The 98,198-nt window shown below is 61.9% G+C and carries 74 protein-coding genes and 3 tRNA genes (1 of these 77 running past the window's edge); 47 read left to right on the top strand and 30 right to left on the bottom strand.

Annotated features, from left to right (window positions below; all coding sequences use genetic code 11):
* Positions 1 to 78 precede the first annotated feature (78 nt).
* Together HBN54_RS14700 and HBN54_RS14695 are read right to left on the bottom strand one after the other, a co-directional pair.
* Positions 79 to 1,599 (bottom strand): C25 family cysteine peptidase, encoded by a 1,521-nt coding sequence (locus tag HBN54_RS14700; protein ID WP_168673969.1) that lies wholly within the window; start codon positions 1,597 to 1,599, stop codon positions 79 to 81.
* A gap of 73 nt (positions 1,600 to 1,672) precedes the next feature.
* Positions 1,673 to 2,788 (bottom strand): putative type IX sorting system protein PorV2, encoded by a 1,116-nt coding sequence (locus HBN54_RS14695; protein WP_168673968.1) that lies wholly within the window; start codon positions 2,786 to 2,788, stop codon positions 1,673 to 1,675.
* A gap of 377 nt (positions 2,789 to 3,165) precedes the next feature.
* Here HBN54_RS14695 and HBN54_RS14690 point away from each other — a divergent pair, with 377 nt between their 5' ends.
* Positions 3,166 to 3,513 (top strand): PadR family transcriptional regulator, encoded by a 348-nt coding sequence (locus tag HBN54_RS14690; RefSeq protein WP_168673967.1) that lies wholly within the window; start codon positions 3,166 to 3,168, stop codon positions 3,511 to 3,513.
* Positions 3,514 to 3,574: 61 nt separating this feature from the next.
* On the top strand, positions 3,575 to 6,277 hold the full coding sequence (locus HBN54_RS14685) for a PspC domain-containing protein (protein WP_168673966.1): 2,703 nt from the start codon (positions 3,575 to 3,577) through the stop codon (positions 6,275 to 6,277).
* A gap of 98 nt (positions 6,278 to 6,375) precedes the next feature.
* Here HBN54_RS14685 and HBN54_RS14680 read toward each other — a convergent pair whose 3' ends face one another.
* The 3 genes from HBN54_RS14680 to mce all read right to left on the bottom strand — a co-directional run bounded on the left by HBN54_RS14680 (position 6,376) and on the right by mce (position 9,052).
* On the bottom strand, positions 6,376 to 7,815 hold the full coding sequence (locus HBN54_RS14680; RefSeq protein WP_168673965.1) for a CCA tRNA nucleotidyltransferase: 1,440 nt from the start codon (positions 7,813 to 7,815) through the stop codon (positions 6,376 to 6,378).
* A gap of 100 nt (positions 7,816 to 7,915) precedes the next feature.
* Entirely contained in the window at positions 7,916 to 8,488 is a 573-nt protein-coding gene (locus HBN54_RS14675; RefSeq protein ID WP_168673964.1) for an L-threonylcarbamoyladenylate synthase, read from the bottom strand.
* A 150-nt stretch (positions 8,489 to 8,638) separates the two neighbouring features.
* The gene (gene mce, locus HBN54_RS14670) at positions 8,639 to 9,052 is read right to left on the bottom strand and encodes a methylmalonyl-CoA epimerase (RefSeq protein WP_168673963.1); all 414 of its coding nucleotides are present in this window, start codon (positions 9,050 to 9,052) and stop codon (positions 8,639 to 8,641) included.
* A 209-nt stretch (positions 9,053 to 9,261) separates the two neighbouring features.
* Between mce and HBN54_RS14665 the strand changes: the two genes are divergently transcribed.
* From HBN54_RS14665 to HBN54_RS14650, 4 genes are all read left to right on the top strand, one after another.
* Positions 9,262 to 10,476, top strand: a complete 1,215-nt coding sequence (locus HBN54_RS14665) for an IscS subfamily cysteine desulfurase (protein ID WP_317170227.1) — start codon at positions 9,262 to 9,264, stop codon at positions 10,474 to 10,476.
* Positions 10,477 to 10,598: 122 nt separating this feature from the next.
* Entirely contained in the window at positions 10,599 to 11,009 is a 411-nt protein-coding gene (iscU, locus tag HBN54_RS14660) for a Fe-S cluster assembly scaffold IscU (RefSeq protein WP_168673962.1), read from the top strand.
* A 122-nt stretch (positions 11,010 to 11,131) separates the two neighbouring features.
* Positions 11,132 to 11,524: a hypothetical protein gene (locus HBN54_RS14655; RefSeq protein ID WP_168673961.1), complete on the top strand. Its 393-nt coding sequence runs from the start codon at positions 11,132 to 11,134 to the stop codon at positions 11,522 to 11,524.
* Between the two features lie 123 nt (positions 11,525 to 11,647).
* A complete protein-coding gene (locus HBN54_RS14650; RefSeq protein WP_070728920.1) occupies positions 11,648 to 11,974 on the top strand; it encodes a HesB/IscA family protein in 327 nt (108 codons plus the stop codon).
* Positions 11,975 to 12,127: 153 nt separating this feature from the next.
* Here the strand turns inward: HBN54_RS14650 and HBN54_RS14645 are convergent, their stop codons facing one another.
* The 5 genes from HBN54_RS14645 to HBN54_RS14625 form a co-directional block, all read right to left on the bottom strand.
* Positions 12,128 to 16,297: a choice-of-anchor D domain-containing protein gene (locus tag HBN54_RS14645; protein ID WP_168673960.1), complete on the bottom strand. Its 4,170-nt coding sequence runs from the start codon at positions 16,295 to 16,297 to the stop codon at positions 12,128 to 12,130.
* A gap of 995 nt (positions 16,298 to 17,292) precedes the next feature.
* Positions 17,293 to 17,475 (bottom strand): hypothetical protein, encoded by a 183-nt coding sequence (locus tag HBN54_RS14640; RefSeq protein ID WP_168673959.1) that lies wholly within the window; start codon positions 17,473 to 17,475, stop codon positions 17,293 to 17,295.
* A 131-nt stretch (positions 17,476 to 17,606) separates the two neighbouring features.
* Positions 17,607 to 18,872 (bottom strand): glycosyltransferase family 4 protein, encoded by a 1,266-nt coding sequence (locus HBN54_RS14635; protein WP_168673958.1) that lies wholly within the window; start codon positions 18,870 to 18,872, stop codon positions 17,607 to 17,609.
* A 156-nt stretch (positions 18,873 to 19,028) separates the two neighbouring features.
* The gene (locus tag HBN54_RS14630; protein WP_168673957.1) at positions 19,029 to 19,763 is read right to left on the bottom strand and encodes a LytR/AlgR family response regulator transcription factor; all 735 of its coding nucleotides are present in this window, start codon (positions 19,761 to 19,763) and stop codon (positions 19,029 to 19,031) included.
* 75 nt (positions 19,764 to 19,838) lie between these two features.
* A complete protein-coding gene (locus HBN54_RS14625) occupies positions 19,839 to 20,939 on the bottom strand; it encodes a sensor histidine kinase (RefSeq protein ID WP_168673956.1) in 1,101 nt (366 codons plus the stop codon).
* 364 nt (positions 20,940 to 21,303) lie between these two features.
* Between HBN54_RS14625 and pulA the strand changes: the two genes are divergently transcribed.
* The 5 genes from pulA to HBN54_RS14600 all read left to right on the top strand — a co-directional run bounded on the left by pulA (position 21,304) and on the right by HBN54_RS14600 (position 28,585).
* Positions 21,304 to 23,295 carry a type I pullulanase gene (gene pulA, locus HBN54_RS14620; protein WP_168673955.1) on the top strand — a complete coding sequence of 664 codons (1,992 nt, stop codon included), beginning with the start codon at positions 21,304 to 21,306 and terminating at the stop codon, positions 23,293 to 23,295.
* Positions 23,296 to 23,655: 360 nt separating this feature from the next.
* Positions 23,656 to 24,645, top strand: a complete 990-nt coding sequence (locus tag HBN54_RS14615) for a PspA/IM30 family protein (RefSeq protein WP_168673954.1) — start codon at positions 23,656 to 23,658, stop codon at positions 24,643 to 24,645.
* A 170-nt stretch (positions 24,646 to 24,815) separates the two neighbouring features.
* Positions 24,816 to 26,594 (top strand): OmpA family protein, encoded by a 1,779-nt coding sequence (locus HBN54_RS14610; RefSeq protein WP_168673953.1) that lies wholly within the window; start codon positions 24,816 to 24,818, stop codon positions 26,592 to 26,594.
* A gap of 220 nt (positions 26,595 to 26,814) precedes the next feature.
* The gene (locus HBN54_RS14605; RefSeq protein WP_168673952.1) at positions 26,815 to 27,588 is read left to right on the top strand and encodes an ABC transporter permease; all 774 of its coding nucleotides are present in this window, start codon (positions 26,815 to 26,817) and stop codon (positions 27,586 to 27,588) included.
* A gap of 166 nt (positions 27,589 to 27,754) precedes the next feature.
* Entirely contained in the window at positions 27,755 to 28,585 is an 831-nt protein-coding gene (locus HBN54_RS14600) for an ATP-binding cassette domain-containing protein (protein WP_168673951.1), read from the top strand.
* Here the strand turns inward: HBN54_RS14600 and HBN54_RS14595 are convergent.
* Both HBN54_RS14595 and HBN54_RS14590 read right to left on the bottom strand, forming a co-directional pair.
* Positions 28,582 to 29,160: a hypothetical protein gene (locus tag HBN54_RS14595; protein ID WP_168673950.1), complete on the bottom strand. Its 579-nt coding sequence runs from the start codon at positions 29,158 to 29,160 to the stop codon at positions 28,582 to 28,584. The genes HBN54_RS14600 and HBN54_RS14595 overlap by 4 nt on opposite strands.
* Positions 29,144 to 30,247: an AAA family ATPase gene (locus HBN54_RS14590; RefSeq protein WP_168673949.1), complete on the bottom strand. Its 1,104-nt coding sequence runs from the start codon at positions 30,245 to 30,247 to the stop codon at positions 29,144 to 29,146. The genes HBN54_RS14595 and HBN54_RS14590 overlap by 17 nt, the downstream gene beginning before the upstream one ends.
* Before the next feature lie 47 nt (positions 30,248 to 30,294).
* Between HBN54_RS14590 and HBN54_RS14585 the strand changes: the two genes are divergently transcribed.
* Positions 30,295 to 31,656, top strand: coding sequence for a sigma-54-dependent transcriptional regulator (locus HBN54_RS14585; protein ID WP_168673948.1), 1,362 nt, complete (start codon positions 30,295 to 30,297; stop codon positions 31,654 to 31,656).
* Between the two features lie 280 nt (positions 31,657 to 31,936).
* On the opposite strand, the gene HBN54_RS14580 is transcribed toward HBN54_RS14585, so the two are convergent.
* Positions 31,937 to 35,485 carry a PAS domain S-box protein gene (locus HBN54_RS14580; protein ID WP_168673947.1) on the bottom strand — a complete coding sequence of 1,183 codons (3,549 nt, stop codon included), beginning with the start codon at positions 35,483 to 35,485 and terminating at the stop codon, positions 31,937 to 31,939.
* A 259-nt stretch (positions 35,486 to 35,744) separates the two neighbouring features.
* Here HBN54_RS14580 and HBN54_RS14575 point away from each other — a divergent pair, with 259 nt between their 5' ends.
* The 4 genes from HBN54_RS14575 (at position 35,745) to HBN54_RS14560 (ending at position 43,804) form a co-directional block, all read left to right on the top strand.
* Complete coding sequence (locus HBN54_RS14575) at positions 35,745 to 37,190, top strand: sensor histidine kinase (RefSeq protein ID WP_168673946.1); 1,446 nt, start codon at positions 35,745 to 35,747, stop codon at positions 37,188 to 37,190.
* A gap of 254 nt (positions 37,191 to 37,444) precedes the next feature.
* Positions 37,445 to 38,155: a hypothetical protein gene (locus tag HBN54_RS14570; protein ID WP_168673945.1), complete on the top strand. Its 711-nt coding sequence runs from the start codon at positions 37,445 to 37,447 to the stop codon at positions 38,153 to 38,155.
* 238 nt (positions 38,156 to 38,393) lie between these two features.
* Positions 38,394 to 41,705, top strand: coding sequence for an AsmA-like C-terminal region-containing protein (locus HBN54_RS14565; protein ID WP_168673944.1), 3,312 nt, complete (start codon positions 38,394 to 38,396; stop codon positions 41,703 to 41,705).
* Positions 41,706 to 41,881: 176 nt separating this feature from the next.
* Positions 41,882 to 43,804 (top strand): CocE/NonD family hydrolase, encoded by a 1,923-nt coding sequence (locus HBN54_RS14560; protein ID WP_168673943.1) that lies wholly within the window; start codon positions 41,882 to 41,884, stop codon positions 43,802 to 43,804.
* 219 nt (positions 43,805 to 44,023) lie between these two features.
* Here HBN54_RS14560 and HBN54_RS14555 read toward each other — a convergent pair whose 3' ends face one another.
* Complete coding sequence (locus tag HBN54_RS14555) at positions 44,024 to 44,677, bottom strand: HAD family hydrolase (RefSeq protein ID WP_168673942.1); 654 nt, start codon at positions 44,675 to 44,677, stop codon at positions 44,024 to 44,026.
* Positions 44,678 to 44,765: 88 nt separating this feature from the next.
* Positions 44,766 to 46,982, bottom strand: a complete 2,217-nt coding sequence (locus tag HBN54_RS14550; protein ID WP_168673941.1) for a PAS domain-containing sensor histidine kinase — start codon at positions 46,980 to 46,982, stop codon at positions 44,766 to 44,768.
* A 221-nt stretch (positions 46,983 to 47,203) separates the two neighbouring features.
* On the opposite strand from HBN54_RS14550, the gene HBN54_RS14545 reads away from it, so the two are divergent.
* Positions 47,204 to 48,739, top strand: coding sequence for a hypothetical protein (locus HBN54_RS14545; protein WP_168673940.1), 1,536 nt, complete (start codon positions 47,204 to 47,206; stop codon positions 48,737 to 48,739).
* A gap of 180 nt (positions 48,740 to 48,919) precedes the next feature.
* Positions 48,920 to 49,720: a DUF6252 family protein gene (locus HBN54_RS14540; RefSeq protein WP_168673939.1), complete on the top strand. Its 801-nt coding sequence runs from the start codon at positions 48,920 to 48,922 to the stop codon at positions 49,718 to 49,720.
* A gap of 84 nt (positions 49,721 to 49,804) precedes the next feature.
* Here HBN54_RS14540 and HBN54_RS14535 read toward each other — a convergent pair whose 3' ends face one another.
* Positions 49,805 to 51,937, bottom strand: a complete 2,133-nt coding sequence (locus HBN54_RS14535) for a carboxy terminal-processing peptidase (RefSeq protein WP_168673938.1) — start codon at positions 51,935 to 51,937, stop codon at positions 49,805 to 49,807.
* Positions 51,938 to 52,172: 235 nt separating this feature from the next.
* Positions 52,173 to 53,213 carry a DNA polymerase IV gene (dinB, locus tag HBN54_RS14530; RefSeq protein ID WP_210428066.1) on the bottom strand — a complete coding sequence of 347 codons (1,041 nt, stop codon included), beginning with the start codon at positions 53,211 to 53,213 and terminating at the stop codon, positions 52,173 to 52,175.
* Between the two features lie 246 nt (positions 53,214 to 53,459).
* Here dinB and HBN54_RS14525 point away from each other — a divergent pair.
* From HBN54_RS14525 to HBN54_RS14515, 3 genes are all read left to right on the top strand, one after another.
* Positions 53,460 to 53,535, top strand: a tRNA-Asp gene (locus HBN54_RS14525).
* A 772-nt stretch (positions 53,536 to 54,307) separates the two neighbouring features.
* Positions 54,308 to 55,792, top strand: a complete 1,485-nt coding sequence (locus tag HBN54_RS14520) for a glycoside hydrolase family 30 protein (protein WP_168673936.1) — start codon at positions 54,308 to 54,310, stop codon at positions 55,790 to 55,792.
* Positions 55,793 to 55,931: 139 nt separating this feature from the next.
* Positions 55,932 to 56,723, top strand: coding sequence for a GDSL-type esterase/lipase family protein (locus HBN54_RS14515; protein WP_168673935.1), 792 nt, complete (start codon positions 55,932 to 55,934; stop codon positions 56,721 to 56,723).
* Between the two features lie 47 nt (positions 56,724 to 56,770).
* Here the strand turns inward: HBN54_RS14515 and HBN54_RS14510 are convergent, their stop codons facing one another.
* The gene (locus HBN54_RS14510) at positions 56,771 to 57,415 is read right to left on the bottom strand and encodes a sce7726 family protein (RefSeq protein ID WP_168673934.1); all 645 of its coding nucleotides are present in this window, start codon (positions 57,413 to 57,415) and stop codon (positions 56,771 to 56,773) included.
* Between the two features lie 237 nt (positions 57,416 to 57,652).
* Here HBN54_RS14510 and HBN54_RS14505 point away from each other — a divergent pair, with 237 nt between their 5' ends.
* Complete coding sequence (locus tag HBN54_RS14505; protein WP_168673933.1) at positions 57,653 to 59,143, top strand: OmpA family protein; 1,491 nt, start codon at positions 57,653 to 57,655, stop codon at positions 59,141 to 59,143.
* Between the two features lie 27 nt (positions 59,144 to 59,170).
* Here HBN54_RS14505 and HBN54_RS14500 read toward each other — a convergent pair whose 3' ends face one another.
* Complete coding sequence (locus HBN54_RS14500; RefSeq protein WP_168673932.1) at positions 59,171 to 59,596, bottom strand: hypothetical protein; 426 nt, start codon at positions 59,594 to 59,596, stop codon at positions 59,171 to 59,173.
* Positions 59,597 to 59,999: 403 nt separating this feature from the next.
* On the opposite strand from HBN54_RS14500, the gene HBN54_RS14495 reads away from it, so the two are divergent.
* From HBN54_RS14495 to HBN54_RS14455, 9 genes are all read left to right on the top strand, one after another.
* The gene (locus tag HBN54_RS14495; RefSeq protein WP_168673931.1) at positions 60,000 to 61,076 is read left to right on the top strand and encodes a hypothetical protein; all 1,077 of its coding nucleotides are present in this window, start codon (positions 60,000 to 60,002) and stop codon (positions 61,074 to 61,076) included.
* Positions 61,077 to 61,192: 116 nt separating this feature from the next.
* Positions 61,193 to 61,999, top strand: a complete 807-nt coding sequence (locus HBN54_RS14490) for a cytidylyltransferase domain-containing protein (protein WP_168673930.1) — start codon at positions 61,193 to 61,195, stop codon at positions 61,997 to 61,999.
* Between the two features lie 83 nt (positions 62,000 to 62,082).
* Complete coding sequence (locus HBN54_RS14485; protein ID WP_168673929.1) at positions 62,083 to 62,940, top strand: transketolase; 858 nt, start codon at positions 62,083 to 62,085, stop codon at positions 62,938 to 62,940.
* A 64-nt stretch (positions 62,941 to 63,004) separates the two neighbouring features.
* Complete coding sequence (locus HBN54_RS24020) at positions 63,005 to 63,958, top strand: transketolase family protein (RefSeq protein ID WP_168673928.1); 954 nt, start codon at positions 63,005 to 63,007, stop codon at positions 63,956 to 63,958.
* A 162-nt stretch (positions 63,959 to 64,120) separates the two neighbouring features.
* A complete protein-coding gene (locus HBN54_RS14475) occupies positions 64,121 to 65,455 on the top strand; it encodes an aminotransferase class III-fold pyridoxal phosphate-dependent enzyme (protein ID WP_168673927.1) in 1,335 nt (444 codons plus the stop codon).
* A gap of 174 nt (positions 65,456 to 65,629) precedes the next feature.
* Complete coding sequence (locus tag HBN54_RS14470) at positions 65,630 to 66,436, top strand: SDR family oxidoreductase (protein ID WP_168673926.1); 807 nt, start codon at positions 65,630 to 65,632, stop codon at positions 66,434 to 66,436.
* A gap of 136 nt (positions 66,437 to 66,572) precedes the next feature.
* Entirely contained in the window at positions 66,573 to 67,463 is an 891-nt protein-coding gene (locus tag HBN54_RS14465; protein WP_168673925.1) for an N-acetylneuraminate synthase family protein, read from the top strand.
* 180 nt (positions 67,464 to 67,643) lie between these two features.
* Positions 67,644 to 68,639, top strand: a complete 996-nt coding sequence (locus HBN54_RS14460; protein WP_168673924.1) for a sterol desaturase family protein — start codon at positions 67,644 to 67,646, stop codon at positions 68,637 to 68,639.
* A 35-nt stretch (positions 68,640 to 68,674) separates the two neighbouring features.
* Positions 68,675 to 69,007: a DMT family transporter gene (locus HBN54_RS14455; RefSeq protein WP_168673923.1), complete on the top strand. Its 333-nt coding sequence runs from the start codon at positions 68,675 to 68,677 to the stop codon at positions 69,005 to 69,007.
* 54 nt (positions 69,008 to 69,061) lie between these two features.
* Here the strand turns inward: HBN54_RS14455 and HBN54_RS14450 are convergent, their stop codons facing one another.
* Both HBN54_RS14450 and HBN54_RS14445 read right to left on the bottom strand, forming a co-directional pair.
* Positions 69,062 to 69,829 carry an SDR family oxidoreductase gene (locus HBN54_RS14450; protein WP_168673922.1) on the bottom strand — a complete coding sequence of 256 codons (768 nt, stop codon included), beginning with the start codon at positions 69,827 to 69,829 and terminating at the stop codon, positions 69,062 to 69,064.
* Between the two features lie 224 nt (positions 69,830 to 70,053).
* Entirely contained in the window at positions 70,054 to 70,473 is a 420-nt protein-coding gene (locus tag HBN54_RS14445) for a hypothetical protein (protein ID WP_168673921.1), read from the bottom strand.
* Positions 70,474 to 70,699: 226 nt separating this feature from the next.
* Here HBN54_RS14445 and HBN54_RS14440 point away from each other — a divergent pair, with 226 nt between their 5' ends.
* A complete protein-coding gene (locus HBN54_RS14440) occupies positions 70,700 to 70,966 on the top strand; it encodes a hypothetical protein (RefSeq protein WP_168673920.1) in 267 nt (88 codons plus the stop codon).
* A gap of 128 nt (positions 70,967 to 71,094) precedes the next feature.
* Here the strand turns inward: HBN54_RS14440 and HBN54_RS14435 are convergent.
* Positions 71,095 to 71,168: transfer RNA gene (locus tag HBN54_RS14435), tRNA-Ile, on the bottom strand.
* 98 nt (positions 71,169 to 71,266) lie between these two features.
* Here HBN54_RS14435 and HBN54_RS14430 point away from each other — a divergent pair.
* The 7 genes from HBN54_RS14430 to HBN54_RS14400 all read left to right on the top strand — a co-directional run bounded on the left by HBN54_RS14430 (position 71,267) and on the right by HBN54_RS14400 (position 77,786).
* Entirely contained in the window at positions 71,267 to 71,926 is a 660-nt protein-coding gene (locus HBN54_RS14430) for an HAD family hydrolase (RefSeq protein WP_168673919.1), read from the top strand.
* Positions 71,889 to 73,157 carry a site-2 protease family protein gene (locus HBN54_RS14425; protein ID WP_317170224.1) on the top strand — a complete coding sequence of 423 codons (1,269 nt, stop codon included), beginning with the start codon at positions 71,889 to 71,891 and terminating at the stop codon, positions 73,155 to 73,157. Before HBN54_RS14430 ends, HBN54_RS14425 begins: the two co-directional genes overlap by 38 nt.
* Positions 73,158 to 73,404: 247 nt before the next feature.
* The gene (locus HBN54_RS14420) at positions 73,405 to 74,043 is read left to right on the top strand and encodes a hypothetical protein (protein ID WP_168673918.1); all 639 of its coding nucleotides are present in this window, start codon (positions 73,405 to 73,407) and stop codon (positions 74,041 to 74,043) included.
* 371 nt (positions 74,044 to 74,414) lie between these two features.
* On the top strand, positions 74,415 to 74,792 hold the full coding sequence (locus tag HBN54_RS14415; protein ID WP_168673917.1) for a hypothetical protein: 378 nt from the start codon (positions 74,415 to 74,417) through the stop codon (positions 74,790 to 74,792).
* Positions 74,793 to 74,962: 170 nt separating this feature from the next.
* Complete coding sequence (locus HBN54_RS14410; RefSeq protein ID WP_168673916.1) at positions 74,963 to 75,697, top strand: MbnP family protein; 735 nt, start codon at positions 74,963 to 74,965, stop codon at positions 75,695 to 75,697.
* Positions 75,698 to 75,704: 7 nt separating this feature from the next.
* The gene (locus HBN54_RS14405) at positions 75,705 to 76,760 is read left to right on the top strand and encodes a cytochrome-c peroxidase (RefSeq protein WP_168673915.1); all 1,056 of its coding nucleotides are present in this window, start codon (positions 75,705 to 75,707) and stop codon (positions 76,758 to 76,760) included.
* An 18-nt stretch (positions 76,761 to 76,778) separates the two neighbouring features.
* Positions 76,779 to 77,786 (top strand): transporter, encoded by a 1,008-nt coding sequence (locus HBN54_RS14400; protein WP_168673914.1) that lies wholly within the window; start codon positions 76,779 to 76,781, stop codon positions 77,784 to 77,786.
* Between the two features lie 85 nt (positions 77,787 to 77,871).
* Here HBN54_RS14400 and HBN54_RS14395 read toward each other — a convergent pair whose 3' ends face one another.
* Positions 77,872 to 79,062 (bottom strand): phosphoglycerate kinase, encoded by a 1,191-nt coding sequence (locus tag HBN54_RS14395; RefSeq protein ID WP_168673913.1) that lies wholly within the window; start codon positions 79,060 to 79,062, stop codon positions 77,872 to 77,874.
* 168 nt (positions 79,063 to 79,230) lie between these two features.
* Here HBN54_RS14395 and HBN54_RS14390 point away from each other — a divergent pair, with 168 nt between their 5' ends.
* The 3 genes from HBN54_RS14390 (at position 79,231) to HBN54_RS14380 (ending at position 85,059) form a co-directional block, all read left to right on the top strand.
* On the top strand, positions 79,231 to 82,011 hold the full coding sequence (locus HBN54_RS14390; RefSeq protein WP_168673912.1) for a D-alanine--D-alanine ligase family protein: 2,781 nt from the start codon (positions 79,231 to 79,233) through the stop codon (positions 82,009 to 82,011).
* A gap of 152 nt (positions 82,012 to 82,163) precedes the next feature.
* The gene (locus HBN54_RS14385; RefSeq protein WP_168673911.1) at positions 82,164 to 82,925 is read left to right on the top strand and encodes a PASTA domain-containing protein; all 762 of its coding nucleotides are present in this window, start codon (positions 82,164 to 82,166) and stop codon (positions 82,923 to 82,925) included.
* Positions 82,926 to 83,070: 145 nt separating this feature from the next.
* Complete coding sequence (locus HBN54_RS14380) at positions 83,071 to 85,059, top strand: T9SS type A sorting domain-containing protein (protein WP_168673910.1); 1,989 nt, start codon at positions 83,071 to 83,073, stop codon at positions 85,057 to 85,059.
* A gap of 224 nt (positions 85,060 to 85,283) precedes the next feature.
* On the opposite strand, the gene HBN54_RS14375 is transcribed toward HBN54_RS14380, so the two are convergent.
* From HBN54_RS14375 to HBN54_RS14365, 3 genes are all read right to left on the bottom strand, one after another.
* Positions 85,284 to 85,775 carry a fasciclin domain-containing protein gene (locus tag HBN54_RS14375; RefSeq protein WP_235955542.1) on the bottom strand — a complete coding sequence of 164 codons (492 nt, stop codon included), beginning with the start codon at positions 85,773 to 85,775 and terminating at the stop codon, positions 85,284 to 85,286.
* A 638-nt stretch (positions 85,776 to 86,413) separates the two neighbouring features.
* Positions 86,414 to 88,855 (bottom strand): TonB-dependent receptor, encoded by a 2,442-nt coding sequence (locus HBN54_RS14370; RefSeq protein ID WP_168673909.1) that lies wholly within the window; start codon positions 88,853 to 88,855, stop codon positions 86,414 to 86,416.
* Between the two features lie 329 nt (positions 88,856 to 89,184).
* A tRNA-Arg gene (locus HBN54_RS14365) sits at positions 89,185 to 89,256 on the bottom strand.
* Positions 89,257 to 89,414: 158 nt separating this feature from the next.
* Here HBN54_RS14365 and HBN54_RS14360 point away from each other — a divergent pair.
* Complete coding sequence (locus HBN54_RS14360; protein ID WP_168673908.1) at positions 89,415 to 89,846, top strand: organic hydroperoxide resistance protein; 432 nt, start codon at positions 89,415 to 89,417, stop codon at positions 89,844 to 89,846.
* A 92-nt stretch (positions 89,847 to 89,938) separates the two neighbouring features.
* Here the strand turns inward: HBN54_RS14360 and sucC are convergent, their stop codons facing one another.
* Together sucC and HBN54_RS14350 are read right to left on the bottom strand one after the other, a co-directional pair.
* Positions 89,939 to 91,132: an ADP-forming succinate--CoA ligase subunit beta gene (gene sucC, locus HBN54_RS14355; protein WP_168673907.1), complete on the bottom strand. Its 1,194-nt coding sequence runs from the start codon at positions 91,130 to 91,132 to the stop codon at positions 89,939 to 89,941.
* Between the two features lie 222 nt (positions 91,133 to 91,354).
* The gene (locus HBN54_RS14350; protein ID WP_168673906.1) at positions 91,355 to 92,527 is read right to left on the bottom strand and encodes a glycoside hydrolase family 113; all 1,173 of its coding nucleotides are present in this window, start codon (positions 92,525 to 92,527) and stop codon (positions 91,355 to 91,357) included.
* A gap of 135 nt (positions 92,528 to 92,662) precedes the next feature.
* Here HBN54_RS14350 and HBN54_RS14345 point away from each other — a divergent pair, with 135 nt between their 5' ends.
* Both HBN54_RS14345 and HBN54_RS14340 read left to right on the top strand, forming a co-directional pair.
* A complete protein-coding gene (locus HBN54_RS14345; protein WP_168673905.1) occupies positions 92,663 to 93,322 on the top strand; it encodes an ABC transporter ATP-binding protein in 660 nt (219 codons plus the stop codon).
* Positions 93,323 to 93,668: 346 nt separating this feature from the next.
* Positions 93,669 to 94,457 carry a hypothetical protein gene (locus tag HBN54_RS14340; RefSeq protein WP_168673978.1) on the top strand — a complete coding sequence of 263 codons (789 nt, stop codon included), beginning with the start codon at positions 93,669 to 93,671 and terminating at the stop codon, positions 94,455 to 94,457.
* 116 nt (positions 94,458 to 94,573) lie between these two features.
* On the opposite strand, the gene HBN54_RS14335 is transcribed toward HBN54_RS14340, so the two are convergent.
* Positions 94,574 to 95,128: a hypothetical protein gene (locus tag HBN54_RS14335; RefSeq protein WP_168673904.1), complete on the bottom strand. Its 555-nt coding sequence runs from the start codon at positions 95,126 to 95,128 to the stop codon at positions 94,574 to 94,576.
* Positions 95,129 to 95,405: 277 nt separating this feature from the next.
* On the opposite strand from HBN54_RS14335, the gene HBN54_RS14330 reads away from it, so the two are divergent.
* Complete coding sequence (locus HBN54_RS14330) at positions 95,406 to 97,343, top strand: RecQ family ATP-dependent DNA helicase (RefSeq protein ID WP_168673903.1); 1,938 nt, start codon at positions 95,406 to 95,408, stop codon at positions 97,341 to 97,343.
* Between the two features lie 97 nt (positions 97,344 to 97,440).
* Here HBN54_RS14330 and HBN54_RS14325 read toward each other — a convergent pair whose 3' ends face one another.
* Positions 97,441 to 97,740, bottom strand: coding sequence for a rhodanese-like domain-containing protein (locus HBN54_RS14325; RefSeq protein WP_168673902.1), 300 nt, complete (start codon positions 97,738 to 97,740; stop codon positions 97,441 to 97,443).
* 178 nt (positions 97,741 to 97,918) lie between these two features.
* On the opposite strand from HBN54_RS14325, the gene HBN54_RS14320 reads away from it, so the two are divergent.
* Positions 97,919 to 98,198, top strand: the start of a protein-coding gene (locus HBN54_RS14320; RefSeq protein ID WP_168673901.1) for an endonuclease. 2,063 nt of this gene lie beyond the right edge of the window; the window shows 280 of its 2,343 coding nt (coding positions 1–280); the start codon lies at positions 97,919 to 97,921; its stop codon lies off the right edge, out of view.

Raw genomic sequence — 98,198 nt, 5'->3', positions numbered from 1 at the left:
TGCATAATCTGGAACAGTTTGATACGGCACTGGAGGTATGCGCCGGACTGTGGAACTTCTGCTTAACTCATTGATAATTCAGTACAACAAGTCTAGTAAGTAACGGTTGGTCGCATTGGGCGTAGCCGCCGCCAGCCAGCGCGAAAAATGACGCAATGCCAGCCACGACTTTTCACCGTAGAAAAACTGGTCATACAGTTGCTGCGAGGTTACCATGAGCGTGTCGTAACGGCCGCCAGCCGTCGAAGCGCGGTAGTTGGCGTAGGCGCGGGCCGCGTTGGGTACCGTGCCCACGGCACCCATTAGTTGCGGGTGCGTGATAATGGTGAACGTAGGGACAGCCGGATTGATGGTCCGGAACCGGACCCGGCGAGCCGGCAGGGGCTTTGGCAGCGTGGCTTCATCGGTCAGCATGAGGCGGTGCGTAATAGCGGCTGTGGCCCCCGGAAACACAAAACGCTTCAGCGCTGCGCTGGCCCCTTGCGTGCCCACCACCCGCTGCACGTTGTACAGGTCGTTAATATCGAAGCCCGCCACTGTGGCGGGCACGTTAGCTAGCTCGTATGTGGCGGGACCGGTTAGCAGCGAGTCGTTCTGAAAAAGCAGGCGGTTGCGGCTGGCCAGCCAGGCCGGAGCCTGCGGGACAGTGGTGCGCAGGTAGTGCGACACGAAATAATCGCCGGCCGCGACCGGCGCAACGCTTTTTAGCTTGATGACGACCCGACCGGTACTGCTGACATCGGAGGCCTGCAGCGTGAACGATTGCCGGGCCCGCACCAGCCCCACATAGTTCATCACTCCCAGTACCCGCTCGGCTCCGCTACCCGTGGGCGGCACCACAATCACCTGCGTATGGTGGGGTGTTCCCACGCCGCCGGAGCGCTGCGAAAAGTCCTGTGCCCCAAACAATACCACCTCGACACGAGGCAGCGGCCCGGTGGCAGCCGGGCTTACTGATACAGAGTCGATGGTATACGTCAGCTCATTATTACTGGCATTCATGTAAAAGCCCTCGCCGGCCTGCATCCAAGGCAAGTAAGTACTCAGTTCCGGCGGATAGTCCTGGAAGCCCTCTATGCGCAAGGTCAGCCGTTCGCGCAGATTGTGCGGATGCACGGTGCCACCGGCTGCTACCGGCTCCTGCATGTGGCGACCGGCGGTGCCGGCGCGCCAGGTCAGGAAGTAGCTGGCCGTATCGGTGTATAGGCTAAAATATTGATGCGGCTGGTCAGCGGGGTTTTTATAGAGTTCCACATCGAGCCGACCATCGTTGTGCACGGCGTAGAACTCGATGAACGACGTGGCATCCAGCGTGGTGCGGCTGCCGCCCACGTAAGTCGCAATCTCCCGGCCGCGCCGCCAGATTTGGAGCTCGTTGGGCACTACGCCGGTGATGCCGGCCTGGGTCAGGTACTGATAATCAATTTTATATAATCCATCCCGCACTATTTTCATTTTATAGTACGTCTGGCCGGGCACAATCCATTCGTTGCCTACCGGACCGGACTGGGCCTGGGCGGTAGTACTGCTCAGCCACAATCCCACCCACATCAACAGCACTACCCATCGCCGCGTCGAATACGTGTACTTTTTATTCATTCTATTTTGAAAATTCATCTATTTACAATACTATCTATCAGGCAATTATGCAGCTATTTGCCAACCTGAGCTGCTATTTGAAGCCGTAGCCCAGCGATACAATCAGGGAGTTGGTCTGGGATGCACTGCCCAGTTTCTCCACGGCCAAGCGCGAGAGCGCCAGGTCGATGCGCAGGCCACTCACGGCAACGCCGGCCCCAAGGCTGTACTGGCCCTTCCACTGCAGAGACTGGTCGACCACACTGCTGATTTTCTGAAAGTTGCCGGCTCCGCCGCGCAGGAACACGAGATTCTTGTAACCTACCTCCACGCCCAGGCGCGGGTCCACGCTCACGGTTTTGCTGGAAACCAAGGTGTTGCGCTGGCCATCGGTGGTGGCCTCCAGGTCGACGGCGACGAGGGCGGAGAACTGCTTGGGCAACTCAAAGCGGCGACCCACGCCCAGCACAAAGCGCGGCAGTGTGATTTCGGTGCTGTTTTTCGGAATGGAGTCTGACTTGATGGCCACATTGCTGTTGAGCCCCTTCACGTACTCGGCCGAGTTGATGTTCCAGGAATTGAACGTGGTGGTGATGTCGCGGGCCATCAGGGCCATGTTCCAGCCCTTGTGGTTGTACTGCACCCCGGCATCAATCCCAAAGCCGTAGCCGTGGGCAAACTTGCCGATGTTGCGGTAGATGATTTTGCCGCTGCCGCCCACGCTCAGGCCTTCCACGCCCAGCTTGCGAGCGTAGGAGAGCAACAGTGCGTAATCGGCCACCGAGAAATATTCGATTTTGCTGTAGTCGACGTAGCCGTACTCGTTCACCAGAGCGCGGGTATCGGCGATGTTGTCTACGCCCAGGCGCAACACACTCACGCCCAGCGCGCTCTTATCGTCGATGGGCATGGAGAAGGCGGCGTAGTCGTTTTTCACCACGCCCGAAAACAGCTCGGAGTGCATCAGCACGCCGTCGTACTTGTGGGTTTGGTTGGTGAGGCCGGCGGGGTTCCAGTAGCCGGCGGTGGCGTCGGTAGCCAGGCTCACCTGCACTTTGCCCATGCCTAGGGCCCGGGCCCCCACGCCAATGTTCAGAAATTCGTTGCTGTACTTGGGCGTTTTGGTAGACTGCGCGGCGGCCGGCAGGGCCAGCGCGGCGGTGGCTCCCACGAGGGCCAGCCCGCGGGCAACAGAGGAAAGTTGGGACATAGAAAGGTGACTAGTAATGTTTGCGCGGACGGAACGCAAGTTACTCCATTATAGTGCGTCCGGCCCCGCGAATTTCGGGCCAAACCGCCGGATACGCGCTGTTCGGCCAACGGCAGAAATGGCGTTGCCCGGCTTTTGCCGGCCCGCAGTACCGGGGTTCCGGCCAGGCACGGTCCATTTTACCCCCTCATAGCCAGGCAAAAAGCAGGTATTCTAGTGAGACACCGCCATAATCATCGAAAATTTTATCGCTGATAATCAATACGTAATATCATATTCAATTGGATTTAATGGAATTATTCATCCAGTACCTTGCGTTACAAAGTACCTACCATACATTTGTACTGTTCGTCACCCACTAGTCAACCTACTCGCCCATGAAACTCGAGAACACCCAGGTTCAGATGCGCAAGGGAATCCTTGAGTTCTGCATCCTGGAAATTATCGCCCGCGGCGAAGCCTATGCCTCCGACATGCTGGAGGAGCTGACTTCGGCCCGCATGATAGTGGTGGAGGGCACGCTCTACCCGCTGCTCACTCGCCTCAAAAATGCTGCTCTGCTCGACTACGTGTGGAAGGAGAGCACCAGCGGCCCGCCCCGCAAGTACTACACCCTCACCGAGGAGGGCCGCAAGTTCTTGGCGGAGCTGCGCGACACCTGGGAGGAAATGGCTGCTTCGGTGGGCATCATCCGCCACAGCCGGCCGCCCGGCGACAGCCGCTAACCCTACCTCTTTTTCTGCTTCACTCACCAGCATCCAATTGGCCCGTTCGGCCTTCTTTCACATGAAAAAGAACATCAGTATCAACTTGCAAGGCATCATCTTCCACATCGAGGAAGACGGTTTCGACGTTCTGAGCCGCTATCTGGCCGAGGTGAAAGCTCACTTTGCCAGCTACCGCGGCCACCAGGACATCGTGACCGACATCGAAGGCCGCATCGCGGAGCTTTTCGCCGCCCGCCTCTCGCCCATGCAGCAGGTCATCAGCCTCGATGACGTGAACGCCATGACGGCTAAAATGGGCCGAGTGAGCGACTTCGCTCCCGATGCCGATGAGGACGACGAGGTGGAAGCCACTGCTCCCGCAAGCGATACCTTCGGCCCCGAAGGCGCTTTTGGTCGCAAGGGCCCGTTCGGTCCCGAAGGTGCGTTTGGTCCCGAAGGTGCATTTGCCAACAGCAACGAGCCCACGGCTCCCGGCGAAACCAAGCGCCTGTACCGCGACATGGCCAACCGCAAGGTGGCGGGCGTGGCGGCCGGCATTGCGCAGTACTTCATGGTGAACCCGCTGTGGATTCGGCTGGCGCTGATATTCGGCACCGTGTTTTCGCCCGCTATCAATATCTGGTCGCGCCACAACATGCGCGTCGATTTTGGCGGCTGGCTGGTGGTTGCCTACGTGGTGCTCTGGATTTTGCTACCCAAGCGCTACGATGCCCCCGCCCCTACCGAGGCGCTGCTGAGCACGGGCCCGCTGGCCGGCCGCCGCCTGTTTCGCGACACCGGCACGGGCAAGGTAGCCGGGGTGGCCGCTGGCCTGGCCGCCTACTTCAGCATTGATGTGACGCTGGTGCGCGTGATTTTGCTGGCCGGCCTCTTTGCCGGAGGTTTCACCTTCCTGCTCTACATTATTCTCTGGATAGTATTGCCCGAGGCCAAAACGGTCTCGGACAAGCTGCGGATGCGCGGCGACGCGATGACCCTGGAAAGCTTCGACAGCAGCCTGCGTGACCCGGCTTTTACGGAAGGGGCGGCCACCACTAACCGCCCCGTAGGTGCCTTTGTGGAAGATGCGGCCCGTGGGCTGCGGCCTTTGGTGAACTTCGCGGGCTCGGCCATTCGGGTTTCGGCGGGCGTGTTGCTCAGCATCATAGGATTTGGCCTGCTGCTGGCCGTGGTTGTATGCACCGGGGCGGGCATTGGCCTGCTGCCCGCTTCGCAGAACATTGTGATGGGCGATGCCCCGGCCTACGTCATGCTGCACGGCATTCCCGGCTGGGCGCTGCTGGCAGGCTTTTTAGCCGCAGGCATTCCGGCCCTATGGCTGCTGCTGGGCGGGCTGAACCTGCTGTTCCGCCACACGATTCTGACGCGGACCGTGGGCTTGTCGCTGCTGGGCCTGTGGCTGCTGAGCATTGTGGGCGTGGTAGCCGGCGTGGCCCAGCAGAGCCGCCAGTACCAGTACGATGCCGAGGTAGAGCAGCTGGAGCAGTTTCCCAAGCTCACCTCGCCCGTGCTCATGTTCGACTCGCGCAACATTGACCGCCAGTGGGAGCAGCACGTCGACCTGCGCCTCGCGGCGGCCGACAGCGGCAAAACCGTGGAAGTGCTGCGGACCCTGAGTGCCAAAGGCCCCAGCGAAGACGTGGCCCGCAACACGGCCCTCACCACCATCAACTACACGGTGCGCCCCAGCGGCGACTCCTCGTTGGTATTCGACGACCATTTCTCCTTCCTGCCCGAGGCCGCCTACCGCAAGCAGGAACTCAGCCTGACCCTGCGCCTGCCCCGCGACCGCACGTTCCGCATCAGCCGCAACTTTGCCAATGACCTGCTTGATGAGGATGACTTTGTGGGCAACCGCCGCCCCCGCGACCCCGAGCAGCACCGCTACCGCCTGCGCGGCAACAAGCTGGAGTGCATCGGCTGCACCAACGAGCAGTTGGGCCGCGACGAAAACAACGACGACGACTCGAACGTGAACATCAATATCGATAGCGACGACAGCAACAGCGACAGCGCCGACGACAACAGCGACGATAATAACGACAGCAGCGACGGCAACAGCCGCAGCGGCCTCTCGCTGAACTACGGCGGCGCGCCCAGCTTCAACACCGATTTGAGCAGCTACGGCAGCGGCCGCCGCACCTTCGACGAAACCGGCTTCACGCGCGTTTCGGTGGCCGGGGGCTACCGGGTGGTGGTGCGCCACGGCAACAGCTTCAAGATTGAGGCCGGCGGCGATGACAGCGCCCTCGATAACCTGCGCGTGGAGCGCAACGGCGACGAGCTGGTGGTGAAACCCTCCCGCAGCCGCAAGTTTTTTGGCGATGCCGACCACAAAGTCCTCATTCGCATCGAGATGCCTACCATCGACCATCTTGAGCTGGCCGGCGCGGTGCAGGGCGACCTCGGCGGCTTTGACCGCCAGGAGAACATGCGCATCGAGCAGGCCGGCGCCAGCCACCTGCGCCTGAACGGCAACTACGCCAACCTGAAAATTGACCTCGCCGGGGCCTGCCGCACCACCGCCACCGGCCAGGCCGACAACCTCAACCTCGACGCGGCCGTGGCCTGCGAGCTGGCCGGAGCCAACCTGAAAACGCGCGTTGCCAAAATTTCGCTCGTCGGGGCCTGCAAAGCCCGCCTCAACGTGACGGAAAGCCTGAAGGGCGACGCCGTGGGTGCCAGCGAAATAGCCTACAGCGGCCAGCCCGCAACCGTGAAAGTGGACGCGGTGGGTGCGTCCAGCATCAAACGTTTGTAGCCCACCGAAGATTTAGGCCGGGTTATAGCTACCGAGGCAACTTTACCCGTACTATTAACATCTATTCTCCCGACGAAAAACAGAAAACGAAGTCAGGCTTAGTTTGGTGAGTGAACGAGGCCTCCTTCCGGAGCCAGTCCTTTGGCCGCCCCCTGCTGCAACAGGAAGGTCAGGGCTGGCTCCATTTCGTTTGTGATAATGCCGTCGAGAATGGCTTCCATCACGGCTTCTTTCAGCTCTCCCACGGCCCGCGAAGGTTTCAGCCCGAAGGTTTCCATGATAATTTCGCCGGTGATGACTGGGCGGAAACTGCGCAGATGGTCCTTTTCCTCTACCTCCTTCAGCTTCTCCTCCACCTCCGTGAAGTTGCGCAGGTACCGTTCCTTGCGGGTGTGGTCCTTGCTGGTAATGTCGGCCCGGCACAGCAGCATCAGCCGGTCAATGTCCTCGCCGGCCTCGAAAAGCAGGCGGCGCACGGCCGAGTCGGTCACGGTTTCCTTTACCAGCGCGATGGGACGCAGGTGCAGCTTCACTAGCTTCTGCACCATGCGCATCTCCTCGCCCAGCGGCAGTTTCAGGTCGGTGAAGATGCCCGGCACCCAGCGTGCGCCCTTGTCCTCGTGGCCGTGAAACGTCCAGCCCACTTTGGGGAAGTAGCGCTTGGTGGCCGGCTTGGCGATGTCGTGCAGCACGGCAGCCCAGCGCAACCACAGGTCGCCACCGGCGGCAGCCACGTTGTCCAGCACTTGCAGGGTGTGATAAAAATTGTCCTTGTGGGCGTGGGTACCCACTTTTTCCACGCCGTACAGCAGGGCCATCTTCGGGAAGATGAGCTGCAACAGGCCCGTCTGAAACAGCAGCTTGAACCCGTAGCTCGGCGTGGGCGACTCAATAATCTTATTCAGCTCGGTGGTAATCCGCTCCTGCGACACAATCTTTATCCGCTCCTTGTTCCGAATAATGGCATCGAACGTATCGGGCTCAATATCAAAGTTGAGCTGCGAGGCGAAGCGCACGGCGCGCATCATGCGCAGCGGGTCGTCGGAGAACGTTACGTCCGGCCCCAGCGGCGTGCGGATGGTTTTGCCGACTAGGTCCTTCATGCCGTCGTAGCGGTCCACCAGTTCGCCGAAATTTTCCGGGTTAAGGCTCAGGCCGAGGGCATTGATGGTAAAATCGCGGCGGGCCAGGTCCTCTTCCAAAGTCCCGGCCTGCACTTCCGGCTTGCGGCTTTCGGTGCGGTAGCTCTCCTTGCGGGCCCCCACAAACTCAATGTCGCCGGCCTCTTTGGTGGGCAGCATGGCCGTGCCGAAGTTCTTGAATACCTGCACCCGGCCCTTGCCTTTCAGGCGGTTGCCCACGGCCTGGGCCAGGGCAATGCCGTCGCCCACGGTCACCACGTCGATGTCCTTGCTATCGCGGCCCAGCGCCAAATCGCGCACATAACCGCCGATAACGTAGGCCGGCTGGCCCAGCTCGGCAGCGGCTTCGGCAATGGTGTGGAAAATGGGCAGGTCGGGTAATCGAGGCGTATTCATAGTAGCGCGAACTTTGTGGTTCGCGTCCCCGTGCCGTCTCAACGGTTGCAATCGGCGCGGGGACGCGAACTACAAAGTTCGCGCTACTTTATTTCCCAGCCTACTCGCGCACCACCTCCAGCTTGCCATCCGCCCCCAGCCGCACCAGCCGCGAAGGCGTGGTGCGGCTGGCATCGTCCTGCCGCCAGTTCACTACGTGGTCGGCCCCGCGCACGATGGCGGCATCCACCTCTGTGTACACGGCCGGGGTCGGCTCGCCGGCTTTGTTGGCCGAGGTCGATACCAACCCATGCCCTAGCCGGCGCACCACCTTGAAGCAGAACTCATCCTTCACCACGCGCAGGCCCACGGTGCCATCTGGGGCCACCAGCTCCTTGGCCACAGCCCGGCCAGCAGGCAGGATGTAAGTGGTTGGCCGCGTATCGGCGGCCAGCATGGCTTCCAGCTCTGCCGGCACTTCGGCAGCGTAGCGCTTCAGCATGTCAAAATCGGCCACCAGCACGATGCTGGGCTTGCCGGCCTCGCGGCCCTTCAGCTTATAAAGCTGCTGCACGGCGGGCGGGGCTTCGGCATCGCAGCCCAGGCCCCACACGGTATCGGTGGGATACAGAATAACCTGCTGGAGCAGCAGCGCGTCAACGGCAGCATCAACTTCTTGTTGAAAACGGTTCATATTACTGATTTACAATGATTAACCGTGATTTCACCGAGTTTTTATCGCCCCCGAAATCATGGCTTTTTGTTTTTGTTGATTTCAATCGCCTAATTCAATTAATGACCAAACCGCAAAGATTACCGCCGAAATAAATCAGCGAAATCACGGCTAATCAGCGGCAATCAGTGATTGGCAGAGCTCCACCAACACCCCGGCCGCGCTCTTGGGGTGCACGAAGCACACCAGCTTGTTATCGGCCCCGCGCTTGGGTTCCTCATTTAATAATACGAAGCCCTCCCCTTTCAGCCGCGCCATCTCGGCGCGAATATCATCGACTTCAAAGGCGACGTGGTGAATACCCTCGGGCTTTTTGGCCAGGAATTTCGTGATGGCGCTGTCCGGCGAGGTGCCGGCCAGCAACTCAATCTTTGAGCCGCCGACCTGAAAAAAGACGGTATCGACGGCCTCGCTGGCCACGTGCTCCTTCTTATAGGGGGCCGCGCCGAGCAGTTTGGTATAGAGTTCGGTGGCGGCTTCGAGGTCGTGCACGGCCAGGCCGAGGTGTTCGAGGTTGGTAAGCATGAGTTGAGTGTAGAAGAGATAATGCCGCTTACCGGGCAAAAAAGCGGGTTTTACCGTGCATTTTGCATCGTTGCCGGAAGTCGGCGCATTTCCTTATTTAGATTGTGTCTACTTTTGTGAGACCAAAGAAAACTGATTGCCCCCGAACCGTGTTCTAAGGGCCGACCAGGCTTTCATTGGTTTATCTTTTTGCTATACCGCTGCGCGCAATGCTGAAGCTCCCTATTTACCTCGACAACAACGCCACCACCCCACTCGACCCGCGTGTGCTGGAGGCCATGATGCCCTACCTGACCGATGTATTCGGCAACGCCGCTTCGCGCAACCACCCCTTCGGCTGGGCCGCTGAGGAAGGCGTGGACTACGCCCGCGAGCAGATTTCGAAGCTCATCAACTGCGACTCGAAGGAAATCATCTTCACCTCGGGCGCTACCGAGTCGGACAACCTGGGTATCAAAGGCGTGTTCGAGATGTATAGCCAGAAAGGCAACCACGTCATCACCACCACCACCGAGCACAAAGCAATACTCGATACCTGCAAGCACATCGAGAAGCTGGGTGGCAAGGTAACCTACCTGCCCGTCGATGAGCAGGGCCTCATCAGCCTCACCGACCTTGAAGCTGCCATGACGCCCGAGACCATTCTCGTGACCATCATGTACGGCAACAACGAGACGGGCACCATCAACCCCATCCGTGAAATAGCCAAAATCGCCCACGCCCACGGCGCCTTGTTCATGACGGACGGCACCCAGGCCGTGGGTAAAATCCCGGTTGATGTGATTGCCGACGGCATCGACATCATGGCCTTCACGGCCCACAAAATGTACGGCCCGAAAGGCGTGGGTGCCCTATACGTGCGCCGCAAGAACCCCCGGGTGAAAGTGACCGCCCAGATGGACGGCGGTGGCCATGAGCGCGGCATGCGCTCGGGCACCCTCAACGTGCCCGGTATTGTGGGCCTGGGCAAGGCCTGCGAATTGGCCCGCCTCGAAATGGCCGCCGATGCCGCCCGCTTGAGCGTGATGCGCGACCGCCTCGAAAAAGAATTGATGACGATGGAGGAAACCTACGTGAACGGCTCGGTGGAACACCGCCTGCCCCACGTTACCAACATCAGCTTCAAGTACGTGGAAGGCGAAGGCCTGATGATGGGCGTGAAGGACCTGGCCGTATCGTCCGGTTCAGCCTGTACTTCGGCCTCGCTGGAGCCCAGCTACGTCCTCAAGGCCCTGGGCCTGAGCGACGACCTGGCCCACAGCAGCCTGCGCTTCGGCCTGAGCCGCTTCACCACCGACGAGCAAATCGACTACGCTATCGGCCACGTAAAAGAGGCCGTGACCAAGCTCCGCGAAATGTCGCCCCTGTGGGAGATGTTCCAGGAAGGCATCGACTTGAGCAAAATCGAGTGGGCAGAGCACTAGGCGCGAAGCGCTAATTATGAATTATAAATTTTGAATTATGAATTGCCCCTTTTGGCGCATTCTGCTTCTAATTTTCAATTCATAATTTATAATTTATAATTCATAATTTAAGCAAAGCGAAAATGGCTTACTCCGATAAGGTAATCGACCACTACAGCAACCCCCGCAACGTGGGCACGCTGGACAAAAGCAAGAAGAACGTAGGCACCGGCCTCGTGGGCGCACCTGAGTGCGGCGACGTTATGCGCCTACAAATTGAGGTAGACGAAGCCACCAACACCATCACCGACGCCAAATTCAAGACGTTCGGCTGCGGCTCGGCCATCGCCTCGTCGTCGCTCGCGACGGAGTGGCTGAAGGGCAAATCCATCGACGAGGCCTTGGCCATCGACAACATGGAAATTGTGGAAGAGTTGGCCCTACCACCCGTAAAAATCCACTGCTCGGTACTGGCTGAAGATGCTATTAAATCGGCTATCTCGGACTACCGTGTGAAAAACGGCCTGCCCGCTTTGGAGTTGTCGCACCACTAGTAACTGAGTAATTGAGTAAGGGAGTAATTGGGTGAATATGGGAAGAGCCTTGCTCCTTTTCCACTTTCAGTCAGTTACTCCCTTACTCATTTACGCAATTACCCATTTACTATTTGTCATAGATGGACGAATTTGACATTGCCCGGCTGGAGCGCGAGATTCGGCAGTACCTGGGCCTGGAGCCAGCGCAGCTGCAGTTCGAGTTTCGGGAGTTGGAGGGGCTGACCCGGCTGGATTTGATTACGGTGAACCCACGCCACCAGCAAAGCTTCCTGTTTCGCTACGAAACCGGCCGCGATAAAACGGAGTGTCTGGAAAAGATGCTGGCCTACGTGCGCAGCTACCGCGATACCGAAAGCTCCTACACGCTGCAATGGCGTGCGCGGGGCGACCGGGAGCTGCAAACGTCCTACTTCCGGGCGCACAACGTATATGAGGCGCTGGACAAGCTTTATTTTGACCGCGATTTGAACACGATTACCGTGTTCAGCGTGGTGCTTAATCCAAGCTCTTAAGGGCTTCGATAAATTGTTTGGCGAGCGAGTGAACAAAGAAATTCGGCCGCTTGTTTATAATGTGTCTAAATTGCGGGTCCATTCGGCTTTCCTTTAAGCCTGAACAGCTCCACTCCTACTGCCATGATTACCGTATCCGATAAAGCCAAAGAAAAAGTAGCGCGCCTGATTGAAGACGCGCACCTTGACGACACCTACCGCCTGCGTGCCTCGGTGGCCGGCGGCGGCTGCTCGGGCCTGAGCTATAAGCTGGACTTCGACAACGAAGTGCGGCCCATGGACCAGGAATTCGAGGACAAGGGCGTGCGCGTGGTGGTCGATATGAAAAGCTTCCTCTACCTGGCCGGCACCGAACTCGATTTCTCCGACGGCCTCAATGGCAAGGGCTTTCAATTCAACAACCCCAACGCCTCGCGCGAGTGCGGCTGCGGCGAGAGCTTTTCCGTCTGACCACGGATTAGCGCGGAATTTATGTTGCCGAGGAAATTTCAATTCTCACTCACAGCAAATAAAAAAGGCTTGCCATCTGGCAAGCCTTTTTTATTTGCTTAAAACCGTTTAGCGTACGTTCACGAAATCCGTGAACGTACGCTGAAATCCGTGCTACTCCGTTGTTTTTTCAAATTTCTGCACGGTGCGGCCAGTGGCCGTTTGCAGCTCCAGGAAGTAGAGGCCGGTGGGCAGGGCTTCGAGGCCGATGCTGGCCGTACCGGCTTCGGTGGTGCCGTGCAACAGCGGCTGGCCCAGCTGGTTGAGCACGCGGTAAGGCGTGGCAGCGGCGGCGATGAAGCTGATGCGGCTATGGGCCGGGTTGGGGTACAGCGGCACCTTAGCAGCCTGCTGGCCCGCGCCGAGAACGGTGACCACGGGCGAGAGTGCCGAGGTGCCATCCAGGTCTACCTGCCGCAGGCGGTAGTAGAGCAGGGCGGCCGGAGCCGCTTTGTCGAGGGTGCCGTAGGCGGTGGGCCGGGTGCTGCTGCCCTGGGCCGCTACGGTGTCGATGGTGGCAAACTCGCGGCCATTGAGGCTGCGCTGCACTTCAAAACGGGCGCTGTTTTTCTCGCTGGCCGTGGCCCACTTCACCGCAACCGTTTTATCGGCCTGGCGCTGCGCGCTGAACCTGGTGAGCTCGACGGGCAGCGGATTGGTAGCAGCCAGCACGTTGGTGTTGGACAGGTCGTTCTGGGCCCCGAGCACGAAGTCGGAGAAATCGGAGAACGAAGCGGAAGTGAGCGTACCTGCCACCGAGGGGCCGCCGGCCCCGGAATCGGTACCTGTATTGCCGGAGCGACCCAGGTTGGTCCACTGGTTGGCGAAGGGACCGGTGGCATCGCGCTTGGCAATCACGAAATCGGTGCTGCTGGGCACGTTCACGTAGTCTTCGGCCCCAAAGCTGAGCGTGACAGTGCCAGTGAAGTTACCAGCCGTGGTGTTGGAAGATGTGACGGTATAGAAGCGTTTCGATGATACGCGGGCCAGGGGCGCGGTGCCCAGGCCACTGCCCGATGCCAGGGTGCGGTTGGGGTTGACCTCCGTTTGGGTGGCGGTGTAGACGCTGGGGGCCTTGTGCTCGGTCAGGCTCAGGGTGATGGGGCGGTAGAAATTACCCTTGCCCACGGGGAAGGTGAAGCTAAGCGGAGTAGTTGTGGCGGCGATGATGCCGAGCGGGCGCAGTACGGGGCCGTTTACGTAGCTGGTGCTGCTGCCGCCGCTTACCGTGGCCGTCTGGTACAGGGTGAGGCTGTTGGTAGCAGTGGTGTTGATAAAGCCGTTGGTGAGGGTAAGGGCCGATTCTACGTTGGCATTGCCATTGGGAGTTAGCAGGGCGGCCGCGTCGTTCATGGTTAACGCGTAGTAATTGCCAGCGTTGATAACGGCGGTAGCTGCGGTATAGACCGGGTTGCCTACCGCCGCGCCCCAGCCCGTGGCCACGCGGATGCCGTCGATGTCGATGTAGGGTGATGTAGTGGTTTGGCGAATGGCAATGCCATTGGGTAAGGCAAACGTAGCATTATTGGCCTGCTGCAAGGAGGCAATGGCCGTGGCAGGCTCCGTAACCGGGGCAGCCGTCGCATTATCAAACACAAACAGGGAAACCGCGTCGTTGCCGCCCGGTACAAAAACGTATTTTACAACTACCAGATACGATTGTCCTTCGGCATATTCGGCCGTGCTGTAGCTGGGGGCAGGGGTTTCGTTGGGGTTTGAAGTAATGCTAACGCCGAGGTTGAAGGTATTGGCCGCCGTGCCCGAGCGGGCAAACAGCTTGGCCCGGAAGTTTTTTACGCTGGTGCCGGCTGTGTTGGTACGCTCCAAGAAGTGCAGGAAATAGTCGGTCCGGGTTCCACCCGTCGGGATGTTGAGCAGGACGGAGTAGTACACCGTATTCGAGCCAGTGAGCGCCGTGAAGCCCTTGTTCACATCGGTAGAAGTACCGATAGACGACACATGGTTGGCATTGGATGCTAACGGCCCGGTAGGGTAGCTTATATTGGTCAGGTTGCCGGCTACTGTGGTAGGAGCATCGCCATTCGTACCGGTGATACCGCTGTGAACAGCCCAACCATTCGCGCTCAGCAGGGTACCGCTGGCGTAGTTGAAATTATCTTCGAGCAGCAACAGGCCCGGCGCCGAAGCCAGCGGTATGGCGGTGGTAGTGGTCACGGCCACCGGAGCCGACAAGGAGCCAGTGGTGTTGCTGATGGTGGCCGAGCCGCTGCCCACCGTGGCCGGGGCCGTGAAGCGCACTTGCACCGTCTGGCTCAGCGTGCCGGAAGCGGTGGTAGTGGCAGTGGCGGTGGCGGCAAACGAGATGCCGCCATTGGTAGATACCTGCAAGCTGGCGTTGTTGCTGCTGATGGCAACCGCCGCATTGGCGGCCAGGTTGCTACCCGTCAGCACATAGCTCTGCGTGGCGGCCTGGCCGGCGGTGGTGGTGAACGTGAGCGTATTCTGTGTAGCCGTCAGGGTAGGCGTGACGTTGAGGCCCGTTCCGGTGAGAGCAAACGTGTAAGGGTTTTTGTTGCTGTCGTTGTTGGCAATGCTGATGCCCGCCGTTTTGGCACCGGTAGTAGTGGGCTGAAAGCGTACCACAAACGTGGTGGCGCTGGTGGTCCCGCTGGGCGTGAGCGTAGTGCTGGCCGGCTGCTGCGTAATGCTGAACTGGCTGGCATCGGCTCCGGTCACGGCCACTGCTGGAGTGCCCGAGAGCAGCAGGTCGTCCGTGCCGTTGTTGCTGATGGTGAAGGTGGCATCGGTGGTAGTCCCTACGCCGGTACTGGCAAAGGCATAGCTACCGGTACCGCTGGGAATGGCGGTAGCGCCTTGAGTTACGTCGATTTTGGGGGCGGGAGCAGATGCCGAACAATACACATTCACGTCGTCGAGGCGCCAAGGCGAGGTAGTGCTGCTGGCTTTGCGGAAGCGCACCCACACCTGAGCAGTGGTGGCATAGGCCGACAGGTCGACGTAATACACGTCATAGCTGCCGCTGGGTACATTGCTGTGGTCGTAGGTGGCGACGGGGGTGAAAGTACCGGTCTGCGTAGTAGTCGACACTTCCACAATGAGCGATTTGACCGTAGTATTGGTGCTGCGGCCCAGTGCGAAAGTCAGCAGATTGGGATTTACCAGCGTGGCCGTAGTGAGAGTGCCAGTATTAGAGCCAAAAATGGCCGCTCCGCTACCAGTTTTAATATCACCAGCAGCAGTTGAACGAGTCGCCCCAGAAGTCAGCCAGCCCGTGGGCGGGAAGGTGGCATTTTCGAAATCTTGTGTAAGGCAGGCCGTACCCGTGGGCTGGGGTAGCACGGCAAAGGTAGAAGCGGCTGTAGCGGCCGTGGTACCGCTGGCATTGGTCACAGCCACGTTGTAATTACCTACAGTGGCAACGTCGGCAGCCAGCACAGCTACCGTCAGTTGTGTGGCCGATACATAGGTGGTGACCCGGCTCACTCCGTTGAATGTGGTCGTAGAAGCAGCTACGAAGTTGGTGCCCGTGATAGTGAGCGTAAAGTCGGGGCTGCCCGCCATGGCTTGGCTTGGGGAAATGCCCGTGATGGTAGGCACCGGGTTAGTCACGTCAATTTCTACCTCATTGCTAGTAACAGCAGCACAAGCGGCGAAGGTGCTCAGCACGCGTACGAAATACGTGCCGACTGTAGCGAAGGTGGGCGTATAGGTAACACCAGTTTGAGCAGGGCTGATGTTGCTGAATGTGCCGCCGCTGGTGCTGCTCACTTGCCATACGCGGGTGTTGCCGGCCGCAACAGGGGTTTCGGTGGCCGTAAGCAGGCTGCCGCTGCCGCCGGCCACGAAGGTCTGGGTGGTAGTGGGTGCGATGGCTAACGTGGGGTTGCTCACAATGGTGAGCGCCGCCGAAGCCGGGGAGCTGGTAGTGGCAGGGCCATCGGCTACTACCCGAATGAGGTAGCCGGTGCCGCTGGCCGTGCCGGCCGGAATGGTCGTGGTCACGGTCTGGGCCGTGGTCACCGTGTTTGAAATCGAGCCGATAACAACCGGCATGCTGGGAAATACGCCACTTCCATTCGACAGCTGGATATTGAAGGTATTGCCTGCCGTGAAGGTGCCGGTAGCCATGAAGGTCACATCCAACGAAGCGGCCGTGCTGGCGCAAAGCGCTGTGGTAGCGAAGGTGGGTGTGTTGATGGAGTTGGTGGGGGCAGCGGTGCCTTCTACCAGTATTTCATCTATGCGCGACGTGCCACCATTTGCAAGTGTGCTACCTGTATTTGCGGCATTGTTAGAAGTCATAATCCAACGCAACGAAACTTGCGCTTGGTTAGCGACAGCAGTTGGTAATGCCTGTGCGACAACCGAAGAAGCCCAAGACGTGGTGACAGCATATGTGATGCCGGCATCAGTCCAAGCTCCCGCACCTACTTTATATTGAATCTTAAAGTCTTTAGGACCAGTATTAGAAGAAATATGCTTGGAGCCGACTTTCAGATTTGAAAAACCGGTACTTGCAAAATCTATCTGCCAATACTTAGTTCCACTACCACCAGCCCAGTTATTGGCTGTGGCGGAGTTGTCACCTGTTCCTCCTGGTCCTGGTGCTGTATAGGACGTAATAGTAGAACCAGTTGTTGTAACTGTACTAGCTGAGTTATTAGGAGTAGTGGATGTTATATCTACCGTAGCAGAAGCCCCGTTAAAATTCCAGTAGGCAATCGTGGTCTGCCCCCACCCGAGCAGCGGTAACATTAGCATCATCGCCAGCACGAAGCTGCGGGTGATAATGGCGGAAAAACAGGGTAACGGGTTTCTCATAAAAAACGGGTTATTAGGGGTTTAGGGGTTTTACCAAATTATCATGGGGTGGACACGTTGAGTGTAAAGATATTTGAGTGGACTTGGATTTAGAGCATTATTCCATTATCAAATCTTTATATTCCACACCCAACCTATCCAGCGCTGCGCAATCGGCTTTTTTATTTACCCATTCAATCCTGGAAGCCCCGTTCTTTGGCAGTAAATACTTGACAGCTAATCAGTCCTATCACCAATAAAAGGGGAATAAAACTTACTGCTCCCCCCTGCATTGAACATAAAAAGCCCTTGCGTCCGCAAGGGCTTTTTGTGCATTTGAACCACGGCCGGGGCCGGAGGTTGCGCGCGGCGGCACAACGGCAGGCCGTGGCTGGTAATGGTGCCTGCCATTCCGGGACGGGGGCATTTGCTGGGCGCTGCTGCCGGCGGGAGGTAATCTCGCCGGGTGGGTGGCCACGCGCAGCACGCCGGGCCGCTTAGGAATGACAGGGCTTATGGCATAGCGCGGCCCCGACCGGCGGCGGGGCAGGGTGCGGGGCACGTAGCGCGGGGCGGGGGGCGCTGAACGCCGGGCAGTCGTGCTGGCCCAGCACGGCGGCCGGCACGGCCAGCTTCAGCAGCAGCCCACTCAAAAAACGAAGCTTGACAACGGAGCTCATATCTTAAAAAACTAATCAGGAGGCCCGGGAGGCTGATTAATATCCTGAAACTACGGGCACGGTGCCGGCGGTGGGCACACATATCGGCCAAAACCGGCACTGCATCGACCAAACGGACTTTTTTGGGGCGGCTACTTGGCCACGGCGGGGGCAAAAGCGGCATTCACGGACAATGGCCGCCGCTGGGTGGCCCGGGCCGTAGCCGCCGGCGCAGTTGCCACGGCCCGAATTACGTCTTCGGTGAGGGCGCACTGGCGGTGGTGCGAGTAGTGCCAGCGCGCCAGGCGGGCACGCTCCACCCGCTCGTGGGTGGCGGCCGGCTCGGCAAACGTGCGGCCAATGGCCCGGGCGCAGGCGGCCACGTCGCCGGGCAGGTAGAGCAGGCCGGTCTGGTTGTGCGCCACCAGCTCGGAGGTGCCGCCGGCGGCCGCGCCCACCACGGGCACGCCCGAGGCCAGCGCTTCCAGGGTCACCATGCCGTAGGTTTCATTTTCCGAAGCCATCACAAAGACATCAATGGCATGGTAGAATACCGCTGGATTGGCCTGGAAGCCCCGGAAATGCACCTGGTTTTGCAGGCCCAGCCGAGCCACCTGCCGCTGGATTTGGCGCAGATAGGCATCGCCCTCGTTGCGGGTGGGCTCGCCCATGATGACGAGGTGGGCATCGTAGCCGTACTGCTGGCGCAGGTGGTGCAGCGCATCAATCACGAAATGCTGCCCCTTGCCGGCATCCAGCCGGCCCAAAATGCCCAGCAGGCGCACGTCCTGGGGCAGGCCCAGCTCCTGCCGGGCCGCGAAGGGCGTGTGAGTGGGCGGCGCAAACTGCTCCAGGGGCAGGCCCAGGGGCACGAGGTGCAGCTTAGCCGTGTCGAGGCGGGTGAGATGAGCCACTTCGCGGGCCAGGCCGGGCAGGGGCGTCAGCCAGGCATCGAGCAGGCCGAAGCGCAGCGTGTGCACGGGGCTGCGCTTGGGCCGCCCCAGCTGCATGTGCTGCTGGTAAATGATGCGCAGCCGGCCGCCGAGCAGGGTTTTTACCAGCGTGGCCACGGGCAGGTCTTTGTTCTGGGTAACAACCAGTACGTCGATATTCAGGCGTTCGAGCTGCGCTTTGAGGGCCCAGGCCATGAGGGGCATGGCCAGGCCCCGGCGCACGGCCAGGGTTTCGAGGGGCACAAACCAGTCTTCGGCCCACATGGCCAGCGGCGTGGCAGGCGGCGCGAAAAAGGTGACGCGCCAGCCGCGCTCCTGCATCCAGCCGGCAAATTTAAGGCTGTTCAGCTCCAGCCCGCCCAGGCTGCCGGAAAGGCACAAAACGGCCAGCTGCGGCGGGGCTGCCTCCCACTCATGGGGGGCCGGGCCGGGAGTGGGGCTCCCGGAAAAGGTGAATGGATTCATAGCTCAGAAAGACAGGAAGTGTAGGGGGCATTAGAGTGGTAGAAGGCGGGAAAGTTTAGTGCGGGGGCGGAAGGGATAAACTGAACGTCATGCCGAGCATTCTGCTTGATACGCAGAATGCTCAGCATGGCGTTCGGTTTATCACCATAACACGCCTTAGCTCCAGCGGCTGAGAAACTGCAGGAAGGCTTCTTTGTACTGGTCGCCCACGGGGATGGTGACGGCCCCAATCTGGACGGTGAGGCGGCGCACGGCCTCAATCTTATCGAGCGCCACGATGAACGAGCGGTGGATGCGCATGAAGCGCCGGGCGGGCAGCTTTTCCTCCATTGCCTTGAGGCTCATGAGGGAGAGCAGGGCGCGGGGCGTGCTTTTGAGGTGCACTTTCACGTAGTCCTTCAGGCCTTCGATATAGAGAATGTCGCTGAGGGCTACGCGCACCAGCTGGTACTCGGCTTTCAGGAAGAGGTATTCTTCTTCCTCGGGGCTGGCGGCGGGGGCCGTGGCGTGCTGCGCGGTGAGCTCGGCGTAGGCGCGGGCCTTGCCGGCGGCGCGCAGAAACTCCTCGTAGTTGAAGGGCTTCACCAGGTAGTCGAGGGCATCGACGCGGTAGCCTTCGAGGGCGTACTGGCTAAAGGCGGTGGTGAAGATGACGCGCGGGCCGGTGGGGCCCAGCACGCGGGCCAGCTCCAGGCCGTTGAGCTCCTGCATTTGAATATCGAGGAAGGCCAAATCAACGGTGCCGGGGTGCTCGTGCAGGTACTTGAGGGCCTCCACGGCGCTGCCAAACTTGCCCACCAGCTCCAGAAACGGCGTTTTTTGAACGAAGGACGCGACCAGGCCCAGGGCCAGGGGCTCATCATCGACGGCAATGGTTTTGAGGGGCGTCATGCGTTTAGGGTGTGAGGGTATGGGGGTAGGAGGGTAAGAAGGCGGGGAGGTTTAAGGTGGTGGCGCGACCAACTCCTACCCTACTACCCTCACACCCTCCTGCCCGGTATTAAGCGTCAAATGCACGCGGAATTCGTTGGCGGGCGTGTGGTCGTCTACCAGCAGGCTGAATCGGCCGGGGTACAGGAGGTCGAGGCGGCGGCGGGTATTGGCCAGGCCGATGCCGTTGCTGCCGGCCAGGTCGGTGCTGGGCAGCGCGAGCAGGGTGTTGCGCACTTCCAGCTCCAGCACATCAGGCGAGGGCTGGGTAAGGCCGATGAAGATGCGGCTGCTTTGGGTGGCGGCCACGCCGTGCTTAAAGGCGTTTTCGAGGAAGGGCAGCAGCAGCATGGGGGCCACGGGCACATCGCGCACGGGCTCGGGGCGGTCGAAGGTTACGGTCACGCGCTCATCGAGCCGCAGCTGCATGAGGGTGATGTAGTCCTGCACGAAGGCAATTTCCTGGCTGAGCAGCGTGAGGCCGCCGGCGGTGTCATATAGCACGTAGCGCATCATGCGCGAGAGCCGGTGAATGGCCACGCGGGCCTGCTCGCCGTCGAGCAGCGTGAGGGCGTAGATGTTGTTGAGGGTATTGAAGAAGAAGTGCGGGTTAATCTGGGCCTTGAGCACCGACAGCTCGGAGCTGACGCGCTGCTGCTCCAGGCTCTGCCGAATCTGGGCGTCGTTCTGCCACTTCTGCACCACCGTGATGCTGGTGCTGATGCCCAGCACAAACATGGTGGTGAGCAGGCCCATCGAATCGAAACGCATGCCCCGGGGGGTGAGCCGGGGCCGGCCAGCCGCCGCCATAAAGGCCTTGTCCATGAGCGCGGGCAGGTCCAGCACCGATTCCAGAAACCGGCTGAAGCTGAGCACCACCACCGTGGTCACCATCAGGGCCAGAATAAACCACTCCGTGCGTCCATTCAGCAGCAGGCGCGGCACCGTGACCTTGGATGTGAGGTAGAATGTGGCCACCCAGGCGGCAAACATGAGGCCCTGCTTCAGCCAGAACTGCGGCGGCATGGTGAGCCGCCCGGTGAGCGGCTGAAACAGCAAAAATGTGAGCCCGAACAGCCCCCACACCAGTACATGAATGAGCGGCGTGAGGTAGCGACGGGGCGTGAGAACGGGCATAGACGGGGGCGAAATCGAAACAAACATACCGGTCCCATATTCCAAAGCCGGGCCAAACCGACCGCACCCGCGATTCCATCGACGGCGGGCAGCGTTTTACCGTTGGGCAGGTAGGCGGGGTTTGAAGGACAAGACTCCCCTCCTTACCAAGGAGGGGATGTTTCAGCGAAGCTGAAACGGGGGTGGTTGTGGCGTTGAACGGTCGGGACCAGTTCCGCACCACTCGGGACCAGTTCCGCACCGCTCTGTCACCGTTCAACGCCACAACCACCCCAGCTGACGCTTTGCGTCAGCATCCCCTCCTTGGTAAGGAGGGGAGTTTGGGGGAGTTAGACTTCCGCCCGCAATCCCGACCTTTGCCCCCATGACTCGCCCGCTTCTACTGCTGCTTGTGCTGCTCTCCCCTGCTCCCGCAATATCGGCACCATCTCTTCCCGACTATTCTACTTATCCCACCTACCTTGGCCCCGACCTGGGGCTAACCTGGCGCGGGGGCCAGGCCACGCTGCGCGTGTGGGCCCCCACCGCTTCGGCCCTGCACCTGCGCCTTTATGCTGCCGGCACCGGCGGCCCGGCCAAGGCTGATTTTGTGATGGCCAAAGCCGAAGGCGGCACCTGGACTTACACCCTGCCCGCTGGCACCACCGGCTTTTACACGGTGCAGGCCACCATAGCCGGCAAAACCCTGGCCGAAGTGGCCGACCCCTACGCCCACGCCGTGGGCGTGAACGGCCTGCGCGGGGCCGTGTTCAACCCCATCATCGCCGAGCCGCCGGGCTGGAAAGATGACCTGCGCCCCGCCCTGAAACAGGCCACCGACATTGTAATCGGCGAAGTCCATGTCCGCGACCTCACTATGCACCCGCAGTCGGGCGTGCGGCACAAGGGCAAGTTTCTGGGCGCGGCCCAAACCGGCACGCGCGGCCCCGACGGCGTGAGCACCGGCCTCGACCATTTGGTGGAATTGGGCCTGACCCACGTTCACCTGCTGCCTACCAACGATTTCGCCAGCATCGACGAAACCGCGCCCGCCAGCGCCAACCGCTACAACTGGGGCTACGACCCGCTGAACTACACCGTACCCGAAGGCACCTACTCCACCGACGCCACCAACCCCGCCGCCCGCATCCGCGAGTTCAAGCAGCTGGTGGAAAACCTGCACGGGGCCGGCCTGCGCGTGGTGCTCGATGTGGTGTACAACCACACCGCCGATGCCGGCCGCAGCAATTTTGAGCAGCTGGTGCCCGGCTATTACTATCGCCACAACCCCGACGGCACCCTGAGCAACGCCACTGCCTGCGGCAACGAAGTGGCCTCGGAGCGGACCATGGTGCGCAAGCTCATCGTGGAATCGGTGGCGTACTGGGCGCAGCAGTACCACGCCGACGGCTTCCGTTTCGACCTCATGGGCGTGGTTGATATTGAAACCATGCGCGCCGTGCGCGTGGCGCTGGACCAGCAGGACCACAGTATTTTCATCTACGGCGAGGGCTGGACCGCCGGCGCCTCGCCCCTGCCCGATGCCAAGCGCGCCCTCAAAGGCAACATCATGAAGCTGGACCGTATTGCCGCCTTTGGCGATGAGCTGCGCGACGGTGTGAAGGGCCACTACGCCCACCAGACCGAGCCCGGCTTCGCCAGCGGCCAGCCCGGCCTGGAGGAAAGCGTGAAATTCGGCATTGTGGCCGCCACCCAGCACCCGCAGATTAACTACGCTAAGGTCAACTACTCGAAAGCACCGTGGGCCGGCTCCCCGTCGCAGGCCATCAACTACGTGGCCTGCCACGACGACCGGGTGCTCTGGGACAAACTCAAAGTATCGAACCCCAACACCTCGGAAGATACGCTGATTAAGATGGATTTGCTGAGCAACACCATCGTATTCACCTCGCAGGGTGTGCCGTTTTTGCCGGTCGGCGATGAGTTTCTGCGCACCAAGGGCGGCTCCTCCAACTCCTACAACCAGCCCGACAGCGTGAACCAGATTGACTGGGGCCGCAAGGCCAGGTACGTGGGCGTGTACGAGTTCTACCGCAAGCTGCTGGCCCTGCGCCGCAACCACCCCGCCTTCCGCCTGCCCACCACCGAGCTCATTCAGCAGCACCTCGAATTCCTGCCCAACATGGCCCCCGGCATCATCGCCTACCAGCTAAAAGACCACGCCGGCGGCGATGCCTGGAACACCATCACCGTCATTTTCAACGGCAACCGGGGGGCCTGGAGCGTGCCCTTGCCCCGTGAAACCTATAAAGTAGTGCTGCGCGGCGACCAAATCCAGGAAGAAGGCCTCGACGTGCTGGAGGTGACCAGCGGCGTGCAGGTCCCCGGCAACTCCGCCCTGATTCTGGTGCGCTGAGGAACAGGCAGAAGCTGGGCGTTTCTGCAACGCGCTTGTCATGCTGAACGCAGTGAAGCACCTTATCACGTTCGAACGAAATGTTCAGGCGTGATAAGGTGCTTCACTGCGTTCAGCATGACAGACGCGAAGGGTGCCCCCCGCCTTGCTGATTTGAAAAAATCCGCTTTCCATTTTGGAAAAATTTATCCCCGTCAGGCCTTGTGCCCGGCGGGAATTTTTTTATTATCCTATTGAAAATCAATAATTAAACGAATTTCACGGCAGATATCACCGAAACGGCATTGGTATTGAAATATGGTGGAGGTAACCAACTAAAGGCCGCACCGGCCACCACCTCCACCATCCAATACCACCGCCATGAACGCACTTCCTTCTTTCGATTCCGCCCCCGGCCTCCCCAAGTGGCAGCAGCCGGAAAAAGTAGCCGGCCGCGTGGTCCTCATCGGGCTGGTGGGCACGGCGGTGTATTTCTGGGGCTCGATTTTGCCCTTCCTCGTCGACATGGTGTTCGATACCGTGAAGCTGGGCATCGGGCTGGGCACGCTGTTCGTGCTGTTTCTGCTGGCCACCAACAAGCGGATTCACGCCGGACTGTGGTACGCCGGGCAGCGCGTGCTGCGCTCGATGGCGGGCATCTTCGTCAATACCAACCCCATCGGCATCATGGAAGACTACATCTCCAATACCGAGAAGGAAGCCCGCAAGATGGACGCCGAAGTCACCAACATCGAAGGCGCGCACGAGCTGGTGAAGCGCAAGCTGGCCGCCAACGCCGCCCAGATAAAGGAGTACCTGGCGCTGGCCGACTCGGCCACCCGCCAGGGCGAAAAGGACGCCGCCGAGAGCTACGCCATGCGCGCCGCCCAAGTGCAGGACTACAGCCAGCGCCTGCAACCGATGGCCACCACCACGGCCAACGTGACGGTCGTAATGCGCCAGATTCTGAAAGCCGCCCTGCGCCAGATTGACGGCAGCAAGTTCAAAGTCAACCTGCTCAAGGACGAGTACGCCCTGGTGAAACGCACCAGCTCGGGCATGCGCGCCGCCATGAACATCCTGCGCGGCGACCCCGACAAGAAGTACTTCTTCGACCTGGCCACCGACCGCGTGGCCGAGGACATGGCCCAGCAGTTGGGCCAGATTAAGCAGGCCATGCGCTACTCGCAGGAGTTCGTGAAGGAGATGGACATCCAGAACGGGGTGATGAGCGAGAAGGGCCAGCGCCTGCTCGACCAATACCAGAAAGGCGAATTCAACGCCGTGCTCAACGAAAAGCCGCAAGCGCCCCAGTCCATTCTCGCCACCAAAAAAGCCTCCGATGATGCCTACTCTAGCCTGCTTGATTAGCTTTTTGCTGGCCTGGGCCGTGGTAAGTACCGTGGACGCTGTGAGCCCGCGAATACAACGGTCGGCCGGCACCACGCGGCCCATGAGCCCGCGAAAAGCCACTGCTCAACTCCCTACGAACAAACCCTTTATCCTAATCGCGGACTCACAGAGTCCGCGCTACTACTCCAATGACAACACGCGGTAAATTCATTATTGGCCTCCTTCTTTTTGGCCTCCTGTACTTCGGCATCAACAAGCTGGTAACCAGCGGTGCCGTCTTTAAAAAGGCCGACACGCAGTCGGTGCTTCTGAACACGATTGAGCTGCCCGCGACCACCGGCGGCAACAAAGCCAGCACCGTGGTGCCGCTGGCCACCATGCCCGGCACCGCCCCGGCCGACAAGGGCACGCCCCTCACCTGGGAGGTGATGGCCTGGAACAGCCAGATGGCCGGCATGCTGGCCAACGGCGGCCCGCGCTCCACCATGGGCTCGGCCGCCGCCGCCAACGGGCTCGACATGCAGATTGTGCGTCAGGACGACGTGAGCAAGATGCAGGCCGACCTGGTAAAAAACGCCCTCGACCTGCAAAGCAATCCGGCCACCCCGGGCCTGATTGTGAGCATCATGGGCGACGGCCTGCCGGCTTTCTCGGCCGTGCAGGACGAGCTGAAAAAGACCGGCACGCAGCTGCAAATCATCCCCTACTCGGTGGGTAAATCCTTCGGCGAAGACAAGCTGATGGGCCCCAAAGAGTGGCTCGACAATCCCAAGCTGGCCCTGGGCAAAACCGTGGCCTGCTACCTGCGCGACGGCGACCAGAACATCGCCCTGAAGTGGTGCGCCGACAACGGCCTGAAGGTGAACCCTGACGAAACCACCTACGACCCCGAAGCCGTGAACTTCATGGCCGCCAGCGACTTTCTGGTGGCCGCCGAGAAATACATCCTCGGCAAGCCCGAAGCCCGCACCAAAGTGGTGAACGGCAAGAACACCGGCGTAAGCGTGGACGTGGTAGCCGACGCCGTGGCCACCTGGACGCCCGGCGACGTGAATATCGCCAAACAGCGCGGCGGCCTCGTGAACATCGTGAGCACCAAGGACTATTCGAACCAGATGCCCAACATCATGGTAACCACCAAGCGCTGGTACGACGCCCACCCCAAGGAAGTGCTGGGCCTGATGACGGCCTTCGCCGTGGCCGGCGACCAGGTGAAAAGCCACCCCGAAGCCCTGACCCGCGCCGCCGACATTTCGGCCACCGTGTACGGCGACCAGGACAAGCCCGGCGCCTACTGGCTGAAGTATTACAAGGGCGTGAGCGAGGCCGACCGCAACGGCGAAGTAGTGGAGCTTGGCGGCAGTAAAGCCTTCAATTTCAGCGACAACCTGAGCCTGTTCGGCCTCGATGAAGGCGGCACCAACATCTACGCCTCGGTGTATAAAACCTTCGGCGACGTGCAGAAAAAACTCTACCCCAAGGAGCTGCCTACCTACGTGCCCCTCACCGAAATGCTGGACCTCGCGCCCCTGCAAAAGCTGCAGGCCCAGTACAAAGGCAAAGCCGTGGCTCCCGCCGAAACCACGCAGTTTGCCGCCGGCGATGAAATCCGCCAGAGCGTAAGCAAACGCGCCTGGAACATCGAGTTCAACAGCGGCCAGAGCAGCTTCACCCCCCAGACCACCCGCGAGCTCACCCAGCTTTTCGATGACCTGGTAGTAGCCGGCCGCCTCAAAGTAGCCGTCCACGGCCACACCGACAACGCCGGCGACCCCGGCAAAAACCAGCAGCTCTCCGAAGACCGCGCCATGGCCGTGCAACACTGGCTCGAAACCAAAAGCCACAGCGCCTTCCCCGACGGCCGCATCCAGGTGTACGCCCACGGTGCCACCGAGCCGGTAGCCAGCAACACCACGCCGGATGGCAAGGCCAAAAACCGCCGCGTGGAGGTAGTGCTGGGCAATTAGAACGTCACTCCCCTCCTCAGCTGAGGAGGGGATGTGAGCGCCGAAGAGGCGCGAACGGGGGTGGTTGGCCTCGTTGAACGACACCTGAACGAACTCCTAACGAAACCCGCCGAGCCAGCCCTAACGGCTCATACGCCCACAACCACCCCAGTTGAGCCTGCGGCTCAACGTCCCCTCCTTGGTAAGGAGGGGAGTTTGACCGCCTTTTCCTCTCCCTATTATGAAAACCCTCTTTTCCCCCAACGCCCAGCCGCGCCCGCTCGTCTTCACCTCGATGGTGGTGGCGCAAGTGGCCCTGCTGCTGCTGCTGTGGCTGTTTTATCCCATGCAGCTCTTCCCCAGCCTGGGCGAAGTTGTGCGCTCGCTCGGCGACTTGGTTACCACGCAGGGCCTCATCCCGGAGCTGTGGGCCAGCATGACCACTGCCCTGCAGGCGCTGGCCGTGGCCACGGTGCTGGCGCTGGCCATTTCCTACCTCACGGCGCTGCCCTTCTTCCGGCCCATCGCCTACGCGGCCTCCAAGATGCGCTACCTCACCCTCACCGGCCTCACGTTTTTCATGGCTCTGATGGTCAGCTCCGGCCACCAGGTGAAGCTCTCGGTGCTCATTTTCGGGGCCACCGTGTACCTGGTCACGGGCATGACGAGCGTGATTCTGACCACCACGCAGGAGGAGATGGACCACGTCCGCACCCTGGGCATGGGCGAGTGGCGCAGCTTCTACGAAGTGGTGGTGCTGGGCAAGCTCGATGAGATGCTCGAAGTGGTGCGCCAGAATTTCGCCATTATCTGGACCATGATTACGCTGGTCGAAACGCTCTATCAGTCGGAAGGCGGCATCGGGCTGCTGCTCTATAAGCAGAACCGGTACCTGCACCTCGATGGGGTGCTGGCCATTCAGCTGGTAATTCTGGCGACTGGCGCGGCGCAGGACTATGTGTTTGTGCTGCTGAGAAGGGTGTTTTTCCCTTATTCGCAGTTGGGAGCCGCCTAACGTTCACCCCACCCCCCGGCCCCCTCCCCTCCGGGAGAGGGGGAGCCTAATAATTCTACTCTTTTTGCTTCAAGATTAACAACTATTCAACGAGTCAACCACGCCATCGTGGCTCCCCCTCTCCCGGAGGGGAGGGGGCCGGGGGGTGGGGTACTCCGTCCGCGCCATGACTGCCCACACCCACGCCTACCGCGACCCCATCCTGACGCTCAACAACGTCTCCATCGCCTTCCACAACGAACCCATCCTGCGCGACATCAACGCCCAGGTCCTCGACGTGACCCGCCCCAACATGCGCCAGGGCCAGGTCGTGGGCTTCTACGGCCGCTCGGGCATCGGCAAGTCGGTGCTGTGCCGCATCATGGCGGGCCTCGTGGCGCCCGGCACCGGCACCGTGGAAGTGGGCCTCGCCCAGCAGTCCGTGACGCCCGGCATGGTGGGCTTCGTGCAGCAGCGCTACCCCCTCTTCGAGCACCGCACCCTGCACGACAACCTGCTGGTGGCCGCCCAGCGCAAGCACGCCCCCGCCGCCGCCCGCCAGCACGTCGACGCCTACCTCGAACGCTTCGGCCTGGCCCCGCACCGGCGCAAGTACCCCGCCCTGCTCTCGGGAGGGCAGCGCCAGCGGGCAGCCATCGCCCAGCAGCTGCTATGCTCCGACCACCTCATCCTGCTCGATGAGCCCTTCTCCGGCCTCGACGTGGCCATGATTGACGAAGTGAAGAAAATCATCGTCGAAGTCACCACCATGGACGAGCTGAACACCGTCATCATCGTCTCGCACGACATCGTGACCACCACCGCCCTGGCCGACCGCCTCTGGCTGCTCGGCTACGAGCACGACGCGGCCGGGGCCCTCGTGCCGGGCGCCACCATCAGCCCCCAGCACCAATACAACCTGGCCGAAATGGGCCTCGCCTGGCACGAAAACGTCGAAGCCGAACCCGAATTCGCCCAGTTCGTCGAGCACATCAAGCAGGAGATTCGGGGGAGTTAGGCGAGGTCGCGCACTTGCCAGTCGCGGGGTGGCCGGTTCGATAGATTATAGAGCGCAAACACGATTCCCCATTCATCCAGCTTGGCCGTCAGGCGCTGGTCGAGGGCCGCTACTCTTTCTTTTTTTACCAAGCGGGACAAGCCATTTTCAGCACTCGTAATTGGTGCAAGCGCAGGCTCCACCAAGAACAGTACCACTTCAATGGGCGGGTTTTGACTTAGGCAGGCTTGGGTGTGCAGAGAAGCTTCGCCCAAACGCTCAGCCAACACAAGCCCGGCAAGCGTACCTACAGTCTTTTGCAATACCGAAATGAATAATTCAGCGTGACGGTCGCCTGTTCCTATTGTCCGCTTCCGGTCGTCTTTAACTTCGATGAACTGAAGTTTTGCCGGAACATCAGGCAACCGACACACGATGTCTACCCCGCGTACCTGCTGCACCCCACCGCGCTCAATGATGCGACGATAGAAACTTGCTGCCTCCCCCGTTTTAGGATTTGCTTGCTGGTCGTACTGAATAATCTTCCAGTCCTCTGAAAATTCCAGTTCCAGTTTTCGCTCAGTTACTATCGGCATGGAACTGACGGTCTTCACGGGCGAAAATTTCTTCTAAATCATCAGCTTGCTCTAATTCAACTTCAAGTGCCACCACATCTGGCAAAAACTTGAAATCGTCTCTCGCAACCACCGTAGTAGGCTGACCAGATTCCGCATTCAAACCGAAATAGCGAATCGGTAATGGCTCGTCCGTTTTTTGACGCGAAAGAATATGAAATTCTTTCAATAAACTCATGCTGTGTGTGGCCAGAATAATTTGAAATCCTTGACGCGCTAATCCGGCAAGTATAGCTGCAAGTTTCCGGAGCAACGCAGGATTCAAATTGGCTTCGGGCTCGTCCCAATAAAGCGTGGCGTTTTTAGTAAGACTACCATTAGCCAATAGCTTTTGTAACGTCCCAAATTTGCGTAATCCTTCAGCAACTAAATTTATAGTTACTCTCCTCCCATCAGCGTTAACAAGATAGTATTTACCCTCTTCCTCTTTCACTTCTCCGCCCAATACATCAGTCAATGATTGAATTGCTTGAATGGATTCAGGCTTGCGAAGTGATAGAAGACGAAGTTGACCAAGTAAGTCCAAATAGCTTTTCTCTATTGGGAAAACTAATTGTTCTGACCCGGGCAGCATCCAGCTTAATGAAAGAATTTCTTTAGCTGGTATAAAAACGGGCTTAAATACTTTATCGGTTTTTGTGGATGCATGTGTTGCCCCTACACTAGCTATTTTGCGGTCTATTTCCTTAACTGAGGAGTTTAATTCAAAAATTACCTCATTATCAGTCCCAAAATCAGCTTCAACCTTTGCATCGCCTTCCGAATCCCACCTAATAAGTGGTGCAATTCGAGTAGATAAAAATATATCAGGCAGCAATTTGTGTAGAGTTCCTGTCCACGCAATGGAACTGGTTAAGGGTTCTTGTAAATTGCCAACCGTGAATTGTTTACTAATATCAAATCTGGCTGATTCGACTGCATATCCCAGCTTCAACACATGACTTTTGCCCGTGCCATTGGTACCAACCAACACATTCAGCCCTTGCACAAACTCGAAGTCGGCATCGGCGAAAACGGTGAAATTCTGAAGGTGGAGGCGCTTTAGCATATCCAAAACTACGTAATTGCGGGCCCATCCAGCCAATTCCGCTCTAAATGCCCACCGGTACCCTGCTCATCATCGACGACGAAGCGCGCTTGCGCCAGCTGCTGGCCCAGGTGCTGGAGCTGGAAGGCTACACCGTGCTGCAAGCCCCCGACGCCCACCGCGGCCTAGAGCTGCTCCAACAACACGCCGCCGACATCCTGCTCGTGCTCTCCGACGTGAAGCTGCCCGATGCCAACGGCGTCGACCTGCTGCCCCGCTTCAAAGCCGCCGCCCCCGATGCCGAAGTGGTGCTGCTCACCGCCTTCGGCACCATCCCCGACGGCGTGAAGGCCATGAAGCTCGGCGCGTTCGACTACCTCACCAAGGGCGATTTTGAGCAGCAGCTGGTGGTGGTGGTCGACCGTGCCGCCGAAAAAGCCCGCCTCCGCCAGCGCGTCACCGAGCTGGAGCGCCGCGTGGGCCAGCAGTATCGCTTTGAGTCCATGATTGGCGACTCGCCCGAGCTGCGGCGCGTGCAGCAGCTGGCCCGCCAGGTAGCGCCCACCGACAGCACCGTGCTGCTCGAAGGCCCCACCGGCAGCGGCAAGGAGCTTTTTGCCCAGGCCATCCACCAGGCCAGCGGGCGGCAGGGCAAGGCCTTCGTGGCCGTCAATTGCAGCGCCTTTCCCAAAGATTTGCTCGAATCCGAACTGTTTGGCTACAAAAAAGGCGCCTTCACCGGCGCGCTGGCCGACAAGAAGGGCCTGCTGGAAGAAGCCAACGGCGGCACCCTGTTTCTGGACGAAATCGGCGAGCTGGAGCTCAACGTGCAGGCCAAGTTCCTGCGCGTGCTCGAAAGCCAGACCTTCACCAAGCTCGGCGACACCAAGCCCACCAAGGTGAACGTGCGCCTGGTGGCCGCCACCAACCGCAACCTCAAGCAGGAAGCCGCCGAAGGCCGCTTCCGCCCCGATTTATATTACCGCCTCTCGGTGTTCGTCATCCACGTACCTTCCCTCAAAGAGCGCCCCACCGACGTACCTCCGCTGGCCAACTACTTCCTCCAACACTTCGCCGCCCGCCTCAGCAAGCGCCTGCCCGGCCTCTCGGCCGAGGCGCTCACCTTGCTGCAGCGCTACCCCTGGCCCGGCAATGTGCGCGAGCTGAAAAACGTGCTCGAACGCGCCGCCATCCTCGCCCCCGCCGGGGAAATGTTATCGGCCGATTATCTGCCGGACGAGTTCCACGCCCTGGGCCGCCCCGCCCGGCCCGGTGCCGATGCCGCCGACGACAGCATGCGGGCCGTAGAAGCCCGCCACATCGGCAAGCTGATGGGCGAGCTGGACGGCAACAAGCCCGACGTGGCAAAAAGGCTGGGCATTGGCCTCACTACGCTGTACCGGAAGCTGGAGGAATACGGGCTGGGATAGGTTGCGTTAACTGGCGCGAGTTTAGCGCAGCGTAACTCGTGCCGAAAATGAGCGGGAGGCTGCGCCTCCCCTGCCGCGCCAGCGGCAATGCAGTACCGCGCCTATTGCGTCGTTCTGCTGCGAGGCACAGCCTCGCCCGGATGGCAGGCACGAGTTACGGCTGCGCCTAAACTCGCGCCAGTACTGCCAGTACCGCGCCCACTGCGCCGTTCTATTGCGAGGCACAGCCTCGCCCGGATGGCAGGCACGAGTTACGGCTGCGCCTAAACTCGCGCCAGGGTTACGGTCGCTTTGAGCTGGTCAAATCCAGCAGCAGCTGGCAGAGGGCGGTTTCTTCGTAGGGCTTGGTGAGGCATGCATTCATGCCGGCGGCCAGGTAGGTGGCGCGGTCGGCGGCGAAGGCATTGGCGGTGAGGGCGATGATGGGCAGGGTGGCGCGGGCCGGGTCGGGGTGCCGGCGGATGGCCTGGGTAACCTCCACTCCATTCAGGCCCGGCATGCGGATGTCGAGCAGGGCCACATCGAAGGCGTGCGCCTGCAGCTCGGCCAGGGCATCGAGGCCATTGCCCACGGCCCGCACCTGCACGCCCCAGTATTCGAGCACAACCACGGCAATGCGCTGGTTTACCAGGTTGTCTTCGGCCAGCAGCACGCGCAGGCCGCGCAGGGCTTCGTAAGAATCATCGGGCGGGGCGGGGGCCAGCGGCACGGCCGGCTCCGGGGCGCGGGGCAGCGCCAGCTGAAACGAGAACGTGGTGCCCGCGCCGGGCGCGCTGCACAGGCGCAGGGTGCCGCCCATCTGCTCCACCAGCTGCTGGCTGATGGCCAGGCCCAGGCCCGTGCCGCCGAAGCGCATGCTGGTTTCGGCACTGGCCTGGCTGAAGGCGTCGAAGATGTGGGCCTGTTCTTCGGGAGCGATGCCGATGCCGGTATCTGCCACCCAAAAGCGCAGCGCGAGCTCCTGCGTCGTATCGTGGCGCACTTCGGCCCCCAGCCGAATGTGGCCCTGCTCGGTGAACTTAATGGCGTTTGACAACAGGTTGAGCAGCACCTGGTGCAGGCGGTAGGCATCGCCCACCACCCGGAGCTCGGCCGAATGCGGCGGCTCAACGTGCAGAATCAGCCCTTTTTGGGCGGCCAGGGTGGCCACCATCTGGCCGGCCCCCTGCATGGCCACGGCCACATCAAAAGGCCCGTGGTTGAGCTCCAGGTGGCGGGTGGTGATTTTGGCCATGTCCAGCACGTCGTTCACGAGGGCCAGCAGGTGCTGGCCGGCCTCCTGCATGGTGCCCAGGTAATCGAGCTGCGGCGCGGTGAGAGCCGTTTTACGCAGCAGGGCGGCCATGCCCAGAATACCGTTGAGGGGGGTGCGAATTTCGTGGCTCATGCGGGCCAGAAAGGCTTCCTTGGCGCGGGCATTTTCTTCGGCTTCCTGCTTGGCGTGCTGCAGGGCGCGCTGGGCCAGCACGACGGGCGTCACGTCGTAGCCCGAGGCCACCACGTAGGGCGAATAGCCTTCCTCGGTCACCTTATAAGTGTAGTAGTTGAGGTAGCGCAGCTCGCCGGCCTTGTTGCGGATGCTGACTACGCGGGGCTGCGGCAGGGCCGACTCGTAGCCGTCCAGATAGGCTTGCAGGGTGGCATGGTGTTCCGGGGTCAGGGCTTTGCGCAGGTGAAGGCCCACCAGCTGCACCGCCGGCATGCCCATGAGCCGCTCAATGGCCGGGTTCACGGAAAGGATTATGCCCTGCTGGTCGTGGGTACAAATCAGGGCCTGCGAGTAGTACACCAGGTCGTGGTATTGTTTTTCGCGGCGCTCCAGCTCCTGGCGGGCCCGCTTCATGGCCGTGATGTCGGTGCCGATGGTGAGGATATCGACCTGGCCATCGCCCCGGAACATGGGCCGCTTGTGCATGTGGAAATAGAGTATTTCGCCCGAAAGCTGGGTGAAGGGCAGCTCTGTCGTCAGGGATTGGTGCGTGTTCTGCACCTGCTGGTTCAGGGCGCTTACCAGGTCCCGCTCCTGCTGCACCACAGGATTTGTGACTTCAGAATGCTGATGCTGAGCGCGTTGCACGGCCTCATCATAGGCCTTGTTAAAAAATGATATCCGCCCTTCGGCATTCATCAGATAAATAACGTTGGGCAGGGAGTCCACAATCTGCCGGATAAAGTCCTGCTGCTCCTGCAACATGGTCTGCACCTCGTGCTGCAGCTTTTCGGCCTGGTAGCGGGCCGTGATGTCGATGCCCGAACCCACTACCAGGCGCAGGGCCCCATCGGCCCCAAACACGGGCCGCAGGTTACGCAGTATCAGCTGGGGGCGCTGGTGGCGGCCGGTACGCATTTCCTCCCAGGTCACGTCCTCGCCGGTACGCACGGCCAGGTCGAAGTACTGGTTTCGCTGCTGGTGCAGGCCGGCGGGGTGCTGCTGCTGGCGAAGGGCAAAATACTCGTCGCTGGTGAGGCCGATGATTTGCCGGCGCACCACCGGGTCGGCCACCGACGACGGATTGACGAACAGAAAGCGGTGGTTGGCATCGAACACGGCCACGTCCACGGGCAGCAAGTCCAGGATGGACTCGTAGAACTCCTGCTGCCGGGCTATCTCCTGCTCGGCCTGCTTGCTGGCCGTGATGTCGTTGCCCGAGCCGATGACCAGCGGCTTGCCATCGTGCCCGCGCACGGGCCGGTAGCTCCGCTGCAGATACCGCGGCCCCGGGTAGGTTTCCTCCCAGGTTACCTCGGCCCCGGTGCGCAGGGCTTCGGCAAAGGCAGCCGCTCGCTGCTCGATGATGGCGGCCGGCAGCCCGCGCTGCACATTGGCCACCGTGCTGGTCTGGCCCAGCATCCAGGCGCGAACGGCGGGGTCGGGCTCCACCACCGGGTTGACAAACAGGTAGCGGTGCTGGGCATCGAATACGGCCACGGCCGTGGGTGTCTGCTCCAGAATGCTTTCGTAGAAGGTGCGCTGCTCGGCCAGCTGCTGCTCGGCCAGGTGCCGGGCCGTAATGTCGGTGAGGTAGAGGGTCACCGTTTCCTGGCCCGGCACGGCCACGGCCCGGCACAGGTAGTGCAGCCCCGCCACTTCCAGGGCCTGCTGCTGCTGCGTGGGGGTGCGCAGCGCCGCCTGCACCAGCGCGTGCAGCTGCTGCTGGAAATCGCCCTGCGTGCCAGCCGCCAGGGCTTGCAGCAGCGGCGCGGCCGCCGGATTGGCATAAATCACCTCGCCGGTAGCCGTCAGGCGCAGGGTGGTGTTGGGGTTTTGCTGGGCAATGAAGGAAAGCGTCCGAATCTCGGCATCGCGCTGATGCCGCTTGGTCACGTCGCGGTAGCAAATCAGGCGGCCGGCGCACACGGTATCCAGCACTAGGTAGTCAAGCTCAACTACCCGCCCATCGGCCAGCCGGAACTCCTCCCGCAGCACGCTTTGCCCCGCCGCATGCAGGGCGCGGGCCCGCGCCGCAAAGGCAGTGGGGTCGGCAAACGCATTATCGATGGCAACGGCCTCGTGCGGAATCGGCGGTTTGCCTTCCAGGGGGCCGGCCACCGGCGGCAAGCCAAACATTTCCCAAAATGCCTGATTCACAAACTGAATCTGGCTGGAATGGTCCACCAGCACCAGGGCAGCCGGCAGGTGCTGCACCAGGGCCGTGAGCTGGGTGTGGTAGTGCTGGGCGCTGACGGCCACGGCGGCCAGCTGCCCTTCCAGGGCAGCGGCCTGGGCCTGGGCGGCGGCCAAAGCAGTTTCGGCCTGCTCGCGGCAGGCGCGCTCGGTGGCAACGAGTGCGGCCCAATCGATTTCGGAACGGGGAGCAGCGGGGGACATGGCCAGGGAAAGGGAAAGGTGGCGGAAGGCCAGAGCCGCTAATGGTAGCAGTGGCCCTGGAGGCGGCAGCCCAAGATACGGCCGGGCGGGTGGCAAACAAGGCCCGCCACCCGATTACGGTCCAGCCGGAGCCGCCGTCTGGGGCCGGCGTTATAGCTTTAGCCGATTTACGGGCTCATCCGCCCTTTGTTCTCCATTTATTTGGGTGCCGAAACCGGCCGGCCGCCTGGTCGGGGGCCGGGGCGGCAGTCGTTGCGTCATGTCACTTAAACTGAAAATCCGCCTCAGCGTCTTTCTGCTGCTGCTACTGCTGCTGGGGCTGGGCGGCTACGCCTTCCTCACCATCCGCTTTCTCGAAAACGGCGCGCATGGCATCGAGCAGGCCGATTTCAACACGGCGCGGTTGGCGGTGCTGGCTTTTGTAGGGGCCGGCACGGCGGTGGGCATTACCATGATGGTGCGGCTGCCACGCATTGTGGTGCGCCCCCTGCACCGCCTCACCGCCGACATGGAGCGGGTGGCCGGCCCCGGCCCCGCCACCCGCGTGGCCGTGGGCAAGCGCGACGAGGTGGGCACCGTGGCCGCCGCCGTGAACCTAGTGCTGAGCCAGGCCCAGGACGAGCGCCGCGCCACCCTGGCCGAGCTCTTCACCGAGCGCAACCGCATGGAAAGCCTCGTGCGCAGCCTCGATGAGGGCCTGCTCCTCCTCGATGAGCACGGCACCATTGTGCTGGCCAACCCCGTGGCCTGCGACCTGCTGGGCCTGCCGCAGTCGGAGCTGCTGGGCCTGCCCGCCACCGCCGTGGCCGCCACCAACGAGCTGCTGCGCGACCTGCTGGTGCCCCTGGCCGAAGCCAACATGGCCGGCGATGAGACGCCCGACCCCGTGTTCATGTTTCCGCACAAGGGCGACGCGCCGCACTACCAGCTCAAAATAAGCCCCATTGAAACCGTGGACCAAGCCAGCCGGCGCACCGCCGCCGGCCACATCCTGTGCCTGCGCAACGTGTCCGACTTTAAGAAGCTGGACGAATTGAAATCCACCTTTTTGGCCACGATTTCGCACGAGCTGAAAACGCCGCTGGCCAGCATCAAGCTCAGCCTGATGCTGTTGCAAAACCCGCGCACCACCGATGCCGAGCGCCAGGTGCTGGCCACCGGCATCGGCGAGGAAACCCAGCGCCTGCTGAACATGGTGGGCCAGCTCATCGAAGTATCGCGCCTCGACGCGGGCGCGGGCATCAAGCTCAACGTGCAGCCCATGCACCTAGCCGACGTTATCCGCTACGCCACCCAAACGGTGCACCCGCAGCTGCACGACAAGCAGATTCGGCTCGACCTGCAGCTGCCCGAGGCCCTGCCCGAAGTGCACGGCGACGTGGAAAAAACCACCTGGGTGCTCATCAACCTCCTTTCCAACGCCATCCGCTACTCGCCCACGGCGGCCCCGCTCATCATCCGGGCCATGCAGTGGGGCGAGATGGTGCGCGTGAGCGTGGAGGACCAGGGCCCCGGCATTGCAGCCGAGCACCACAAGCGCATCTTCCAGCGCTTTGCGGGCGTGCCGGGCCAGGGCGGGCACGGCAGCTCGGGGCTGGGCCTCAGCATTTCGCGCGAGTTTATTGGGGCGCAGGGCGGGCAGCTGTGGGTGGAAAGCCAGCCGGCGGCGGGCAGCCGGTTTCTGTTTACGCTGCCGGTGGCGTAACCTCACCCCCGGCCCCTCTCCCGCGGAGAGGGGAGCCACGGCGGCGTGGCTTGGGTATCGTGGCGCGGCCCCGGCACAAGCTAAATCATATGCGACACGGGAACACCTGCGCCGCCGCGGCTCCCCTCTCCGCGGGAGAGGGGCCGGGGGTGAGGTGAGCGGCAGAACGGCACGCCATTTCCGGCCGTTTGCCGCCGCTGTGCGTAAACCCAACCGTACCGGCGGCTCCGCGCCGCCTTTCCCTTTTTTAACATATGCTGACCCCCGCCCCCAAATTCACCGTTGAGCGCCTCACCTTCGCCACCCTCACCGAGCTGCCCAACACCTGGCAAAATTCCGATTACAAAGCCTTGCTGGTGAAGATGAACTACGACAATCCGGACGCCATCAGCGAAGCCGAATTGAAGGAGATGTGCCTCATGTCCTTCACCGATTTGGAGCCCCGCGAGGCGGCCGAAGTGGTGCTGGGCTATTTGTATCCGGAAGAGCTGAATGCCGGCCAGATTGAAAACCTGGGCCACCAGATGCTCACTGAGAAGCTCTGGGAAGAAAACCCCGAATTGCCGCTGCACAAGGGCTTTTACCAGGCCACGCAGCTGCTGCACGATGCCTACAACGGCACCTTCCCGGCCACCAAGGCCGTGGAGTTCCAGGTGAAATGCACCGCCGAAAACCCCGCCGACCTGGCCATATTCGATGATGAGCCGGCTGCGCCGCTGGTGCGCCTGCTCGCGCCCGGCCTGCCAGCCAATGCGCTGATTAACCGCCTGTTCTCGTCGCAGGTGGAAGGCGACAAATTCGAGGAAGCGAAATCGATGCTCTGGCAATTGAGCACGAAGGAAAAAACGGATAACTCCATCACCTTCGAGGTGGTGAGCTCGGCCTACTGGCTGGAAGATTTCAAGTACGCCGACACCTACGAGGCCACCACCCACGCCGACGCCACCGTACCAACCGAAGAATAGCCAGAACCTGCGTAGGCGAACAGCCGCAAAGCGGCGGCATCCTGCTCAGGCAATATGTGCCGCCGCTTTGCGGCTCTGTTCGGTTCCGCAATTCTTTACGACCAACGTGTCGCCGCTTCGCGGCTGGAAAAAAATCGTCAACTGCGTAAGTCCTGACCCGGCAACCAAAAACTTTCGCGTAAGCTGCCTACATTGGCTCCTTTAGCTCGTGGCAGCCCCGCCGCGCACCCGGTATTTTATGAGATTCTTCACCCTGCGACGAGTATTGGCACTGGTGCTGCTGCTGGCCGTGCTGGGTGCGGGACTAGCCGTGTGGCTGCGGGGCAGTGAATATGCCCGCCGCCTAGTGACCAAAAAAGTGCGGCAGGGCCTGACGCAAAACTCGGAGCTGGTGCTGGCTCCGTTTCGGGTTGAAATATCGCCCTGGCGCGATTTTCCGCACCTCACCGCCTCCATCCAGCACCTGGCCCTCACGGATACTTCGTTTCAGAAATCGGTGCCGGTGCTCAGCATCGGGCGCGCCGATTTGCGGGTGGAGCTGCTGAGCCTGCTGCGCGGCCGGGTTGATGTGGCGCGGGTCGAAATCAGCGACATTGATTTTCAGGAGCGGGTCGATTCGCTGGGCCGTGCGTGGGGCCTGCGCGGCAAGCGCCGCAAGGGTACCGGCGCCGCGCCCACCCTCAATCTGAAGCTGGACGAGCTGGTGGTGAACAACTTCCGCTTCAGCTCGCACAACGGGTATTCGCGGGGGGCCTTTGGGGTACAAGTGCGGCAGGCCAAACTAAAGGCGCGGCTGCGCGACGGCGTGCTGCGCGTGGGCGGCACCCTCGATGGCGAGCTGAGCTATCTGCGCACCCGCGCCGGCACCCTGTTTGAGCGCGAGCCCGTGATGGCCTGGGTGAACTACAAGTACACCTTTGCCAACCGCCAGGGCCTCATTTACCGCACCCGCGCCACCCTCAACGGCGACACCATTCGGGTGAGCGGCACCCACACCGTGGCCGCCGACCAGCCCACCGGCACCACGATGGCGCTGCGCTTCGTGGGCAACCAGCCCCTCGTGGACGTGCTGCACGCCGCCCTGCCGCCCCGCCTCGAGCCCTACCTCACCGGTACCACCAGCCCCAGCAAAGCCCACATTCACTACACCATCACGGGCCTGAGCGGGCCGAAGGTGACGCCGCGCAATGTGCTCACCTTCAGCCTGCGCGGGGCCAGTCTGCAATGGCCCGAGCCCGCCCGCCACATCCGCCGCTGGGATTTGATGGGCACGTATGATAATGGGCCGCAGCACAATATCCGCTCCACGGTGCTCACGCTGCGGCGCTGCCGGGTGTATTCGGCCGCCGGCCAGCTCGACGTGGCCCTCACCCTGCGCAACTTCCGCCGCCCCTTCCTGGACGGCCACTTCCGGGGCCGCACCGAGCTCACCGAGCTGGCCGCCCTGCTGGCCTCCGACCGCTGGCAGGCCCGGGGCGGCACCGCCGATGTAGACGTGCGCCTGCGCGGCCTGCTGCCGCCCCGCGCCGACCGCCCCGCCCCTGCTGTGCCGCAGCGGCCGCTGTCGCTGCGCGGCACGGTTGCGCTGCATCAAGCCTCGCTGGTGCTGCCGGCACGCGGGGCCGACATTTCGGGCCTGGATGTGCAGGTGGGCCTGCGCGACAGCCTCTGGCACCTGGCCAATGCCTCCGGCGTACTCAACGACATGCGGTTTCAGGCTTCGGCCACCACGGTCAACCTGCTGGGCTACCTCAATGGCAAGCTGCCCACGGCCAGCATCAGCGGCCGGTTTGCCGTGGATGAGTTGCGGGTGCCCCAGCTGCGGGCCCTCATGCAGCCCGTGCCCCGCGCTGGCGGCGAAGGCTTTGCGCCCACCAGCCTGCCCAAGCCCGGCCGCCCCCCGCGCGACAAGGCGCAGCTGGCCGCCACCCTGGGCAGCGCCCTGATTCCGCCGGGCCTGCTGCTCGATGTGAGCCTGCGCTGCCAGCGCCTGCTGCTGGCCACCGATACCCTGAGCAACCTGGCCGTGACCATCCGGCACGATGGCCAGCGGGTGCAGCTCCAGCACCTGGCCGGCCGCGTGTGGGGCGGCGACGTGCGCGGCGACGTGCAGTGGCCCACCGACCCCGACAACCGTGTGGCCCCCGTGCAGTACCATGTGGGCGTGCACTTCGCGGCCATCAACTACCTGCAGTTTCTCACCCGCCTGAACCGCCCCACGCCCCGCCCCACGCTCCGGCCGGCAACCGGCCGCGCCAGCCGCCGCAAGCCCGGCGGGGCCAGCCCGGCCCTGCGCGACCTGTTGCTATCAGCCAACGGCCAGCTCACGCTCGAAATCGACCGGGTAGACCTGCCCGAGGACGAAAGCATGCGCCAGGTGAGCCTGCAGCTCGAAAAAAGCGGCCCCACGCTGCGCATGCCCTACCTGCGCTTCCTCACGCCTGAGGGCGGCCACGGCGAGGCTTCGGGCACGGCCCAGGTGGAGGGCCTGCACCTCACCGCCGCCGATGCCGACCTGACCCTGCGCTACACCACCCTCGACGTGCAGCGCCTGCTGGGCCTCATTGCCAGCCTCACCGCGCATGCCGATACGGTGCCCACCGCCCGCACCCTGGCCCGCGCCGAGCGCCGCGCCGAGCGCCGGGCCCAGCGGCAGCGCCTGCCCGGCAACCCTTCCCTGTTTTCCAACGGTGTGCTGAGCGCCGTGCTGCGCGTGGAGGCTGATAATGTGCACTATGGCGTGCTGAGCGGCGGCCGGTTCCGGCTGGTATCGCACCTGCTCGATGGCGAGGCCCGGCTCGACAACTGCTCCTTTGATGGCTTGCAGGGCCACCTCAGCCTGAGCGGCTACATGCGCAGCACCGCCAACCGGGCCCACCACCCCACCCAGCTACAAGTGCGCCTGGAAGACATTCAGCTGCCGGCCCTGTTTGCCACCGCCACCAGCATGGGCCTGAGCGTATTGGGCGGCGATAACATTCAGGGCAGCCTGCGGGGCGTGGCCGACATCCGCACCGACTTGGGCCCCACCTTTCTGCCCGCCCTGGCCCAGACCGCCGGCTACCTCAAAACCGACATCCGCGACCTGGAGCTAATCAACGTGGAAGCCCTGATGGAGGCCCTGAAATTCATGAAATCCGAGCGCACCGGCCACTTGTATTTCGAGCCCGTGCGGGCCGAGTTCGTGCTGGCGCAGGGCCAGGTCATCATCCCCGGCCTGCACCTGAACAGCAACCTGAGCAACCTCGAAGTGAGCGGGCACTACGGCCTGGAAGGGGCCACCAGTCTTTTCATCGGCCTCAAGCCCCTGCAAGCCCTGTTCGGCAACAACGGCAAGCGCATTGAGCGCATCCAGAACGGGGCTACGGTAAGCAAATCCACCGGCAAGCTCACCTACGTGAGCCTGCGCCGCACGGCCCCCGGCGAGAAGTACAAGGTGCGCCTGTTTCAGCGCGACGAGCACCGCGACGCCATGACCCGCCTGCAGGAGCAGTACCGCGGCTTCCTGCGCACCCAGCGCCTCGATACCACGGTGCAGATGCTGCGCTGAGGGAGCAGCCCCCGGTCTGACCGCCCTAAGCGGTCTGACCGCTTGTCGTTATTTACCGGAACGAGTTGATTCCAGGTTCCCCATAACGTGCCGACTTCGGCCGGGCAGACCGGTATTCTGCGCTCCGCCGTACCGTTCTTTGTTCCGCGCTCAACTTCTCGCACAGCTCTCCCTTTATGCCTCGCCTGCTTCTCGCCTTTCTGCTGCTGGCCGCCGCTCCTGCCGCCCGGGCCCAAACCGCGCCCCGCGCCCAGGATTCTGCTTTTGTCAGAGCCAATTACACCAAGCTCGACCGCCAGCTTACCATGCGCGACGGCGTGAAGCTCTACACCATCATCTACGTGCCGAAAGATGCTTCCACGGCCACGCCTTACCCGTTTTTGATGACGCGCACGCCTTATTCGGCCGGGCCGTATGGGGAGCAGAAGTACCGCCCGCGCGGCCCCGGCCCCAGCCGGGAGCTGTCGGCCGAGAAGTACATTTTTGTGTATCAGGATGTGCGCGGGCGGTACATGAGCGAGGGCAAGTTTGAGGAAATGACCCCGGCTATACCAGCGGGCACCACTGCGCGCGGCAACACCGTGCGGCACGACGAAAGCACCGATACCTTCGACACCATTGAGTGGCTGCTGAAGAACGTGCCCAACAACAACGGCCGCGTGGGCATGATGGGCATCAGCTACCCCGGTTTCTACGCCTCGGCGGCGCTGCCCAATGCCCACCCGGCCCTGAAAGCCGTGTCGCCCCAGGCCCCGGTCACGGATGAGTTTATCGGCGACGATGCCCGACACAAGGGCGCATTTTTCCTGCTCGACAACTTCGAATTCACCAATTATTTCGATGTGCCGCGCCCCCAGCCGGTAGCAGAATATGAGCCGCTGTTCAAGTTCGAAACCAAGGATGCCTACAAATTCTTCCTCGACCTCGGCCCCATCAAAAACGCCAACGGCCCGAAGTATTTCAACAACCGCGCCCGCATCTGGAACGAGTACCAGCAGCACGAAACCTATGACTCCTACTGGCAAAGCCGCAACATCCGCACTGCCCTCACGGGCGTGAAACCGGCCGTGCTGGTAGTGGGCGGCTGGTTCGACGCCGAGGACCTTTACGGCGCACTGAACACCTACAAAGCCATCGAAAAGCAGAACCCCGGCGCTACCAACCGCCTCGTGATGGGCCCCTGGACCCACGGCGCCTGGGCCCGGCCCGACTGGAGCAAATTCGGCCCCCTCAGCTTCGGCTCCAACACCGCCGGGACATTCCGCGAGACGCTGGAAACACCGTTTTTCAACTTCTACCTGAAAGATAAAGGCACCTTCGACCCAGCCGAAGCCACGGTATTCAACACCGGTACCAATGAGTGGAAAACCTACGCAGCCTGGCCGCCTTCTAACACAGAAACAAGGACAGTTTTCTTCCAAGAAGCAGGGCGCCTTGCCATCGTAGGCCGTGAGATTGAAACTGAAGTATCAAAGGCACTTAAGGAATCATATAACCCACATATTACACGAGTAGGTGCTGATAAAAGCGTCAAGATTCCGTTTCAATACCTCAGCGACCCGGCCAACCCCGTGCCCTACACCGACGGCATCCACGGCGAGCGCAACACCGAGTACATGATTGAGGACCAGCGCTTCGCCGCCAAGCGCCCCGACGTGCTCACCTTCCGCACCGAAACCCTGCCCGCTGCCCTCACCCTGGCCGGCCCCCTCACCGCCGACCTGTGGGTGAGCACCTCCGGCACCGATGCCGACTTCATTGTGAAAGTAATTGACGAGCAGCCCGATGGCACCCAGCGCCTGGTGCGCGCCGAGGTGATGCGCGGCCGCTTCCGCAACAGCTTCTCGAAGCCCGAAGCCTTCAAACCCAACCAGCCCACCAAAGTAAAATACGAGCTGCCCGACGTGCTCCACACCTTCGCCAAAGGCCACCGGCTAATGGTGCAGGTGCAAAGCACCTGGTTCCCGCTCGTCGACCGCAACCCGCAAACCTTCGTGCCCATTGCCACGGCTGAGGCCAAGGACTTTCAGAAAGCCACCATCCGGCTGTACCACGATGCCGGGCACCCCTCAGCGGTGCAGGTTTCGGTGCTGCCGTAGCTGTACCATGGAAGCTGCGCGTCCGCGCCATCACTGGCGCGAGTTTAGCGCAGCGAAACTCGTGCCCGCCATGACGGGGAGGCTGAGCCTCCCCTGCCGCGCCAGCGGCAAGCCGGCCGCCCCGTTCCAACGGACCGTTCTGATGGGAGGCCCAGCCTCCCCCGAATAATAAGTCACGAGTTACGCTGCGCTAAACTCGCGCCAGCAATGTACCAGCCCCTACGCCACCAGCCCGCGCATAAAGGCATCGGTGTAGTCCGGAGCGCAATGCAGCACGTTGGGCAGTTGCGCGAACTCGGCTTCGGCGTGGGTAGTGGTGAGCACCACGGCCTGCATGCCGGCGTTTTGGGCGGCTTCGGCCCCTTTGGGCACGTCTTCAAACACGAGGCAATCGGCGGGCGGCACGCCGAGCAGCTCGGCGCAGCGCAGGAAAACTTCGGGATTGGGCTTGCTCACCGTCACGTCGTCGGCACTCACGATGGCTTGGAAGTAGTGCCGGATATGCAGGTTATCGAGCACAAAATCGATGTTGAACGGGATGGCAGCCGAGCCGATGGCCATGGGAATGCCCTGCTGGTGGGCCCGCTCCAGCAGTTCCATCAGGCCCGGCAGCAGCGCCAGATGCGGCAGAAACTCACGCTGGTAGCGCCGCTCCTTTTCCAGCGAAACGCGGTCCATTTCCTCGCCCGTGAAGCGGTCGGGGCCGAACATGCGCACCAGCACTTCGCGGTTTTTGCCATACATCTGGGGCTTCACCTCGTCCCAGCTGAAATGGCCGCCCAGGTCTTCGTTGAAGAGCTGCTGCCAGGCGCGGGTGTGGTACTCCATATCGTGCACCATGGTGCCGTTGAGGTCGAAGATAAAGGCTTGCATGAGGGATTATAAGGTATTTTGAACATTATAGGGGCTGGGTCGTACCCGGGAGGGCTTGCCCCCGCCCCTACACCAAAACCGCTTCACCCTACAGATACACCCGAAACGAGGTACCCTCGCCCACTTCGCTCTCAACTTCGATGCGCCCGCCGTTGCCCTGCACAATGCGGTTGATGAGGTAGAGGCCCACGCCCGTGCCCTCGGTGTGGGTGTGGAAGCGGCGGAAGAGTTGAAACAGCTCGTCCTGATGCCGGTGCATATTGAAGCCCAGGCCGTTGTCTTCCACCAGCAGCACGGGCTGGCCGGCGTCCTTCCACACCGAGATATGCACCCGGCAGGGCCGGGCAGGGTCGGCGTACTTGAGCGAGTTGCTGAGCAGGTTGAGCAGAATGGTGCGCAGACTGGCCCGCGAATACACCACCATGGGCACCGCCGCGAAGTCGAGGGTGACGCGGGCGCGGGCGGCCTGCACCTGGGGCTGCAGGGTTTGCAGCACTTCCTGGGTCAGGTCGTGCAGGGAAACGGGCTCGGTGGGCAGGCCCGTGTTTTGCCGCGTCTGGCCCACCAGGGCCAGGTCGTCGATGGTGGTGCTGAGCTGGTGCAGAGACTGGTGCAGCATGGGCAGCAACAGCTCCTCCTCGGCCGGGTCGATGAAGGCCACGGCCTGGCGCAGCTCCTCAAACAGGCCCACCAGGTTGTTGATGGGCTGGCGCAGGTCGTGGCTGGCGGCGTACACGAAGTTGTCGAGGTCGGCATTGGTACGGGTGAGCTGCCGGTTGGAGGTATCGAGGGCGGTGTTGGCGGTGGTGAGGTGCTCGTTGGTCTGGGCCACCAGCCGGCGGCTGAGCACCTTGTCGGTGGTGTCGATGACGAAGGCCAGAATGCCGTGGGGCCGGTTGGCCTCGTCAGTGAGGGGCTGGTACACGAAATCGACAAACCGCTGCTCGGGCTGGCCCGTGAGCGGGTCGTACAGCAGGGCCGGCACCTCAACCCCGACATAAGGCGTGCCGGTGGCAAACACCCCATTCAGCAATTCAATAAAGCCCTGTGGCACTACTTCGGGCAGCACTTCGGCCACGGTGAGGCCTAGCCGTGTACGCCCCCCGGCCATTGCCTGGTAGTTGGTATTGAAGAAGGTGAAGCGGTGCTCGGGGCCTTCCAAGGTGGCCACCGAGGCAGGCACCTGGCTCAGCACCTGCATTAGCAGGCGCTGCTGCTGGCGCAGGGATTCGCGCTGCTGCTCGGTTTCGGCCAGGGCCTGGCTCAGGGCGTGGGTGCGGTCGGCTACCCGGCCTTCCAGCTCGTGGTTGAGTTCGCGCAGGGCGTGCTGGGTGCGGTGCAGCTCGTCGTTATTGGCCAGAATCTCAGCATTGGCAGCTTGCAGCTCCTCGTTGAGCCGGTTGGTTTGCTGCTCTTTTTCCTCGATGAGCTGACGGGCCAGCACCTGCTCAGTCACTTCCACGGCCACGTCTACCACGCCGCGCACCGCGCCGTGCGCATCATAAAGGGGCTGATACACGAAGTTGTAGTAGGTGGTGCGCACCTGGCCGTCGCGCCACATGGCGGCCGGCACTTCGGTGCCGCTCACTGGCACCTGGGTCTGGCGCACCTGCATCATCAGCTCATCGAAGCCTTGGCCACGCAGCTCGGGCAGGGCTTCGAGCAGGGGGCGGCCCAGCACCTCGGCCAGGGGGCGACCTAATATGGCGGCCATGCGCTCGTTGGCCACGGTGATGCGCAGCTCCGGGCCTTCGAACAGGCCAATGGCCACGGGGGCTTGCGTGAGCAGCTCCTGCAGGCGGGTGCGCTCCCGCTCGGCCTCGGCCAGGGCAGTTTGCTCGCGGGCCTGGCTTTCGCGCAGGGCCTGCACGGCCAGGGTGTGGGCCGCGCCGGCCGTGTTGCCGATACTCACCAGCAGCCCCGCTCCTACCCGACGCACGGCCAGATGGGAGCTCACATCGCCGCCATCGAGCGGGTAGGTGAAATCGCGCTGGTCAGGCTGGCCCAGCATGAATGCCGCCCGGTAGAAATCCAGAATATTTTCGGTGTCGGGGCCGGACATCAGCCCCCGGTGCGTTACGGTGGGGCGGGCAGGCTGGCGCAGCAGCAACTGGGCGGCCTCGCTCAACAGCTCAACTTTAAAATCGACCACCGCTGTGCCAGCTTCGGCCCAAATGGGACTAAGCAGCATCAGGGCCGTGCCGGAAGTGGCAAATATGCCCGCCAGCAGGTCGGCAGCCCCGAAATCGTCCAGAATATCGGCGGGAAATACCAGCGGCGAAGCAGCAGAGTCAGGTAATGGCACAAGCAAAGCGGACCCTAAACCCAAGCCCACTGCTAACCTACGAAATCAGGGGGAAACGAGCCACCCCTGACCAGCCTTTTCCGGGCCCCAACCGCAGCCGGCCGGGGCTTCTTTGCGCAGCCATGCGCTTACTTTGAGGCCCCATTCACTTCCGCTCACCCACCGTAGCCGTGCGCCGCAACTACCCCGAGAGGCCCGGTTGCGGGGCGGCTTTCTGCCCTATGCCAGTTCCAGTAGCAACCGACACGCCTCTCCCTTTCGGGCATACTACGGCCCGCAGCCAGTGGTGGGCCTGGGCCTCGGCCCTGATTATCGGCCTGGGGCTGCTGCTGCGGGTGGTGGTGTGGTGGCAGCAGCGGTCCATTGCCCTGGACGAGGCCAACCTCATCCGCAACTACGTGGAGCGCAGCTACGGCCAGCTGTTCCAGAACCTGGACTATGCGCAGTACGCGCCGCCGCTGTTTTCGGTGGTGGTGAAGGCCTGCATCGGGTTGTTTGGCAATAATGAGCTGTCGGTGCGGCTGTTCCCGCTGCTGTGCAGCGGGGCCACGCTGGTGCTGTTTAGGCAGCTGGTGCAGCGCTGGCTGCCGCTCCCGTTTGCCGCCCTGGCGCTGGCTTCGGTGGCTTTCGGCGGGCTTTTTATCGACTACGCCACCGAGTGCAAGCAGTATGCCACCGAAGGCTTTGTGGCGCTGGGCCTGCTGGAAGTGGCCCACTGGGCGGGCCGCCGCCCGCTCACCAGCCGCCTGGCGCTGGGCCTGGCGGCGCTGGGCGCGGCCGCCGTATGGCTCTCGATGACGGCCGTGTTCGTGCTGGCCGGCATGGGGCTGTGGTGGCTCACGCGCAGCCTGCTGGCCCGCGACTATCGCACCACGCTACGGCTGGTGCTGATGGGGGCCAGCTGGGGCGGCAGCTTCCTGGTGTACTTTTTCCTGCTGCTGAAGGCCAACGCGGAATCGACCTACCTGCAGCAGTTTCACCGCGAATATTTCCTGGCCTTTCCCCCGCTTTCGCGGGAGGATTTCTCCCTGCTGAGCGGCCAGCTGGCGGGCATCGCTGACCGCGCCATTGGCAAAACCGTACTGGCCATGGCCCTGGCGGCAGTGGGCGCGGCGGTAGGCACCTGGCAGCTGCTGCGGCGGCGCGACGAGCTGTTCTGGCTGGTGCTGGTGCCGGTGCTGGTCTGCCTCACGGCCTCGGCGCTGCATTACTATTCGCTCATTCACCGCCTCACCTTGTTCTTTTTGCCGCTGGTTATCGTGGTGGTGTTTCTGGGGCTGGCCACGCTCGCTACCCGGCGGGTGCCCTTTGTGGTGCTGGTGGCACTTTCGCTGGTGGTGCTGGGCAACCAGCAGCGGTTGCGTCACTTATTCAAGCCCTTCTATGGCGACTATGCCGAAGTACGCACCGGCCTGGAATACATTGCCCGGCACCAGCGCCCCGGCGAAACCGCATTCATGAACTACAACGTTTCGCCGGTGGCCTACTACTATTTGCAGTTGCACACCCCGCCCCTGCACCTGCGTTCCGTGGTGCTGCAACAGCCCCACCCCAGCCCCACCGACCTTTTTGAGGACGCCATTGGGCAGATGCGCCAGCAGGGCCAGGGCCGGGTATGGCTGCTCTACGACCGCGCCGATGAGTCCATCAGCACCCTCGCCGCCGCGCAGGGGCGCATCCTGGAACGCTTCAATTTTGAGCGGGGCTACGTGTTGCTGGTGCAGTTTGCGGGGCCGGACGCGGCTCCGGGCCGGTAGGCACCACCGGGTACGCCCCCACGGGGCGGCCGTTTGGTGCTCCCCAGCGGGGGTTCCGAAGCCCGCGCTGTTTATTGATTGCTGCTACTACGGTTGTGCCGAGCGATTTGCATTGCATACCAATTGGTTAGGAGTTTTCGTTGGTCGTTGCTACATTTAACTTCCGACCCTTTCCACGCCATGAAAAACCGCCTGCATCTCCTCGCCCTGGCCCTCGGGGCCGGTCTGCTGGGCAGCGCCTGCACCAAAAAGCCTCAGGATGCCCCAGCCCCAACTGCTGAAATACCGGTCGGGCCATCCATCACCGGACTTGTGCAGCCGGCCGATGCCGTGCTTGGGGTTTCGTTGGTTGATGACAATACCTACCAGCCCCTTGGCACTGCGGTTCCAGACGGCAAAGGAGCCTACCGTTTCGATTCCGTACCGGCCGGTACCTATAGCTTGTATTTCACCACAAGGCACGGGTATGTGCCGCCCCGGCAGCAGGCGGTGACCGTAGTGGCCGGCAAAACCACGGGGGTGCCCCTGGCCACGGCGGTGCAGTCCACCGCCGCATTTACCGCCGATGGCAGCGTGTACCGTCCCTCGCTCATCGACCTTTCCATTGGTTTTGATGGAAAAACATTGCCCGCACCCAGCTGCTTTTCGGTGCTTCTGAGCGACGACAACTACTACGCCCCAACGCCAGCTGCCCACACCTACCGCCTTTATCTTACCATGCCCTACGCAGTGCAAGTGGGCACATATCCCCTGAATGCCGCATCGACCTACGCTATTTTTGAGGATACCAAGTCCGGGGTTTTCGACTCCCGCCTGAAGCTAGCCGGCTTGCCATCGGGCGGCACGCTCACCATCACGGCAGTGGAAAACACAACGCCTTTTCCGCGCGCTGTTTCCGGCACGTTCAGCTTCACCGGCACTTCGCCTACGCTGGGCACCCAAAAAACATTCAGCGGCACCTTCGCCAACGCGTATTTTTAGCCACTTAAGCGCCGTTGCGCTCCACGAAAAAGCCCCCGCTGTGGAATCGCAACGGGGGCTTTTTCGTGAGATTTACTTTTCAGCCTACTTCAGCTCGTCGCCAATCACGGCCACGGCTTCGGCCAGGGCGGGGTCTTTGCGCAGGGGCTTGAGGAAGCGGGCGAGGCGCTTGGCGGCCGTAGAGTCGGACGCCGGCCGGGCATCGGCCGCGAGGGCCGCCACCTCCAGCATGGTCAGGGCATTCTGGGCGTCCGTTTGCTGCTTGTTGATGGCGCGGGCCTCCACTTGCTGGGTGCGGTAGGTGGCCAGGTTCAGCGACAGCATGGTTTGCTTCTGGCGGGCGGTGGCGCGCTGGGCCGCCTCGGTAATCAACCGGAAGCCAGGGCTGGCGGCCACGCGGGCGGCGCTGTTGGCCTTCAGCGTGGCCAGGGCCGGCAGGGTATTGGTGGGCTTAAACGCTGCGGGCGCAATCTCATCCCAGGGCAGCGGGTATTCCGATTCCTGCTCGCCCTTGGCGAAGGAAGCCAGGGCATCGGGCACCGTAATGTCGGGCGTCACCCCCTTAAACTGGGTCGAGCCGCCATTCACGCGGTAAAATTTCTGGATAGTGAGCTTGAGCGAGCCCAGGGGCTTGAGGCCGCTGGCCTGCGCGTTCACGGCATTGTCCAGGTCAAATACCTGCTGCACCGTGCCTTTGCCATAGGTAGTGCTGCCCAGGATGATGGCGCGTTGGTAGTCCTGCATGGCGGCCGCCAGAATCTCGGAAGCCGAGGCGCTGTACTTGTTCACCAGCACCACCAGCGGGCCGGCGTACTGCACGGCGGGGTCGGTATCGACCACGGGCTGGGCCGGGCCCCGGCTGGTTTTCACCTGCACCATGGGGCCGGTGGGCACAAACAGGCCGCCCATGTCCACGGCGTCGCGCAGCGAGCCGCCGCCGTTGTAGCGCAGGTCGAGCACCACGCCGGCCACGTTTTCCTTGCTGAGCTTGGCCAGCTCAGCCTTCACGTCGGCGGCGCTGCTGCGGCCACCCTTGCCGCTAAAATCGGCGTAGAAACCGGGCAGGTTAAGGTAGCCGTACGTGCGGCCGCCCTGCTTGATGAGGGCCGACTGGGCGTAGGTTTCCTCAATCACCACCACATCCCGGATGATGGGGATGACCTGCGTGGCCCCGTCGGGCTTGCGCACCGTGAGGCGCACCTCCGTGCCCTTCGGCCCGCGAATGAGCTTCACGGCCTTATCGAAGCGCATGCCTTCCACGCTCACGGGCTCGGCGGCCCCCTGCGCCACGCGCAGGATGAGGTCGCCCACTTTCAGCTCGCCCTGCCGCGACGAGGCCGAGCCGGCCACGATGTCGACCACTTTCAGCTTGCCGCCGTCTTCCTGCAGCTGCGCGCCCGTACCCTCCAGGCGGCCGCTCATGGTGATGTCGAAGTTTTCGCGGGCAATGGGCGCGAAATAGTCCGTGTGCGGGTCGTAGCTGTTGGCAATGGCCTCGGCGAAGGCGGCTAGGCGGTCGTTGGCGTCGGTTTGCAGCTGGTCGATAAATACGTCGTCGTAGTATTTCAGCACCCGCTTGCGGGCCTCGGCCTCCATCTCAGCGGGCGTACGGGTTTTTTCGGTGGTGGTGGCCGGCGAGGCCCCCACTTTGGTGGCGGCCAGGGGCTTGTCCTTCTTCTTGGCCTCCTCGTCCATCATTTCCGAGAGGCGGGCCAGGGTCTGGTACTTCAGCATCTTGCGCCACTGCTCGCGCTGCTCGGCGGCATTGGCGGCGTAGGTGGCCTTGGTGGGGTCGGTTTCCCAGCTTTCCTGCACCGAAAAGTCGAAGGGCTGAGCCAGCAGCTGGCGGTAGAGCACCTGAATCTCGGGCATGCGCTTGGCCAGCAGCTGGCTCGTAGCATCCAGAAACTCATGGCTGCCGCCGCGTATCTCATCGTCAATCTTGGTTTTGAACTGGCTGAGCTGGGTCACTTCCGGCACCAGCAGCAGCTGCTTGTTCACATCGATACGCTTGATATACAAGTCGTAAACGCGCTGCGAAAACTGGTCGTCAATTTTCTCGGGCTGGTAATGAAGCTGGTTCAGGCCCTGCATCATCACGCCGAGCACTACCTGGTCGCGCGGCGGCGTGCCCTGGTACACGGAGTAGGAAGCCAGCCCCAGCAGGGCCAGCACGGAGGTGGAATATAATCCCAGTTTGAAGCGGGGGAATTGCATGCGAAAAGGGCTGGTGAAGAAAGGAAAGTGGGTTTGGCCGGGGCCGGTACCTATGCCCTGGCGGGCCAAAGGGTAAAGATGCTGCTTCCTTAACCAGAATCGCACCAGTAATTGCTCCCAAAGTCGAAAAAGAACCGCCAAAGGTTGCGAAATTCGGACGCGGAACGGATTGCTGGACGAATTGCTGGCGCGCGTCTGTGACGCGCGCCAACAGCAGTGCGGAAGGCATCAGACATCAGAAGCTCAGCGTGAGCTGCCGGCCGGCCCCCTCCTGCGCATTGCTCAGGTTGGAAAGCGTGACGCCGAGCAGCCGCACGCCCTTTTCCAGCGGAAACAGCCCTTCCACCAGCTCGCGGCAAATGCGGGCCAGCACTTCCGGCCCTGGCACCAGGCCCACGCCGCTGCGGCTGCGCGTGATTTGCTGGAAGTCGCCGAATTTCACCTTCAGCGTTACCGTGCGTCCCCGGATGCCGCTGCGCTGGCAATACTCCCACACGTCTTCCAGCAGCGGCTGCAGGGCTTCCAGCAGGTCGGCAAACTCGTGCAAATCCTGCCCAAAAGTGGTTTCCGAGCCCATGGACTTGCGCAGGCGGTCGGCCACCACGGGCCGCTCGTCCTCGCCCCGCGCAATGGCGAAGTAGTAGCGCCCCACCTTGCCAAAGTGCTGATGCAGAAAGGCCACTGTCTGCGCCCGCAAGTCGGCTCCGGTGAAGATGCCCAGCTCGTTCATGCGGGCCGCCGTCACGGGGCCCACGCCGTGGAACTGGCCCACCGCCAACCCTTCCACAAAAGCCAGCCCCTGTGCGGGTCGCACCACAAACTGCCCGTTGGGCTTGCGGTAGTCGGAAGCCAGCTTGGCCAGAAACTTATTGTAGGAGATGCCCGCCGAGGCCGTGAGCCCGGTTTCAGCCAGAATCCTGGCCCGGATTTCCCGCGCAATCTGGGTGGCCGAATCCATCTGCTTGAGGTTGAGCGTCACGTCGAGGTAGGCCTCGTCGAGCGACACGGGCTCAATCAGCGGCGTGTACTCGGCGAAGATGGCCCGAATCTGCCGCGACACCTCCTTGTAGGCCGCGAAGCGCGGCGGCACGAACACCAGCTCCGGGCATTTGCGCAGCGCCGTGGCACTAGGCATAGCCGAGCGCACCCCAAACTGCCGGGCCTCGTAGCTGGCCGCCGCTACCACGCCCCGCTCCCGCGCACCGCCCACCGCCACGGGCCGGCCGCGTAGCTCGGGGTGGTCGCGCTGCTCCACCGAAGCATAAAATGCATCCATATCCAAATGGATAATTTTGCGAATAGAGCTGGCAGTCACTATTTTTACTAATTGTTACAACAAAGATAAAAGGGCGGCTGCGGAAGATGGAATCTTTGTTTTCAGCGCGTACGGCGGGTTTAAGATTTCACTGATGTCATTTCCATGGCATGAAATTGTGCCATTACAAAAACTTAACAATAAAATAATCTAAAAATTTATATTTTTATTAATAACTCTTTGGCGTACTTTTGACTTATTAAACCTTGTGGGGTGGCGGAACTGGCAGACGCGCTAGCCTATCTCGCTAGTAAAATTAGAGGTTCGAGTCCTCTCTCTACAGCAACAATCCTGGTCGCAGCAGCGGCCGGGATTTTTTGCGTCTGGGGGTTTTTCTCATCATGCCCAACCGCAGACGTACCCCGCCGTGGCCAGCCAAAAAATGCAGCCCGGCCACAACGCCGCAGCCTGCGCAACCCAACCGTCTGCCGGCCCCGCAACCGTCGGCACTATTGCTTCGTGCGGCTCATCGGCACGCCCGAAAGCACCGTCTTGTACGCCTTGCGCTTACCCAAGCCTGTTTAACAGCTATTGAACAGCGGCGGTCGCACCGGTCAGCCCGCCCCAGGCGGTCTGACCGGTTGAAGTGAGCACGATTCCGCCCGGACGACAACCGGTCAGACCGGCGCAACCGCCCCAGGCGGTCTGACCGGTTGAAGTGAGCACGATTCCGCCCAGACGACAACCGGTCAGACCGCCTGGGGCGGTCAGACCGGCGCAACGACTCCGGATTTGGGGATGGACAAGTTCTGGTAGGCTTGGTCGCTACTTTTTCCGCTTGTTTTTTAAGCGCATGATGGCCGGGCCGATTAGCGACCAGCGCGGCACCTGCCAGCCCAGCCCTCGGGTCTCGACGTGTGCTGTAGGTGTATCAGCAATTACTGAAAATGCTTTACAAGCCAGCCAGTCACTTTTTTTACCCCAACAGCTTCGGCACGGGCGGCTACATTTGCCTGGACGGCCGGGCGGCCAGGCAATACAAAAGCCCTTGAGCTGTCGCTTACGCACACAGCTGCATTCCCGGCCCTGCCACCCTCACCCTTAGCCCTTCCACCATGCTTGCTAAACTCCCGCCCCTGCTACTGCTTTCCGTGCTTGGCCTCGATGCCAACGCTCAGCATATCAAGACGAAACCAATCGCTACCCGGCCCGCACCAGTCACCTACTCGGCGGCTGGCAAAACGGCCCACGTATTTGCTACCGTGCAGGGCACCAGCCAGCGCCTGGCGGCCGGCGGCGACCTCAGCTTTGCGCCCGCCGCCCAGCCCGTGGAAACCCAGGTCTGCGTGTTTGTCGACCCCAGCCACTCGTTTCAGACCATGCTCGGCATCGGCGGGGCGCTCACCGATGCTTCGGCCGAGACGTTCGCCAAGCTGCCCAAACCCCAGCAGCAGGAGTTTCTCAAAGCCTATTACAGCCCCACCAGTGGCATCGGCTACACGCTGGGCCGCACCAGCATCCACAGCTCCGACTTTTCGAGCGGCAGCTACACCTACGTGGCCGACAAGGACGAGGCGCTGAAAACCTTTAGCGTGCAGCATGATGAGCAGTTCCGCATCCCCTTTATCAAGCAGGTGATGGCGGCGGCCGGCGGCAAACTGACCTTATTTGTGAGCCCCTGGAGCCCACCCGGCTGGATGAAAACCAACGGCGAAATGCTGCACGGCGGCAAGCTGCTGCCCCAATACCGCCAGGCCTGGGCCGATTACTACGTGAAGTTCATCAAGACCTACGAGCAACTGGGCATCCCCATCTGGGGCCTCACGGTACAGAACGAGCCCATGGCCACCCAGAAGTGGGAGTCGTGCATTTTTACCGGCGAGGACGAGCGGGATTTCATCAAAGGCTACCTCGGCCCCACGCTGGCCAAAGGCGGACTAGGCGGCAAGAAACTCATTGCCTGGGACCACAACCGCGACCTGTTGTTTCAGCGGGCCAGCACCGTGCTCAACGACCCCGAAGCCGCCAAATACGTGTGGGGCATCGGCTACCACTGGTACGAAACCTGGACGGGCAGCAGCATGCTCTTTGAGAACGAGCGGCGCGTGAAGGAGGCATTCCCCAACACCAACCTGATTTTCACCGAGGGCTGCAAGGAGAAATTCGACCTGGCCAAAGTCGACGACTGGGCGCTGGGCGAGAAGTATGGCCACTCGCTGATTGGCGACTTCAACGCCGGCACCGTGGGCTGGACCGACTGGAACGTGCTGCTGGACGAAACCGGCGGGCCCAACCACGTCGGCAACTTTTGCTTCGCCCCCGTCATCGCCGATACCCGCACCGGTAAGCTGATTTATACCAACGCCTACTACTACATCGGGCACTTCTCGAAATTCATCCGCCCCGGCGCGAAGCGCATCAGCGCCTCGGCTAACCGCGATGCCCTGCAAACCACCGCTTACCGCAACCCCGACGGCAGCGTGGCCGTGGTGGTGATGAACCAGACCGACAAGCCCGAGGAATTCCAGCTCTGGATGCGCGGCCAGGGCACCAAAACCACGGCCGCCGCACACTCCATTATGACGCTGGTGGTAAATTAGAACATCAATTTAGGACATCAATCCGAAAGCCCGTCATGCAGAGTGCAGCGAAGCATCTTTACCTCGATACTAATTATTTACTATTGCGGTAAAGATGCTTCGCTGCGCTCTGCATGACGTTCTGAACTATTCCCGTTCCATGCTTATCCCGATTTTCCCCAAATTCCTTCCCGCCGCCCTCCTGCTTGCGGCCGCACTAGCCGCCGCCGCGCCCGCCCACGCCCAGCAGCTCGCCGACGCGGCCGCCACCAAAAAAGCGGCCGACGAAGCCTACCACCAGCGCCAGGAGTACCTGCTGCACAACGACTGGCCCAACCTCCAGCGCTACGCCGCCGCCAACCAGCGCCTGCCCGCCCCCACGCCCGGCCGGCCCCGCGTGGTCATCATCGGCAACTCCATCACCGAGGGCTGGGTGAAGCAGGATTCGGCCTTTTTCAAGGGTAAAAAGTACGACTATGTGGGCCGGGGCATCAGCGGCCAGGCCACGGGCCAGACGGTGGTGCGCTTCCGGGCCGATGTAATTGACCTGCATCCGGCCGTGGTCGTCCTATTGGTGGGCACCAACGATGTGGCCGAAAACAACGGCCCCTACAACCCGCAAACCACGATGAACAACATCATGACGATGACCGAGCTGGCCCAGGCCCACGGCATACGGGTGGTGCTGGGCGCGGTGGCACCGGCTTCGGACTTCTGGTGGCGCAAGGGCCTGGAGCCAGCCCCCAAAATCCTGGCCCTCAACCAGCAAATTAAAGCCTACGCCGGCCAGCGCCACCTCCTATACTACGACCTTCACACGGCCCTGAAAGACGACCAGAACGGCCTGAAAAAAGCCTACGGCGAAGACGGGGTGCACCCCAACCTGGCCGGCTACCGCGTGATGGAGCCCCTGCTCAACCAAGCCGTGGCCAGTGCCTTAAAGCAGAAATAGCCGCTTTAGCCACCCCTGTGCCCGTGCCGCCCGGCCGCTCTCAGCGGCTAGGCGGCACGGGCTTTTTTGCGCCCGGCCGGCTTCTTCTTTTTGGCCTTGGGCCGGACTTTTTTGCGGCGGGGTGGCAGGCGCTCGCGCTCGGCCTTGCGCTCGGCCCGCATCAGCAGGCGTTCGGGCAGGCGGGCAATGAGGCGCTCGCGCACGTACTGCGCCAGGCTGGAAAGCGGCACCAGCTGCGTGGTGCGCAGGAAATTGCTCACTTCGCGGCTCCGCAGCGTGCTCACGCCCGTGAGGCCCCGCGCCAGTAAAAACTGCTTCACTTCTTCCAATAGCAGGAGCCTGGCCAGCGGCGCGCGCTCCACGGTGGCGTTGTAGCCGGCGGCGCGGTGCGGGTGCAGTCCCTCGGCCGAAGCTACCAGCACGCCCACCCACGCGGGCAGCAGCGGCAGCAGCTTGGGCAGGTGCTTTGCCGTGACGATGAAGGTGACGAAATCGTAGACCTCGCCGTAGCAGCGCAGCTGGTTGGCCACCCGTTGCAGGGTGTCGCCGTCGCCCTTCACCTCGTAGCCGTGCATAAAGTGCTCGGTGATGTGTACCACATCGGCGCGGGTGGTGCCCGTGGGCAGCTCATCGATGCGGACGCCGCCCGCCAGCAGCGGGTAGAGCAGGGCGCGAATTTCCGGGTCGTTCATGGCAACCCCAAAAGTAGCTTCCCGGCGGGCAGCAGCTTCGAATTAAATGTATTATTATAATTAATATTTATAATGTTTATTATGAATAAATTTTGTTATTTTTGTTTAGCCGCGAAATAGTTGCACAAGATTGATAATCAACACGCTTTAGAGCCGCGTGTGCGGGCGCGGTGGAGTGCGGCGGGGCAGCGGGGTCAGGCACGGTTTTAACAAATATTTTCTAATAATTATCGCATTATGAAAAATACTGTAAACGAATCAGTTAGCTACTGCTTCACCCGCGAAACCATTGCCCGCCTCGGTACCCGGCTCGATGAAGCCGCGCCCAGCGTTGAGGATGCGCTACGCCAGGCGGTGCCCCTGGTGCTGAACGAGTTGTCGGGCCGGGTGGGGCACGGCCTCACGCCCGAGGGCCTGCTGGAGCTGGTGCGCGAAGCCGACTCGGCCCAGGTGCTCCAGCCGCTGGCCGACCTGCACCAGGCCGCCCGCTACGAGCGGGGCGTGAACCTGCTCCTCGACCTGCTGGACGGCGCCTATCGCAGCACCGTGAGCCGCATTGCCGCCGGGGCAGCCATCCGGCCATCGGCCAGCGACACGCTCCTGCAAATAGCCGCCACGGCCGTGCTGGGCGTGCTGGGCCACGCCGCCACCGAAAAAAGCCTGTCGCCCACCGACTTCGTTTACTGGCTCCACGCCGAGAAAGCGGCCATTGCCACGGCCATGCTGCCAGCTTCAGAACCTGGCCTCGTGCCGCCCCTGCCCTCTGAGCTGGGCCTGCGCTACCAGCCCGTACAACCTGTGCAGCTGGCCCCCACCCCCGCCGCCTGGGCCGAGCCAAGCCCGGAAACCGCCGACGGCTGGGCCATCTCGCCGTACTGGCAGTGGGGCGGGCTGCTGCTGCTGGCCGTGTGCCTGGGCTACTTCTTTGGTCACAGCACCCCGCGCCAGGACCAGCCGCTGGTGGCGACAACCAGCCTGGTGGCAGAAACAGACCCGGAATCGGCCCCCGCCGCAGCTACGGCAGCCAATATTCCCCTCCCCGAAACGGCCCCGGCCGAGGCCCCCGGCCCGGCCCCCGAAGCCGCCGCCATGGCAGCCCCGCCCGCGCCCGCCCTGGGGAGCCGGCTCGTGGAGTCCCTGCCCAGCCGCGCCCCAGCCAGTGGGGCCTACCGGCTGGCCACGGCCCGCCCGGCGGCCATCGGCAACGAGCCCAACGGCCGCTACGACCAAGACCGGGACACCTACATCTACGACACCGGCCGGCCCATTGTGCTGACGCTGGCCGACGGCACCACCCAGAAAGTGGGGGCTAACTCGACCGAAAACCGGCTTTACACCTTCCTTTCGTCGCCCGCCTTCCAGGTCGATTCGGTGAACCGGACCAAGGGCTGGATTAATCTTGACCGCATCAACTTCGAAACCGGCAAGGCCCAGCTCACGCCCGAGTCGGCGCTGCAGCTGGGCAACATTGCCAGCATTCTCACCACGTTTCCGCAGTCTGTGGTGAAAATAGGCGGCTATACCGACAGCACCGGCGAGGCCCTGGTGAACTACCAGCTCAGCGAAGACCGCGCCCGCGCGGCCATGCTCACGCTGGCCAGCATGGGCGTGAGCGCCGACCGCCTGCAAGCCAAAGGCTACGGCCCCAAATACTTCGTGCGGCCCAACAACACCCCCGCCAACCGCGCCCTGAACCGGCGCGTCAGCATTCGGGTGCTGCGCAAGTAGGCCCCGTTCGGCCCTGCCGGCAGGGGCTTACACCCGGGCGTGCCGCTCCTGCTGGCAGGCGCGCAGCCAGGCTTCGGCCTCGGCCACGTCCTGAAAAATCTGAAGCTCCAGCGGGCCGGCCGCCCCGTGGTCGAAATGCACGGTGAGAATATCGGACAGCGAGTCGGCCTGCACTACATGGGCTACGTAGCGCAGGCCCATGGCGGTGGCTTGCGGCACCCACACGCGCTCCAGCCACTCAATGGAGTCGAACCACGGCCCCATCAGCGCCACGTTGTCGTTGAGCAGGCAGGGGTTGCGAAGCCCTTGCAGGGTGTGCAGGTAGTTATCGGCCCCGCGCAGGGCTTCCTGCATGTCGACGAAACCGCGCCAGGTAGCCCGCAGCCAGCCGCCGGGCTCTTGCGAGAGGGTGCACCGACTGCCATCGGCATCGGGAAGGGAGCTCAGAATCATGGTAGAGGTAAGTAGGTAGTGGCGTAAGTTATTCAGGGCATAAATGCCCCTAAATATAGAATCGTTTTAGCTGCGTACGGCACTTTTGAATTCTTGATTAATTTGGTACGGAGGCCACTTTCGGCACGGGTCTGGTTAAGGTCGACCATTGAAAAACCGTTGGGATTGATTTAGTTGAAGCTGCGTACGCGGTGCCCTTGTGGCGGCCGGGCCGGGCGTTTTTGGCCGGGGCCGGGCGTGGTGAAATGCGCCAGGGCCAACCGTCGCCATCTGGCACCGGCTGCAGTAGCGCAACCGGTGGGCGGGGGTGGTATTTCGCCCCTCATACAGTACCTTGGCAGTATGCCGGCCCTGCCGTGGGGCAGCCCGCCGGCAGTTCGGTTGCCTCAATTTTTCGTCCTGCATGTCCCGAAAAAAGGTTCTTTTTCTCATCGGCTCGCCCAACCAGACCACGCAGATGCACCAGATTGCGCAACTGCTGGCCGACGAGTTTGAGCCCTACTTCAGCCAGCTTTACTATGATGGCTGGCAGCGCCCCTTCTACAAATTCCTACTCTGGAGCGGCGGGCTGGACAAAACCATCGTCACCGGGAAAATAAAGGCCAAGGCCGATAAGTACCTGGCGGAGCACAAATTGCGTAACGACTTCGAGGCGCGGGTGTACGGCAACAGCTACGACCTCATCGTGTGCTGCTCCGATGTGGTGGTGCCCTGGCCGCTGATGCGCCGCACCAAAACCATTTTCGTGCAGGAAGGCATGACCGACCCGCTCAACCGCTGGGCACGGCTGGTGAAGCGCCTCACCCGCTACCCCATCCTGGCCATTGGCACGGCCCTGAATGGCATGAACAACTGTTGCGACATCTACTGCGTGGCGTCGGTGGGCTATCAGCAGCACTTCGAGCGGGTGGGCGTGGATGCCGAAAAGCTCATCGTGACGGGCATTCCCAATTTCGACCACATCGACCAGGTGCGGCACAACGACTTCCCGCACTACGGCTACGTGCTGGCGGCCACCTCCGACCTGCGCGAAACCTTCACGCCCGAAAACCGCCCCAAATTCATCCGCGAGTGCGTTCGCATTGCGGCCGGCCGGCCGCTGGCCTTCAAGCTGCACCCCAACGAGGAGCTGCCCCGCGCCGTGGACGAAATCAACGCCAATGCCCCGGCCGGCACAATGATTTTCACGGAAGGCAACACCGACCATATGATTGCCAACTGCGTGGAGCTCATTACTCAGTATTCGACTGTCGTGTACGTGGGCCTGGCCCTGGGCAAGCCCGTGCACTCCTACTTCGACGTGGACGACCTGCGCCGCAAGTTGCCCTGGCAGAACGGCGGTACCTCGGCCCGACGCATCGCGGCCATTTGCCGGGGTTTTAGCCACTTCGAGGGCAGCGGGCCGGCCTTTTTGCGGCAGCTCGATGCCGAGGCCTTTGCCGCACCACCGGCCGCCAATGGTTCATTGGCCGTTCATTAATTCATTTTTTTAGTTGTTAAGCCTCAGGCCGCTACCCGATTTCCGGCTGATTTTACCTGACTTTTTAGCGTATTCACGTTGAAGGGGCGACTACCCGTTAGCTGACTTTGCTGCCTATGTCCGTTCCCAAGATTCTGACCGTTGTGCAGGCCCGCATGGGCTCGTCGCGCCTGCCGGGCAAGGTGCTGCTGCCGCTGGCCGGCCAGCCCCTGCTGGTGCGCATGGTGGAGCGGGTGCAGCGCGCCCACCTGGCCGGCACCGTGGTGGTGGCCACCACCACCGAGGCCGACGACGACGCCATTGCCGCGCTGTGCGCCACCCACGGCCTCGAATGCTTCCGGGGCGATGCCCTCGATTTGCTCGACCGCCACTACCAGGTCGCCCGCCACTACGAAGCCGATGTGGTGCTGAAAATCCCGTCGGACTGCCCGCTCATCGACCCGGCCGTGATTGACGAAGTAGTAGGTTTCTACCTGCACTTTGCCGACCGCTACGACTTTGTGAGCAACCTGCACCCCGCCACCTTCCCCGATGGCAATGATGTAGAAGTGATGCCCATCGCCGCATTAGAAACCGCCTGGCGCGAGGCCCAACGGCCGCTGGAGCGCGAGCACACCACGCCCTTTTTCTGGGAAAATCCCGACCGGTTCCGGCTGGCTAACGTGGAGTGGGAAACCGGCCTTGACTATTCGATGAGCCACCGCTGGACCATCGACTACCCGGAAGATTATAATTTCATAAAGGCTGTTTATGACGCGCTGCATCCGACCAACCCGACCTTTGGCCTCGATAATATTCTGCAGTTGCTGCATAAGCGCCCGGATATTGCCCAACTTAATACCCACCTGGCGGGCGTGAACTGGTACCGCAACCATTTGACAGAGCTGAAAACCGTGGATGCCTCGCAAACCCGAAAAATCTAGTGCCTGGTGTTTGGTGCCTGGTGCTTGGCTTTCAAACGCTGAGAACCAGGCACCAAGCACCAGCAACCAAGCACAAACCCCTCATGACTCCCGAAAAACAACAGAAACTAGAAGCCCTGGCCCTGCGCGTGCGCGAGCACATCGTGCGCCTGAGCACCGATGGCGGCTGCTTCACCGGTGCCTCGCTGAGCTGCGCCGACCTGCTGGTGTACCTCTACGCCGACTGCCTGAACGTGCGGCCTGATAACCTCACCGACCCCACCCGCGACTACCTGTTCCTGAGCAAGGGCCACGATGTGCCCGCCCTCTACGGCACTTTCGTGGAGCTCGGCTTCCTCGACAAAGCCCGCCTCGACCAGCACCTGAGCACCGACGACCACATCTACTGGCACCCCAACCGGAACGTGCCGGGCGTGGAATTCCACTCGGGCTCGCTGGGCCACTTGCCCAGCGTGGCGCTGGGCGTGGCCATGGACTGTCGCATGCGCGGCCAGACCAACAAGGTTATCGTTATCACCGGCGATGGCGAGCTGAACGAGGGCACCGTGTGGGAAAGCCTGCTGGTGGCCAGCGCCCACAAGGTCAACAACCTGACCTTGGTCGTCGACCGCAACCACTTCCAGGCGAATGTGGCTACCGAAGACCTGATTCCGCTGGAGCCGCTGGCCCCCAAGTTTGAAGCCTTCGGCTGCGAAGTGCGCCGGATTGACGGACACGATTTCGCGCAGATGGAAGAAGCATTTGCTGCCCTCCCCTTCTCCGAAACCAAGCCCTCAGTCATCATCTGCGACACGGTGCGCGGGCGCGGCCTGCCCAGCATTGAAGCCCGGGCCGACCGCTGGTTCTGCAACTTCTCCTCGGAGGAAGTGACGGAGCTGCTTAAAGAGTTGCACAGCCAAGAAGCTACCACGCTCACAAGCGAAACCCTAACGGTGCGCTAGCCCCCCTCGGGCCAAGCGCAATCGACTACAAAATCCGTGAAATCCGCTTAAATTCTAAAAATCAGTGATTTACGAAGACCTCATAAAAGAAACCGCCCTCGCCGATGAGCGCATCGTGGTGATGACCGCCGAAAACCGCGCCCTCATCCGCAACCTGCCGGCCGTGCTTGGCCCGCGCTTCATCGATACGGGCATCACCGAGCAAACCCTGATTGGCGCGGCGGCCGGCCTGGCCCTGCGCGGCCGCGTGCCAATTCTGCACGCGCTGGCCACCTTCCTCACGCTGCGGGCCTTCGAGTTCATCCGCACCGACGTGGGCATCGGCCAGCTGCCCGTCAAGCTGAGCGGTTTCGTGCCCGGCTTCCTCTCCGACGGCAACGGCCCCACCCACCAGGCCATTGAAGACGTGAGCTTAATGCGCGGCATCCCCGGCATGACGGTTTTTGCCCCCGCCGATGAGCAGGACATGCTCGCCATGCTGCCCGCTATCTGGGCCTCGCCCAGCCCGGCTTACGTGCGCATCAACACCCGCCCCGCCACCTACGAGCACGCCCCTTTCGAGATGGGCAAGGCCGAAATCGTGGCCGAAGGAACCGACATCACTATCCTCACCTACGGCATGCTCTTCGAGCAGACGCTGGTGGCCCGCGAGCTGCTGATGCAGCAGGGCAGGTCCGTGGGCCTGATTAACCTGCGCAGCCTCAAGCCCATTGACGAGGCTGCCCTGCTGGCCGTGGCACGGCGCGGCGGCCTCCTGGTAACGGTGGAGGACCATTTCGTGACCGGTGGCCTCTTTTCCATTCTGGCCGAAGTGCTGCTGCGCCACCAGCTCACCGCCCGCGTGCTGCCGCTGGCGCTGGAGGAGCGCTGGTACCGCCCCGGCCGCCTGAGCGCGGTGCTGGAGTACGAGGGCTTCACCGGACACCACATTGCCCGGCGCATCACCGAGCATCTGGGCGAGTCGGGTGCGGCTATTGCCCCCGGCCCGGCCGTGCTGGAAAATCAGTTTGCCGAGTAGTTGCGCATTATCATCAGTAGAACGTCAATCTAATTGAACGTCATGCAGAGCGCAGCGAAGCATCTTTACCTCAATACTAAATACCAACTACTGCTGATTGCAACGAAGCGGTAAAGATGCTTCGCTGCGCTCTGCATGACGTTCTTTTCAACAACCCACCCTATGCCAAACACCGTTTCCTCCAACGAAAACTACCCCGACATCACCAAATCGGATGAGCTCTACGCCCGGGCGCAGAAAATCATGACACCGGTGACCCAGACGCTCGCCAAAGGCCCCGGCCAGTATACCAAAGGCGTGAGCCCCAAGTACGTGAAGCGCGCCAAAGGCTCGCACATCTGGGACGTGGACGGCAACGAATACCTCGATTTTCAGATGGGCATCGGCCCCATCTCGCTGGGCTACGCCTACGAGCGGGTCGACAACGCCATTAAAGCGCAGCTCGAAGACGGCATCACGTTTTCGATGATGCATGAACTGGAAGTGGAACTTTCGGAGCTGATTCACGAAATCATCCCCAACGCCGAAAGCATCCGCATCAGCAAGACCGGCGCGGATGTGTGCTCGGCGGCGGTGCGGGTGTCGCGTGCCTTCACCGGGCGCGACAAGGTGCTTTGCTGCGGCTACCACGGCTGGCACGACTGGTACATCGGCACCACCAGCCGCGACAAGGGCATTCCGCAGGAAACCAAAGACCTGACCGCTGCTTTTGAGTACAATAACCTCGATTCGCTGAAAGCCCTGCTCGATGAGAACGTGGCCTGCGTGATTCTGGAGCCGTTTATTTTCGATGCGCCCAAGGACAATTTCCTGCACGAAGTGGAACGACTCTGCAAGGAAAATGGCACCCTGCTCATCTTCGACGAGATGTGGACCGGCTTCCGTGTGGCCGTGGGCGGGGCGCAGGAGTATTTTGGCATAACGCCCGATTTGGCGGTCTATTCCAAGGCGTTTGCCAACGGCATGCCCATCGCCCTGCTCACCGGCCGGCGCGATGTAATGGAGCTGTTTGAGCAGGACGTGTTCTTCTTCACCACCTTCGGCGGTGAAGCCCTGAGCATGGCGGCGGCCATTGCGACCATCGCCGAGATGCGCGAAAAGAACGTGCCCGCCCGCCTCGCCGAGCAGGGCAAAAAGCTCAAGGATGGCTACAACGAAATCGCCGCCGAGTTGGGCCTGACGCAGTACACGAAATGCTACGGCTACGACTGCCGCAGCATCGTCACCTTCGACCCCTCGGCCGGCAACGGCATGGAGCTAAAGGCCTTCATGCAGCAGGAGCTATTCAAGCGCGGCATCATGTGGGGCGGCTTCCACAACATGTGCTTCTCGCACTCGGATGAGGACGTAGCCTACACCCTCGCAACCTACCGCGAGGTGCTGCCGCTGCTGAAAGAAGCCATCGAAGCCGGCGACGTGGCCGCACGCCTGCTGGGCGAACCGGTGGAAGCCGTATTCCGCAAAGTGACGAACGCCGCGCCGGCGAAGGCGAAGTAGCTCGTTCAACGAAACCTCACCCCCTAGCCCCCTCTCCCGTGGAGAGGGGGAACTAGCTTCTAGTTTTTAGCTCTTATTCTTCACCCACAACTGGTTTTTTAAACTAAAAACTAGTCCCCCCTCTCCACGGGAGAGGGGGTTAGGGGGTGAGGTGACCCGCCAGAACGGCCCCAAATGAACCTCTTCGACCTCACCAACAAAACCGCCATCGTCACCGGCGCCTGCGGGCTCATCGGCCAGAAACACTGCGCCGCATTAGCCGAAGCCGGGGCCAATGTGGTAGTAGCCGACCTGAACGCCGAAGCCGCTGCCGCCGTGGCCTTCGGGCTGGGTGGCGGCCCGCACCTGGCCCTGGCCGTTGACGTCACCAGCCCGGAGTCACTGGCCGCCGCGCGCGACCAGATTCTGACCCGCTTTGGCCACATCGATGTGCTGGTAAACAATGCTGCCATCAACGACATGTTTGAGAACCCCGCACTGGCGGCCGATTTAAGCAAGTTTGAGAATTTCCCGCTGGCCACCTTCCAGAAAGTGCTGGAGGTGAACGTGACGGGCGTGTTTCTGGCGGCGCAGGTGTTCGGCACGCCCATGGCGCAGCAGGGCCAAGGCAGCATCATCAACGTGGCCAGCACCTACGGCATGGTTGGCCCCGACCAGAGTATTTACCGCAACGAGGCCGGCGAGCAAACCTTCTATAAATCACCATCCTACCCCATGACCAAGGGCGCTGTAGTGAATTTCACGCGCTATCTGGCCGCCTACTGGGGCCAGGCCGGTGTACGCGTGAACACCCTCTCGCCCGGCGGCGTGGAGAACAGCCAGGATGCCTTTTTCGTCAAGCAATACAGCGCCAAAACGCCGCTCGGCCGCATGGCCACGCCCACCGACTACCAGGGTGCCGTCGTTTTTCTGGCCTCCGATGCCTCTGCTTACATGACCGGGGCCAACCTGGTGGTAGATGGCGGCTGGACGGCTATTTGAATTGTAGCGCATGCTTTAGCTTGCGCATTAGCAACCCTTTACCTCTGCTTGCAGCTCCGTTTATTTACGTCCTTGCCCGCAAGCAGCTAACTTCTCACCGGCACAAGCTGAAGCATGTGCTACATTCCCTCACCTTATGCAAGCTGTTGAAATTCGGAAAAACCGGTTTATCGGCGCGGGCCACCCGGCCTACATCATCGCCGAAATCGGCATCAATCACAACGGCTCCCTCGACTTGGCCAAGCAGCTGATTTCCGAAGCCGCCAAAGCCGGCTGCGACGCCGTGAAATTTCAGAAGCGCACGCCCGAGCTGTGCGTGCCCAAAGACCAGTGGGAAAAGCAGCGCGACACTCCCTGGGGCCGCATGAGCTACATCGACTACAAGCGTAAAACCGAGTTCGGCCAGGCCGAATACACCGCCATCGACGACTACTGCCGGGCCCTGGGCATCGATTGGTTTGCCTCGTGCTGGGATGAGCCGTCGGTCGATTTCATGGAGCAGTTTGCGCCCGTGCTCTATAAAATGGCCTCCGCCTCGCTCACCGATAAGCCCCTGCTCGACCGCGTGCGTGCCACCGGCCGCCCGCTGATGCTGAGCACCGGCATGAGCACCGTGGACGAAATCCAGCAGGCCGTGAAATGGGTAGGCCTTGACAAGCTGATGATTGCGCACTCCACGTCATCGTACCCCTGCCCGCCCGCCGAGCTGAACCTGCGCATGGTGCCCGTGCTGCAAGGCATGTTCCCGGCCACGCCCATCGGCTACTCGGGCCACGAAACCGGCCTGGCCACCACCGTCGCCGCCGTTGCGCTGGGAGCCGCCTTCGTGGAGCGCCATTTCACCCTCGACCGCGCCATGTGGGGCTCGGACCACGCCGCCAGCGTGGAGCCGGGCGGCATGGCCAAGCTCGTGCGCGACATCCGCGACGTGGAGGAAGGCCTCGGCGATGGCGTGAAGCGCGTGTACGACTCCGAGCTGGAGCCCCGCGCCCGCCTGCGCCGCGAGCTGACGCCGAACCAGGAGTAGGGCGTTTCGGTTGAACTGCTGAACCGTCTGGACCAACAAAGAACGTCATGCTGAGCGCAGCCGAAGCATCTCGCGTGCTCCCACTAATCCTCTCCTTGCGATTGGATTACTACCACACGCGAGATGCTTCGGCTGCGCTCAGCATGACGTTCTTGATTATTTAATTTCCGCCTCCACGCCATGCATCACGTCGAACTCATCACCACGGCCATTCTGCTCGTTTGGGTGGCCATCGTGATTACACTGGAGCGCATCATCCCGTACCGGAAAGGCCTGCCGTTTTTCCGCGAGGGCTTCTGGACCGACTTGGTGCTCTACACCTTCGTGCAGAGCTTCGCGCTGAAAATCATCATTTTCGACTACATCATCCTGCCCCTCGACCAGCATTTCGGCTTCTCGAAGCTGCATTTTGTGACGGGCTGGCCCATCTGGGCGCAGGTGCTTTTTTTCGTGATTACCCACGATTTCTACATCTACTGGTTTCACCGGTTTCAGCACAGCAGCCCGCTGTTTTGGCGCACCCACGAGGCGCACCACTCCGGCAAGCAGGTGGACTGGCTGGCCGGTTCCCGCTCGCACGCCCTGGAAATTATTATTAACCAGACCATTGAGTTTGCTCCCATTATTCTATTGGGAGCTGACCCCATGGTGGTGCCCATCAAGGCCTGCATCGATGCCGTGTGGGGCATCTGGATTCACTGTAACATCGACGTGCGCTCGGGCCGGCTGCAATACGTCATCAACGGCCCCGAGATGCACCTCTGGCACCACGCCGACCACGAGGAAGTATTCTACGCCAACTTCTCCACCAAATTCGCTTTCTGGGACTGGATTTTTGGCACCGCCTACCGCCCCGACCACAAGCCCCTGAAATGGGGCCTGCCCTACGCCTTCCCGAAGGATTATTTCAGCCAGCATTTCTTTTCCGTGGTCCGCTTCGATGAAGACGAGTTAGCCAAACGCTCGCCGCTGTTCCGCGCCTACCACGGCGTGCGGCTGCGGGTGTTGAAGCGCCTGACCGAGCGCGTGCCGGCCCTGCGCCCGCTGCACGGCTGGCCCGTGCCCGAGGCCTATTCCGAAACCATTCCCGCGCAGCGGCCAGGCGGTAATTTCGGCCAAAATCCGGCCCCGGCCGCCTCATCTCATACGCCCACCACGGCCGCCTCGTCTCGTTGATTAATCCCTGGTTTTCCCTGTTTCTGGCTTCCTTCATGGAAGTCTGCTGGACGTATAGCCTCAAGGCGCTGAGCATGCAGCGCATCAAGGAGATAGCCTGGGCGCACAGCCTGGGCCAGCCGGCGCTGCTGCTGCCGGTGCTGCCGCTGCTGGCCTACGTGGGCTTTGGGCTGGCCAATGTCATTTTTCTCTCGCAGGCCATGCGCAACATTCCCACGGCTACCGCCTACTCGGCCTGGATGGCGCTGGCCGTGGTCGGCATCAAACTGGTGGATTTGCTCTACCTCAAACAGCCGTTTTCCTGGCTGAGCGTATTTTACACCAGCCTCATTATCATTGGCGTACTGGGCCTGCGGCGGATAGAATAGCCTGCTGCCACCGGCTCCGCCAAACGACGATTCATTCCCGCAGTGCCGGGGCTGCTACATGCCTTTGGCGCTCATGCCGCCATCTACCAGCAGGCACTGGCCAGTGATGTAGGCCGCACCGGGCAGGCACAGGAAGGCCACGGCGGCGGCAATTTCGACGGGCTCGCCCACGCGGCCCATGGGCGTACGGGCTTCTACTTTGGCCATGAAGTCGGGCCGGGCCATCAGCCCCGCCGTGAGCGGCGTGCGGATGAACCACGGCGATACCGTATTCACCCGGATACCGTCGGGGGCCCACTCCACGGCCAGGTTGCGGCCGAGCTGCTCTTCGGCGGCTTTGGTCATGCTGTAGTAGGCACCGGTGCCCACGTCGAAGCGGCCCGCCACCGAGCCCACATTCACGATAGCCGCGTGCCCGGAGGCTTTCAGCAGCGAATGGGTTGCCCGGCACATCTCAATGATGCTGAACAGGTTCACCTGAAACAGCCGCTCATATTCGGCGGTGGTATAGTCGTTGAATCCCTTGCGGATGTTGGTACCCACGTTGTTGATAAGCAGGTCGAGCCCCTGCCATTGGGCCTGAATTTGGGCCATGATGGCGGCGCGGCCGGCCTCGGTGCTCACATCGGCGGCCAGGCCGGTGGCGGGGAGGCTACGGGCAGTCCAGTCGGCCACGGCGGCGGCTACTTCGGTTTCGTTGCGGGCCACTACCAGCACTTCGGCGCCCAGGGCCAGGAGCTCTTCGGCAATGGCCAGGCCAATGCCCTTGGTGCCCCCTGTTACGAGGGCGCGGCGGCCGTTCAGGTTCCAGCGATTGGTCATTTTCACGTTGGTTGATGGACGGGTATAACCACTCCAAACGTAAAAGCGCCCGAACCGGCCGGGCGAAATCTGGATAAAGCCCGGCATGCATAGTCTATCAAACCAGCTTTGCCGCAGCAAACCTCCCGCCCCCAACCGGCTCAGCAGCTGGGCCTGTGGCTATTAGGCGCTGTATTTTTGGTGGCCCAAATTGCCTGCTAAGTTTCGTGCTACTGCTACGGCGGCTATGTCAGCTGCGCCAGCCAGGTTGCGGCCTCGGCCTCCTCCCCAAACAGGCGGTAAGTCATGGCCCGGGCAGTAGCTTCGCCGGTGGCCTGGTCGATGGGGAGGCCCGCCAGCACATCGGCGGGCAACAGGATGGCCCCGTAGAAATCGGGCATCCGGGTGCTGGGCATACTCAGCCAGTAATCGGTGACCCAGGCAGATTCTTCGGGGGTGAAGGGCACCATGCGACTATGGTCGGCAATAACCTTGTGCCAGCGGCGGAGCGCCAGCACTTGCTTAGCGTAGCCGAGCAGGGTTTGCAGGTCGGCCAGCTGGCGCGGGCTGGGGCTGTATCGGATAATAATGTATTCGCCGACAGGCTGCTCCAGCAGTTGGCCGGCAGGATTGCGAAAGTGGATGCGTTGTTTACCAGAAGCCATAAGGACCGCAAAGGTACTCCCAAGATGGAAAAATATGCCCAAAAACCCTGATTCAAGGCTTATTTACTCTTTTTCACGCCCGCTATGCAGCCAGGCGGGTGGAGCCACCGGGTGGCAGCAGCCCGGAACCGGCTTAGCTCCCGTATCGGCCCCGATATGAAAAGCGCCCGCGAAATTGCACCAAAGCCAAGCCCCGTTGGTTGAGCTTTTTCTATACCTTTATTTTATGGAAATAGCTAACCACACCTTTGCCGAAGCCACTTCGGCGGCTCCGTTTCTGGATTATGCCATTTGTGTAGATGCCGATAACCGGCCCGCCAACCACGTAGGCGACTGGCCCGTGCAGGGCCAGGCCTACGCCGTGCGCGTGGTAGAAAGCCGCACCGAAGGCCTGGACCTGGTACACGTATTGGGCTTCGAGGGCGAGGCGCCGTACTTCAACGCTTTCGCCCCGCACCGCTTCGAGTTCATTGAGCGCATGTGGCTCAACTAGCCATTTTCGGGTTGCTGCATGGCCCGGCGATGAATCGCATCGCCTTTATCGACCGCGCATGGGTGGCGCCCATTTTTTGCATATTTATAACAGAAAACCCTCTCACGATATCGTGAGAGGGTTTTTCGTGGGCCCACTCGGAATCGAACCGAGGACCTACTGATTATGAGTCAGTTGCTCTAACCGATTGAGCTATGGGCCCGGTGCCGGAGGCAGTCATCTTTCACCTCAACCCTGCCGTTGCCAGCCCTCCAACGCTGCAAAAGTACGACCTTCGTGGATGGAAAAACAAGCCAGCCCATGCTTCCCCACTTATTGTTCGATTTCGGCGGTGTCATCATTGATATTGATTACGATGCCACCCCCACTGCCATGCGCCGGCTGAGCCGCGCCGGCAGCACCATTGCCTTTTCACAGGCCAGCCAGGCCGAGCTGTTCGACCGCTTCGAAACCGGCCACCTCACGCCCGCCGAATTCCGGGCCGGCCTGCGCGGCGCCTATGCCCTCGATGCCACCGATGCCGAGCTGGATGCCGCCTGGCACGCCATGCTGCTCGACGTGCCCGCCGAGCGCCTCGCCCTCATTGGCGAGCTGCGCCGGCAGGGCCACCAAACGGCGCTGCTCTCCAACACCAACACGCTGCACATTGCCGAAATAAACCGGCGGCTGGCCGGCCAATACGGCTTCCAAAACGGCATTGCCGACGTGCTCGACCGCGTGTTCTACTCCCAGGAGGTGGGCCTGCGCAAGCCCGGCGAGGAAATATTCCGGCACGTGCTGCGCGAAATGAACTGGCAGCCCGAAGACGTGTTGTTCATCGAGGACAGCCCGCAGCACATTGCCACCGCCCGCCGCCTGGGGCTGCAGGTGCTGCACCTGGCCCCGCCCCTCACCCTCCTCACCGCCCTGCCCGAAGCCCTCCGTGCCTTTCCCCGAGAATACGCCCCTGCCCAGTCCTGAACCTGATTTCGCGGGCTTCCCGGCCGATGTAGCCGCGCCGATGGCTACTGATGCGCCCGGCCGCCTGGCCCGTGCGCGGAGGCTGTTCCGGCGCTTCGAGCGGCCGGAGCCGTCGGCGGGGCGCACGGCGGCGCTGCACCTCGGGCTGTTTCTGGTCACGCTCGTGACCACTACGCTGGCCGGCATTCAGCTCACGCGCGGCGCGGTCGATTTCCTGCCGCTTGAGGTGTTTCAGCTGCGCGGGGCAGCTTTGTGGGTGGAGCTGCGGCGCGGGCTGTGGTTTGCGCTGCCGTTTCTGGGGGTGCTCACGGTGCACGAGTTTGGGCATTACTTCACGGCGCGCTACAACCGGGTGCGCGCTTCGCTGCCCTACTACATTCCGTTTCCGATGGGGCTGGGCACGTTTGGGGCCATCATCCGGATTCGGGAGCGGATTTTTTCGCGGCGCGAGTTTTTCGACATCGGGCTGGCCGGGCCGCTGGCGGGCTTTCTGGTAGCGGTGCCGCTGCTGATTTACGGCTTCACGCACCTGCCGCCGTTGGCGTATCTGTACGCCATCCACCCAGACTACGCCCAATACGGGGCCGACTATGCGCGGCATGTGTACGGGGCCAAGGAGCTGGCCAACGGCCTCACCCTGGCCCGTCCGCTGCTCTATCAGTGGCTGGAAAGCGCCTTTGCCGACCCCGCCCGCCTGCCTCACCCGCTGGAGCTGATGCACTACCCCGTGCTGCTGGCGGGCTCGCTCAGCTTGTTTTTCACGGCCCTCAACCTGCTGCCCATGGGCCAGCTCGACGGCGGCCACATTCTGTACGGGCTGCTGGGGCCGGGGCGCTTCAACCGGATGGTGCCGGTGCTGTTCACGGGTTTTATTTTCTATGCCGGACTGGGGCTGTTTTCGCTGCACGACGACTGGCAGACCTGGCTGTATGGCGGGCCGGTGTACGCGGGGTATCTGGCGCTGATATTCTGGCGGGTATTCCCGCGCCCGCGCCAGGGGCTGCTGCTGGCGGCGGGCATCTGGGCGGGGCAGGTGGCGGGGGCCGCGCTGCTGCCGGGCGTCGTGGGCAACCCCGGCTGGCTGGTATTCGGGCTGCTGCTGGGACGCTTCACGGGCATCTATCACCCGCCCGCGCCCGATGAGCGCCCCCTGAGTCGCGGCCGGCAGCTGCTGGGCTGGCTGATGGTGGCTATTTTTGTGCTGTGCTTTACGCCGAGCCCGTTTGGGTGATTCTCATTCGTAGTTCATTGGCCGTCATGCTGAGCGGAGCCGTCTGTCATCCTGAGCGTAGCGAAGGACCTTATCACAACTGCACTGTTTGAAATTACTGCAAGCTGTTCGGGCGCGATAAGGTCCTTCGCTACGCTCAGGATGACGGACGGCACACAATGACAGACAGCACACGATGGCGGGCGACTGCCTCAATTACACCACTCTCCACCCCCCTCATTCTACCCACTCCCCACCCCTCCCCTGAATGATTTTTAGCCAAAAACAGCTTTTTCTGGGTACCACGCACATCGAGTTGCGGGCTGAAAGCCTGTATGTGTGCAAGCGCAACCCCCAAGGCGTGCCCACGCTCGAAACCGAGGTGCCCTACGAAGAAATTCTGCCCATCAAGTCCGGCGAGCACCGCCACATTCCCACCAACCAGCTGCTGCTCACGGGGCTGCTGCTCGTGTTTCTGGGCTACGGCCCGTGGCGCGAGTGGCTGGCCACCGGGCACACCGGGGTGGCGCTGTACTCGTGGTGGCTCATTTTTGGGGTAAACGTGCTGGCCAGCTGGCTGCGTTTCGAGCAGCAGTGGTGCACATTCCGGCTGCGCACGGCGCATCTGGCCATCACGCTGGCCGGCCGGCCCTGGCAGCGCAAGCAGTTCCGCACGTTGGTAGCGGAGCTGGAGCGCCGCACCAAAACCTACCTGCGCGATGAGTACGGCCAGGTAAACCCCCTCGGCTTTATCGAGCCGCAGCTGCGCCGCGTGGCCTGGCTGCACGAGCTGGACGTGCTCAGCGCCCGCGAAGCCCAGGCCCTGAGCACGCGCCTCACCGGCCGGCGCGGCACCGATACGCTCCGCAGCATGGGCCAGGAGTTGGAGTCGCCCTATCTGAACTAACCCAGCAGCAAGCGTATGCTCCGGTCCGACCGCACTAGGCGGTCTGACCGGTTGAAGCTCCCCCGATTTCGTTTGAACGACAACTGGGCCGAATGATTGAAGCTCCCCGATTTCGTTCTCACGGCAACCGGTCGGACCGGTTGAAGCTCCTCGGTTTCGTTCTCACGACAACCGGTCGGACCGATTAAAGACCCGATTTCGTTCTCACGACAACCGGTCAGACCGCCTAGGGCGGTCAGACCGGAGCGACGACACCTAGCGCCTGTTCGGATAGGCGCTAAAAAGTACGTCATGCAGCGCATGACGCGCTACCATCCCGGAACAGAATCCTGAGCTGCTGGCTTATCTTTGCCCGGACAGCTTCCCGCTTTATGCAACGCATTCTGGCTTTTTTTCTCGTCACGCTTATGCTGCTCCAGACCTTGGGGCAGGAGGTGCTGGTCGTGGATTATCAGCTGAATAAGGCCCGCATCACGGAGCTGTACTGCGTGAACAAGGCCCGGCCGCAGCTGCACTGCAACGGCAAGTGCCACCTGGCCCAGCAGCTGCGCAAAGCCGAGGGCGGCGACAAAAAAGCCCCCGAAATGCTGGCCAAGGTGAAGTACGAAGTGCTGCCCACCGTCGCCCTGCTGCTGCTTCGGCCCCGGCACTGGCCGGTGGCTGCCCGGCCCTATGCCCGCCGGCCCGTGCCGCACTGCGCGGCGGTGCCCGGCCGGGGCGTGTTTCGCCCGCCCCTGTTATCAGCCTGATTGTGGCTTTGGCTTTCTGCGTGGCAGGAGGCCGGCCAATTTGCTGGCTCCGTCGGGTTTTCCCGGCGGGCCGGATGCGCGCATACGCGCTGCTTTTCAATCAGTTGTTGATTTCCCCCGCCCCCGCTTTTCCGATGAAACGCTTTTCTATATCCGCCCTTTTCTGTACGTTGACCCTTGCTACGCTCGCGCTTGCGGGCTGTAAGAAAGATGAAGTGGTGACCGCTCCGCCCACGGTATCCCTCGAATTTGAGCAGACCGTGGGGGCCGACCCGCTGGTGCTGGACACCAAAACCTATACGACGCTGGCTGGCGACCAGTTCAGAATCAGCATCTTCCGGCAGTACATCTCCAACATCGTTTTCACCAAGACCGACGGCTCGACGTATGCCGTGCCCGACAGCTACTACCTGCTGGACGCCGCCAAGCCCGACTCCCGGCACCTCACCCTCACCGGCGTGCCGGTCGGCGACTACAAGGGCATCACCTTCACCATTGGGGTCGATAGCGTGCACAATGTTTCGGGCGTGCAGAAAGGCGCGCTCGACCCCAACAACAACATGTTCTGGACCTGGAACTCGGGCTACATCTTCACCAAGCTCGAAGGCTACTCCGCCCAGTCCACCACGTCGGCCCTTACGTTCCACATTGGGGGCTTTAAAGCGCCGAACAACACCATCCGGACCGTTTCACCGGCTTTTCCCAGCGGCACGACCCTGCTGGTGCGCGCCGACCACAGCCCCGAAATCCACCTGAATGTGGACTTGCTCAAGCTCTTCAGCGGGCCGAGCACCATTCGGTTTGCGACGCTGTCCGACGTGCAGTCGCCGGGGAGCAATGCGGTGAAGGTGGCCAATAACTACGCGGCCGGCATGTATTCGGTCGAGCACATCCACGCCAACTAGCCCGGCCATGCGCCGCACCTTGGTTGCCTCGCTGGCCTGCGGGCTGGCGGGGCTGCTCCTGGCGGGCTGCGGCCTTGGCGATGTGGTGGTGCCGGATGCCCCGGTGCCCGGCACCACCCTCCCGGCCAACTTCCCCGCCCCCGTGTATGCCCCGGATGCCAACCCGCCCACGGCGGCGGCGTTTGCGCTGGGCCGCAGCCTGTTTTACGATGCGCGGCTCTCGCGCGACGGGTCCGTGTCGTGCGGGAGCTGCCACCAGCAATTCGTGGCCTTCGCCAACGCCGACCACCGCCTGAGCCACGGCGTGGCCAACCGCCTGGGCACCCGCAACGCCCCGGCCCTGCAAAACCTGCGCTGGAAAGCAGAGTTTTTTTGGGACGGCGGGCCCAAAAACCTCGAGACTCTACCCCTGGCTCCGCTCACCAACCCGCTGGAAATGGACGAGACGCTGCCTCGCGTCCTGGCCAGGCTCAATGCCGATGCCCACTACCCGCAGCGCTTCGCGGCGGTGTACGGGGCCGGGCCCATCGATGCTTACCAGTTTCTGCGGGCGCTGGCGCAGTACACGGCCGCACTCACCTCGGCCAATTCGCGCTACGACCAGGTGGTGCGGGGCGAGGCCGGAGCCGTGCTCACGGCCGGCGAGGGGCGCGGCCGGGTGCTGGTGGCGCAGAAATGCGCCGGCTGCCACGCCACCGACTTATTCACCGACGAAACCTACCGCAACAACGGCCTTAGTGCCACCTTCGAAGCCGATTCGGGACGCGCCCACATCACCGGGCGGACCACCGACGTGGGCCGCTTCAAGGTGCCGAGCCTGCGCAACGTGGCCCTCACTCCCCCCTACATGCATGACGGCCGCTTTGCCACGCTGGCGCAGGTGCTGGCGCACTACGACCACGGCGTGATGGCCTCGCCCACCCTCGATGCGGCGCTGCGCCCGACAGGTGGGCCGCTGGGAATCCCCCTTACCACAACCGAACAAGCCGACATCATCGCCTTCCTGCACACGCTCACCGACGACTCGTTTATCCACGATGCGCGGCTGGCGGCGCAGCCCTAGGCTTCCGCATTTACTCCGATGAATTTTCAGAAAGCTATTCTCATAAGCCTGCTGCTGAGTGGGCTGGCGCTGCCCGGCCGGGCCTGCGACATCTGCGGCTGCTTTATGGGCATCACGCCCTACGACAACCAGAGCGGTTTCAGCCTGATGCACCGCTACCGCATTTTCAACGGCTACCAGGCGCTGGGGCAGTCGCCGCAGTTTTTCCCGGCCGGGGCGCGGCCGTTCCTCCCCTCGCCCCTCAACGGCGACAACGGCTACGCCCACTCGCACCACGGCGACCCAGCCGACTTCGAAGCCTTCCGCGTTATCGAATTGCGCGGCAAATACTTCCTCTCGCAGCGCGTGGAGCTGAACGCCTTCGTGCCCTACGTGATGAATACTTCGCAGATTAATGGCAAGCAACTGAACTCGGCCGGCGTGGGCGACGTGACGGTTTTTGCCGGCTACCACCTCATCCGGGCCATCGAAACGGCCGGGGTGCAGAGCCGGCTCATCGTGGGCGGCGGCCTGAAGCTGCCCACCGGCGAGTACAACCGCCAGAATGCCAGCGGCGTACGCTACGCCCTGCTCAACCAGGTGGGCACCGGCACCACCGACGGCTTCGTGTACGCCAACTACATCGGCAGCTACCGCAGCCTGGGGCTGAGCGTGAACAGCAGCTACCGCCGGGCTTCCGAAAACACGTTTAGCAACAGCCTGGCCCCGAGCACGGCCACCTACGCCAGCCTGTTCTACCGCGTGCCGCTGGGCGAAAACTGGCAGGTGTACCCCTCGGCGCAGTTTTTCTACGAGAAAACCAAGGGCGAGATGCTGGACGGCCAGCTCACCGGCGAGCACGCCATGAACAACGCCCTGCTGGGCCCAGGGCTGGATGTGTACTACAAAAACTTCTCGCTCAACACCAGCTTCCAGCTGCCCATCTACACCGCCACCACGGACCATCCGGCCAGCGCCGGCCGCATGGTAGTGTCCGTGGGCTACAGCTTCAAGCAGACCAAATACCTGCTGCACGGCAAAAGCTGACGATTATATAACGCAAAAAGGAGCCCCGGTTGCCTGCGCGACCGGGGCTCCTTTTTGCGTTATTATACTGGTTCTTCGCTACAACCTAGCCCAGCGCCGTTACGCCGGGCAGCTCCTTGCCTTCCATGTACTCCAGCAGGGCGCCGCCGCCGGTGCTGATGTAGCTCACCTGGTCGCCAAAACCGAGCTGCTGCACGGCCGCCGCCGAGTCGCCGCCGCCGATGAGCGAGTAGGCGCCGGCCGCTGTGGCCTCGGCAATGGCCTGGGCCACGTACTCGGTGCCGAGCGAGAAGTTGCTCATTTCGAACACGCCCATCGGGCCGTTCCAGAGGATGGTTTTGCTGTTGCGGATGACCTCGGCGAAGGCCTCGCGGCTTTCGGGGCCCAGGTCGAGGCCCATCCAGCCGTCGGGGATGCTGAGGTTGCTGGCCACGTCCACGTTGGCATCGTTGGCAAACTTGTCGGCGATGAGCGAGTCGGCGGGCAGCATCAGGTTCACACCCTTGTCTTTGGCCTTCTGAATGAGCTGGCGGGCCAGGTCCACCTTGTCGGCCTCCAGCAGCGAGCTGCCGACGTGGCCATTCTCAGCCACGGCAAAGGTATAGGCCATGCCCCCGCCGATGAGCAGGTTGTCGACCTTATCGAGCAGCTTTTCGATGATGAGAATCTTGTCCGAAATCTTGGCCCCGCCCATGATGGCGGTGAAGGGCCGCTCGGCATTTTCCAGCACCTTTTGAGCGTTGTCGATTTCGGATTGCAGCAGGTAGCCGCCCACGCGGTCCTGCGCGGCAAAGGAGCTGGCCATCACGGCCGTAGAGGCGTGGGCGCGGTGCGCGGTGCCGAAGGCATCGTTTACGTACACATTGCCGAGCGCGGCCAGCTTGGCGGCAAAGGCCGGGTCGCCGGCTTCCTCCTCCTTATAGAAGCGCACGTTGTCCATGAGCAGCACTTCGCCGGGCTGCAGGGCGGCCGCTTTCTGGGCTCCTTCGGCCCCGAGCACGTCGCCGCCAAACTGCACTTCGCGGCCGTATTCCTGCGAGAGGCGCGCCACGAGGGCTTCGAGCGAAAACTTCTGCTCGTAGCCGCCCTTGGGCCGGCCCAGGTGCGAGAGCAGCACCACGGAGCCGCCATCGTTCAGGATTTTCATCACCGAGCGGGTGGCCATGCGGATGCGCGTGTCGTCGGTGATGCGCAGGTCCTTATCCAGCGGCACGTTGAAATCGACGCGCATCACGGCGCGCTTGCCGGCGAAGTTGTAGGTATCGAGGGTGTTCATGGGAATGAAGGAATGTGAGGTAAGCTTTAGCTTGCCGTGGAGAAAACGTAATCAGGCTACAAAGTAAACCCGGCGGGTACACTCCGAACCGTGAGGCCACGGTGGCGCTGCCTTGTACGATAAACGGCAAGCTAAAGCTTACCGCACTCCCTTACCTTTGCTGCACTTATGAAAATCGGTATTTTTTTCGGAGGCACTTCGCGCGAGCGGGAAATTTCTTTCGCCGGCGGCCGCACCGTGTTTGACAACCTGGACAAGGCGCTGTTTCAGCCCGTGCCCATCTTCGTCGACAGCCTCGGGCAGTTCATTCTGCTCGACTGGCAATTTATTTACAAAGGCACCATCCGCGACTTCTACCCGCCGGTGAGCTCGCAGCCGCCGTCGCTGCACCATTTGCAGGTGTACATCGAGAGCCTGGGCGAGCTGAGCCACGACGAAAAGTTTGAGGCCATTGCCAAAGTGGGCCGGCAGGTGCAGCCCGAGCAATTGCCGCTGCTCATGGATTTTGCCTTCCTGGCCCTGCACGGGCCGGGCGGCGAGGACGGGGCCATTCAGGGAATGCTGGAGTGGCTGGGGATTCCGTACTCGGGCTCCGGCATTCTGCCCTCGGCGTTTGGCATTGATAAAATCGCGCAGAAAAAACTGCTCAAAGCGCTGGGCCAGCCCACGCCCGACTTCCGCGTCATCACCGCCGAGGAATGGGACCGCGCCGACCACGCTGCCACCCTCGCCTACCTGGTGCGCGAGTTGGGCCTGCCGCTGGTGCTAAAAGCGCCGCGCCAGGGCTCCAGCATCGGCGTGAGCATTCTGAAAACCGACGACCTCGCCAAATTTGAGGCCGCCATCGAAAAAAGCCTGTTCCGCAAAACCCTGACCCGCGCCGACTGGCAGCGCCTGGGTGCGCAGGACAAAGTGGCCTGGGTGCAGCACCTTACGGATATCCGCGACGGCATCGGCCTGCCGGTGACGCTGGCGCTTGATGAAGAATTAAGCGAAGCGACCATTTACCACCCCGAGACCCTGCTCTTCACGCTCGACCAGGCTTTTGAAACGGCCGAAACCATCCGCCTGACCAACGTGGACGGCGAAACCCAGGTGCTGGTGGAGAGCTTTGTGGCCGGCCGTGAGTTCTCGTGCATTGTGGTGGAAGACCCCGACGGCCAGCCCCTGGCCCTGCCCCCGACGGAGATTGTGAAGGGCGAGGAGATGTTCGACTATCGCTCGAAATACCTGCCCGGCCTGGCCCGCAAAATCACCCCCATTGATTTGCCCGAGGATAAAATCCAGGAAATCCGCGAGGCCTGCGAGGAGATGTTCCGCACGTTCGGCTTCCAGGTTTATGCCCGTTTGGATGGGTTTGTGGTTGAAGGGTATGAGGGTAAGGGGGTAGGAGGGCATGAGTCTGTTGATTCTGCAACTCCTACCCTCCTACCCTCCCACCCTCATACCCTCTATTTAAATGACCCGAACACGACGTCGGGCATGCTGCCGGCTTCGTTCTTCTTCCACCAGGCGGCTGAAATCGGACTCAATCCGAGCCAGTTTCTGACTTACCTCATCCGCACGTCGCTGGCGGCCCGCCGCCGCGCCGGCCTGCGCCCCGTGAAGCTGGGGGCGCTGCTCGCCAAACTCGATGCGGCCGTGGCCGGTCGCCAGCACGAAGCCACCGAGCGCATTCGGGTAGCGGTGATAATGGGCGGCTACTCCTCAGAGCGCCACATTTCGGTGGAGAGCGGGCGCAATATTTTCGAGAAGCTCAGTTCCTCGGCCAAGTACGCGCCGGTGCCGGTGTTCCTCACCGGCTCGGCGCAGGAGCACCAGCTCTACGTGCTGCCCGTGAACGTGATGCTGAAGGACAACGCCGACGACATCCGCGAGAAAATTGAGCACGCCGAGGCCGGCGAGCCCCCGCACCCCATTTTGGCCCGCATCCGGCAGGAAGCCAGCCAGATTACCAGCACTTACGCCGGGCAGGCGCTGGCCCAGCCGCGCTGCATCTCGTTCGAGGAGCTGGCCGGCATGGTCGATGAAGTATTCATCGCCCTGCACGGCCGCCCCGGCGAAGACGGCGCGCTGCAACAGGAGCTGGAGAAGTTCGGGCTGCCCTACAATGGCTCGGGCGTGGCCAGCAGCAGCATCACCATCAACAAGTTCGAAACCAACAAGCGCCTGCGCGCCGCCGGCCTGCTGGTAGCCGAGCACCGCATGGCCCCCAAGCTGGAGTGGCAGGCCGACGCCGAAAGCTTCTACCGCAGCCTCGAAACACAGTTCCCCTACCCCTTCATCGCCAAGCCCGCCGACGACGGCTGCTCCTCAGCGGTGAAGAAAATCAAGAACCGCGCGGAGCTCGAAGCCTTCAGCCAGCTCATTTTCCGCACCGGGGAAGACCTGCTGCCCGGCCCGGCCACGGTGCTGAGCCTGGGCTTCAAAGAGGAATTTCCGCGCAAGGAGGCCTTCCTGGTCGAAACGCTCATCAGCCGCGACGGGGCCGCGCACTTCCTCGAAGTCACGGGCGGCCTGCTCACTTCGTATGATGAGGACGGCCTGCTCGACATCGAAGTATTCGAGGCCAGCGAGGCACTGGCCAACGGCGAGGTGCTGAGCCTGGAGGAAAAATTCCTGGCCGGCGAAGGCCAGAACATCACCCCCGCCCGCTACGACGTGGACCCCGCCGAGCGCCAGCGCATCTCGAACGAGGTGAAGGCCGTGCTGCGCCGCGTGGCCGAAGTGCTCGATATTCAGGGCTATGCCCGGATTGACGCCTTTGTGCGCGTGCGCCAGGAGGGCGAAGTGGAGGTGCTCATCATCGAGGTAAACTCGCTGCCGGGCATGACGCCCGCCACCTGCATCTTCCACCAGACGGCGTTGGCCGGCTATACGCCTTATCAGTTTATCGACCGGATTCTGGAGTTTGGCAAGGCGCGGGCGGCGAAGGTTGTGGCACAATAGAAGGTCATAATCGCCCGTCATGCAGAGCGCAGCGAAGCATCTTTACCGCAATAGTAATTGATTGCGTTGCGCGGTAAAGATGCTTCGCTGCGCTCTGCATGACGGGCGATTATGACGTTCTTTATTCTTTCAAATAGCATCTGAATTACCAAATGGCTTTCCTCACCTCCAATACCCCGCTCGACGTTGTGAAGCACTTCGTGCTCATTGCCGTGGCGGGCCTGCTGCTCGTACTAGGCTTTTTCTACGTGTACCTGCCCATGAGCACCCACCACGGCGAAACCATCACGGTGCCCAAGGTGACGGGCATGAACGTGGCCGACCTCGAAGCCTACCTCGACGAGCGCAACCTGAACTACTTCGTGGACGACTCCAGCTACAGCCCTAACATCCGCCCCTTCACGGTGCTGGTGCAGGACCCCGCCCCCGGCGAAAAAGTGAAGGAAGGCCGCAAAATCTACCTGCAGGTGAGCATGAAGAACCCGCCAGTGATTAAGATGCCCAAGCTCACCGATGGCTCCTCGAAAAACGCCATGCTCATTCTCAAAAGCTACGACCTCGTGGTGGGCCAGATTCAGCTGGTGCCCGACCTAGCCTCCGGCGCGGTACTGAAGCAGCTGGTGAACGGCAAGGAAATCGCGGCCGGCGCGCCCATCGCCAAAGGCACCAAGGTCGACCTCGTGGTGGGCGACGGCCAGGGCAACCAGACCTTCGCCGTGCCCAATCTCATCAATATGCCCGAGGATGAGGCCATTACGCTCCTCGTGGGCCAGGGCCTGCAAAAAGGCGAAGTGTTTGAGCAGCCCGCCGCCGATGGCCAGACGCCCGGCACGGTGGTGCGCCAGCGCCCCACCCCTGGCCCGGATGCCACCATCCGGATGGGCCAGCTGGTAGATATCTGGGTAGCGAAATAAGCCGTTAATTTTCAACGCAAAGCGGTGCTTTGCGTCGCCGTGCCGGGCAAGCTTTTTCACTGGCATGGCGGCGCGGGGCACCGCTTCGTCGTAATGCACTATTCCGGGCGCTTTGGTCGTTAGGCCCTCAACCTCCTGCTAACTTATGATGCCACGATTCCACATGTTGTCGCGCTTGCTGCTGCCGGCGCTGCTGCTGAGCGCCGGCGCGGCCTCGGCCCAGCTCTCGCCTTCCGAGCCCCTGTCGGCTGACCCCGGCCGGGCGGCTTATGCACCCACCGCCGCCACCCGTGCCCAGCTGCGGGGCACTGCATCCCTGGCGCTGCCCTTTTTCGATGACTTCACCACGCCGCTGAACGGTACGCCCAACCCGCAAAAGTGGATGCCCACGGGGGGCGCATTCGTGAGCAACCGCCTGGCCATTCAGCCCCTCACCCGGGGGGCCGCCACCCTCGACGGCCTGCGCGCCAACGGCCAGAACTACAGCGGCCAGGTAAACATTGTGTACGGCCCCATCGACTCGCTGGTATCGCAGCCCATCAACCTGGGCGGCCTCACGGCCAACGACAAGGTAGCGCTCAGCTTTGCCTGGCAGGCCGGCAGCATCGTGAGCACCCCAGGGTCCAACGGCAGCACTACCCCCGTGCGTCTGGAGCTGTTTGTGAAAACCGACGCCAATGCCTGGGAGCAGGTGTGGGCCTACAACGGCCAGCGCGTGCGCACCGGCTTCCGGCAGCAGGTAGTGCTGCTGGAGCAGGCCAAATACCTGCACGGCAATTTCCAGTTTATGTTCATTGCCACCGGCAACAGCTCCGAAAACCGCGACAACTGGAGCGTGGACTATATTCTGCTGAACCGGGGCCGCACCGCCGGCCTGGCCGATACCACGTTTCTGGATTCGGGGGCCGGGGGCGGCCTCACCGGCGGCAATCCGTCGGGGGGCATGCGCAGCCCCCTGCGCCGCTTCACCTCCATGCCGGTCTGGCAATTCAACGCGGCCTCGCCGCCCGGCAGCGAGCTGACCGCCAGGCTGGGCGTGAACTACAGCAACCTGCGCAGCGGCCTGCTCCCACTCAACGTGAACGTGCTGGGCACCGTGCAGCAGCTGCCGGCCGGCCCGGTGCTGGGTACCTGGCTGCAACGCAGCCTGCCGCTGGGCACGCTGCCCCGCCTCACGCCCGTGACTGATGCGGCCAGCACCGTGGCCCTGCCTGCCACGCCCGATGCCAAGCGCCTGCGCTACACCATGGCGCTGAACTCGCAGGAGCAAAACCCACTTACGCTGCCCAACGACACCATTTTTCGGGACGTGGAGCTGGCCAATTACTACGCCTACGACGATGGTACGGCCGAAGGATTTACCAACCTCGACCCCTTCACCAGCGGCCAGCAGCTCGCCTTCGCCTACCGCTTCGATTTGAACCAGGCCGACTACGTGCGCGGCCTGCGCCTGTACCCAGTATATCCCGGCTCCAGCGTGGCCGGCGGCAACCGGACGCTGGATTTCGATGCCCGCCCCGTCACCATCAGCGTGTGGGACAATGCGAACGGCCGCCCCGCTGCCACCGCCCGGGTTACCAAAACGGCCACCATCCCGGCCGCCGCCAATATTCCGGCCGGCTGGCAGTATTATCAGATTGATTTTGACCAGCCGGTGCCGGTATCGGGCATTTTTTACGTGGGCTTTTCGCAGCCTTCTACCTCGGCGGGCCGCATCCTGCCCTATGGCCTCGACTACAACAGCAGCTTCCCGGCCCAGCACCTGTTGCGCCGCGACAACGCCGGCGTGTGGGACACCACCAACTTCGCATCCGGCCGGGGCGCGCTCATGATGCGCCCCGTGATGACCAATAACGTGGCCACCGCCACGGCCGCCGGCCGCGCCGCCGCCGCCTACAGCCTATACCCCAACCCCGCCCCTGCCGGGCACGGTCACGGCACCGTAAGTATTGCCGGGCCGGGTTTTGTGCGGGCAGTATTGGTCGATGCCCTCGGCCGCGTGGTGTGGCAGCAGCCCACTGCCCAGGCCGGCAACCCCACCCTGGCCCTGCCCACGCTGCCCGCCGGCCTCTACACCGTGCGCCTGACCCTGGCCGACGGCCGCACCATCGGGCAAAAGCTGATGCTGGAATAGCGTTTGTGCCCCTGTAGCAATCGAAGCTTTTTAGGAAGTCGTTGCGCCGGTCAGACCGCCCTAGGCGGTCTGACCGGTTGTCGTGCGGACGAAATCGGGGGGTGCTTCAACCGGTCGGACCGCCTAGGGCGGTCAGACCGGCGCAATGCCGCTTTATCAGCAAAAAAGCCGTCCGGATAACTCCGGACGGCTTTTTATTGGGGCACGAAGCCTGAATTTGCTAACTACTTAGCCGGCATCAGCACGGTGTCAATTACGTGCGTTACGCCGTTGCTCGACATCACGTTCGGGATGGTGACCGTGGCCATGCCGCCCTTGGCGTCTTTCAGCATTACGTTGCTGCCGGATATCATTACCGTCAGCTGCTCGCCTTCTACGGTGGTCAGCACCTGGCCATTCTTGAGGTCGGCGGCCGTGAGGCGGCCGGGCACTACGTGGTAGGTGAGGATTTTAGTGAGGGTGGGCTTCATTTCGGGCGTCACCAGCGAATTTACGGTGCCAGCGGGCAGCTTATCAAAAGCCGCGTTGGTGGGGGCAAATACGGTGAAGGGGCCGGCGCTTTTCAGCGTTTCAACCAGGCCAGCGGCTTTCACGGCGGCTACCAGCGTGGTGTGGTCGGCGCTGCCGGCGGCGTTGTCCACGATGTCTTTATCGGGGGTCATCATGGCACCGCCCACCATTACGCCGTTGCTCATTGCGTTATCTGCCATGCCCATCTTTTTGCGGTCGGCAGCGGAGCGGGGCTGAGTTTTGGCTTTCATTTTGTCGCCAGCGGCCGATTTGCCTTTGACTTTCATTTTGCCGTCGTCGGCCATTTTGGTCTTGGTCATCATGCCGTCGACGGTGGTTTTTGTTTTCTCGTCGTCGCTCTTGGTCTTCATATCCTGCGCGAAGGAGGTGGCCGAGCAGGCTACGGTGAGGGCGAGGGCGGTGAAGATGGTTTTCGTGTTCATGGTATTGGGAGTTGGAGTGAGAGTCACTAATAGTGTTCAGCCTATACGGCGGCACGGTAGTATTGGGTTTAACGCATGTGCCCACAGCGGTGTTAAATCTTGTTTATAACATAAAATATTTATATATGTTTTATTTGTTCATGCAGTAGTTATTACATCGGCAGTTCAAAAATGTCAAGCTGCTGCATATCGATGCAGCAGGGCACGAAGCAGGAAAGCTCCTTTGCAGGCTGCAAAGGAGCTTTCCTGTGGCCACGGCAGAAACAAGCAGCGCCCACGCAACCATTTCGAACAAATGCCTAGCGCGGAGTGGTGCGACGACCGAAATCGTCGTCGCACCACCCCGCGCTACATCTTTGCTTCATATCAAACAAGCCGACCTCCACCCCAACGGCTGGCCCTTAAAACTCCACGATGAACCCAATTGTGGGCACTACCAGCGCGTCACTTGCCGGCAATAAAACCGGTACGGCGTTGCCGCCATCCGGGCGCAGGGGCTGGCCGTCGGTGGTGGTGTAGCCGGAGTTGTCGGGCAGACGCTCGAAGGTGTAGGTGGGCACCGATACGGGCTTGGTCAGCAGCGCATTCTGCACGTCGATGTAGAAATCGAAGCTCAGGCGGCGCAGGCTCACTTTTTTGTCGAGGCGCAGGTCGAGCTGCTGAAAGCCCCCGAGCCGGCGCGTGTTGAGCTGGCTGTAGTCGAGGATGCCCTGGCCCACGGCCTGGTAGCTGGCGCGGCTGGCGGCTTCGTCGTAGGGCGTGTAGGGCGCGCCGCCGCCGATGCGGTACTTGGCCCCTATTTCCCAGCCCCGGCCCAGCTTGTAGCCCAGCAGCGCCGAGCCCAGAAAGCGCGTGTCCCAGGCCGTGGGCCGGTACACCCCATCGCGCCCCGAAAACTCGGAGCGGAAGGCCGTGAGCGACACAATGGCGAAGAGCTTGCCGCTGAGCTTCTGCTGGAAAAAGGCTTCGGCCCCATAGGCGCGCCCGTCGCCGGTGCTGGTGATGGCCTCGTTGCCAATGGCGTTGAAATCGCCGCCCAGGTTGGCCAGGCTGATGCCGTCGCGCGCGCTCACCGGGTAGTAGGCGTACTTTTTATAGAAGCCCTCCAGCGTGACGCGGGTGCCCTGGGTGGGCAGCCACTCCAGCCCCGCCACGGCGTGGTCGGACCGGATGTAGCGGCTGCCCTCGTTCACGAGCCGGCCCGCCGGGTCGCGGTAGCCGAGAATGGTGCTCGGCGGAATCTTATAGTAGCGGCCCAGGCTGGCGTTCAGGTTCAGGGTGGGCAGCAGGGCGTAGCTCAATGATGCCCGCGGCGAGAGCGTGCGGTCGAGCCGGTAGCCTTGGAGCAGGGCGCTGGTGCCATCGGCCCGCACGCCGGCCGATACCGTGAGGCGGCCCTCGGGCCCGTAGGTGCGGGTGGCCTGGGCAAACAGGCCGTAGCGCACAAAATCGAGGCTGGTGGTGAAGTTCACCGTCACGGCCGGGCTCACGAGCGCACCGCTGGCATCGCGCACTTCGGCCCGGATGCGGTTGCGCAGGTTGTTATCGTAATGCACCAGCTGGCCCACTACGCCGTAGCTGTACTGCCAGCGGCCCACACGCTTGTTCACGTCGGCGCGCAGCTTGTTTTCGGTTTCACCGCTGCGGGCAAATAGCTTGCGGTAGGCCTCCTGGCCGGTGTAGCCGTACTGGAACTGGTCGGCGGCGCTGTGCTGCTGGGTGCGGCTCAGGGCCAGGTTCAGGTAGCCGTTATCCACGAGGTGGCGCAGGTTCAGGCCCACGGTGTAGTTCCACTGGTCGATGGTGGGGTTGTTGCGCAGGATGAACTCCTTGCTGGGCGAGCTCTTCCTGGGCGGCACAATCTCGAAGTGGTCGATGGCCCCCAGCCCCAGCGTGGTGAGCGTGGTTTTGGGCGAAATCTTCGTTGTGGTTTTAAACTGAAAGTCGTAGAAATCGGGCCGGATGGGCAAGTCAATCAGCTTAAACAACACCTGCAGGTAGCTGCGCCGGGCGGAAGCCAAAAACGTGGTGTTCTTGGTGAGCGGCCCTTCGAGCGTGGCCGCCACCTCGGTGCCCGAGGTGCGCAGGTTGCCCTGCAGCCGCTCCGAGTTGCCGTCGCGCTGCCGGAACTGCAGCACCGAACTCAGCGCGTTATCGTACCGCGCCTGAAACGCTGAGGAGCTCAGCGTCACGTCCTCAATAAAGCTGACGTTGAGGATGCCGGCCGGCCCGCCCGCGCTGCCCTGCGTGGGAAAGTGGTTGATAATGGGCACCTCAATGCCGTCGAGGTAGTACACGTTTTCGTTGGGCGCGCCCCCCCGGATGATGATGTCGTTGCGGAAGCCGGCCGTGCCTCCGCTGCCCCCGCCGCCCACGCCGGGCAGGCTCTGTATCACCCGCGAAATGTCGAAGTTGCCGCCCGGGTTGCTCTTGATTTCCTCGGTGGTGAGGCGCTGCACGCTCAGCGGCGTTTCGGCCGTGGCCACCCGAATGGCGCGGTTGGCCGTCACGGTCACCTCGCCCAGTGCCTGGGGGCTTTTGTTGAGCTCCAGGCTGAGGGTGTTCACGTTGCCGCTGCTCACGGCCACGTCGGCGCGCAGCAGGGCATCGTAGCCCACGAAGCTGGCGCGCAGGTTGTAGGCGCCCGCCGGCACACCCGTGAGGCGGTAGCGGCCTTCCGCATCGGTCGCGGTGCCGAAAGTGGTGCCTTCCAGCGTTACGCTCACGCCGGGCAGGGCTTCCTGGGTGGCCCGGTCGCGCACGGTACCGGCCACGGTGCCCGGGTTCTGGGCGCGGCCAGCGAAGGAAAACAGCAGAAAAAGCAGCAGGGTAATTATTCTCATGCAGCACCAAGTATCGGGAAAGGAAAATGTTTGCTAATTGTCACGCAGAGCGGGCAAAAAGCCGGCAGCCCGCGCAAATACTTGCCCGTACAGCCTCCTGGGGCATATTTCGAGTTAATGCGCGAAATACAGCGTCGCGAATTGTCACGTCGTTACACCCCGTAAATGAACTTGAACCCAGGCCGAATATATCGTAGAACAGCAACTCCGGGCCTGTGCTGACTGACGCTTCGACAAGCCGTTTCAGCGAGGAAAATGCCCATTCGTGCCCTGTACAGAACCCCCGAAAATAAAAAACCCCATTTCCAAGCAGGAAATGGGGTTTTAAGTGGCCGCGTTAGGAATCGAACCTAAATCAAGAGCTTCGGAAACTCTCATACTATCCGTTGTACGACGCGGCCGTATTAGGCTGCAAAAGTAGCCATAAAAGCGAGGGCGACCAAATTTCCGCGCCAAATTCCTTGGCAATTTTCCCCGAATGCCATAACCCGGGCGGGCCAAAACGAGTTAAGCCAACGACCCTTATTGCATCAGAAATTTCCACTTTCACGCCTCATTCATGAAAAAGAACCTGTATACGGCCGATGCTTCGGCCGTTGGTGGCCGCAGCGGCCACGTCCGTTCCTCCACCGGCATCATCGACCTCGACATGTCGGTACCCGAGGGCCTGGGCGGCAAGAAAAACGCTACCAACCCCGAAGAGCTGTTTGCCGCTGGCTACGCCTCGTGCTTCCAGCAGGCCCTGCTCGTCATCGCCCAAAAGGCTGGCGACCGGCTCGACCCCGAAACCACCGTGCAGTGCTCGGTTACCCTGTTTCAGGAGGGCGAAGGCTACGGCCTGAGCGCCGTGCTCGACGTGGACCTCAAATCCTTCGACCAGGAAAAAACGCTGGACATGGTGCGCCACGCCCACCAGATTTGCCCCTACTCGGTGGGCACCCGCGGCAACATGGAAGTGGAGCTGCGCGTGAAAGGCGAGGCCATTTTGTAGAAATTATAAATTTTGAGTTATAAATTATAAATGGCCACCGGAGATGCTCCAGTGGCCATTTATAATTTATAACTCAAAATTTATAATTGCCGCTACGCGGCCAGCACTTCTTTCACACGGGCGGCAGCATCCTTCAGCAACACGGCCGAGGCTACTTTCAGGCCGCTCTCGTCGATGATGCGGGCACCTTCTTCGGCGTTGGTGCCTTGCAGGCGCACGATGATGGGCACGCGGATGTCGCCGATGGCTTTGTAAGCCTCAACTACCCCATTAGCAACCCGGTCGCACCGCACGATGCCGCCGAAGATGTTAATCAGGATGGCCTTCACGTTCGGGTCCTTCAGGATGATGCGGAAGCCCGCTTCTACCGTCTGGGCGTTGGCTCCACCCCCTACGTCGAGGAAGTTGGCGGGCTCGCCACCGCTCAGCTTGATGATGTCCATGGTGGCCATGGCCAGGCCGGCGCCGTTCACCATGCAGCCCACGTTGCCGTCGAGCTTCACGTAGTTCAGGTTGTTCTGGCTGGCTTCTACTTCCAGGGGGTCTTCCTCATTGAAGTCGCGCAGGGCCACGAAATCCTTGTGGCGGTACAGGGCGTTTTCGTCCAGCGTCACCTTGGCGTCAACGGCCAGGATTTTGTTGTCCGACGTTTTCAGCACCGGGTTGATTTCGAACATGCTGGAATCGGTTTCGTCGTAGGCCTTGTACAAAGCGGTTACAAACTTCACCATTTCCTTTTGGGCCTCACCTTCCAAACCGAGGTTGAAGGCAATTTTGCGGGCCTGGAAGCCTTGCAGGCCTACCGAAGGGTCTACGTGCTCGCGGTGGATTTTCTCGGGGTGCGACTCGGCTACCTCCTCGATGTCCATGCCACCCTCGGTGGTGTAGATGATGACGTTTTTGCCCAGCTCACGGTCCAGCAGCACGCTCATGTAGTACTCCTTCGGCTCCGAAGCGCCGGGGTAGTACACGTCCTGCGCCACCAATACCTTATGTACTTTGCGGCCCTCGGGACCGGTCTGCTTGGTGATGAGCTGCATGCCGAGGATGCTTTCGGCAATATCCTTCACCTTGTCGATGCCCTTGGCGAGTTTCACTCCACCCCCTTTGCCCCGGCCGCCGGCGTGGATTTGCGCTTTCAGCACGTACCAGCTGGTACCGGTGTCGGCGGTGAGCTTCTCGGCGGCGGCTACGGCCTCCTCGGGGGTATCGGCGGTGATGCCTTCCTGCACGCGGACGCCGTATTTTTTCAGGATTTCTTTGCCCTGATATTCGTGAATGTTCATAAAAACGGGTAAGGGGTGGTTTTAGCTACGCTACCTCGCGGTTGTTGGGGCGAAAGTACGAAGCAGGCAGGCAGTAGCCCAATTGTAGCCCGAATTGTGCCATATTCATGTACCATAAGCTTTCGCTTGTGACGAGCGCAGCGGGTGTGCCCGTTGAACGGCGCGGACGCCGAAACTCGCTGCGCTCGTCACAAGCGAAAGCTTATGGTACAAGCTTGGGTGCTACATACCGTACCACCGCGCCAGCACTTGCTCGGCGGGCTTGTGCTGGGGTGTGAAGTCGGCGTGGCGGCGGGCCGGGCCGTCGGCCTCCAGCCCGGGGTACCACTTCCAGATAAACATGCCTTTGAGCCAGGGCAGGCCCCAGCAGGCCCGAAACAGCGACTCGTAGCAGCGGGCCTGGGTGGCCTCGTCGGGCGTTTGCAGGGCGGCCGTGCGCTCGGGCCACTCCCAGGGGCGGGCGGCGGCATCGGGCGTGGTTTTGTAGCCCACTTCGGTAAATACTACGGGTTTTTTGATTTTTTTCTGCCACTGCGCCAGCTTTTGCAGGTGGGGTTGCCAGCCGCGCAACAGCGTATCGAGCGAGGGGCTGGCAGACGAGCACAGGGGGAAATAGGCCTGAATGCCCACGTAGTCGAGCGCGTCCCAGAACCGGATTTGCTCGTACTCGCCGCTCCAGTTGGCCGCGTAGGTGAGCGGGCCGTGGTACACCTGCCGAATCTGCTTAATCAGGCTGCGCCAGGCTTTTTCGTGGGCCGGCTCGGTGGCGTGCTGCAATTCGGTGCCAATGCACAGGCCGTCGAGGTGCGCGGCCTCGGCCAGCGCGGCGTAGTGCATAATAAAGGTGGTGTAGCTGGCAAACCACGCATCCCAGGCCGCCGGGCTGGTCATGTTAATATCGCCGGGCCAGGCGCTGCGGCCCCGCACCCACAAGTGCGGCTTGAGCAAGGTGCGAATGCCGCGCGGCCGGGCCAGCCGGGCGGTGTATTCAATGCCGGCGTCACTTTCGCCCCACAGGCCGAAGCGGCCGCCGGGCCGGGCGGTGTGCAGCTGCACGGCGGGCTCGGCAGCGACGGCCTGCCAGCCGAAGGGCGTTTGGGCAATCCAGCTGATGTGGTCGCGCCGCAGCGGGGCCAGCTCGGCAATGGTTACGGAGTCGCCGCCCACCCAGCTCACGCCACGCAGGCGGGTGCTGTCCGACACCACCGCGCCCCGGCCGCGCGGCGCAAACGCCGCCTCAAAAGCCGATGGGGCCGTGGCCAGCGTCTGGGCCTGCCGGGCGGTTTCGGCGGGGAGGGCGGCGCGGCGCGGCCAGCTCCACAGGGCCAGCAGCGGCACCAGGGCCAGCAAAGCCAGCGGCCACCAGCGGCGCACTGAAGTGAAAGAAGGGGGCATGAAAAGAAAAGGAGTCAAGGCGGAAAATCGGTTTACGCTTAATTGGCTGGCTGCGTATAATGCGCGGCACGGCACCGCCCGGATTGTGCGTAGCTTTGCCACTACCGCTTCATTCACGTCTATCGCTGCCCGCCGTTGCTGCAAGCTATCAACATTCATAAGAGCTACAATTCCCTGAACGTACTCAAGGGCATTGATTTGACGATTGAAAAGTCGGAAATCGTGAGCATTGTCGGTTCCTCGGGAGCTGGCAAGAGCACGCTGCTGCACATTCTGGGCACGCTGGACACGCCGGACTCGGGCGATATCCTGTTCGATGGCGAGTCGGTGAGCTCGCTGGGGCGCAACGATTTGGCCCGGTTCCGCAACCGGCACATCGGCTTCATCTTCCAGTTTCACAACCTGCTGCCCGAGTTCACGGCCCTCGAAAACGTGTGCTTGCCTGCCTACCTGGCCGGCCGCTCCGAAAAAGAAGTGCGCGTGCGGGCCCGCGAATTGCTCGGCATGCTCAACATGGAGTTCCGGGCCGACCACAAGCCCAGCGAGATGAGCGGCGGCGAGCAGCAGCGCGTGTCGGTGGCCCGCGCCCTGATTAACTCGCCCGAAATTATTTTTGCCGACGAGCCCAGCGGCAACCTCGACACCAAAAATGCCCAGGAGCTGCACCAGATTTTCTTCCTGCTGCGCAAGGAGCTGGGCCAGACCTTCGTCATCGTGACGCACAACGACCAGCTGGCCGAAATGGCCGACCGTAAGATTGTGATGCGCGATGGGCACATTCTGGAAGGCGGGTAGGTTCATTTCTCGTCCTGTACATCGGTTCCCGCAGAGGTCCGCAGAAGTGTTTCGGCACGGCTCTGCGGACCTCCGCCTTTTTACACGGCACCCGCTGCGGGAACTGATGCCTGGCGCCGCCGAAACGATGCCCGCCGGGCTATGTTTACTAAACGGAGGAGCTTAGTAAGGGCCGCCATCGAGCCTTCCCAACCTGATTAGTCCTTAATAATTTTCTTATTGCTGATAAATGACTGAACAACAGCAATAAAATTTACCAATATTTTTGGCAATTCTGGCACGTTTCTTTCTAGGCATGGGTTATTAACCCGAACATCAGTTGGACACATTACTAAAGAACAAAGCCATGAACGAGGCCCCCAAAACCACCAAGGAAGTTACCAAAAAAGTTAAAGTCGAGAGCTACGACATTGCCCGCTCCGATGAGACGCTGGATTTGGCGAAGGACCTCGCTAAGTTCATCAAGGATAACAAGCTCACGACCAACGTGCAAGGCAAGGAGTTTGTGAACGTGGAGGGCTGGCAGTACGCCGGTTCGCGCCTGGGCATCGTGCCCATCGTAGAACACGTCATCAACGTGAGCAGCCCCGAGGAAATGAAGTACCAGGCCAAAGTGACGCTCTTTGACCTGCGCCACGGCACCACAGTGGGCGCCGGCTTCGCGGTGTGCTCCAACAAGGAGAGTGGCAAGAAATTCTACCAGGAATTTGCCATCATGAGCATGGCCCAGACCCGTGCCATCGGCAAGGCTTACCGCAACTGCCTGGCCTGGATAATCCGCGCCGCTGGCTACGAGCCCACGCCCGCCGAGGAAATGGACTACAACACCAACACGGTGGCCGTAGCCGCTCCCGCGCCGGTAGCAGCCCAGCCCGTGCCCGCCATGCAGGTGCTGCCCGCCGAGGCTCCGGCCGCCACGGTTGATGCCCCGGCCGCCGCGCCGGTGCAGTACGCCACGGCTGCGCACAAGGAGGAAATCATCCGTCTGCTGAACCATCCGGTTATCACCCGCCCGGAGAAGACAAAGATGCTGCTCAACATCAACCGCCTCGATGAGGAGCGCGCGGTGCAGGCCATTGCCAAGTTGCGCAAGGCCATTGATGACCGTGAGAACGTGGAGAAGGTGGCGGCTTAATCCTGTTGCTTTTCCTGCTTCTACTAGCCCGGTGCCGTAAGGTGCCGGGCTTTTTGGTGAGCATATTTTAAGGGGCAGTGAGGCAGGATTGTTTTAATCACCGTTTTGGCAAACTTCTATGGAAGACTTTGTTCAAAAAGGCTCACCCACATGCTTCGCGGTTCTGGTGCCTGCATGGTCGGGGTTTCGCCAGGCAGGAGCGGGCGCGAAAGGCTGGGCTGGCGCTGGTACTCTTGCAGCACGAAGGCATGAGTGAGGCCCAGCAGGGTGACTTCGACACTATATAGGTACGGGTCGTGCAGGTGGGTGACGACCAACTCTGGCAGGGTAGCTAGTTGGTGCTGCTGATAAAAGGCAAATAAGGATTGGGTTGGAAAAGGTTGGGAGCTCTGTTCCGCTCCACACCCGCGCAGCGTGCGCACCTGGCCTTGACCGGCGTGTTGCCAGACGACGTAGGCCACCACGTGGTCAAAGCCACCCTGCTCGAAGTAGTGCCGCACCGTGAACAGGCTGTCGACATGCTGGCGCCGCAGGGTTCGGAGTTGCTGCTTTACTTCCGCCTCCAGGCAGCGTTCCTGCTGTAGGCCTCCAGGCGGGCGATGCCACGTGGGCTGACCGGACACGGCGCACGGCAGCAAAATCGAGAGGAGTGCCAAAAGAAGCTTAGCCATGCGAAGGACAAAGTAGGTGACAGCAAACTAACGCTCCTTTTGCTAAAAGAAACACTGAAGTGCCTACTTGTATAAACAAGCCCTTTCAAAGACAGGAAAGCGGGTGCGTTAAGTTTAAGAAACTTCGCTCACTTTCGTCGTTCACGAAATGCCGTTTTGGGACGAGTTTTACGAACTCCTACCGAAAGCGTTTTTTCGGCCAATTGTTGTCTTGGTGCACAATACAAAGCCAAGCAAAAGCCCATCGTTTAGCAACACCTGGCCGTAACTTCGCCCCATGTCCTCCGCTCCTACCGAAACCTCACCATTAGCCCTACTGAAGGAGCATTGGGGGCACACGGCATTCCGGCCGGGGCAGGAGGAAATCATCAATTCGGTTTTAAACGGGCACGATACGCTGGCGCTGCTGCCCACCGGCGGCGGCAAGAGCATCTGCTTTCAGGTGCCGGCGCTGGCGCGGCCGGGCATCTGCATCGTGGTGTCGCCGCTCATTGCCCTGATGAAGGACCAGGTGGACAACCTGCGCAAGCGCGGGCTGAAGGCCGAGGCCATTTACGCGGGCATGAGCCACCAGGAAATTGACCACGCGCTGGACAACTGCGTGTACGGCCGCAGCGTGAAGTTCCTGTACGTGTCGCCCGAGCGGCTGCTCACGGAGCTGTTTCAGGTGCGGGTGGCGAAGATGAACGTGGGCCTGCTGGCCGTGGACGAGGCGCACTGCCTCTCGCAGTGGGGCTATGATTTCCGGCCGCCCTACCTGCGCATTGCCGAGCTGCGCGAGAAGCTGCCGCCCGGCACGCCGGTGATTGCCCTCACGGCCACGGCCACGGCGCAGGTGCAGTCCGACATCGTGGAGAAGCTGAAGTTTGGGCCGGGCTCGGGCGTGTTTCGGCAGAGCTTTGCGCGGCCCAAGCTTTCGTACTCGGTGCTGCAGACCGAGGACAAGCTGCGCCGGCTGCTGGAAGTGGTGCGCGGCGTGGGCCCGAACAAAACGGCCATTGTGTACGCCCGCACCCGGCGGCAGACGGAGGACACGGCGGCGTTTCTGCAGCAGCACCGGTTTGCGGCGGCGGCCTACCACGCGGGCCTGCCGTCGGAAAAGCGCACCCAGGTGCAGCAGGACTGGATTGCCGATAAAGTACGCCTCATCGTAGCCACCAACGCCTTCGGCATGGGCATCGACAAGCCCGACGTGCGCCTCGTGGCCCACCTCGACGCACCCGATACCCTGGAAGCTTACTACCAGGAAGCCGGCCGCGCCGGGCGCGACGGCCAATATGCCTTTGCCGTGCTGCTGGCCGGGCCCAGCGATGCCGACGAGCTGCGCCGCCGCACCAGCCAGTCGTTTCCGCCCCTCGATACCGTGAAGCGCGTGTACCAGGCCCTAGCCAACTACTCGCGCACGGCGGTAGGTGGCGGCGAGCTGGCCGCGTTCGAGTTCGACCTGCAGCAGTTTGCCGAAACCTACCGAATCAAGGCCGTGGACGCGCACAATTCGCTAAAGATTTTGCAGCGCGAAGGCTTCGTGCAATTGAATGAAGCCGTGAACCAGCCGGCGCGGGTGCACCTGATAATGAGCCATCAGGATTTGTACACCTTCCAGGTGGCTAATGCGCAGCACGACTTGCTGATAAAGGCCCTGCTACGGCTGCACGGCGGCGAGCTGTTTGCCGATTTTCAGACCATTTCAGAAAATTCGCTGGCCACGCACCTGCGCCGCAGCGTGGTGGAAGTGCGCCAGCAGCTGCGCTATCTGCACACGGCGGGCATATTGCACTACCAGCCCAAGCAGGAGTCGCCGCAGGCCATGTTCACCACGCCGCGCTTCGATGCGGCCAAGCTGCCCATCGACCAGGTGCGAATGACGGCCGCCCGCGACCTGGCCCGCGCCAAAACGCATGCCGTGGGCCAGTACCTGAGCGGCGCGCGCTGCCGCCAGATTCTGCTACTCACCTATTTCGACGAGGCCGACCCGGCCCGCTGCGGGGTGTGTGACATTTGCCTGGCCGAGAAAAAAGCGGCACAGGCGGCCGCCCAGGTTCCGTCGTTGCGAGAGCCGCTGCTGGCGCACCTGCGGGCGGGGGCGCTGTCGCCGCGCGAGCTGCTGGCCGCGTTTCCGCCGAAGGATGCGGCGGCTATTACTGCAGCCGTGCGGGAAATGGTGGACCGGGGCGAGCTGGCGTATGCGACCGACGGGCGGCTGGTGGCGGCATAGCGGCTTGTAGCACATGCTTTAGCTTGTGCGGCGATGGCGCGAAACTGCCTGACGCTGCACAAGCTAAAGCATATGCTACAAGGGAGGCGCTTACTTGCTAACCGGCCGAATACTCAGTGAAGCCGCCCAGCAGGTTGCGCACGTTGCTGAAGCCCTGCTGGGTGAGGTAGGCTTTGGCCTGCGAGGAGCGGGAGCCACTCTTGCAGTGCACAATTACCTCCTCGTCCTTCCAGGCATCGAGGTCGTCGAGCTTCTCGGGCAGGGAGCCGAGGGGGATGTTCTGGGCCGTGGGAATGCTCGCTTCTTCGTTTTCCCAAGGTTCGCGCACGTCGATGAGGTGCGGGGTTTCGCCGGCCTGCAGGCGCTGGCGGAGTTCGGTGGTGGTGATGTCGGCCATTTGTGTAAGGTATGAGGGTATGAGAGTATGGGGGTATGAGGGGACGAAAATAGGGCGAAGTCTTCTTGGTTTCGTAACGAGCGGGGTTTCAGCTGCCCGGGCTGAATCCGTTATCTTTACTGCTTCCCTCTGCCACCGCGCTTATCCCTCATCCCATTATCCCCTTCTCCCGTTTCATATGAAACACTTTTTCGCTTCGCTGCTGGTGGCGCTGGCCCTGGTACCTGCCGCGCTGCAGGCCCAGGTTTTCCCGGCCGTACCGGCTGCTCCACCCACCAACTTGCAGGGCCAGGCCCTGCGCGACTGGCTGCGCACCAACTGGTACGACGGCAAGCGCACGGTGCTCTCCTATGCCGGAGCCCGGGCCAAAATGTATAACTACGCCGATAACTACAACAGCTCGGTAACCTGCGTGTACTCGGGCTACAACACCCCGAACCCGTTCAGCTTCACCAGCA

This window comes from Hymenobacter artigasi (genome assembly GCF_012275535.1).
Classification (GTDB): Bacteria; Bacteroidota; Bacteroidia; order Cytophagales; family Hymenobacteraceae; genus Hymenobacter; species Hymenobacter artigasi.
This window is presented reverse-complemented; position numbering and strand designations above follow the sequence as displayed.

Excerpts from the sequence above, each read along its gene's own strand:
- HBN54_RS14700 (WP_168673969.1), bottom strand. The coding sequence starts at position 1,599 with ATGAATAAAAAGTACACGTATTCGACGCGGCGATGGGTAGTGCTGTTG.
- HBN54_RS14695 (WP_168673968.1), bottom strand. The coding sequence starts at position 2,788 with ATGTCCCAACTTTCCTCTGTTGCCCGCGGGCTGGCCCTCGTGGGAGCC.
- HBN54_RS14690 (WP_168673967.1), top strand. The coding sequence starts at position 3,166 with ATGAAACTCGAGAACACCCAGGTTCAGATGCGCAAGGGAATCCTTGAG.
- HBN54_RS14685 (WP_168673966.1), top strand. The coding sequence starts at position 3,575 with ATGAAAAAGAACATCAGTATCAACTTGCAAGGCATCATCTTCCACATC.
- HBN54_RS14680 (WP_168673965.1), bottom strand. The coding sequence starts at position 7,815 with ATGAATACGCCTCGATTACCCGACCTGCCCATTTTCCACACCATTGCC.
- HBN54_RS14675 (WP_168673964.1), bottom strand. The coding sequence starts at position 8,488 with ATGAACCGTTTTCAACAAGAAGTTGATGCTGCCGTTGACGCGCTGCTG.
- mce (WP_168673963.1), bottom strand. The coding sequence starts at position 9,052 with ATGCTTACCAACCTCGAACACCTCGGCCTGGCCGTGCACGACCTCGAA.
- HBN54_RS14665 (WP_317170227.1), top strand. The coding sequence starts at position 9,262 with ATGCTGAAGCTCCCTATTTACCTCGACAACAACGCCACCACCCCACTC.
- iscU (WP_168673962.1), top strand. The coding sequence starts at position 10,599 with ATGGCTTACTCCGATAAGGTAATCGACCACTACAGCAACCCCCGCAAC.
- HBN54_RS14655 (WP_168673961.1), top strand. The coding sequence starts at position 11,132 with ATGGACGAATTTGACATTGCCCGGCTGGAGCGCGAGATTCGGCAGTAC.
- HBN54_RS14650 (WP_070728920.1), top strand. The coding sequence starts at position 11,648 with ATGATTACCGTATCCGATAAAGCCAAAGAAAAAGTAGCGCGCCTGATT.
- HBN54_RS14645 (WP_168673960.1), bottom strand. The coding sequence starts at position 16,297 with ATGACTTCTAACAATGCCGCAAATACAGGTAGCACACTTGCAAATGGT.
- HBN54_RS14640 (WP_168673959.1), bottom strand. The coding sequence starts at position 17,475 with ATGAGCTCCGTTGTCAAGCTTCGTTTTTTGAGTGGGCTGCTGCTGAAG.
- HBN54_RS14635 (WP_168673958.1), bottom strand. The coding sequence starts at position 18,872 with ATGAATCCATTCACCTTTTCCGGGAGCCCCACTCCCGGCCCGGCCCCC.
- HBN54_RS14630 (WP_168673957.1), bottom strand. The coding sequence starts at position 19,763 with ATGACGCCCCTCAAAACCATTGCCGTCGATGATGAGCCCCTGGCCCTG.
- HBN54_RS14625 (WP_168673956.1), bottom strand. The coding sequence starts at position 20,939 with ATGCCCGTTCTCACGCCCCGTCGCTACCTCACGCCGCTCATTCATGTA.
- pulA (WP_168673955.1), top strand. The coding sequence starts at position 21,304 with ATGACTCGCCCGCTTCTACTGCTGCTTGTGCTGCTCTCCCCTGCTCCC.
- HBN54_RS14615 (WP_168673954.1), top strand. The coding sequence starts at position 23,656 with ATGAACGCACTTCCTTCTTTCGATTCCGCCCCCGGCCTCCCCAAGTGG.
- HBN54_RS14610 (WP_168673953.1), top strand. The coding sequence starts at position 24,816 with ATGACAACACGCGGTAAATTCATTATTGGCCTCCTTCTTTTTGGCCTC.
- HBN54_RS14605 (WP_168673952.1), top strand. The coding sequence starts at position 26,815 with ATGAAAACCCTCTTTTCCCCCAACGCCCAGCCGCGCCCGCTCGTCTTC.
- HBN54_RS14600 (WP_168673951.1), top strand. The coding sequence starts at position 27,755 with ATGACTGCCCACACCCACGCCTACCGCGACCCCATCCTGACGCTCAAC.
- HBN54_RS14595 (WP_168673950.1), bottom strand. The coding sequence starts at position 29,160 with ATGCCGATAGTAACTGAGCGAAAACTGGAACTGGAATTTTCAGAGGAC.
- HBN54_RS14590 (WP_168673949.1), bottom strand. The coding sequence starts at position 30,247 with ATGCTAAAGCGCCTCCACCTTCAGAATTTCACCGTTTTCGCCGATGCC.
- HBN54_RS14585 (WP_168673948.1), top strand. The coding sequence starts at position 30,295 with ATGCCCACCGGTACCCTGCTCATCATCGACGACGAAGCGCGCTTGCGC.
- HBN54_RS14580 (WP_168673947.1), bottom strand. The coding sequence starts at position 35,485 with ATGTCCCCCGCTGCTCCCCGTTCCGAAATCGATTGGGCCGCACTCGTT.
- HBN54_RS14575 (WP_168673946.1), top strand. The coding sequence starts at position 35,745 with ATGTCACTTAAACTGAAAATCCGCCTCAGCGTCTTTCTGCTGCTGCTA.
- HBN54_RS14570 (WP_168673945.1), top strand. The coding sequence starts at position 37,445 with ATGCTGACCCCCGCCCCCAAATTCACCGTTGAGCGCCTCACCTTCGCC.
- HBN54_RS14565 (WP_168673944.1), top strand. The coding sequence starts at position 38,394 with ATGAGATTCTTCACCCTGCGACGAGTATTGGCACTGGTGCTGCTGCTG.
- HBN54_RS14560 (WP_168673943.1), top strand. The coding sequence starts at position 41,882 with ATGCCTCGCCTGCTTCTCGCCTTTCTGCTGCTGGCCGCCGCTCCTGCC.
- HBN54_RS14555 (WP_168673942.1), bottom strand. The coding sequence starts at position 44,677 with ATGCAAGCCTTTATCTTCGACCTCAACGGCACCATGGTGCACGATATG.
- HBN54_RS14545 (WP_168673940.1), top strand. The coding sequence starts at position 47,204 with ATGCCAGTTCCAGTAGCAACCGACACGCCTCTCCCTTTCGGGCATACT.
- HBN54_RS14540 (WP_168673939.1), top strand. The coding sequence starts at position 48,920 with ATGAAAAACCGCCTGCATCTCCTCGCCCTGGCCCTCGGGGCCGGTCTG.
- HBN54_RS14535 (WP_168673938.1), bottom strand. The coding sequence starts at position 51,937 with ATGCAATTCCCCCGCTTCAAACTGGGATTATATTCCACCTCCGTGCTG.
- dinB (WP_210428066.1), bottom strand. The coding sequence starts at position 53,213 with ATGGATGCATTTTATGCTTCGGTGGAGCAGCGCGACCACCCCGAGCTA.
- HBN54_RS14520 (WP_168673936.1), top strand. The coding sequence starts at position 54,308 with ATGCTTGCTAAACTCCCGCCCCTGCTACTGCTTTCCGTGCTTGGCCTC.
- HBN54_RS14515 (WP_168673935.1), top strand. The coding sequence starts at position 55,932 with ATGCTTATCCCGATTTTCCCCAAATTCCTTCCCGCCGCCCTCCTGCTT.
- HBN54_RS14510 (WP_168673934.1), bottom strand. The coding sequence starts at position 57,415 with ATGAACGACCCGGAAATTCGCGCCCTGCTCTACCCGCTGCTGGCGGGC.
- HBN54_RS14505 (WP_168673933.1), top strand. The coding sequence starts at position 57,653 with ATGAAAAATACTGTAAACGAATCAGTTAGCTACTGCTTCACCCGCGAA.
- HBN54_RS14500 (WP_168673932.1), bottom strand. The coding sequence starts at position 59,596 with ATGATTCTGAGCTCCCTTCCCGATGCCGATGGCAGTCGGTGCACCCTC.
- HBN54_RS14495 (WP_168673931.1), top strand. The coding sequence starts at position 60,000 with ATGTCCCGAAAAAAGGTTCTTTTTCTCATCGGCTCGCCCAACCAGACC.
- HBN54_RS14490 (WP_168673930.1), top strand. The coding sequence starts at position 61,193 with ATGTCCGTTCCCAAGATTCTGACCGTTGTGCAGGCCCGCATGGGCTCG.
- HBN54_RS14485 (WP_168673929.1), top strand. The coding sequence starts at position 62,083 with ATGACTCCCGAAAAACAACAGAAACTAGAAGCCCTGGCCCTGCGCGTG.
- HBN54_RS14475 (WP_168673927.1), top strand. The coding sequence starts at position 64,121 with ATGCCAAACACCGTTTCCTCCAACGAAAACTACCCCGACATCACCAAA.
- HBN54_RS14470 (WP_168673926.1), top strand. The coding sequence starts at position 65,630 with ATGAACCTCTTCGACCTCACCAACAAAACCGCCATCGTCACCGGCGCC.
- HBN54_RS14465 (WP_168673925.1), top strand. The coding sequence starts at position 66,573 with ATGCAAGCTGTTGAAATTCGGAAAAACCGGTTTATCGGCGCGGGCCAC.
- HBN54_RS14460 (WP_168673924.1), top strand. The coding sequence starts at position 67,644 with ATGCATCACGTCGAACTCATCACCACGGCCATTCTGCTCGTTTGGGTG.
- HBN54_RS14455 (WP_168673923.1), top strand. The coding sequence starts at position 68,675 with ATGGAAGTCTGCTGGACGTATAGCCTCAAGGCGCTGAGCATGCAGCGC.
- HBN54_RS14450 (WP_168673922.1), bottom strand. The coding sequence starts at position 69,829 with ATGACCAATCGCTGGAACCTGAACGGCCGCCGCGCCCTCGTAACAGGG.
- HBN54_RS14445 (WP_168673921.1), bottom strand. The coding sequence starts at position 70,473 with ATGGCTTCTGGTAAACAACGCATCCACTTTCGCAATCCTGCCGGCCAA.
- HBN54_RS14440 (WP_168673920.1), top strand. The coding sequence starts at position 70,700 with ATGGAAATAGCTAACCACACCTTTGCCGAAGCCACTTCGGCGGCTCCG.
- HBN54_RS14430 (WP_168673919.1), top strand. The coding sequence starts at position 71,267 with ATGCTTCCCCACTTATTGTTCGATTTCGGCGGTGTCATCATTGATATT.
- HBN54_RS14420 (WP_168673918.1), top strand. The coding sequence starts at position 73,405 with ATGATTTTTAGCCAAAAACAGCTTTTTCTGGGTACCACGCACATCGAG.
- HBN54_RS14415 (WP_168673917.1), top strand. The coding sequence starts at position 74,415 with ATGCAACGCATTCTGGCTTTTTTTCTCGTCACGCTTATGCTGCTCCAG.
- HBN54_RS14405 (WP_168673915.1), top strand. The coding sequence starts at position 75,705 with ATGCGCCGCACCTTGGTTGCCTCGCTGGCCTGCGGGCTGGCGGGGCTG.
- HBN54_RS14400 (WP_168673914.1), top strand. The coding sequence starts at position 76,779 with ATGAATTTTCAGAAAGCTATTCTCATAAGCCTGCTGCTGAGTGGGCTG.
- HBN54_RS14395 (WP_168673913.1), bottom strand. The coding sequence starts at position 79,062 with ATGAACACCCTCGATACCTACAACTTCGCCGGCAAGCGCGCCGTGATG.
- HBN54_RS14390 (WP_168673912.1), top strand. The coding sequence starts at position 79,231 with ATGAAAATCGGTATTTTTTTCGGAGGCACTTCGCGCGAGCGGGAAATT.
- HBN54_RS14385 (WP_168673911.1), top strand. The coding sequence starts at position 82,164 with ATGGCTTTCCTCACCTCCAATACCCCGCTCGACGTTGTGAAGCACTTC.
- HBN54_RS14380 (WP_168673910.1), top strand. The coding sequence starts at position 83,071 with ATGATGCCACGATTCCACATGTTGTCGCGCTTGCTGCTGCCGGCGCTG.
- HBN54_RS14375 (WP_235955542.1), bottom strand. The coding sequence starts at position 85,775 with ATGGGCATGGCAGATAACGCAATGAGCAACGGCGTAATGGTGGGCGGT.
- HBN54_RS14370 (WP_168673909.1), bottom strand. The coding sequence starts at position 88,855 with ATGAGAATAATTACCCTGCTGCTTTTTCTGCTGTTTTCCTTCGCTGGC.
- HBN54_RS14360 (WP_168673908.1), top strand. The coding sequence starts at position 89,415 with ATGAAAAAGAACCTGTATACGGCCGATGCTTCGGCCGTTGGTGGCCGC.
- sucC (WP_168673907.1), bottom strand. The coding sequence starts at position 91,132 with ATGAACATTCACGAATATCAGGGCAAAGAAATCCTGAAAAAATACGGC.
- HBN54_RS14350 (WP_168673906.1), bottom strand. The coding sequence starts at position 92,527 with ATGCCCCCTTCTTTCACTTCAGTGCGCCGCTGGTGGCCGCTGGCTTTG.
- HBN54_RS14340 (WP_168673978.1), top strand. The coding sequence starts at position 93,669 with ATGAACGAGGCCCCCAAAACCACCAAGGAAGTTACCAAAAAAGTTAAA.
- HBN54_RS14335 (WP_168673904.1), bottom strand. The coding sequence starts at position 95,128 with ATGGCTAAGCTTCTTTTGGCACTCCTCTCGATTTTGCTGCCGTGCGCC.
- HBN54_RS14330 (WP_168673903.1), top strand. The coding sequence starts at position 95,406 with ATGTCCTCCGCTCCTACCGAAACCTCACCATTAGCCCTACTGAAGGAG.
- HBN54_RS14325 (WP_168673902.1), bottom strand. The coding sequence starts at position 97,740 with ATGGCCGACATCACCACCACCGAACTCCGCCAGCGCCTGCAGGCCGGC.